The sequence below is a fragment of the Caulobacter sp. UNC358MFTsu5.1 genome, from assembly GCF_000712075.1.
In the GTDB taxonomy this organism is placed as follows: Bacteria; Pseudomonadota; Alphaproteobacteria; order Caulobacterales; family Caulobacteraceae; genus Caulobacter.
The window spans coordinates 283,750-399,092 of sequence record NZ_JONW01000007.1; the positions used below are offsets into that span (position 1 = coordinate 283,750).

A 115,343-nucleotide genomic window follows, 5' to 3' on the forward strand; every position below is an offset into this window, starting at 1 on the left:
AGGCCGACGTGGCCCGCCAGCGCGCGGCCGTCGCCCAGGACCTCAACGCCCTGCAGCTGCTGGTCGGCGCGCCGGTCGACGAGGCCCTGCTGTCGACCTCGATCGAGGAGGCCGCGCCCACCCTGACCCAGCTGTCGGCCGGGATCAGTTCCGATGTCCTGCTGCGCCGCCCCGACATCGCCGAGGCCGAGCACCAGCTGCGGGCCATGAACGCCGAGGTGGGCGCCGCCCGGGCGGCGCTGTTCCCGACGATCTCGCTGACCGGGACGGCGGGCTACGCCAGCACGACCCTGTCGTCGCTGTTCAAGGGGGGAGCTTACAACTACGCGGTGGGCGGGGCGCTGACCTATCCGATCTTCCGGGCCGGCGCGGGTCGGGCCGGGGTGGCCTTCGCCAAGGCCGAGCGCGACGCGGCCCTGGCGACCTACGAGAAGACGATCCAGTCGGCGTTCAGCGAGACCGCGGACGCCCTGGCCCGCCTGGGCACGATCGGCGACGAGCAGGCCGCCGATCGCCTGCAGCTCGAGGCGGCGAGCGACACCTACACGCTGGCCAACGCCCGCTACCGGGCCGGCGACGAGTCGTTCCTGACCAGTCTGGACGCCCAGCGCACGCTCTACGCGGCGCAGAAGACGATGGTCGCCATCCAGCTGGAAGGCGCGGTCAACCGGGTCGACCTCTACCGGGCCCTCGGCGGCGAAACGGCGCCGTGAGGCGACGGTCCGGGAAGATCCGTTCCTTCGAGGAAGGGCGACCTTCCCGAACCTAGGCCGCCGAGGCCGCGACCCCAGGGGGCGCGGCCTCGGGCCGGACTATCCGAAGAGCGGCACGGGACCGCGCCCGCCGCCGTTCCAGGTCGACCAGTTGGGGAAGACGTACGGCATGTCGCTCGCGCTGACGCCGTACCACTGCGCGATGGCGCCGATGTACTCCTCGACCGCGATGCTGGGGATCCAGCGCCCGTCCGTATTGGCGTCCTCCGGGCCGCCGAAGGTGGTGTCCGGGTAGCGCCCGTGGACCTTGCGCGAGGCCAGGGCCGCGCCCAGAACCAGATGGTTCGAGCCCCAGGCGTGGTCGGTGCCGCCGTTGCTGTTCGGTTTGAACACCCGGCCGAAGTCCGACATCGTGAAGGCGGTCACGTTGTTGGCCAGGCCCAGGGCCTTCATGGCGTTGTAGAAGCCGGCCAGGGCCATCGCCAGATCGGCGTAGAGCGTACTGTGCGTCGCCAGTTCGTTGGCGTGGGTGTCGTATCCGCCCTGGCTGACGAAGAACGTCTGCTTGGCGTGACCCAGGGTGTTGCGCGCCTCGATCATGCGCGCGGCGCGCAGGAGCTGCTTGGCGATGTCGCTGGTCAGGGCCGCGCCGGTGGTCGGGTTCTTGAAATACTGGTCGACCGTCGAGCTGGCGGTGCTGATGATCGTGTCGGCCGTCCGGGCCTGGGCGTAGGCCGAGGACATGCCGCGACCGGTCAGGTCGGTGACGGCGCCGAAGGCGGACGTGTCGGCGAAGACGTCCAGGGCGGCCTGGCGCGCCTTCACCGGGCCGTCGGGCGGGCTGGTGGCGTAGCCGTAGCGCGAGATGCCGCCGGAGGAGGGCAGGACCAGCGGCGAGGCGGTCCTGCCGATCAGGGCCAGCTGCGAACCGGCGACCGAGATCAGGGCCGGCACGTCGGTCTGCACGGCCTTGTCCAGGATGCGCCCCATGAACCCGTCCAGGTTCTTCTCGCGCACCCGCATGCCCTGCCATTCGTTCTGCTGGTCCTCGTGGGACATCAGGTTCAGCGGGCGCAGGTCGGGACGGCTCTGGAACAGGCTCTTGGTGAGGGGCTGGTAGAGCGTGCCGGTGTTGAGCACCGCGCTCAGCGCGCCTTCGTCCCAGGCGGTCTTCAGCGGCGCGAAGGCCGGATGCAGCGCGAAGGCCGTGCCGGTCAGCGGCATCAGCGTGTCCTGCTTCAGCGCGATGGCGCCGCGCTGGCTGGCGTAGGCCGTGTATCGGCTGTCGTTGGGCACCACCATGTTCCAGGCGTCGTTGCCGCCGAACAGGAAGACCCCGACCATGGCGCGGTAGGTCGAGGTGTCCGCGAGGGCGGCGGTGACGCCGAGGTGGGCCAGGGCGGCGGTGGCGGAGGCGCCGGCGAGCAGCCGGCCGAGATCGCGACGGGAAAGGGTCATGGCGGTTACCGATCGACCTGGAATTGCGGGGAGGTGGCCAGCACGTAGAGCGCGGCCTGGGCGCGCTTGCGGGCCTGGAGCGCCGCATCCGCGTTGTTGATCTTCATCGCCGAGATCAGCGCGTTGCGCTGGGCGCTGGTCATTGTGCCGTTCAGGAACACCAGATCGAGGCGATCCAGCAGCTTGTCCTGGTCGGCCGCGAGGGCTTCCCAGTCGGACCACGGGAAGGTGGTGCCGGTGGTGCCGGGAATGGCCGCCTGCGGTTTGAACTCCGTGCGCACCGTGTCGCCGTTGATCGTCCAGTCGTAGACGATGTTGTGACGGGCCAGGACGGTGGCCGTGGTCATCAGCTTGCCGGCCGGGCTGACCAGGCCGGCGCTCTGCGCCAGGGGGTAGTCGTAGGGATAGAAGTTGAACACCGACGGGGCGCGGAACGGCATCTGCCCCAGCACCGCGTCGCGGTAGTAGAAGGCGTAGCCGTCGGTCTGGACGCCCAGGGCCCGGCCGAAGCTGGTGAAGAACAGCACCGGCTCCTTGACCTTGCCCGGGTTGGGCGCGGTTCCGCGCGCCTCGGAGTCCGTCAGGATCGCCTTGATCACCGCCTTCATGTCGCCGCGCACCCCGGCGCCGTTGTTGGTGAACACCGCCGCGACCCGACCCACATAGGCGGGCGAGGGGTTGGCGATCACCAGCTGCTGGATCAGCCGCTTGGAGATGAAGGGAGCCGTGTTGGGGTGGTTGAACACCGCGTCGACGACGGCGTCGACATTGGCCTGCGGCGAGGCTCCGGCCGCGACCGTCGCGCCGAGGAAGGTCTTGGCGCCCGTGTCGACCCGCGAGGTGTTGACCACCATCGGCTTGGAATAGTCGAGCTTGGTCCCGTCGGTGGTCGGCGCGCCGTCGATGCGGGCGTAGGTCCAGCCGCATAGCGCCCGGGCGACCTCCTTGACGTCCGCGGGGCTGTAGGTGGCGATGACCTGGCCGCCGGCGTCCAGTTGCGGGCTGCCGTCCTGGTTCAGCATCACGGTGCCGATCGAGAACAGCTGCATCAGTTCGCGGGCGTAGTTCTCGTTGGGCTGGGTCTTGTTGCTGTCGACCATGTCCAGGAAGTTGCCCATGAACGGGTTCAGGGTCGTCTGGGCCAGGATGTCGCGATAGTTGCCGAAGGCGTTCGACAGCAGGATCTGGTTGAAGGTCGCCAGACCGGCGGTGGTGTGCACCTCCAGGTCCGAAGCCACCACGATCTGCGACAGGGCGAAGGCCACGCGCTGGCGCAGCTGGTCGTCCTTGCCCATGGCGTCGGCGTAGAACCGCATGGCCATCGGCGTGGCCGAGAAGTTGTCGCGGTTGCAGTTGGTCAGGTCCTGACCGGTCAGGCCCTGGGCGGTGCAGAAGTTGGTCGCCACCGGCTTGGCCGCCAGGTCCGCGTAGGTGCTGGCGTTCAGCGTGAACTGCTCGTCGATCCAGGCTTCCGGGGTCTTCAGCGCCACGATGTGGTCGATGAGCGCCGGGGTCGGGCCGAACGTCGCCTGCTTGGCCAGGCGCGAGGCCTCGGCCGGCGTGATCGCCGCGGGTGCGGCGGCCGCCATGCGGACGCTCGCCTCGCCCTGGGCGGACGACGTCGCGCCTCCGCCGCCGCTGCTGCCTCCTCCTCCGCCGCAGGCGGCGAGGAACAGGGCCAAGGAAAGACCGGCTCCGGAGCTAAGATACTTGTTACGCATGCACAATTCCCCGATCACGCCCCCGGCGGAGGCGCGCTGAAAGTGGAAACGAAGGCGGTGAAGGCGGCCGCTATCGATCGATGAAGAGGATCTCCCTGACGGCGCGGACGCCGCCTTGGCGGTGAAGCTGGACGAAGACGTCGACGACGCGCTCGACATGGTCGATCACGTCCTGGCGTCGCAGGTTGGCGCCGGCCTGGAGGGCCATCAGCGCCAGTTGTTCGACGGCCCCGCGCGGGTCGTCGGCGTGGACCGTGGTCATCGAGCCCGGGTGGCCGCTGCTGACCGCGCGCAGGAAGCTGAAGGCCTCCGCGCCCCGGAGCTCGCCCAGGATGATGCGATCCGGCCGCAGACGCAGGGTGGCCTGGAGCAGGTCCTCGACCCCGATCCGCGCCTCGCCCTGTTCGCCCCGCACGGCCACCAGGCCGACGGCGTTGGGGTGGACGAGACGGATTTCCGGGGCGTCCTCGATCAGCACCAGCCGCTGGTCGAGCGGAACTTCCTTCAGGAGGGCGTTGAGAAAGGTGGTCTTTCCGGTGGAGGTGCCGCCGCTGACCACGATGTTCTTGCCCGCCCGCACGGCGGCGGACAGGAAGCCCTGGACGTCGCCGGCGTCGAGCATCGCCCGCAGCGCCGCGTCGGGCCTGGTCGGCGGCGTCGTGGCGTCGGCGAAGGCGCCGGCCCGAGCGTAGTCGGCCAGGGACAGGTCCGAGACCACGTGCTTGCGGATGGCCATGGCCATGCCGCCGCGCGTGGCGGGGGCGGCGACGATCTGGACGCGCGCGCCGTCGGGCAGCACCGCCGAGAGCAGGGGATGCTCGCGGCTGACGCCCTGGTGCGACAGGCTGGCGACCTGGCGAGCCAGCCGCCACAGATTGGTCTCGTCCAGGGCCGGGAGGTCGATGCGCTCGACCGCGCCGCCCAGCCGCTCGACCCACAGTTCGCCCGGGCGGTTGACGTAGAGGTCCGTCACGCCCGGCTCCGCCAGCCACGGGGCCAGAGGCGCGAGATAGGCCTCCAGATAGACGCCGGCGCCGGGCTGGGATTGGAGGGCGTGGATCGTCATGAGCCCGGGTTCCGCACGCCGGAGAAGTCGAGGTCGCGGGCGACGAAGATCGTCACCGGCGCGCCCTGCGGCGTCTGGATGGTCGGGGAGGTCGTGCTGGGCTTGGCCGAGTTGGCGAGGTTCGCCGCCTCGGTGGCCGAGCCGATGTAGATCTGCGAATTGGTGTGGACGTTGCTGACCGCCGCCACGCCGGCGTTGAGCACCGACATCAGGATCGAGCCGCCGAAGCGCGTGAAGAAGTGGCGGTCGACCTTGCCCTCCAGGCCGCCCCGGCCCAGCGGGTCGGCGGCGGGCGAGCCGATTTGGATGGTCACGCCGTCGGGACGGATCACCCGGGTCCAGATCACGAAGACCCGCGACGCGCCCAGGGCCACGCCGGATTTGTACTGGCCGATGACCCGGCTGCCGCGCGGGATCAGGATGGTCGAGCCGTCGAAGCTCTTGACGTCGCGGGTGACCATGGCCCGGGCCAGGCCCGGCAGGTCGGAGTTGATCGCCGTTTCCATGACCGCCGGGATCACCGCGCCCTGCGGCACGACGGCGTCCAGGTTCTGCATGGCCGTGGCCTTGGCCGGGGCCGCCTCGTCCAGGCCGACGCGGTCGGCGAAGCGTTCCTCCGCGTTCAGGCCGTCGAACTTCACGGCTGAGGGCGCGCCGGACTCGGCGCTGGCCTTGACCAGCATCGCCGGACGCTCGCCGCCGCCGAAATCGACCACCAGGGCCGGGGCGCGGCGGCGGGCGCTCAGGTCGATCGCCGCGCCGGTCGCCGTCGCGCTCATCGGCGGTAGGGGCGAGGCCGAAACCGGCGCGCTGTTGTCGACCGTGAACTGCGGGGCGGGCACGGCGTAGAGCGGACCCCTGGCGACGGGCGCCGGCGCGGGGGCGGCCGCCGGCGTCGCGACGATGGCGGCTTCCATTCTTTGCGGGCGCGTCTTCGCGTCGGCGCGATGGCTGGACATCCAGGCGAACAGGGCCAGTCCCATCACCCCGAAGCCGGCCAGGATGGCCAGATTGGAGACCCCGGGGCCGCGCGCGACCAGCGGACGGGCCTGGGCGTCGGCGGCGGCCAGGTCCTCGATCACGTCGGGGGACTGGCGGGGATCGAAGTCCTGGGTCATCGGGCTTTCCCCACGGGAGCGCCAAAGGCGTCGTTGGTGATCACGGCCTGGGCCTTGTCGCTGCGCAGGACGAAACGGGGCGCGAGTTGATCGACGACCAGGTAGCCGTCCTTGACCACGGCGTTGGCCAGGCCTTCGACGCCGTCGGCGCCGACGATGAAGATCGCCGGCAGGTCGATCTGGGCGGGCCAGGCGAAATAGGTCGAAGCGCCGTCGTCGAACACGCGGGCCGGCTGCAGCGCCGGCGCGCCCCGCAGGCTGTAGGCGGTGTTGCGGGCCACCGGCGCCGGCTTGACCGGAGCGGCGGCCACGGCGATCGGCGGGGCTTCCGGGTAGCGGAAGCGCACCACATAGGCGGCGTCGGCGGTCGAGGCCTTGGCCGGGGCGACGGCCAGCTCGAACACGTAGCGGCGGCGATCGGTGACCACGGTCATGTTGGTGGCCGGGGCGCGGTCGACGGGCTTGAGGAACAGCAGGTTGGCGCGCTTGTTCGGCGTCACCTGCCAGCCCATGGCGTCGCCGATCGAGACGTTCTCGATGCGCTCGTCGGGGCCGAACTCCAGCATGGTCTGGAAGCCCATGAAGCCGGTCAGGCGCTGCACGTGGTCGGGGCTGTAGGCGAACGTGCGGATGTGCGGATCGGCCCCTTGGGCCAGGGCCGGAGCGGCCAAGGCGGATAGGGCGATCGACAGGGTCGCGATCGGGAAGGCGAGGCGCGGGCGCTTCACGGCGAGGACTCCGATACGGGGGCAGGCGGTCACAGGTCCCTCCGGACGCTGGAGGCGGCGTGACGGGGCGAGGCGGGGCGGCGATAGCTGGCGCCGAGCGGAACGGCGGCTCCGGCCGGCGCGGCTTGGGCCGTCGCGCCCCGGTCGGCGACCAGGGTGAGGCGGCGCGGGCCGGCCGGCGCGGCCGAAGCGGCGGGCTGGCTGTCGCGGCGTTCCATCGCCACCGCGGCGGCGGCGATGTGGGCGGCGCGCGAGCGGGGTTCGACCTCGCCGGCGGCGTAGCGGGCCCCATGGGGCGAGGCGGCGGACTCGCCGTTCCCGACGGTCGGGGCGGCGCGCGGCAGGCGAAGGCCGGCGGCGGTCACGGCGACGGCCACGGCGGCCAGCACCAGCACCACGGCGAACACCAGGCTGAGGACTAGCACGGTCACCGCTGGACCGATGTCGAGCGGCGCGAACTGCTGGACGTCGTCCAGGGCGGCCAGGGCCTTCAGCGACGGCGCCATTATGGCCAGTTGCAGCGCCAGGGCCAGGGTGGCGACCATGGGCAGGACGGCCAGGGCGATCATCGCCTTCAGCCAGCCCTCGACCAGGCCCTTGGTGGTCTCGAACAGCAGCAGGCCGGCGATCAGCGGGGTCATGGCCAGCAGGACCGACAGCACCACCTTGCAGGCCAGGATGACGCCGAGGCTGGACAGCAGCATGATCAGGCCGCCGATATTGACCGCGAAGGCCGCGAAGCCGGGGCCGCCCTGCAGGGCCGCGTCGTGTGCTCCGGCGCGGGTGGCGAAGTGTTCGGCCGCCTTCTGCAGGGCGTCATAGGCCGCCTGCAGGCCGGTGAACGGATCGGCGTGGGCGCCGGCGCCTTGCAATTGGCCCAAGAGCAGGCGGCCGACCTCGGCGGGCGCGTTGAACAGGGCGTCGTAGACCAGGGTCTCGACCAGCGGCCAGTTGGTGGCCAGGGCCACGACGAGGCTGAGCTTGATCACCGAGACGGTGATGTCGCCCATCCGCAGGCCGCTCCCGCCCAGCATCAGCTTGTAGCCGACGAAGGCGACGTACAGGGTCATCAGGATTGTCAGCAGGGTGGCGATCGGGGATCCGGCGGCGGCCAGGGCGGTGTAGCCGGCCTCGGACAGGCCGTGGACCTGGCAGTCGACCGAGCCGATCAGGCCCTGGACCAGCGGCGCGCCGGCGGCGGTGCAGGCGGCGGCCATCACGCGGCGTCCTTCAGCAGCCTGGCCATCCAGGCGTCCGGCGCGTCGCCCACGCTTTCGCGCAGGGCGTCCAGCCTGCGCACCGTGCTCTCGCGACCCGACAGCACGGTCAGCAGTTCCGGCGAGCCGGCCAGGTTCAGGCGGGCGACGACGCTGTCGGTCCCGTGTTTGATCAGGAAGCACCGCGCGGTGTCCGGCAGGCTCTTGATCAGATCGAACTCATGTTGCGTCAGGCCGAAGCCGTCGCAGTAGTCGCGGGCCTGGGCCTTGGGATTGGCCATGAAGATCTGGGTGGCGGCCTGCTCGATGATGGCGCTGGCGATACGGCTTTCCAGGGCGTCCTGGGCGCTCTGGGTGGCGAAGCCGACCAGGCCGTTGCGCTTGCGCAGGGTCTTTTCCCAGTCCTTGATCCGGGCCACGAACACGTCGTCGTCCAGGGCCTTCCAGCCCTCGTCGATGACGATCATGGTCGGATGGCCGTCCAGGCGCTGCTCCACGCGGTGGAACAGGTACATCATGGCCGGGGTGCGCAGGGCCGGGTCATCCAGCAGCTGGGTCATGTCGAAGCCCAGGGTGGCGGCGTCCAGGTCCAGGCGGTCGTCGGCGTTGTCGAACAGCCAGGCCTTCTCACCGGCGCCGTGCCACGGGGCCAGGCGCGCGGCCAGGTCGGCGGCGTCCGGACGCCGCGCGCCCTTGAACAGCTCGGCGAAGAACCGCAGGCGGCGCAGGCGCGGCGCCTGGTCGAAGTTGGCGTCGACGGCGTCCTTGATCCGCGCCAGGTCGTCGGCCGACAGGGTCTCGCCGGGCGTCGCGACCAGGCGAGCCGTCCATTCGGCCAGGAACTTGCGGTTGGCGGCGGTGTCGGGCAGGGCCAGCGGGTTGAAGCCCGTCGCCAGGCCCGGCCGCAGCACTTCGTAGCGGCCGCCGATGGCGCGCAGGAAGATCTCGGCGCCCCGATCCTTGTCGAAGAAGACCGTGCGCGGGCCGTACTTCTGGGCCTGGGCGAGCAGGAAGTTCAGCACCACGGTCTTGCCCGAGCCCGACGGGCCGATGATCGTGAAGTTGCCCAGGTCGCCCTTATGGAAGTTGAAGTGGTAGGGGCCCGCCGAGGTGGTCTCCAGCAGGGTCACGGCCGGCCCCCAATGGGCGCCCTGGGCCTGGCCGACCGGGAAGTTGTGACCGCTGGCGAAGCCGGCGAAATTGGCGGTCGAGATCATCGCCCGGCGGGCGATATCCTTGAAGTTGCCGGGAAACTGGGCCCAGAAGGCCGGTTCCAGATTGATGTCCTCACGCACCGCGATGGCGCCCATCTCGGTGAAGGCCGACAGCACCTCCGCGCTGGACTGGTCCAAGGCCTGGAGGTTCTCGCCCCGCACCAGCACGCTCAGGTGATGCTCGCCGAAGGCGGCGCGACCGCTGACCACGTCGTCCTTGGCGCGGATCAGGTCGGCCTTCAGGCTGATCCCGTCGTCGTCGGCGGCCCGCATGCGGCGCAGGGCCAGGTTCATCTTCTCGAGCGTGGGCTGGCGGTCGACGAAGCCGAAGCTCTGGGTGACCACCATCTCGCAGGGCAGGCGCAGCAGGTCGTCCAGCATGCCGGCGCTGGTCTGGGCCGGATAGTCCTTGATCGAGATCAGGGAGGCGAAGCCGCGGGGCAGCGCGCCGGCCCGCGACAGTTCCAGGGTCTCCAGGCCGAAGCTGATCCGGCGATAGGGCAGATGCTCGCCGGCGTCGCCCTGCGGGACCAGCATCGGACGCATCTCGCCGTTATAGAGGCAGGACAGGAATTCCAGCGGCTCCGAGCATTGGCCGTGGGCGCCGTCGTACAGGCCCAGCACCCGCGCGCCATAGGGCGCCAGGGCCGAGATCAGGCTGTCGCGGGCGGCGTCCAACTCGCGGCGGTCCTGGGCCTTGGTCTGGTCGGCCTGGACGCGATCGGCGCCTTTCAGCAGGCGCAGGGCCTTGTCCACGATCCCGCCCTGGCCCTGCAGCGGCCGGCGGACGATCGTCAGGAACAGATCGTTGACATAGAGCTTGCGGCCTTCCAGTCGCGCGCTCCAGGCGGCGTCGAGATCGCGGCTGAAACCCTCGGCGAAATCGCCTTCCGTCCCGACCTTGGCCTCGCGGCGGACGATGTGGTGGTAGACGGCGAAACGCGAGCTGGACAGTCCGCGCAGCATCACGTCGCGCACGGCCTTGCGATAGTTCAGCTCCTCGCTGTCGGCGGTCTCGAACGGCAGGCCGGCCAGGTGGATGACCTGCATCAGCAGGCCGTCGCGGGTTTCCAGCGTCCGGGCGTCCAGGTGACGGGCGTAGGGCAGGCGCTTGCCGGCCGACGCCTCCTTCTTGCGGTTCACGGTTGGTAGCTGTTGCATCGCCAGGCCCGGAAATTGGGAACACGGGGGCAGCGGCTGACCTTGGTCAGCCACAGGTCGAAGATGCGCGGTTCGCGCAGGCAGGCCGCGTAGCCGATCGCGTGGATCACCAGCGCCGCGGCGATGGCCCAGAACGACTTGGTGACCAGGAACAGCTCGGTGGTGACCACGCCGTTGATCACGAAGTAGCTGTAGGTCACGCCGGCGAACATCTGGGGCCGGGTCAGGGCCCCGAACACCACGTCGCGATCGAGCGGGGCGGCCATCGTCCCTACGCCCCCGCCGCCGAGCGGATGCCGCTGACGATGGTGGTGGCGCCGAACAGGACGAAGCAGCCCAGGATGACGGTCGCGCCGTAGCGCCAGTTCATCCGGCCGGTCAGCATCATGAAGCCGACGGCGGCCACGGCCATGACGGCGACGACCGTGGCGACGTTGCCCAGCAGGGTGCCCTGCAGCCACAGCACGCCCGACAGGACGGCGCTGGAGCCTTGCGGGTCGGCCTGGGCGACCTGGGCCTGGGCCTGGCCGGCGGCCGCGGCGAGGGCGGCGGCCAGGGCGGCGATACGGGAGGAAATCTTGGGGGCGGGGAACTTGCGCATCAGTTGGGGACTCCGAGGGCGGGAACGGCGAAGGCGGCGCCAGTCGCGGCCATTCGGCCGAGGATGGCGGTGACGTAGGCTTGGGTTTCGGCGTAGGGCGGCACGCCGCCGTGCTTGCGGACGGCGGCGGGGCCGGCGTTGTAGGCGGCCAGGGCCAGCTTCACGTCGCCACCGAACTGGCCGAGCATCTGGCGCAGATAGAGCGCGCCGCCGCGGATGTTCTGGGTCATGTCGGTGGCGTCGACGCCCAGGTCGCGGGCGGTGCCGGGCATCAGCTGCATCACGCCGGTGGCGCCGCGCTTGGATCGGGCGCCCTGGTTGAAGCGGCTCTCGCGCCAGGCCACGGCCTCGACCAGCTTGGGGTCGACCGAGAATTCCGAAGCGGCCGCCGAGATCTGTCGGCGCACGGCCTCGCCGCCGATGTCGGCCGTCGGCGGGACCGGCGCGGCCAGGGCCTCGACGCCCTCCGTGGTGAAGACGGCCGGGCCGTCGAGGCGGGTGACCTGACCGTCGTCGCCGATCTCGAGGACCTGGGCTTGCGCGGCCGCGCCCAGGCCGGTCGCGACGACGGCGGCCGCCAGCAGCTGCTTCAGCAAGCGGTCGAGCGCGTGTCGCACCAGGAACCCCGTCGATGATCAGCCATGCCCATCCATGGTTAATCGATATCTACGGAGTGATTTGGCGAACTGCCGATGCGGCAAGTTGGCACAATAGTTTTTGAGCAACCCGTGAATTTTGTACTGTTTTATCCACAGTAAACAAGCGCTACTGCTATAGCGTCTACCAGTCGACTCTAGGGGCTAAATTGCTGAACCTTTGAGCATATTTCGGAAGTCCTGCGAACATATTGACGCTGGCGTCAAAATATCGAGCTTCCGATGCCGGCGAGGGCGCCCGCCGGCGAGGCCGGGGCGACCTGTCGCGACGCGCGAGCGGCCTCACCAGCGCCGCGTCAGGCCCAGCCGATACTCCCGGCCATAGACCTCGGAATCGAGCAGATAGGGATAGGTGGTGCGTTCGGTCCGGTAGGCCGCGTTGGTCAGGTTCGCGCCCGAGAGGGTGACGCGCCAGGCGTGGGGCAGGTCGACGATGACCTTCAGGTCCAGGCGCGACAGCGGCTGGCGATAGTTGTCGCTGGTCTGCTCCGCCCACTGGTCGCTGTGCGGCGCGCGGCCCTGATAGGCGTAGCCGAGGCGGGCCTGGAACCGGTCGCGTTCGTAGTAGAGCTGGACGGCGTAGAGGGCCTTGGCCTGGTCCGCGAGGCGGCGGGGCGCAAGGCCCGGGGCGGAGACCTTGGAATCCAGGAACGCGGCGTTGGCCAGGACGCCGAAGCCGTCGAACGGGGCGGGCGCGTCGCGCAGGTCGTAGCGCATCGAGAGCTCGACCCCGGCCACGTGGCCATGGCCGGCGTTGGTCTTGGTGACGAGGGTATAGTGGTCGAAGCGCACGCCGCCGAAGGTCTCGCCGGACCGGTCCTGCGCCATCTCGAACGGCAGGCCGTCCAGGGCCTTGTAGAAGCCGGCCGCCGAAATCCAGCCGAGGCGGCGCGGCAGGTGGTACTGGGCCGAGACGTCCCAGTTGCGGCTCTCGATGGCCCGCAGCCGGGGATTGCCGATCTCGTTAACGCCGCTGACCACCGGCGCGCCGGTGCGCGGATCGGGCGCGACCGAGACCGACAAGGTCGAGATCGGCGCGAGGTCAACATAGTCCGGACGGGCGAAGCTCCGGGTGGCCGAGGCGCGCAGCACCCAGGCTCCGCCGGCGTCCCACCTGACCAGTAGGGCGGGGGCGAGGTTGAGGTAGTGACGGCCGCCCGCGGTCGGCAGGATGTCGGCCTGCGCGAACGGCAGGCCGGCCAGCGGATCGACCCCGGCGGGGAAACCCGTCGCCGACAAGGCCGCCACGAAGGCGTCGGCCTTGGCCTGGACGTTCGTGCGCTCGACCCGGGCGCCCAGGGTGACGTGGAGCGCGGGCGTCATGTCGACTGCGCCCATCAGATAGCCGGCCCAGATGGTCTCGTGGATGCGGTAGCGGTCCTCGACCGAGTTCTCGCGCGAAGCCGCCGCATCGAACACGAAGAGGTCGGGTCGGCGCGCGAAGAGCGCCTCCACCCCGGCCGGGTCGGCGGACGGGAACTTGAGGCTGGGCACGAGGTTGTCGTCCTCGCCGTAGTCGTCGATCCATCCGGCCAGCGAGGGATCGGCCAGACTGGCCGCGCCGGTGAAGTTGAAGCGGTGGTCGGCGTCCTCGACCGACTTGAGCCGCGCCAGGTGCTTGAGGCCCATCTTCAGGGCGACCGGCTTGCCGCCGACGACGAGGCGGCGACTGAGATCGAGCTGTCCGGTGGTGATGTCCTCGCGCACCGTCGAGGTGATGCGCCGTATGCGGAACAGCTTCTGGAATCTGCCGTCGAAGGCCGACAGGCCGTTCGGCGCGACTAGGCGGCCGTCGGGGATCGAAACGCCGTCGACGATGCGGAAGCGGGCTATGTCGGGCGCCCCGTCGGACGGGTCGATGTCCCCCAGCGTCTCGTAGTAGTCGAGATAGGGATTGAGCTCCTTGGCGCCGGTCCGGTTGAGGGAGGCCTCCAGGGTCCAATCGTCGTCCAGGGCCCAGCGGCCGCCCAGCACGTACTGACGCACGGGGCGCTCCTGCCGCTCGCGCCGGGTTTCGGTGCGCACGCGCAGGCCGCGCCACGAGAAGGTGTCGGCGCTGGGGGCGGAGAGGGGGCCGCGCGCATAGAGCATGAACTCCGGCCGCAGCTCCTCGTCGTTGTAGTCGGCCGCGAAGACCCGCAGCCAGGCGGCGTTGTCGCCCGCGCCGCGCCAGTCCAGGGCGCCCGTCAGGCTGGTCCGCTCGCGCCGGCCGATCGAGGCGCCGACCAGGATGCGATCGGGGAAGAGGCCAGGGACCCCGGTGCTCGAGGGGACGACGTTCGCCGTGTCGTAAAAGGGCGAAAAGTACTCGCGAACCCAGTTCTCGCCGGCGAGGTAGATGCCGAACGCCTTGTCGGGCCCGAAGGTGTCGGCGAAGGCCCCGCCGACCGCGTGGATGTCGCGCCCGTGGCCGGTGTCCGCCAGGCCGATCTCGGCCGAGACGCTGGCGGTGCGGGTGGGGAAGTCGTGGGCGAGGGGCGTGCGCACGTCGATCAGCCCGCCGATCGCCCCGGCGTCGCGGTCGGGCGACATCACGCTGTGGATCTCGACGTCGGAGACCGCCGAGGCGCTCAGCACGTCCAGCGGCGCGGCGCGGCCCGAGCGGCCGTCGGTGTCGGAGGCGGCGATGGTCACGCCGTTGAAGGTCACCGTGTCCAGCACCTGGCTGACGCCGCGCAGCGACAGGTAACGGCCCTCGCCCTGGTCGGAGATGCGATAGACCGACGGCAGGCGGTCCAGGGCGTCGGCGATGTTGCTGTCGGGCAGCTTGCCCACGGTGTCGGCCGAGATGATCTCGACCAGGCCGTCGTAGCGGCGCGCGCGCGCCTCGGCCCGGTCCAGCCCGCCGCGATAGCCTGTCACCACGATGGGATCGGCCAGCGTCGGCGCCTCGACGGGCGGGGCGGCGGGCTGGGCCTTGGGTGTCGGCGCGGGCCTGGGCGGCGGCGGGGCCAGCACCGTGACCACGCCCGTCGGCGACAGGGTGTAGGTCAGGCCCGACCCGTCCAGGAGCCGGTCGAGCGCGCCGCGCAGGGTGGTGGGGCCGGTGAAGCCGCGCGTCCGGCGATCGCCGACCAGGACCGCGTCGAAGGCGATGTTGACATCGGCCTGGGCGGCCAAGGCCAGCAGGGCGTCGGCCAGGCGTCCGGGCCGTCCCGGACCCGCCACGACGGCCTTGCGTGAAAGCGAGGGGGACGGCGGCGCCGCCAAGGCCGAAAGCGGCGCGCCGTCGGCGATCAATCCCGACAGGACGAGGGGGAAGATCCACATGGCCTGCCGCATCGGCGGGACGATATAGGCTGAGCGTGACGCTGCGGTTACAAGCTTAGCTTGGCGAGGCGCCGGGCCGCAGCAGGATGTCGCCGTTCGCCTGGCGGATGAAATCGGCCCCCACCGCGTCGGCGATGATGCTGGCCGTCTCGCGCTCGTCGAGGTCGGCGATCGAGAACGACAGGCTGACGCGGCGCGCCGCCAGGCGCGGGTCGGCCACCCTCAGCGGCCGTTCGAAATAGCGGCTGAGTTCGACCAGGGCCGCGTCCAGGCGGCGATCGGTCAGCACCATGCGGTGGTCTCGCCAGGCGCCGACGGCGGGGGCGGAGGCACGCTCGATCGCGCCCGAGGCGACGATCCAGGCCCCTTCGCCCGCCGAGAGCTCGAGGGCGGAGCCGCCATGGCGGGCCAAAAAGCGCACGCGTCCCCGCGTCACCGCCACGCCCGTGCGGCCGGCGAAGGCGGTGGCCTCGAACGCCGTGCCGAGGGCGCGGGCCTCGAACCGGGCGCCCTGGACCAGGAACGGCCGTTCGGGGTCGTGGGCGGCCTCGACGAACACCCGGCCGGCGGCCAGGGTCACGAGGCGGCTGGTGCGGGTCATCCGCACGGTGACCTCGGTGCGGGTGTCGAGCCACAGCTGGCTGCTGTCGGCCAGCGCGACCGCGCGCACCTCGCCGACGGCCGTCCGATAGGCCTGGCCGGGGTTCGTCCCGGACGACCGGAGGACGACGGCCGCGCCGCCGAATACCGCCGCGCCGGCCGCCAGACCGCCGCCGATCAGCAGGCCGCGACGCGACGGGGATGGGCGATCGCCGGCCCGCGCGCTCTTGGCCAGGGCCTGCAGCGCCGCCTGCCGCGCGATGAGGTCGCTGCGTTCCGGGCGCTCGGCCAGCCAGGCGTGGAAGATCTCGACCTTGCCCGGCGCGAGTCCTTCGTCGATCGCCAGCACCCAGTGGGCGGCGGCGAGATCGTCGTCCTCTTCCTCGTGATGGATCCCGGTCAACATCAGTCCTTCCAGACCTTGCGCGCCAAACGCGCCATCGTCCGTTCGACCAGCTTGCGCACCTGGGTGATCGACAGGCCGGTCTGTTCCCCGACCTGCAAAAGCGTCCGCCCCTCCATCCTGTGCAGCACAAACACCTCTCGTTCCTTTCCAGGCAGCGCGTTCAGCGCCTTCTGGAATCGTTGCAGCCGCTGGCGGCCGTCCAGGACATCGTCCTGCAACGCCGCCGGGTCGGCGAGTTCGATCTCGTCCAGGCCCACGTGCTCGCCCTGACGGCGGGCCAGTCGACGTCGACCTCGGTCCTTCATGAGGTTAGACGCAATCGAAAATAGAAATGCGGTTTTATTCTCCACGGGGACGTGGCGGTCGCGGGCGGCGATGCGGGTCGCCACGCTCTGGAGGATGTCGTCGACGTCGGCGTCCTGGCGCAGGCGGGAGGCCACGAACCGGCGCAGGGCCGGCTCCAGCGCGCGATACGCCTCGAACAGCGGATCGCAGCCGTCCGTCGCCGTCGATGGAGGCTTGGCTGGGTCGGTCACCGCACGTTCGAGCTCCGCCTCGCCGTTCAGGTCCGCATGTTCCGACGTCGCAACGCTCATCGCGCCAGTTTGCTACGCCATGATGAAACCCCGTTGACGAGTTCGTCGGCCCGCAGGGTCAGAGGGGCGTAGAGCGCCCGGCCGCGGATATCGATGACGTTGAAGCTCAGGGTCGGCGTCTTGCCGGTCATGTCGAAATCGATGATCCCGGCGTTGTTCACGCCCAGCAGGGGCTGGCGGATCATCTGGTCGGGCGCCATGCGGGCCGCGATCTTCCCCAGGTCCATGGGCGAGCCCGCCACCATCTGGGCCAGGGCCGAGCTCACCAGGTCGTAGAGGTCGTAGCCGCCCTGTTCCGACTGGGGCGCGCAGGCGACATAGGGGAAGTGGGTGTCGCCGGAAAGGAGCACCACGCCGCTGATCTTCTGTTCACGGATGAAGTCGAACAGGCGCTGGCGCTCGTGCAGATAGGCCGACCAGGCGTCCCCGCCCGGGCCCTTGAAGCGCGACCAGCCGCTGCCGCAGGCCAGGACCTTGAACGGCGCCTTGCTGGCCAGCAGCCGCGCCTTGAGCCATTCGAACTGACCCTTGCCCAGGAACTCCTTCTCCGGCGTGTCGGGATCGGAGTCAGGCGCGCGGTGGTAGCGGCCGTCCAGGAAGATGAAGTCCACGCCGCCGTAGCTGTAGTCGAAGAACACGCCCGGCGTGCCCGGGACGCCGACGGAGGGATTGGCCCAGTAGCGCTTGAAGACCTCCAGGGCCTGCTCGCGGATCGGGTTGGTGCGGTCGTAGTTGTCGAGGCCGAAGTCGTGGTCGTCCCAGATGGCCAGCTGCGGCACGTTGCGGCCGATGGGCTGGAAGGACGGTACGAAGCGCTGGCGCTGGTACTCCATGGCCAGCGTCGCCGGGACCGTGGAGTCGCCGTAGATATTGTCGCCCAGCCAGAAGAAGAGGTCGGGCTCGTTCTGCGCCACCGCGCGCCAGATCGGCTGCTCCGGATCGCTCTGGATGCGGGCGCACGAGCCGAAGGCGACGCGGAAACGGGCGGGCGCGGCCGGCGCCGTGAGCAGGCTCATCGGCGGCAGGTCGCGCAGGTACTTGTCCACCTTGCCGTTGGACAGCACGCGGTAGTGATAGGTCGTGCCGGGCTGGAGGCCCTCCAGGCGGATGACCAGCGTGCAGTCGTCCTGGGCCCGCGCGCGCATCGGCGCGGTGCGCTTCCAGGGACCGTTCACGGGATCGGTGGTGTAGGCGACCTGGGCGTCGAAATAGTCGCCGCTCAGCTGCATCCAGATCGGCGCGCTGGTCGCGGTGACCGCGCCCACCATCGGCCCCAGCAGCAGGCGGGGCGTGCCTTCGGGATTGGTCTCGGCCCGGGCCGGAAGGGCGCTGGCCGCGCCGGCGGCGGCGGCGGTCGCGATGAAGGTGCGGCGGGAGTTTTTCATGGAGCGCCCAAACGAAGAAGGGGAGGCGAAAAAGCGGAGGGCGCCGGAGCACCCTCCTTCGAAGGTGAGCCCGCGCGCGGGGCGCGGGCTTTCGGGGATCACCAGGTCTTGGAGATCGACAGGCGGAACTCGCGGCCGAACACCTCGTAGCTGGAGATGTTGAACCCCTCCTGCTTGCGGCGGCTGATGAAGGCCGGGTTGCCCAGGTTCTGGCCCGACAGGGCGAGCTGCACGCCGTTACCGAACCGGTAGGCGACGCGGGCGTCGACCGACTTGCGCGGGTCGCGGTAGATGTCGATGTCGGGGTTGGCGCCGAACGAGCTGCTGGTCGCCTTGCCCTGATAGGAATAGGCGACGCGGCCCTCGAACCCGCCGTGCTCGTAATAGGCCTGCAGGTTGAAGATCTTGTCCGCCTGGTTGAAGAACGGCACGTGGCTGTCCGGGCGACCGGGAACGTTGATCTCGACCTCGGAGTCGATGAACGAGGCGTTGGCGTAGACGCCCAGGCCGTCGAACGGCGCCGGCAGTTCCTTGAAGTCCTTCTGGGCGCTCAGTTCGACGCCCCGGATGTAGCCCGGGCCGGCGTTGGTGACCGTGCTCTCGATGTAGTTGTCGTAGGTCACGCCCTCGAAGCTGTAGTTCTTGTATTCGTTGTCGATGCTGTAGACGGCGTTGCGGACGCGCTTGTTGAACACGCCGAAGGTCAGCGAGCCCGAGTTGTCCGCGAAGTAGTAGTCGAGCGAGGCGTCGAAATTCAGCGCCTTGTAGGGCTTGAGGTCCGGGTTGCCGATCTCGACCGAGGCGTCGAGTTCGACCTTGTCGTTCGTGCGGTCGTAGAACTCGCTGACCACGATCGTGGAGATCGGGGCGATGTCCGTGTAGTCGGGGCGGCCGATATTGGTCGTCACCGAGGCGCGCAGCAGCCACTGCTTGCCCAGGTCCCACCGCAGCACCGCGGCCGGCAGGAAGTTGGTGTAGTTGTGGGGCCGCGAGATATCGATGATGTCGCTGGTCTTGAACGGCACCTCGCCCAGGCGCGAACGGCCGGCCGGGGTGTTCGGGTCGGCCGAGACCTGGGCGACGAAGCCCTGGGCCGAGATGTCCGAATTGGTCCGCTCGACGCGGGCGCCGGCGGTGACGCTGAGAGCCGGCGTGAGGTGCAGTTCGCCCATCACGTAGCCGGCATAGATGTCTTCCTGCAGGTGGTAGTCGTTCTCGATCGAGTTCGAGGCCGCGCCGACCGCGTCATAGGTGAAGTTGCCGGGATTGGCCTGGAAATAGGCCTCGTAGCGGTAGCGGTCCGGCGCGATCAGCGAAAGGCCGGACACCGGCTGGTAGGCCTCGCCGCGACCGTCGTCGAAGCGCATGGAGAGGCCGTTGAAAGCGGCGAGCGTCGTCTTCGGGCCGGTGAACTGGTAGCGGTAGTCGGTGTCGTCCACCGACTTCGTGCGCAGGATCACCTTCGCGCCGGTCTGGAACTTGAACTGGTGGTCGGCCAGATCGCCGTCCCAGCTCAGGTCCGTATTGCCGGTGTAGGTCTTCTCGATGACGGTCGAGGTGACGCCGCGCAGGCGATAGACGGTGTTGAAGGCCGGGTCCGTGAAGGTCAGGCCGTTCGTCAGGACGGTGTTGTAGGCCTTCGGCTGGGCCAGGCCCTCGCCGTTCTGCACGAAGGTGATCGCCGGGGCCTCGGTCGGCAGGGCGCCGGGCGTGTCGGTGATCGCCTCGAAATAGCGCTGATAGGGATTCAGCTCCTTGGCGGTGGTGTAGTTGAGGTCGCCGACCAGCTTCCAGCCCTTGCCGAAGCTGTGCTCGCCGCCGACGACGAACTGCTGCACGGGACGTTGCTGGACCTCGGCGCGGGTCTCCATCTGCGAGCGGTAGCCGGCGAAGCCGAACTCGGTCTGCGAGACCGGGTTCAGGATCGGCCGGCGCACGGCCGGCGCGGCGACGGCCCGGCCCTGCAGGCCCTTGATCGTGATCTGCGGCCGGGTGCGGTCGTCGTTGTACTGGGTGAAGAAGTAGCGAGCCCAGGCGCGGGTGGCGTCGTCCGGCCGGTATTCGAGGTTGATCGAGGCGCCGTAGCGCTCCTTTTCGCCGATGGATTCGGCGTAGACCACGCTGGTCGGGAAATAGTAGTGGGCCGGATAGCCCGGAGCCGTCTGGCTGCCCGACGAGGTGTACTGCTGCGAGGTGTACTGCTTGAACCAGTACTCGCCGCTCACGAACACCGCGAACTCGTCATTGGCGCCGAAGCGGTCGCTGGCCGAGAAGTTGGTCGACCAGATCTTGCTGTCCTTGCCGAAGTCGTTGTAGCCGGTCTCGGCGCTGGCGTTGATGTAGCGGCCGTTGTGGTCGTAGCCGCTGGGGGTGACGATGTTGATCGTGCCGCCGATGGACTGGCCGTCCATGTTGGGCAGGGTCACCTTGTGGATCTCGACGCGGTTCAGGGCGCTGGCGCTCAGCACGTCCAGCGGCGCGGCCCGGCCCGACTCCCCGTCGGTGTCCGAGACGGCGATGGTCTGGCCGTTCATGGTCACGTTGTTCAGGATCGGATCGGCGCCGCGGATCGAGACGTAGCGGCCTTCGCCCTGGTCACGGATGAGGTAGACCGAGGTCAGGCGGCGCAGGGCCTCGGCGATGTTGGTGTCGGGCAGCTTGCCGACGTCGTCGGCCGCCTGCACCTCGACCAGGTTCTCGGAAGCCCGCATGATGTCCCGCGACTTGGCCAAGCCCTCGCGGAAGCTGCTGACCACCAGCGTGTCGACCGTGGTGTCCCCGGCCTTGCCGTCTTCCTTGGCCTCCTGGGCCTGGACCGGCTTGGTGTCCTGGGCCATGGCCGGCGTGAAGGCCGACAGGCCGATGAGCGAGCAGCTCCCCAGAGCCGCGAGCTTTGAAAAATGTCTCATGATCCCCTCGAACAGCGATGTGACGCCGCGCCGCGAATGGGCGCTGAGGGGGGAGACGCAGCGCGATCTCGCCCGTGAGTGAAAGTTTTATGAAGTTGTCTTCGAGCGAAAAATACCGTGGCGCGCTCGATTTTGAGCTCATAGAAGGAAAATCGGAAGCGGCGAAATCGCGACAATAGAGATTATCGGAGATTCACAATGCCCGTATCGCGCCTTTTTGTTTCTATATCCGCTTTTATTCTATATTCGTCTACCGTGAATACGGTCGCGATAGCTGCCGACGTCAGTAAGAAAGGCGCTGTCGAAACCTTGTCGATCCAGGCCGTGCGCGAGACCGTTCCGGTCGCCTCGACCGGCGACGCGGCCGACGATCCGGCCATCTGGCGCAACCCGGCCGACCCGGCCAGGAGCCTGATCGTCGCCACCGACAAGGACTGGGGCCTGCACGTCTATGACCTCGAGGGCGCCGTGCTGGCCTCCGCCCCGGCGGGCAAGGTCAACAATGTCGACCTGCGCGCCGACGTGCTGATCGGCGGCAAGAAGGGCGTGTTGGTCGCCGCCACCGATCGCAGCGAAGGCCTGAACGGCAAGCTCGCCCTTTACGCCCTGGAGAGCGCGCCCGCCGGCCTGCGTCATCTGGGCCATGTTCCCGTCGCGGGCGACAGGGTCGGCAGCGTCTACGGCTTCTGCCTGTGGCGGCGCGCCGCCGACCAGGTGATCGCCATCGTGCCCTACAACAACGGCGACGTGCGCGAATATGCGCTCGACCTTTCGGGTCCCATCCCGACCGCGACCCTGGTGCGCGAGGTCAAGCTGGCCAGCAAGACCGAGGGCTGCGTGGTCGATGATCGCACCGGCCTGCTCTATGTCGCCGAGGAGCGGCATGGGATCTGGCGCATGAACGCGGCGCCCGGGAGCCAGGAGGCCCCGACCTTGTTCGCGGCGGTGGACGGGGTGCGCCTGATCCCCGACATCGAGGGCCTGACCCTGGTTCCCAAGGGCGCGCGCGGCGGCGTCCTGCTGGCCTCCAGCCAGAACGACAACGCCTATGTCGCCTACGACCTTTCGACCGGCCGCTACGTGCGCCGCTTCCGTATCGCCGGCTCGGGCCAGGTGGACGGGGTGACTGACACCGACGGCCTCGAATTCGCCCCCGGCGACTTTGGTCGTCCGTTCAAGGAGGGTCTGCTGGTCGTGCAGGACGGCGACAACGCCCCGGAGAACCAGAACTTCAAGCTGGTCCCCGGCGGGGCGCTCAAGCGGGTGCTGAAGGCGAAGTAGCTGGGCGGAGCCGTTCAAGCGAAGCGGTTTAGGCCCAAAGGATTGGGTTCGGGAGGGCGGCGGGCGAACCTGGCTTTCAGCGGGACTTCGGGCGTAGAGCTCGTGCCCAAGCGGGAGGCGCGGCGTTTGCGCTCGAACCGTCCTGTAGGCGGTGAACACGGCTCTCGGTGATCGCCGGGGGGCTGGGACGACAACGGGTGAAGTCTCTGATAGCGAGTTCCCATCGCGACTCGGGGATTCCTTCTTTGCGAATGCTCGCCCTATCGTTGCTGTCGGCGTCCTGCCTCGCGGTCGGTGCGGCGGCTGCCGCGCCCACGGCGCCCACGGCGCCTTTGGACATCCGCGCCAAGGACATGGCGACGGCGCTCACCGAGCTGGCGCGGCGGACGGGCATAGAGCTGCTCTACGACCGCAACCTGGTGCGGGGACTGAAGGCGCGCCCCGTCCGCGGCCGATTGTCCGGCGAGGCGGCGCTCTCCCAGTTGCTGGCGGGCAGCGGCGTCGGCTATCGAAGGACGCCGGACGGCGTCATCGTGCTGTTCGCGCTTCCGAAGCCCCGGCCCGTCGAAAGGGCCCAGGGCGACGACGACGGCGCCGTGGCGGAGTTGCTGGTGGTGGGGCGGCGCACCCAGAACGCCGACATCCGCCGGACCCAGAATGACATCCAGCCGTACAAGGTGTTCGGCCAGGACGAGATCGACACGGCGGCCCGCGCGACGATCGACGAGTTCCTGCGTGTCCGCGAACCGGCCAACACCCAGGCGGGGCCCCTGGCCCTGGGGGGCGGCGAGACCCGTTCGTCGATCGATCTCCGGGGGTTCGGCGAGACCTCGACGCTGGTCCTGGTGGACGGCCGTCGCATGCCCTTCGTGCCGTCGACGAGCGGCGACTTCAACCAGGCCGACATCAACGGCATCCCGCCGGGCGCCGTCGAGCGGATCGAGGTGCTCACCACCACGGCGGGCGGCATCTACGGCCCGGGCGCCGTCGGGGGCGTCGTGAACATCGTGCTGCGGCGGGACTATCGGGGCGCGGAACTGACGGCCCACGCGGGGGGAAGCGACCGCGGCGACTCCCGGCAATTCCGCGTGGAAGGCCGGCTAGGCTTCACGCCGGACCACGGCGACACCGACGTCATGCTGTTCGTCTCCCACGGCGAGGCGGACCCGCTCCAGACGGGGCGGAGGAACTACGTGGAAGGCGCGGACCGCCTGCGGTTCGCCAACAATCCCGAAGGCTATGCGCTGTCGCTTCCCATTCGAAACGGCGTCTCGGTCGCCAGCCTCGACGGGAACCTGATCCTCGACGCGGATCGCGGCGGCGCGGCGCTGGGCGCGGCCTTCACCTTCCTGCCGTTGGGGTTCAGCGGAACCAGCGCCGACGCCAACGCGCTGCTCGTGGCCAACGCCGGCAAGACGCCGGCGGACATCGCCGACGACCCTTCCGGCAAGCGCGGCTACATCGCGACGAGGGGCCATACGACCTCGGGCCTGGCCAACATCCGCCATCGGTTCGGCTCGAAGGTCGAGGTTTACGCCGACGGCGTCTATCTCAGGAATACCGGCCGCTGGGTCGGCAAGAGCCGGGACAGGACGTTCCTGTTGTCGGCCGACGCGCCGGGCAACCCCTTCGACCAGGACATCGCGCTCAGCTTCCCCATGAGCCTGCTGAGCGACGAAACCTCGTATTCTATCGAGACCAATCGCTGGAGCGCGGGGGGCATCGTGGAGCTTCCCCACGGCTGGAAGGCGTCGGCCGACTACACGGTCGGTCGTTCCATTTATCGGCGCGAGACGCTGGGCGCGGATGTCGGCATCCTGTCGGCGGTCGCGAGCGGCCAGCCGGGTCCCAGGGGCGAACCGCCCCTGGTCCCGTTCGGCGATTGGGCCGCCGTGCTCGCCGCGCTCCCGACCTATGCGTTTCCCACGGAAGACAAGCTCTATTTGAAGGGCCATCTGGTCGACGCGTCGGTGCGTCTGTCCGGGCCTCTGCTGAGCCTTCCCGGCGGGCCGCTCACGGCCACGCTGCTCGTCGAGGATCGCGAGGATCGCGTCGCGACCTCCAAGACCACGCTCTTCAGCCAGTCGCTCGAGTTTCCGTCGCGGGTTCAGAAGGTTCGCTCCGGCTATTTCGAGCTTCGGGCGCCGCTGGTTGCGGACGACGCCGACAACCCGCTGTTGCGCGGCCTCGAGGTGCAGTTGGCCGTGCGGCACGACCGGTCGATTCACGAAGGCGCCCTGCAAATCCTCGCGCTGAGCGAGGAGGACGACCGCTTCTCCATTCGTCATGGCACGACGATGTTCACCGGCGGCGCGCGCATCCTGCCGACGCCGTGGCTGATGCTGCGGACAAGCCTGGCGACCGGCGAGCGACCGCCGACGCTGGCGGACTTCCAGGGCGCCAATGGCTTCATGCTGCCCGGCGCGACGGTGCAGGATCCGCGCAGGCCGGGCCGGCCGCTCGGAAGCGAAGGGTCCTGGAAGATCCTGATGGGCGGCTCGCCCCGGATCGGCCCCGCGGAGGCGACGAGTTTTTCGGTCGGCGCCGTGCTCAATCCCCAGGGGCGCGGCGGACCACGTCTATCCCTCGACTATTCCCGGACCACGGTGTCGCACGAACCGACGTGGTTCCCGCTGACCCCCGCCGAATTGCTGGCGGCCGAGGCGCAATATCCGGATCGGGTCATCCGCGCCCCGGTCACGGAGCAGGACAGGGCGGACGGCTTCGCCGTCGGTCGTGTGATCGCGCTCGACAAGACCCTGATCAACGCCGGCCGCACCGAGGTCGAGGCCGTGGACCTCCAGCTCGACTGGCGACTGCCGACGCAAGACATAGGCGACGTGCGCGTCTACGGCGCGCTCACCTGGGAGCCGACCTACGCCACGAAGGGCGCGTTCGGCGCGGCCACGATCAACAAGGTCGGGTACGCGGACGGACCGCTCGAGTGGCGTGGCAACGGCGGCGTGGAATGGGCGCGCGGTCCGCTGACCATCGATCTCAACGCCCAATACTATGCGAGTTACAGCGTGACGTACGCGGACCCGGCCTCCGCCGGCAACGCCGAGTACATCCGCGATCAAGGCGGCGAACGCGTGCCCGCCCAGGTCTATGTGGACCTGAGCCTCCTGAGGCGTTTCACCGCTCCACTCGGTTCTGGGTCGCCGCGCACGCTGGAAGCCCGTTTGTCGATCCAGAACCTTTTCGACCGCAGTCCGCCGATCGTGGCCTCGCCGGCCAACCTAGGCTTCAGTCCGTACGGCGATCCGCGCCGGCGGTGGATCACGGCGTCGCTGACCGCGCGGTTCTGAGGCGTCAGCCGCCGCACGCGACGGGGAGGACGACCTCGAACCGGGCGCCGCCGCCGGGGGCGTTCGAAGCGTGGATCGCGCCCTGGTGCGCCTCGACGATCGACCGGCAGAGGGCCAGGCCCAGGCCCATGCCGTCGGGCTTGGTCGTGAAGGCGCGCGCGAAGATGCGGTCGAGGTCTTTCGGCGGAACGCCCGGACCGGTGTCCGTCACGGAAAGGCGGACCCCGTCGTCGCCGATCGTGGTGCTGACGCTGACCCGACGCCGCCGGGCGGTCGAGCGGTCGATCGCCTGGACGGCGTTCGTGAGCAGGTTGAAGACGACCTGCTGAAGCTGGATCCGATCGCCGCGCACGAGGGGGGACGTATCGGCCAGGACAACGTCGAGCCCGATCCGGCGATCCCCGGCGTCGTGCCGGACCAGTTCGCAGGTCTCGGCGACCACGGTGTTGACGTCGAGCGCTTCGTGCGCCTGGCGATCGCCTTGGGCTGTCCGAAGGCTCCGCAGGAGATCGCCGGCCCGATGGGCGTTGGCGCCGATGCGGGTCAGGAGCAGGCGGACTTTTTCAAGGGGCGGCGTGTCGCGACCGAGCCACCGTAGGGCGGCGTCGGCGTTGGTGGCGATGGCCGAGAACGGCTGCTGGACCTCGTGCGCTATGGACGACAGCAACACATCGCCACGCAACCGGTCCGTGACGTCGATCATCAGGACGAGGATCGGCCCCGCTGGCGACGCGGGCGGCGGGTACGTCACCTGCAGCAGCACGTCGAGGGTCCCGCCGTCGAGCCGGCGGATCGTGATGTCCTCGACATGTTCGGCGCGCCCGGCCAGGTGCGCGGCGGCGATCCGGCCGGCGGCCCCGGGCGTCGCCGCGAACAGGCGATCCATCGGACCCAGAAGCGCGGCCTCGTCGTCGCTCCCGAACAGCGCCGCCGCGCGCGGATTGGCGTCGATGACACGATCCGGGTCTTGTCCGTCCAGCATCAACAGCGCGAACGGCGTCGCCCGAAGCGGCGTGCGCTCAAGCGGGCTCATGGGCGATTTCCCGCTGGGCGTCGACCGGCAGGGACTGCCAGGCGCGGACCAGGTCGGCGACCGACCGGGCGCCCATCTTCCGCATGACGCTGCTGCGGTGGAGCTTGACCGTCACTTCGCTGATCCCGAGGTCGAAGGCGGTGCACTTGTTGAGGCGGCCCTGGGCGACCGCCTCAAGGACCTGGCGTTCGCGCGGCGTGAGCGTGGCGTAGAGTTCGAGGCTGTGGCGCCTGGAGCGGTTCTCGGCCCGTTGCCGGACGTCGGCCGCGAGGGCCAGGGTGACGGCATCGAGCAGGGTCTGGTCGCGCACGGGCTTGGTCAGGAAGTCCGCGGCGCCCGCCTTCATGGCCTTGGCGGTCATCGGGATGTCGCCATGACCGGTGAGGAAGATGATCGGCTTGCCGACGCCGCGGGCGATCAGCTGCTCCTGGAACGCCAGGCCGCTGAGGCCCGGCATGCGGACGTCGAGGATCAGGCAGCCGGGGGCGTCGAGCAGGTCGGTCTCGAGGAGGCGGTTGGTCGCGGCGAACCCGACCGCGGCGATGCCGACCGATTCCAGGAGTTCGCAGAGCGACGCGCGGACCTCGTCGTCGTCGTCGACCACCAGGACGACCGGATTGTCGTGGCCGTCGCTCAGGCCTGAAGGGGGAGCGGAGTGGGACGGGAGACGGTCGGGTGCGGCCGCGACCGGGGTTCCGCGGTAGGCGTCGATCTTGAGCAGTGCAGGCATGGGAAGCCCTCCTGCCCACCAAGAACGTCGCCGGCGCCGGAACTCACACCTCGCGGCGCAAATTATTTTTCGGGGGTTTCGCGCAGCCGGGTTTTCGCTAGCGCGCGGCGATGTCGGCGCCGCCATCGCGGCGCGTCCGCACATCGACGGGATAGACCTCGGCCAGGGACTGGGCGAAGCGGGTGGGGTCGCCGGCGCGGTACTGGCCGCTGACGGGCAGCGACGCGGCGGCGGGGTCCACGATCCTGGCGGTCGGGCCGCCGTAGCGGTTGACCTCGGCGACGGCCTGGGCCAGCGGCGTTTCGGAAAACTCCAGCAGGCGCGTCCGCCAGGACAGGACGTCCGTCAGGTCCACGCGGGCGACCGTATCGGCCCGGGCGCCTTCCGCGATCAGTTGCTGGCCGGGCGCCGAGAGCCTGACGGCGTTGCGCCCGGGGAGCGCCGACACGGCGACCGCGCCCTTGGCGAGGGTGACGGTCAGGGTCTCGCCGCCCAGCCGGACGTCGAACTCGGTGCCCAGGTCGGTGATCGTCCGCGTCCGCGCCGCCACGGTGAAGGGGCGCCGCGCGTCGTGGACGACGCTGAAATAGGCCTGCCCGCGCAGCAGGCGCACGGCGCGGCTGTCGGCCCGATAGTCGACGGCGATCGCGGAATTGGCGTTCAGCGTGACGCGGCTCCCGTCGGGCAGGGCGAAGCTGTCCGGCGCGCCGGCGGCGACGGTGAAGGTCGGCGCCGCGTCGGCGGCGGGACCGGGCTGGGCCGGCGCCGTGGTGAAGCGCGGCGCCAGCTGGGTCCAGACCAGGCCGACCGTGAGGATCGCGACCGCCGCGATGGCGGCCGCGACGGCCATGAAGGGCCGGCGATCGGGGCGCGCCTGGAGGGCGTCGCGCCTCAGAGCGGCGAACAGCGGGTCGTCGCTGGACGGCTGGCCGGCGGCCTGCCAGATCGCGGCGGCGTGGGCCCAGGCCCGCGCGTTCTCCGGCGCGCCGTCGCGCCAGGCGACGAACCGGGGATCACGTTCGACGTCCTGGCCGTCGTCGCGCCGCAACAGCCACAGGGCGGCCGCCTCCTCGGCGGCGGCGACCTGGTCCGCCTGGGCAAGGGGATGGGTCATCGGTCGTCCCTCGTTCGCGCCAGGATGTGGCGAACCGCTTTGAGCATGTGCTTGTCCACCGCGCTGGGCGAGACGCCCAGCCGCCGGGCGATTTCCGGGGCCGAAAGGCCCTCGATCCGGCGCAGGATGAACACCCGGCGTGTCCGCTCCGGCAGTTCGAGCAGGGCCACGCCGATGGTTTCGAGCGTCTCCAGCCCGATCAACGTCCGCTCGGGGCCGGGCGCTTCGCCGGCATGGAAGTCGGGCTCGAAGGGGACGTGGCGGTCGGCCTGACGGACCTTGCGGCGCCGCGCCCGATCCGCCAGCACGCTGGCGGCCGTCCTGAAGACGTAGCCTTCCAGCTTCTCGAGCTCGCCGGCGTCTCCGCGTCGCACGATGCGGAGGAAGACCTCCTGGACCAGATCGTCGACCTCGCTGGCGTCCTGGACCCGGCGCTGGAAATAGCGCGCCAGCGCGTTGCGCAGCGACACGGCTCGGCCCGCCAGGACATGATCGGTCTCGGGGTCGAGGGCGGTGATCGGCAGGGTCTCCCGGTCGCGCCCAAGGCGGCGCGCTTGCAAGGCGGCCTCACCATGCGCTGACCCGCGGCTCATCGCAATTCCCCGTGCTGATCCTGTTTTCGAGAGGTCCATGGTCACTGGAAAGGTCCGACCCGAAGGAAGCGCCTCCATCGGGGGGAGGCGCTTCCAGGCCGGGTCCCGTCAGCTCTTGAAGAAGGCCAGCAGGTCCGGATTGATGATCTCGGCGTGCGTCGTGCACATGCCGTGCGGCAGGCCCTTGTAGACCTTCAGCGAGCCCTTCTTCAGCAGCTTGATCCCGATCAGGGCCGCGTCGGCGATCGGGACGATCTGGTCGTCGTCGCCGTGCATCAGCAGCACCGGCGCGTCGATCGTCTTGAGGTCGTTGGTGAAGTCGGTGGCCGAGAAGGCGGCGATGCAGTCGTACTGCGCCTTGGCGCCGCCCATCATGCCCTGGCGCCACCAGTTGTCGACGATCGCCTCGTTGATCTTCGCGCCGGGGCGGTTGAAGCCGTAGAACGGGCCCGAGGGCAGGTCCTTGTAGAACTGGCTGCGGTTGGCGGCCAGGGCCGTGCGCAGGCCGTCGAACGCCTCGATCGGCAGGCCGCCCGGATTGTCCGGCGTCTTGACCATGATCGGTGGCACCGCGCCGATCAGCACCAGCTTGGCCACGCGACCCGCGCCGCCGTAGCGGGCGACGTAGCGCGCCGCCTCACCGCCGCCCGTCGAATGGCCGACGTGGATGGCGTTCTTCAGGCCCAGATGGTTGGTCACCACCGCCAGGTCGGCGGCGTAGGTGTCCATCTCGTTGCCGGTGTCGGTCTGGCTCGAGCGGCCGTGGCCGCGTCGATCATGGGCGATCACGCGATAGCCCTGGGCCAGGAAGAACAGCATCTGGTTGTCCCAGTCGTCCGCCGACAGAGGCCAGCCGTGGTGGAAGACGATCGGCTGGGCGGTCTTGGGACCCCAGTCCTTGTAGAAGATTTGCGTGCCGTCCTTGGTGGTGACGAAGCCGCTGCCCATGGTGTTGGTTCCTGTGCTTTGGGGGGAGGGGGTGTTCGCGCGGGCGCCGCCGCTCGAAGGGAGGCCGGCCGCGACCGCCGTGGCGGCGAGGCCCAGGCCGGCGGTCATCACGACGCGGCGCGTGGCCTGGTGATCTGTCTGGTTCATGGCGATGTCCGTTCAGTTGGAGGCGGCGCGGTTGCGGCGGCGCCAGTCGAGCGGGGTCGCGTCGACCTCCTGGCGGAATTGCCGCGAGAAATGGGCGTGGTCGGCGAAGCCGCAGATCAGGGCGATCTGGCTGAGCGGGATGGCCGTGTCGCGCAGCAGCGCCTGGGCCCGCTCGATCCGATGGCGCAGCACCAGCTGGCGCGGCGTCAGGCCCAGGGTGTTCTTGCAGGCCCGCGCGAAGTGGCTGCAGCTGAGGTGGACCTGCGAGGCCAGGGTCTCCAGGCTCAGGGCCCGGTCCAGGTTCGCCACGATGAAGCGTTCGATCTTCTTGACGCGCCAGAGGGGCAGCTTGGCGCCCGGGGGCAGGGCGCGGCGGCGGTCCGCTCCCGCGTCGGGCTCGCCCTCGGCCCGGGCGGCGTCGAGGTCCGTGAAGCTCCGCAGCAGCTGGTCGATCACCGAGGCGGTGTCGCCGCGCGGCCTTTCCGGGAGCGCGCCCATGGGCGTGAAGGTCGCCGAATGAAGGGTCATGGGGTCGTCTCCGCGGGGCCGCCGTTCGGCCGTTGCCTGATGACCCGACCCTAGGCGGCGGCGACCGGCGGCCCCATCCGTCCCTTGGTCTGGGCGGGCTGGGCGTAGGTTTGGCGATCCTATGCGGCCGTATAGGTCGCCCGGCGGTTCGGCGTGCGAACGACGCAAAACCGCCGCGCCCCGGGGGAGCGCGGCGGTTCCGGCCATGGACGCGTGAAGGTGGGGAAACAGGCCGCCCTAGAGCGCGCCGTCGATCCGCGCCCGCTTCAGCGCCCAGACCGTCAGCGTCCAGCCCAGCAGGGCCGGCAGGGTCACGGCGGGAAAGTCCCGGCCCAGGACCGAGGCCGAGCAGATGCCCACGGCCACCTCCCAGAAATGGAACAGGGCGTGGCCGGAAAGCCAGATCGTCGGCGTGGCCCAGGCGAACAGCCGCAGGTGCGGCTGGAAGGCGCCCGTCAGGAAGCCGGCGCCGATGAACAGGAAGACGATGCCGATGTCGCGGATGAAGTGCTGGTTGAACGATCCGGTCGTCGTCACGCCCGGCACGGCGAAGTACCAGCCCTCGGGGGAGGTCAGCATGAAGACGCCGTTGGCCAAGGCGGCGACGCCGAGCGCGACGGCCAGGCCGATGAGGATGGGCTTGAGCATGGGGGCCTCCTTTCGAGGGGCGGGGAGGGGAAAGAGTCACGCCCCGGCTCGCGGTGACGAGCCGGGGCGCAGCGGAGCCGCATCGCGCCTTTGGGGAATGGATCGGCGCGCGTCTCCGCGGGTCCGAAGCGACGGCGGTGTCGCTTCGGAGATCGGGACCCTAGGCGGCCACGGTGGCCGGCTGGACGGGGTGGACGGCGCGGGCGGCCACCTGCAGGCGGTTCCAGGTGTTGATCTGGCCGATGATCACCGACAGGGTCGCGATCTCGACCTCGGTGAACTGGCTCTTGACCAGCTCGTAGTCGGCGTCAGGGGCGCCGGTCTTGGCGATCCGGGTCAGGGACTCGGTCCAGGCCAGGGCGGCGCGCTCGCGGTCGGTGAACAGCGGGGACTCGCGCCAGGTGTCCAGCAGGAACAGGCGCATGTCGGTTTCGCCGTGGGCCTTGGCGTCCGTGACGTGCATGTGGACGCAGAAGGCGCAGCCGTTGATCTGCGAGGCGCGGATCTTCACCAGCTCGGCCAGGCCGTGCTCGATGCCGGCGGCGCCGAGGGCCTTCTCGACGGCGATCAGGGCGTTGGTGAGGTCCGGGACGATTTTGAACGGGGCGAAGCGCGGGGTCATGTTGGATCCTTCGGTGGGGTTTGAAGTGATCCGAGCTTGCCGGGCCGCCGGGGGCGCCGGCCATCGTCCGGCCGGCGGGTGGACCTACGCCCTTCCGACAGGTCGCGTCCTCCCTGGGAACAGGCCGGACCCGCCGTCCTCTGTTCCCGGATCGCCCCCGGGGTTAGCTTCGGCCGCCCGACTTGGCGGTATGGATAGCGTTCCATGCGCCAAGAGACGCGCGATACCTCTCCGGACAACCGTCAAGGAGACCTGACATGAAGATCGTCGTCATCGGTGGAACCGGCCTCATCGGGTCGAAGACCGTCGCCAACCTGACCCGCATGGGCCACGAAGCGATCGCCGCCGCGCCCAACACCGGGGTCAACACCCTGACCGGCGAAGGCCTGGCCGAGGCGCTGGCCGGCGCGGACGTCGTGGTCGACGTCGCCAACTCGCCCTCGTTCGAGGACGACGCGGCCATGGCCTTCTTCCAGACCGCGGGCCGCAACCTGCTGGCCGCCGAGCAGGTCGCCGGCGTCAAGCACCACGTCGCCCTGTCGGTGGTGGGGACCGAGCGCCTGCAGGCCAGCGGCTATTTCCGCGCCAAGCTGGCGCAGGAGGCGCTGATCAAGGCCTCGCCGGTCCCCTGGACGATCGTGCGGTCGACGCAGTTCTTCCAGTTCGTCGGGGGCATCGTCCACTCGGCGGCCGCCGGCGACGCCATCCGCCTGCCGCCGGTCCAGATCCAGCCGATCGCCGCCGACGACGTCGCGGCCATCCTGGCGCGGACCGTGGTCGGCGCTCCCGTCAACGGCATGATCGAGATCGCTGGCCCCGACGCCTTCCGCCTGGACGTCTTCGCCGAGCAGTACCTGGACGCCCAGCAGGACCCGCGCAACGTCGTCGCCGATCCCGAGGCTCTGTATTTCGGCGCCCGCCTGGAAGAGCGGTCGTTGACGCCGGGCGCCGATCCGATCCTGGGCGAGACCGCCTTCGAGGACTGGCTCAACGAGTCCATGGCCGCCGACTAGCGGCCTTCGTCATTGGCGACGAGGGAGGACGGGCGGCCCGACGGCCGCCCGTTTTTCTATTCGGCGAAGGGGCCGTTGGCGATCACGTCGACCCAGGACGGCGCCTTGTACCCGGGGACCAGCCGCTCGCCGAAATCGCGGATGAAGTTGGCGTAGGTGGTCTCGGGCTTGGTCTGGGCCATGTGGCAGACGCAGGCGGTGAACTGGCGCTTCATGTCCAGGCGGGGCGCGGCGGCGATGGCCAGGGTCATGGTCGAAACGCCCAGCAGGTCGTTGTCCGGCGTCCCGAAATCGGCCCCGATCCCCCGTGCGCAAAGCGCGACCTCCGGCTCCTTGAAGGCGGCGATCGAGGGCGTGCCGTGCAGGGCGATGCTGTCCCAGATCAGCTGGGCGCGGCGATCGTCGAAGCCCTGCTCGCGCACGAAGGCCCGGGCGACTTCGGCGCCGTTGACCTCGAAGCGGTTGGGCCCCGACGCGTGCTCGGTCAGGCCCAGGTCGTGCAGCAGGGTCGACACGGCCAGGACCTCGGCGTCGTGCGCGACGGAGTCCAAGGCGGCCAGCTTGACCGCGAACATCCACGAGCGGGCGACGTGGTTGAACAGGAAGGCGGGGCAGCGCTCGCGGGCGTGGTTGAAGGCCCGGCTGATCAGGGGCGATTGGGGAAGGCCGGGGAACAGGGTGCGCAGCTGGCCTTCGGTGACGGGCGCGGCGTCGGTCATGGCGATGATCCTTGTGGGGGAGGGAAGCGGGAGGGGGCGGCGCGCCTATTGCGCGGTCCGCTCCCGCAGCCAGCTGTCGAACTCGGTGTGGCCGAACCGCGGGACCGCGCCCGCGATCAGGGTCTGGTCGTCGAGCCGCGCGCCGAAATAGCGCGCCTCGGGATCGGCCGTGACGCGGCGGGCGTCGCCGCGCGCGGCCAGGTACTGACGCGCCAGCTCGTCCAGCCGGAACGGGTCGGGCCCGGCCACCTCGAGGGTGTCGTTGGCCGGCGCGCGGTCGGCGATGTCGGCCAGGGCCGCGGCGGCGTCGTGGGCGGCGATGAACTGGACCCGGGCCGGCGGCAGACGGACCTCGTCGCCGTTCGCGCCGTCCGCGACGACGGCGTCCAGGAACTCGAAGAACTGGGTGGAGCGGACGATCGTGTACGGCACGCTGGACGCCTTGATCAGGGCTTCCTGCAGGAGCTTGGCGCGGAAGTAGCCGATTTCCGGCAGGCGCTCGGAACCGACGATCGACAGGGCCACATAGTGGCGCACGTCGTTGGAGGCGGCCGCCGCCAGGATGTTGCGGCTGGAGGTCTCGAAGAACCGAAGCGACGTCTCGTCGTCGTAGGTCGACGGGTTGACGACGTCGATGACGACCTCCGCCCCGACCAGGGCCTCCTCCAGCCCCTCGCCCGTGATGACGTCGACGCCCGTCCTCTGCGAGGCGGACGTGACCTGGTGGCCCTGGCGCGCCAGGATCTCGACGACCTTGGACCCGACGACGCCCGCGCCGCCCGTGACAACGATCTTCATGGGATCAACCCTTCCGGTTCGAATGGAGGCCGGCGGGAGCCGGGGCCTGCAGGCTCTGGCGCAACCAGTCGGAGAAGCGGGTCGGGGCGATGCGCGGGCGCTCGCCCGGCAGCAGCGACCGCTCGTCCAGCTCGGCGCCGAAATAGGGGGCGTGGACGTCGGCCACGACGCGGCGCGGGTCCTCGTAGGCGGTGAGCACCTGGGTGGCCAGGTCGTCCAGGCGGTAGCGCTCGGGGCCCGCGACCTCGACGGTGTCGTTCAGCGGCGCGCCCAGGACGAGGTCGGCCAGGGCCTCGGCGACGTCCTCTCCGGCGATCGGCTGGACGGGCGCCGGCGAGATCACCACGTCGCGCGTCGTGCCGTCCTGCACCACGCCGGTGATGAACTCGAAGAACTGGGTCGACCGCAGGATCGTGAACGGGATCCCGGACGCCTTGACCAGGTCCTCCTGGAGCTTCTTGGCCTGGAAGTAGCCGCTCGCCTGCAGGCGGTCCGTGCCCACGATCGACAGGGCGATGTGGTGCCCGACCCCGGCGGCGCGCCCGGCGGCGAGGAGGTGGCGGCCCGAGGTCTCGAAGAACGCCTTGGCGTCCGCCCCATCCAGCGACGGCGACTGGGTGACGTCGACGACGACGCTCGCGCCCTCCAGCGCCTTGGCCAGTCCCGCTTCGGTGAGGGTGTCGACGCCGAAGGTCGGCGAGGCCTCCAGGACGCGGTAGTCGTCCTGACGAAGATTATAGACGAGCTTGCCGCCGATCCGGCCGCTGCCGCCCACCACCACGATTTTCATGTGCGTCGCCCTTCGCGCGATCCAGAACCCAGGATCGGAAGGCTAGGACCGGGGGCGGGGATGGGTCGATTGGCCGAAAGGGTCAGGGCGGGCTATCCCGCCGTATAGGGTCTCGGCGCCGTTCGGCCGGGGTGCGCGACGCCGCGGCGCTGTGGCCGTCGCGGCGTCGCGCGGGTGAGCCGGACAGGTAGGATGCTCGCCTGCCGTTTCGTCGGCCGTAAGATGAAATCGGAAAAAATCTTACGTTCATCATCCCTGTCGCGTCCGATTAACACGGCTGCGGGATGTTGTTAGGAAATCGTCCTGCCTAAACGGAACTGTACATAGGTATAGGAAGTATAGGGGGCGAACATCACCGCGGGTTCAGCGCCCTTGGTCGCCGATGTCGACGCCCTCGTCGTCGATCTCGGTCTCGGCCGCCGAATGCCCGTCCACCTGGATCTCGACGTGTTCGGGGCGGAAGGCGATGCGCCCGGCGATGTCGGCGAACGGCGCGTTGGGCGTCTCGTAGGACCAGGCCACGTTGTCGACGATGTGCTGGTCCCGGTAGATCGTGAAGTACCGCGCATCGCCCTTGTCGGGGTTGCGGGTGACCTTGTCGGTCTGGCTCAGGAACACCATGAACACGTCCTTGCGCGGGAAGTAGCGCACGGGCGGCCGGCCGGCCTCGCACACCACGACCACGTCGCTGCTGTCGGCGATGTCGTGGCCCTCGAACAGCACGCGCACGCGCGTCCGCTCACGGACGATCTCGAAGGTCGGGTCGGATTGGGGAGAGGTCATGTCGTTCGCGCCTGGCTTGAGGAAACCGCTGGTCCCAGGGGTACGGGACTTGGGGGCGCGTCGAAACTGTACGGAGGGCGGCCGGCGAGCCCGCCGAAGGTCTTGCCCGAGTTGGACCAAGGGATAGGACGTCCTAGTCCGGGGGCGTGGCGGGATCGCCGGACGCCCGCCCCAGCGCCGCCGCCTGCTCGGCCACGAAGTCGGCGAACAGGCGCGCGCGAAGGGGTTGGAAGCGGCCGAAGGCGTGGAGGATCTGCAGCGGGACGGCGGGAAGCGGAGCCTCGGGCATGACGATCTCCAGCCGGCCGGCCCGCAGGTCCTCGTCCACGGTCCAGCGCAGCAGTTGGGCGATCCCCACGCCGTTGATCGCCGCGGCCCTCAGGGCGAAGCCGGAATCGCAGTCGAGGACGCCGTCCGGCGACAGCGTCGCGCCGTCGGCGAAGGTGATCGGGAAGGGGCGTCCGTCCAGGCGGTAGCGGACGTGGCGCGCGGCCCGCAGCGCCTCGAGCGTTCGTGGCCGCCCGTACTGGTCCAGGTGGTCCGGGGCGGCCACCAGGACCAGCGGCGCCCGGCCCAGCGGCCGGATCGTCAGCGCGCTGTCGTCCACCTGGCCGACCCTCAGGGCCAGGTCGTAGCCTTCGCGGATCAGGTCGACATGACGGTCGGTCATGTGGAGTTCCAGATGGATCCGGGGATGCCGCTTCAGGAAGATCCGCGTCAGGGGGTCCATGAGCAGGCGGCCCAGGTCGCTGGGCAGGGAAACCCGAAGCCGACCCTGGGCGACGGCGGCGGTCTGGACGACGTCCTGCGCCTCGCCGAGCGCCCGCAGCAGCGGCATGACGCGCTCGAAATAGGCCGCGCCCTCGAGCGTCAGGTTCAGGGTGCGGGTCGAGCGCGTGAACAGGACGACGCCCAGCCGACGCTCCAGCCGGGCCACGCTCTTGGAGACCGACGACGGGGTCGCGCCCGCCAGCCGCGCCGCGGCGCTGAAGGAGCCCGCCTCGACCGTGTTGATGAAGGCCGTCAGGCCGGCGGCGTTGTCGAGAAGGTCGGTCATTCTGTTCCGTCATGGAATAGGTAACTTGCCATTTCCCCGACTTATTTGAGTTTCCGTCAAGACCATTTGGAGGGCCTGGACAACACTCCCAAGGAGGCGAAAGCCCAATGGACTCCCTTATCGACAAGGTCGCGGTGGTCACCGGCGGCAACAGCGGCATCGGCCTGGAGACGGCCAAGCTCTTCGCGCGGGAAGGCGCGTCGGTGATCATCACCGGACGTCGCGCGGACGTGGTCGAGGCCGCGGTCGCCGAGATCGGGCCCCGAGCCGTCGGCCTGGCCGGCGACACCGCCGATCCGGCGCACCAGGCGGATGTCGCCGACCTGGCGCGCGAGCGCTTCGGCGGCGTGGACATCTACGTGGCCAACGCCGGCGTGAACACGATCACGCCCTCGTCGCAGGTTTCCGAAGCCGAATACGACGCCCAGTTCGCGATCAACGCCCGGGCGGTGTTCTTCGGGGTCCAGAAGATCGCGCCGCTGTTGCGCGACAACGGCGCGGTCATTCTGACCAGCTCGATCGCCAGCGACAAGGTCCTGGACGGCCACGCGGTCTATGCCGGGTCGAAGGCGGCCTTGAACGCTTTCGCCCGCAGCTGGGCGCTGGAGTTCAAGGCGCGCGGCATCCGCGTGAACGTCCTGAGCCCGGGACCGACCGACACCGCCATCCTCGACAAGTTGGGCGTCCCGGCCTCGGAGCGCGCGGCGTTCGAAAGCGCGGTGGCTAGCGGCATCCCGCTGGGCCGTCTGGGGCGACCGGAGGAGCTGGCCCGGGCGGCGCTGTTCCTGGCCTCCGACGCGGGCAGCTTCGTCAACGGCGTCAACCTCAAGGTCGACGGCGGCATGAGCCTGCTCTAGCGCCTCGCCAGCCACCCCCGTGGAGGCTCCCGCCCTAGACTTTCGGACAGGTCCGCCAGGCCCTTCCGCGAGATAGGCGCGGGGCGGGCGGACCCGCAGTCTTGGCGCAGAGGCCGTTGCCGGCCGCCACGGAGACACCCCATGCGCAAGTTTCATCCCGGCCTGTCCCTGGCCGCCCTGTCCCTGGCCGCCGTCCTCGCCCTGGCGGGTCCGGCGGTGGTCCGGGCCGCGACGCCTCGCGAGAAGCCGACCATCGTGCTCGTCCACGGCGCCTTCGCCGACTCCTCGGGCTGGAACGGCGTGGTGACGCGGCTGAACCGGGACGGCTACCACGTGGTGGCCGCGGCCAACGCCTTGCGCGCCCTGAATTCGGACGCCGAGACGGTGTCGGCGCTGGTCAAGTCGATCCCCGGGCCGGTGATCCTGGTCGGCCATTCCTACGGTGGCGAGGTGATCACCGAAGCGGCCAACGGCAACGGCAACGTCGAGGCGCTGGTCTATGTGGCCGGCTTCCTGCCCGAGGCCGGCGAGTCGGCACTTTCCCTCTCCGGCAAGTTCCCGGGCGGCACGCTCGCCACGGCGCTGGCGCCGGTGGTGCTGCCCGACGGCGACGAGGACTTCTACATCCAGCCCGCCAAGTTCCGCGACCAGTTCGCCGCCGACGTGCCGGCCGCCACGGCGGCGCTGATGGCCGCGACCCAGCGTCCGGTGACCGGACGGGCCCTGTCCGACATGGCCGGCGCGCCGTCGTGGAAGCGCCTGCCGTCCTACGTGATCTACGGCTCGGCCGACCGCAACATTCCGGCCCAGACCCAGCGGTTCATGGCCGAGCGGGCCGGGGCGCGGAAGACCGTGGCGGTCGAGGGCGCGTCCCACGCCCTGATGGTCTCGCATCCCGACAAGGTCGCGGCCCTGATCGAAGACGCCGCCTCCGGCCGGTGAGGTCGCATTTTCCTGGATTTCGTGCGATCCGGTTTCGGGTCGCACGATGTTGGAGACCCCGATGAACGCCCGTCCGACGCGCATTCTGCTGCAGACCACCATCCCCCCGATCGAGGACGACTGGTCGATCGCGCGCTTCAGCCTGCTGCGCGATCTCCTGGCGGGCGCGGTCGATGACGAAGGGCGGCCGCTGTACGCCGTGGAGGCCCGGAACCGCGGACCGGTCGGCGTTCCCGACCCTGTCCTGTCCAGGCTGGACGAGAGCGACTTCGACCAGCTGTGGCTGTTCGCGGTCGATGTCGGCGACGGCCTCGCCGACGCGGACTGCGAGGCGATCTCCCGCTTCCACGCCGCCGGTGGCGCCCTGATGGTCACGCGCGACCATATGGACCTGGGCTCGTCCGTCTGCAACCTGGGCGGGGTCGGCCTGGCCCATCGCTTCCATAGCAAGAACCTCGAGCCCGACGAGAGCCGCCACGTCCGCGACGACGAGGAGACCCAGGCCATCTCCTGGCCGAACTACCGGTCCGGAGCCAACGGCGACTATCAGGAGATCCGGGTGGTCGAGCCGGCGCACCCGATCTTCTCGGCCCCGTCGTCGCCCACCGGCGTCCTGCGCTACCTGCCGGCTCACCCGCACGAGGGCGCGGTGATCGTCCCAGACGGGACCGAGGCCCGCACCGTCGCGACGGGCAGGAGCCGGACCACGGGGCGGGATTTCAACCTCGTCGTGGTCTTCGAGCGCAGCGAGGAGGGCGGTCCCGCGGTCCTCCAGAGCACCTTCCACCATTTCACCGACTACAACTGGGACCTGGCGATGGGGCGCCCGAGCTTCGTGTCGGAACGTCCCGGCGACGGCATGGCTCGCGAACCCCAGGCGCTGGCGGACACGCACCGATATGTCCTGAACGTCGCGGCCTGGCTCGGCCGGCGTCCAACCGCGTCCCCAGGGGCCTGATCTTCGGGTCCCCATCAGAGCCAAGGCCCGCCGGCAGCGCGCTTCCATCGCGTGCATCGGCCTGGACAGGTCTCTGGACACCAGGCGCCGTGCGAGCAGGTCAGGGTGTGATAATTAAAAGCAGGATTGACTGTATCTTGTCGCGTTTCTAAGTTTCTCCCCGATCGCCCATCCAGGGCGGCGGGAGGAAGTGCATGGGTGGGGTTTTCGATCGGCGTGCGGTGCTGTGGGGCGGGACGGCGACCGTCGCCGCGGTGGCTTCGGCGGCGCAGGCTGGGTCCGGCAAGTCCACGGCGCGGCCCGGGTTCCTATGGGGTTCGGCCGGCGCGGCCTATCAGATCGAGGGCGGCAACTACGCCAGCGACCTGTGGGTGATGGAGCACGTCAAGCCGACCATCTTCAAGGACCCCTCCGGCGACGCCGCCGATAGTTATAACCGCGTCTGGGAAGACATCGCCCTGGCCGCCTCGCTGGGCTTCAACACCCACCGTTTCTCGATCGAATGGTCGCGGATCGAGCCCGAGCCGGGCCAGATCTCGCTGGCGGGCATCGCCTATTACCGCCGCGTGCTGGAGACCATCCGCAAGCACGGCATGACCCCGTTCGTCACCTACAACCACTTCACGACCCCGCGCTGGTTCGCGGCGGCGGGCGGGTTCGAGACCCGAGACAACATCCCGGCCTTCGTCCGCTACTGCACCCTGATCACGGAGCACCTGGGCGACCTGATCGGCGTGGCCTCGACCTTCAACGAGCCCAATCTCGGCGCCCTGGTCAGCTGGTCGCCGGCCATCCGGCCGCTGCGGCCCTATATCGAGATGTCGAAGAAGGCGGCCGCGGCCTCGATCGGCGCGGCCCATTGGGCGCCGCCGGTTCTGGGCGACTTCCGCATCCAGCAGCCGATCATGATCGAGGCCCACGAGCGAGCCTATGAGGCCATCCGCAAGGCCTCGAACGATCGCTACCTGGTGGGCGTGACCCTGTCGCTGAACGACGAGCGCGCGCCGCCGTCGGGTCCCAGCGGGGTGGAGGCCAAGCAGGCCCAGGTGATGCTGCCGTGGCTCCAGGCCCAAGGCGACTTCATCGGCGTGCAGAACTACACCTACACCGAGGTCGGGCCGGACGCCGACCTGCCGGCGCCCAAGGGCGTCGAGCTGAGCCAGATGGGCTATCCCGCCGCGCCCGAGGCGCTGGAGGCGGTGATCCGCACGGTGGCCAGGCACACCAGGAAGCCGATCTACGTCACCGAGAACGGCGTCGCCACGGAGGACGACACCCGCCGGGTGGCCTTCATCGACAAGGCCGTGGCGGGGGTCGTCGACTGCCTGCGCGACGGCATCGACGTGCGCGGCTACATCCACTGGTCGCTGCTCGACAACTGGGAATGGTTCTCCGGCTACGGCCCAAAGTTCGGCTTGGTCGCGGTCGACCGCACCACCTTCGCCCGCACCCCCAAGCCCAGCGCCCGCCACATGGGCGCGATCGCCCGCAAGGGCCTGCCCGCCGGCGTGAAGAGCCGTTGAGGAGCCCGCCCATGTTGAAGCGTTTTGTCGGATTGCTGCTGATGACCTCGACCCTGACGACGGCCGGCGCGGCCCTGGCGCAGGTCTCGGATCCGGACGCCCGCGCCAGGGCCATGGTCGACGCCATGACCCTGGACGAGCAGATCGGCGTGCTGCGCACCCAGGCCGGGTTCGGCCTGCTGTCGCTGGGCGTGCCCCTGCCGGCGTCGATCCCCGAGAGCATGCGCAAGGCCACCCCGCCCGGCGCCCTGGGTTCGGCCGGCTATGTGCCGGCGGTCGAGCGGGTGGGCATGCCGGCCCAGCAGATGTCGGACGCCAGCCTGGGGGTCGGCAATCTGGGCGGGTTCATCCGGCGCGGCGACGAGGCCACCTCGCTGCCGGCGACCCTGGCCCTGGCCGCGACCTTCGATCCGGAGCTGGCCCGGGCGGCCGGTGACATGCTGGGCGCCGAGGCTCACGCGAAAGGTTTCAACATCCAGTTGGCCGGCGGGGTGAACCTGACCCGCGAGCCGCGCAACGGCCGGAACTTCGAGTACGCCGGCGAGGACCCGCTGCTGGCCGGCCAGATCGTCGGTGCCCAGGTGGCCGGGATCCAGGGGCGCCACGTGGTCTCGACCGTCAAGCATTTCGCCCTGAACGCCCAGGAGACGGGTCGCTTCGTGCACGACGCCCAGCTGGACGAGGCGGCCCTGCGCGAATCCGACCTGCTGGCCTTCGAGATCGCCATCGACCGTGGCCGGCCCGGCTCGGTCATGTGCGCCTACAACAGGATCAACGGCGACTACGCCTGCGAAAGCCAGTTCCTGCTGGGCAAGGTGCTGAAGGGCGACTGGCAGTATCCGGGCTGGGTGATGTCGGATTGGGGCGCCTCGCACAGCCTGGCGCCGGCCCTGAAGGCGGGCCTGGACCAGGAGTCGCCGCAGGACGGCCCATACTTCGACGGCTTGAAGGCGGCGGTCGAACGCGGCGAGGTCTCGCCCGAGCGGGTGCGCGACGCGGCCTATCGGATCGTCCGCAGCTTCCACGCAGTGGGCGTGATCGACGATCCGGCCAAGCCAGGCGGCGCGATCGACAAGGACGCCCATGCCGAGGTGGCCGAGCGCGTGGCCCTGTCGGGCATGGTGCTGCTGAAGAACGACGGCGTGCTGCCCCTGGCGGCGACGGCAAGGAAGATCTTGGTGATCGGCGGCTTCGCCGACAAGGGCGTGCTGTCGGGGGGCGGCTCGTCGCAGGTGATGCCTTACGGCGGTCACTTCACCGACCGGCGGGGGCGCGACGGCATCGCCGCCATCCTGGCGCCGGTCTACGGTCTGTCCTCGCCGCTGGCCGCGCTGAAGGCCCTGCGGCCGGACGCCGACATCCAGTTCGACGACGGCGGCGATCCGGCGCGCGCGGCGGCCCTGGCCAAGGGCGCGGACGTGGCCATCGTCTTCGCCACGCGGCCCGAAGAGGAGGGGATGGACGCTATCGCGCCGGACCTGCCCTATGGCCAGGACGCCCTGATCGCAGCCGTGGGCGCGGCCAATCCGCGTACGGTGGTGGTGCTGGAGACCGGCAACCCGATCCTGATGCCGTGGCTGTCGAAGGTGGGCGCGGTGCTGCAGGCCTGGTATCCGGGCCAGCGCGGCGGTCCGGCGATCGCCAAGGTCCTGACCGGCGAGGTCTCGCCCTCGGGCCGCCTGCCGATGACCTTCCCGGCCGGCGTCGCGCAGCTGCCGCGTCCGGCGATCCCGGGCTTCGACCCGAACAACCGCAAGCCGCTGGGCCTGGGCGCCAAGGTCGCCCCGTTCGCCGTGCCGTTCCCGGAAGGGGCCGACGTCGGCTACCGCTGGTTCGAACGCAGGAAGGCCAAGCCCCTGTTCGCGTTCGGCCACGGCCTGACCTACACGACCTTCGGCTATTCGAAGCTGGCGGCGAAGGGCGGGGAGGGGGTCTCGGCGACCTTCACCCTGACCAACACCGGCCCGCGCGAAGGGACGGAAGTCGCCCAGCTCTACGTCGCGCCGCCGGGACGGACCCATCGCCTGGCGGGCTGGGCGCGGGTGACGCTGAAGCCGGGCGAGAGCCGTCAGGTGACCATCGTCGCCGATCCGCGCCTGCTGGCGTCGTATGACGTCAAGGCGGGGGCCTGGCGTCGGGCGGGCGGAAGCTACGACCTTTATGTCGGCAAGGCCGCCGGCTCGCGCGACCTGGTCGCCAAGGCCAGCCTGACGGAGGGCGGTCGATGAGCCTCGTCGCCCTCGTCGCCTCAGCCGCCCTGGCCGGGCCCGTCGCCAAGATCGACACCGGCGCGCTGCAAGGCGCGACCACGGACGGGGTGACCGCCTTCAAGGGCATTCCGTACGCCGCCGCGCCCGTCGGCGACCTGCGGTGGCGCGCGCCCCGGCCGGCCGCGCCCTGGACCGGCGCGCGCGACGCGTCGGCGATGGGGCCGGACTGCGTGCAGGGCCGCATGCCCGGCTCGCCCGAGCCCGCGCCGCAGTCGGAGAACTGCCTGTTCGCCAATGTCTGGCGACCGGCCGGGGCCAAGGCGACAGGCAAGCTGCCGGTCATGGTCTGGATCCACGGCGGCGCCTTCGTCAACGGCGGCTCGTCCTCGCCCGAGACCTGGGGCGACGCCATGGCCCGGCGCGGGGTGGTGTTCGTCACCTTCAACTATCGCCTGGGCCGGTTCGGGTTCTTCGGTCATCCGGCCCTGAGCGCCGAGCATCCGGACGAGGCCACGGGCAACTACGGCCTGATGGACCAGATGGCCGCCCTGGCCTGGGTCCGTCGCAACATCGCCGCCTTCGGGGGCGACCCCAGGAACGTCACCGTCGTGGGCGGCTCGGCCGGCGGCATCTCGATCAACCTGCTGCTGGGCGCGCCCAAGGCCGAGGGGCTGTTCGACAAGGCCATCATCCAGTCCGGCGCGGGCCGGCGGTTCCTGACGCCCGAGCGGCGCCTGTCGCAGGACCTGCCGGGCAAGCCCTCGGCCGAAGGCGTCGGCCTGGCCTTCGCCAAACGGCTGGGCGTCGAGGGCCAGGACGCCGCGGCCCTGGCCGCCCTGCGCGCCCTGCCGGCCGACAGGATCGCCGCCAACCTCAGCATGGCCACCCTGGTCTTCCAGGGCGAGGGCGCGCTCTATTCCGGACCGGTGGTGGACGGCAAGCTGATCGTCGAGACGCCGGAGGACGCCTTCGCCCACGGGCGGCAGCACAAGGTCCCGACGATCGTCGGGGCGACCAGCGCCGACCTCAGCCTGGACTTCACGCCCAGCGCCGACGCGGCCTACGCCAGGTTCGGCGAGGGCGCGGCGGCGGCGCGGGCGGCCTACGACCCGGACGGCAAGCTGGCGCTGAAGGCCCTGAACCAGGCGATCGGCGGCGACCGCAACATGGTCGAGCCGGCCCGCTTCGTGGCCCGGGCGACAGCGGCCAAGGGCGCGCCGACCTACGAATACCGCTTCGGCTATGTCGCCCCGGCGGCGCTGGCGGGATCGCCCTACGGCGCCAATCACTCGACCGAGGTGGCCTATGTCTTCGACCGCCTGACCCCGGTCTACGGCGCGGCGACCACGACGGCCGACCAGGCGGTGGCGGGGAAGCTGGCCGACTACTGGGCCAATTTTGCGCGCAAGGGCGATCCGAACGGACCGGGCCTGCCGGCCTGGCCGCGCTACGACGCCAAGGGCGACAAGCTTCTGGACGTGCGCGCGGATGGAAGCTTTGTGAGCGGGGTCGATCCTTGGCGCGCGCGCCTGGACGTCGCGGAACAGGCGGCGGGGAAGTAGGCCTCAACCGAGGCGGAGCGGACGCTTCGCCTCGGGATCCAGCGCGACCGCCACCATGTCGCGCAACAGGGCGACCACCCGGTCCAGATCGGCCCTTGGGTCCAGCGTGCGGGCCACGGAGAGGCCGCGCACGGTCCAGACCATCAGGCGCAGCAGGGGCGTGGTGATCGGTTCGCCATAGATGTCGTCGAAGCGTCGGGCCCAGGCGAAGGACTCGGCTTCGATCATGCTCTGCATCGGCAGCAGCCGTTCGGCCAGTTCGGGATCGCTGCGGGAGCCCTGGAGCACCTCCAGCACCGCGACGCCCGAGGGGCGGCTCAGGACGTCCCAGGCGACCTCGACGAGGCTTTGCAGTTTCTGGCGCAGGTCGCGGATGTGGCCGAGGCGCGCGACATACTCCTCGACTTCCCGGTCATAGACGGCGCGCACCACGAACAGCATCAGGTCCACCTTGGTGGGGAACTGATGCAGCATCGCGCCCCGACTGACCCCGGCCCGCGCGGCGACCAGCGAGGTGGTGGTGGCCGCGTAGCCGCTCTCATGCAGGCAGTGGATCGCCGCCTCCAGCAGGCGCATGCGCGTGCCGTCGCTGCGCTGCGCCTGGGTGCGGCGAGGTTTGGGAATGGGGTCGTCCACCTAAGGCGCCGCCGCGAGCAGGGCGCGGACGCCCGGGGCGATCTTGATGATCAGGTCGGCGGGCGGCTGTTTGCCCAGGAAGCTGAACAGCGGGCGGGCCGAGGCGGCGTCGAAGGCTTCGACGCGAGCCAGCACGGTCTGGGCCTGGGCGCGGTCGGCCTCGGCCAGGGGCTTTCCGGCCTCGACGGCGTCCATGGCCGCGAGGGCGGCCCCGGCCAAGGCGGCGATGTCGGCCGAGATCGGCAGGGCCTGCTCCAGGGCCGGCCGGCCCCGGGCCACGGCCTGGAAGCGGGCGTCGTTGGCGCGCCAGGCGACGAGGTCGGCGCGCAGGGCGGCGGCCTGGCTGAGGTCCCCGGCGGCGAACGCCTTGGCGCGGGCCTCGAAACAATGGGCGACCAGGCTGTCGACGGGCGCGGCGTCGGCCAGGCCGTTGAGCTCCTGCACGATCTTCCGGCCGCGCAACGCCGCCAGGATGCGGTGGTCGTGGGCCATGTTGCGGGTCGGGCCGACCAGGTCCAGCAGCGTCATGACCGGTTCCGATTGGCCCGGCGCCAGGCGCGCGGCCATGCGGGCGCTGTTGGCCTGGTCGCGCAGCCCCTGGACGCGGAGTTGGTCCTGGACGACGGGTAGGCGGCGATAGAGGTCGTCGGTGTCGCGCACCGTGCGGGGCGACCAGAAGCGCTCGGCCAGGACGGCGGCGCGGGGCCACAGGCGCGAGTCGATCGTCTCGTCGGTCACGATCTCGGCCCACAGCGGCGCCTCGCCGCCCAGCACCAGATTTTCCTGCTCGGGCGTCAAGGGCGGCAGCGGCTTGGCGACCAGGGCGTCCGTCAGAACGGCCGCCATGATCGGCGAGAGCTTGCGGCCCTTTTCCGCCTCGGCCGGGGTAAGGCCGGCGGCGGAGGTGTCCAGCGGATCGAAGGCGTAGTGGAACGCGGCCGGGTTCAGCAGGTCCAGATAGTAGCCGGCCGAGACGATCGTCCGGTGGCCCTTGGCGACGGAATCGGCCGTGGCGTTCGAGGTCTGCCAGGCCTGGATCACCACGTCCTTCGGCGCGGTCCCGGTGGCGGCGACCTCCTCCCAGCCGATCATGGTCTTGCCGTGCTTGCTCAGGATCGCGGCTACGCGCGTGTGGAAGTAGCCCTCCAGAGCGGCCTTGGAGCCCAGCCCCTTGGCCGTCATGAAGGCCCGCACCCGCGGATGGTCCAGCCAGACCGCGTCGCTGACCTCGTCGCCGCCGGCGTGGAAATAGGCGTCGGGGAACAGGGCGCCCATCTCGGCGAACAGGCCGTCGAGGAAGCGGTAGGTCTCTTCCCTGGTGGGATCGAGCGCGCGGTCCTGGGCGGCGAAGGCGTTGGCCGGCTTCAGCGGGGCCAGGGCCAGGTCGGGATAGGCCTGGGCGATCGCGCGGGTATGGCCCGGCACGTCGAACTCCGGGACGATGCGCACGCCCCGGTCGGCCGCATAGGCCACCAGCTCGCGGATCTGCGCCTGGGTGTAGTGCTGGCCGTCGCCCGACGCTTGGAGCCTGGGATAGCGCCTGCTCTCGACCCGGAAGCCCTGGTCGTCGGACAGGTGGAAGTGCAGGACGTTCAGCTTGACCCGCTCCATGGCGTCGATCTGCCGCTTGACGGTTTCGAGCGTCATGAAGTGGCGGGCGGTGTCGATCAGCACGCCGCGCCAGACGAAGCGCGGGGCGTCGTCGATCGTCACGAAGGGCAGGGCGGCGCCGGGCGGATTGACCGCGATCAGCTGGCGCAGGGTGGCCAGGCCCCGCAGCACGCCCAGCGGTCCGTCGGCGTCCAGGGTCACGCCGTCGGCGGTCACCTTGAGGCGGTAGGCCTCGGCGGTGGGATCGGGGCGGCAGGCGATGCTCAGCTTCGGTCCAGGGCGCTGGGCCGGGGCCATGCCGGTCAGGCTGGCCGCATCGTGCTGGAAGCGTTCGGCGGCGCGGCCCGCGCGAGGATCGCGGCAGCCGGCGGAGTCGATCGCGAAGGCCCCGTCCAGCGCCAGCTCGCCCGCGTTCCAGGTCGCGGCGGCGGGCAGGGGCATCAGGGCCGGCTGGGCGGCGGCGGGCAGGGCGCCCATCGCCAGCATGGCCCCCAGGCAGGTCGATCCCAGCAGAGCGAAGGCGCGCTGACGCATGAAGGCTCCCATCCTTGATCCAACTTACAAGCGATCTTGACTGCATGTTAATTGCGCCACTATCGTTCGTGCAACAGAAAGGTCCTCGGACCCAAGCGTGGGAGAACGGAATGCGTGTGACGGCCCTGGCCCTGACCCTGATGGCGGCCTCGCCGGCCCTGGCCCAGAGCGCGCCGGCCCCCGCGCCCGTCGCGGCGCCGGCCGCCGCCTTCTCGGCCGACACGCCGCTGGAAGTCGTCGTCGCCGATCCGGCGGCCAAGGCCGTCCTGGCCAAGACCTTGCCCAACCTGGCGTCGCATCCGGCCTTCGACCAGTTCAAGGCCATGAGCCTGCGCCAGCTGCAGCCCTACGCCTCGGACAGGATCAGCGAGGACCAGGTGGCCAAGGTGGACGCCGACCTCAAGGCCTTGGCCGCCAAACCCTAGGGCGCTCGCGCGCCGACATCGCGGTCTTTCCGGCGCGGTCCGGCCGACGTCTTCGGGGCGTCGCCGAGGCCGCACGCCTGCGTTCGGGCCACAAGAGCGCGTCGTAAGCGACGAAAAAGACACATCAATTCCATAAACAGTCAGATGTGATCGTGAATTGGCTTGCAAGCCATAAACAATCATAATTGACTGTAAGTGAGGGCGTCGCGAACGGCAAAGAGCGCCCCACGAAACCAAATGAGGGGATTGGGAATGCGAAACACCGCTAGGACCTACCGGGCCGCCTTGCTGGGATCCGCCATGCTGGCGGGCGTCCTCGGCGCCACGACCGCAACGGCTCAGGAGGCGGCGCCGTCCTCGTCGTCGGTCACCAGCCTCGACGCGATCATCGTCACGGCCACCAAGCGCGAGCAGCGCCTGCAGGACGTGCCCGTGGCGGTGACCGCCGTGTCGGGGAAGACCTTGGAAGCATCGAACTTCCGCGAGGTCTCCGACATCCAGTACCTGGCCCCGAACGTCACGTTCTCGTCGACCAATCCGGTCGCCAACGGCGGCGGCTACCAGATCCGCGGCGTCGGCACCCAGACCTATGACAGCGGCGTCGAGCAGACCGTGGGCCTGGTGGTGGACGGGGTGATCATCGGCCTGCCCCGCGACCCGGGCGCGGCCGGCTTCGCCGACATCGAGCGCGTGGAAGTGCTGCGCGGACCGCAAGGCACGCTGTTCGGCAAGAACGCCTCGGCCGGCGTCATCCAGATCGTCACCAAGAACCCGCGCCTGGAGCAGACCTCGGGCCAGCTGGACCTGTCGTACGGCGAGCGCGACGAGCAGATCGCGCGCGGCGTCGTGAACCTGCCGCTGGGCAAGACGGCGGCGGTGCGGGTGTCGGGCTTCTACAACGCCCAGGACGGCGCCATCCCCTATGCGGTGCGCACCAGCGGCCACGTCGGCGACCGCGAGAACAAGGGCGTCCGCGCCAAGCTGCTGTGGGAGCCGGTCGACGACCTGACCATCGTGGTGGCGGCCGACTACCAGAAGGCCTTCGCCCGCGACGCGGCCATCATCCACACGCTGGGGATCAACCCGCGGTACAACAACCTGTTCGCGGCGTTCCCCGAGAAGCCGGGTCCGAACACCTACATCAGCTTCCAGGACGGCGACTGGAGGGCCAACACCAAGGTCCAGGGCGTTTCGGGCCAGGCCGACTACCGGATCGGCGGCTTCACGCTGACCTCGATCACGGCCTATCGCAAGTCGCAGATGACCCAGCTGACGGACATCGACCACGCGCCGATCGACATCTTCAACTTCAGCGACGGCGGCCTGGACAGCGACCAGTTCACCCAGGAATTCCGTATCACCTCGCCCTCGGGCGAGAAGCTGGAATACGTGGCCGGCCTCTATTACCTCGACACCCAGGTCGACGGCTGGACGACCCAGAAGGGCGACTTCCTCAAGTTCTCGACCGGCAGCGCGCTCTATCCCCCGGCGGTGCTCTACGGCCGGCGCGACCAGAGCAACGAGACCCGCAGCTACGCCGCCTACGGCCAGGCGACCTATGCGATCAGCGACGTCTTCAAGCTGATCGGCGGCCTGCGCTACACCGACGACAAGGTCTCGGGCGACCTGAAGGTCAGCCCGGTGCCCGGCTACTTCACCTACGGAACCCTGCTGCCCTATTCGGGCGAGGTGTCGGCCGACAACTGGTCCGGCCGGGTGGGCGCGCAGTACCAGCCCAACCGCGACGTGATGGTCTACGCCACCTACGCCACCGGCTACAAAGGCCCGGCGATCGACTCCCTGAACGGCCAGATCAAGCCGGTGAAGCCCGAGACGGTCGACAGCTACGAAGCGGGCGTGAAGTCCACCCTTTGGGAAGGCCGCATGACGCTGAACGCGTCGATCTACCGGGCGGACTACACCGACTTCCAGGCCCAGGCCCTGGACCTGACCTCGGCGACGCCGCGGCTGGGCCTGACCAACGCCGGGCTGATGCGGGCGCAGGGTGTCGAGGTCGAGACCTCGATCCGCCTGGCCCCCGGCCTGACCGTCGGCGGCAGCGCCAGCTACAGCGACGCCAAGTTCAAGGACTATACGGGCGCCTGCTACACCGGCCAGCCGACGTCCGCCGTCACGGGGCAGGGGTGCTACCTGCTGCCGGGCTCGACCGGGACCTACGTCGCCAACTACGCCGGCCAACGCCTGACCAACGCGCCCAAGTGGAGCTACACGATCAACGCCACCTACGAGCGGCCGGTGACCGCCGAGCTGAAGTTCGACGCCAGCGTCAACTGGGCGTGGCGCGACGACAGCAACAGCATCACCGCCGATCCCAAGTCGGTGGTCGGCGCCTACGGCATGCTGAACGCCGCCCTCGGCATCGGCCGCGACGACGGCCGCTGGCGGCTGGGGCTCTACGCCCGCAACCTGCTGGATAAGCGCTTCTTCGCGCCGTATCCGTCGCTGACCCTGATCAACGCCGGCGGCTACGAGAAGATCGTCAGCCCCGATGCGTTCCGCACGGTCGGCGCCAAGTTGAGCCTGAGTTTCTAAGGCTCGAATGGGCGAGCGCACCGATCTCCCTTGGGACGCTCGCCCACCCCTTTCTCGACGGGACGACGCCGCGACGCCGGGGCCGGCCAAGCGTGCGCGCTGACCGCCAGTTCACGAAGAGGCTGGACCGCGAGGGCGGTTGCCCTGATCTTTCCGCCATGACTCAAGGTTCGCAGACCCTCGCTCCGGTCGATCCTCGCCCCCGTCGCCGAACTCAGGCCGAGCGCAGCGGCGAGACGCGCCGCATCCTGTTGGAAACAACGATCCGCTGCCTGCACACCAAGGGCTATGCGGCGACGACCACTTTGCTGGTGGCGCAGGAGGCCGGGCTCAGCCGCGGCGCGATGCTGCATCATTTCCCGACCCGCGTGGACCTGATGATGTTCGTCGTCCAGTCGGTGTTCGACGACGAGGTCGCTATCTATGACGCGCGCCTGACGGCGATCCCCAATCCCAAGGAACGGATGTACGCCTTCCCGCAGATCGTCTGGGAGGTCCTCAGCCGTCCGTCCGGCGTCGCCGTGCTGGAAATCCTGCAAGGCTCGCGCAGCGATCCCGACCTGACCGAACGCCTGGCGCCGCTGCAGGCCGAGATCGAGCAGAACGCCCTGGCGCTGCTGGGGCGGTGGTTCGGCGACACCGGCGGCGCGTCCAAGACCGCAATGCGCCTGGTGGTCTGGGCCGTGCGCGGCCTGTCGATCGCCCAGGTGCTGGTTCCCGACCCCGAGGAGGTCGAGAAGTCGGTGACGTTGCTCCGGCGCATGCTCGAGGTCTACGCCGAGCGGCCGCGCGGTACGGAATAGGGGTGCGGCGGCGCAGTGGCGTGTCCGAGTTCTGCGCCGCCGCCGATGCCCGCTAGCGGCAATCGCTCGTCCGCGCCGGCAGCACCGGCGCGGTGCTGCCCGTGCGCCAGTTCCATGACTGGCTTCCCTCGGCCCGGCGTCGGCACATCACCTGCTCATGGAGCGCGTACATGCCCGGCATGAAGCCTGTCGCCGCTTGCGAGCTCTCGGCGAAGTGCATGTAGGCGCCGGCGGAGCCGAAGGCGTCCCAGGCCGGGCCGTGTTCGGACGACGGCTTTCCGCTGCGCGCAAAGCTGGTCCAATAGTCCAACATCTGGCTGGAGATCCGCCGCTCCGCGTCCGTCTCCGGGATCGCCGGCCAGGCCGGCGGCGTGTTGGCGATCGTGCCGAAGACGAAGGGCACTTCGCTGGCGTGGAAACCCGTCACGCCGGCCGCGTCGGCGCTGGGGTAGCTGTGGCTGAAATAATAGAGGAACGCGGGCTGACCCAGGGTGGCCTGCTTGCGCACCAGGCGCTCGGAGGTCCAGCCGAAGACCGCGTCGCGCGTGCTGTCCAGTCCGTTCTGTTCGAGATTGGCGGTCGCCGGATAGAGGCGGAGATAGTCGTCCGCCAAGTCGCCATAGCGCGCCTTGACGCCTTCGACATAGACCGCAGGGCTGGCCGGGACCGGCGGCGCCAGGAAGCGAAGGGTGCGGATCTCACCGCTGTTGAACCCGGCGATCAGCGGCACGGACGCCTGCTCGCCATGATCGAAGGTGTCGACCAGCTGGCGCTTCAGGACCTTGCCGTCGATCGTCCCGTAGGGCGCATAGCCGGTCGCGGCCGACGCCTCGACCAGTTTGCGCGCGTCCATCGCCCGCAGCGTCGCGAGATCGGGCGCCTGCAGCTTGCCCGCCAGCCAGGCGCCGATGTCCTCGGCCGAAGCTTCCTCGCCCCGCTTGGCGCGCAGCTCGGGCATGGTGAAGAGGTAGCCGCTCTCCACGATCGCCTTGTCGAAGGTCCCGCGCGCCTTGGGCGAGGCGAGCAGATATTCGACGCTGAGCGCCCCGGCGGATTCCCCGAAGATCGTCACGTTGCGCGGATCGCCGCCGAAGGACGCGATGTTGTCGCGCACCCATTGCAGCGCCTGGATCTGGTCGAGCAGCCCGTAGTTGCCGGACGTGTCGTCGGGCGACTCCTTGCTGAGCGCCGGATGGGCCAGATAGCCGAGCACGCCCAGGCGGTAATTGATCGAGACCAGCACGACCCCGCGCTTGGCGAATTCCCGGCCGTCGTACATCTTCGAATGACCCGATCCCCAGATCAGGGTGCCGCCATGGATCCAGACCATCACCGGCGCGTTGCGCGCGTCGGCGGGCGCGGTCACGTCGAGGGTCAGGCAGTCCTCGGCCATCGGCACCTTGCCGCGGTCATAGGGACCCGCCGCCATCGGCGGCTGCATGCACGCCACGCCCATCGTCTGGGCGGCGCGCACGCCCTGCCACCGGGGCATCGCGGCCGGGGGCTTCCAGCGGCGCTCGCCGACCGGCGGAAGGGCGTAGGGGATCGCGCGGAACACCGTGGCGTCCCCCTCGCGCAGGCCTTCCACGGAACCGGCCGGTGCGTTCACGACCGGCGCCTGGTCGGCCGCGGACGCGCAGTCGGCTCCCGTGACCAAGACGCATGCGGCGAGGGCGGCGGCCATCAGGCGCGGAAAACTCGTCATCAGAGGGTTCCTTCTTGGAGGCGTTGGTTGCGGCGGATCAGGCGCGCGAGGATCAGGAACAGCGCGGCCGCGATCAGGTACATCGGCGCGAGGGCGTAGTAGGCGGCCCGCAGGGCGTGGTCGCCGTAGACGGGGCGGAAGTGGTCGCTGGCCATGCCGACATAGGTCGGTCCCAGCCCAAGGCCGATGAAGTTCATCACCAGCAGCAGCAACGCGCCGGAGATCACGCGGCGTTCAGCGGGGACTTCACCCTGGACGAAGGTGACGGTGGCCGACAGGAAGAACGAGTTGAGGAACATGGGGACCAGCAGGAACAGCAGGGACAGCTGCCAGGTCGGCGCCCAGGCGAAGGCCAGGAAGAAGGGCAGGGCGAGCAGCAGCGAGATCGCCGGAACGGTCGCATAGGCGGCTTTGCCGCGCGCGGCGAACCGATCGACGATCCGCCCCGAGGCGTAGATGCCGGCGCTCATGCCGATCCCGACGACCAGCGCGTACCAGATCGCGACGTCGGCCAGCTGCATGCCCTTCTCGCGCATCAGGAACAGCGTCGTGAAGTTGAGCAGGCCGTAGGTGATGAAGTTGCCGGCGCCGCTGGCCAGGGACGCCATCAGCAGCAGCGGGTTGCCGAAGAACTGCGCGATGGTCGGGAACAACCCGGCGCCCGCCGCGTCCGGGGGCGTCGAGCGTCCCGGAGCGTCCATCTGTCCGCGCCTCGGCTCACGGACGATCAGATGGACGGCCACGGCGGCGACCACGCCGACTATGCCGATCACGTAGAAGGGGATGCGCCAGCTGAAGGCGGAGGCCAGCGAGGCGCCGAAGGCGACGCCCAGCGCCGAACCGATCGGCGGGCCGAGATTGAAGATCGCCATGGCCGTGGTCCGCCGTTCGCGCGGGAAGGAGTCCGAGATGATGGCGTAGGACGGCGGCACGCCGCCCGCTTCGCCGACGCCGACCATCATGCGCGCGACGACGAGCTGCCCGTAGTTGCCGACCATGCCGCACGCGGCGGTCGCGCCGCTCCACAGCGCGCAGGCGATGGCCAGGACCCTGACGCGGCTGGTGCGGTCGGCCAGCCAGCCGATCGGGATGGCGATGAAGCAATAGAAGAGCGCGAAATAGAATCCGGTGAGCAGGCCCAGCTGGCCGTCGCTGATCTTCAGGCCGTCCTGGATCGGCTTGGCCAGGATCGAGATGAGCTGGCGGTCCAGGAAGTTGAGCACATAGACGAAGCAGAGCATCGCCAGCGTGATCCGCGCGCCGCTGGGGACGGGGGCGGCTGGCCTCGGGGGCGTTTCGGGCGCCGGCGTCATATCGAGTTTCGCCTCTCCAGAAATCTTCATGGTCACGCCTTCTCCAGCCAGCCTGGCTTGCCCCGCCCGCCGGAATAGCCGGCGGCGACGCGCTGTTTCAGCAGGGCGGGCGGTCGGAAGCGCTCCCCGTAGGACTCCTGCAGGATCTCCTGGACCTGCAGGCACAGGCCGGAGGTGACGTTGTCCATCAGGGCGAACGGTCCGATCGGGTGGCCCAGGCCCAGCCGGCACGCGGTGTCCAGGTCCTCCGGCGTGGCGACGCCTTCCTCGACCAGCTTCACCGCCTCGATCAGCATCGCGTGCAGCATTCGATTGACCGCGAAGCCGGGGACGTCCTTCACCGCGATGGGCTTTTTGCCGACGCCTTCGAGAAGCGCGGTGGTCCAGGCGACGATCTCCGGGCTCGTCTCGAACGCCGGCACGACCTCGACCATCTGCATCCGAGACACCGGCGAGAAGTAGTGCGTGCCGAGGAAGCGCGGCCGGCGCTCCGGCGACAGCGCAGCGCCGATTGTCGAGATGGGCAGGGTCGAGGTGTTCGACGCGATCACGCAGGCCGGCGGACACGCCTTCGAGAAGTAGTGCGTGCCGAGGAAGCGCGGCCGGCGCTCCGGCGACAGCGCAGCGCTCAGGGTGGAGATGGGCAGGGTCGAGGTGTTCGACGCGATCACGCAGGCCGGCGGACACGCCTTGTCGAGCGCCGCCAGGACCTCGCTTTTGACCTCGAGCGCTTCAAACACCGCCTCGGTCACCAGGTCGCGGTCGCCGAAGCCGGCGAGGTCCGGCGCTGGCCGGATGCGGTCGAGCGCCATGGCGCGTTGGCCTTCCGTGTAGAGGCCCCGCGATACGCCCCGGTCCAGCAGCGCCGCCAACCGGGCCAACGCCTTCTCCAGCGCCGCCGCGTCGCGGTCATGGAGCTGCACGTCCAGGCCGGCCAGCGCGAAGACCAGCGCGATCTCCGCGCCCATCAATCCGGCGCCGACGACACCGATCTTCAAGTCAGGGGCGGGTGGTGACATAGCGGTCAAGCTCCCCCGTTTCGTAGTCGGCGCGCAGCCGGACCTTGTCGATCTTGCCGGTCGCGGCCAGCGGCATCGCCGGCAGCTGGACGACCTCGTCGGGAAGCCACCAGTCGGCCACCTTGCCCCGCAAGGCGTCGACGAACCCGTGCGCGTCGTCGGCCTCGCCCTGGCGCAGCTCCACCACCAGCACCGGACGCTCGCCCCATTTGGGATGCGGCTTGCCGATCACGGCCACCTGTCCGACGCGGGGATCGCGGCCGATGATCGCCTCGATCTCCGTGGGGTTGATCCATTCGCCGCCGGACTTGATCAGGTCCTTCGAACGTCCGCAGATCGTCAGGGCCCCGCTGTCGTCGATCATGGCCAGGTCGCCCGTGTCGAAATAACCCTCCGCATCGAGCGCGCTCTCGGCGGACTTGAAGTAGCGGTCGATCACCGAGGGGCCCTTGACCTTCAGATGGCCGACCACGCCGCGCTGCTGATCCAGCGTGACGCCGTCGGCGTCGGTCAGCTTGAGGTCGACGCCCATCGGCGGTCGCCCGGACGAGCGTTCGCTCGCCGGAGGGAACTGGATCGAGTCCACCGTCCCGAGCGGCGACATCTCGGTCATGCCCCAGCTGGTCTGGACCCGCACGCCCAGGCGCTCCTCCATGCGCCGAAGCAGGGCGTCGGGGCATTTGGAGCCGCCGATGACCACCCGCTCCAGGCTGGGCACGTCCCCGCCGGTGGAGTCGAGATGGTCGAGCAGGCCGATCCACACCGTCTGCACGCCGCAGGCGATGGTGACGTTCTCGGTCCTGATCAGCGAGGCCAGGCTGGCGCCGTCCAGCTCCCGTCCCGGCAGCACAAGGCTGGCGCCGACCGCCGGCGCGGAGAAGGGGAGGCCCCAGGCGTTGGCGTGGAACATCGGAATGGCGACGAGGATCGTGTCCTTGGCGGACAGGCAATAGGCGTCCGGCTGGATCGACATCAGCGTGTGGAGGTAGTTGGAGCGATGGGTGAACACCACGCCCTTGGGCTTGCCGGTCGTTCCCGACGTGAAGCAGAGTCCCGCGGCGCTGGTCTCGTCGAACTGCCCCCACTGGACCGTTTCCCCGTGCGCCTCGATCAGCGCGTCGAGGTCTTCGACGGGAACCAGGCAACGGTCGGCGATCGACGGATCGACGGCTTCGTCCAGTACGATCACCCGTTCGATGGTCGGGCACAGCAGCAGCAGGTCCGGCAGCATCGGCGTAAGGTTCGCGGCGATCGCCAGCACCCGGTCGGCGGCCTCGTTGATCATGGCCGACAGGTGCGCCGGGGTCAGCCGGGGGTTCAGCGTGTGGCAGACCAGGCCGGCGTTCATCGTCGCGTAGTAGAGCTCGAGATGATGCTGGGTGTTCCAGGCCAGCGTGCCCACGCGATCGCCGACCCCGAGGCCAAGTCCGATCAGGGCGCCCGACAGGCGGTTGCTGCGCGTCCGCAGCTCGCCGTAGCCGGCGCGCCGCTGGACCGCGCCGCGCGAGGCGGTCGCGACCGTGCGGGCCCCGTGCCACTTCGCGGCGTGGTCGATGAACTTGTCCAGGGTGAGCGGGTACTGTTGCATTATCTTGGGTACTTACCGAGGTCAGGGGTAGGGGCGGGCGCTTCGGGCGCGCCGTGCCGCGGGAGCGGCGATCGCTCGCTGGCTCCCGCGGGGCTTTGGCGACCGTTCGAGGCGGCGCCGGTTCGATCAGAAGCTCTTCCGCAGGTTCAGCGCCACGTAGCGGCCGATCGGGTTGTAGGCGCCGCCGATGCCTTCGGCCTGCGGGAAGAAGGGCGGGTCCTGGTCGAACAGGTCGTTCACCTGCAGGCCCAGCTCGGTCCCCTTGGCCAGGCCGCCGTAGGGCAGCTTCATCGAGAACCGCAGGTCGACGGTCGTATAGGCCTCGGCGCTGTACTCGGCGGTGCCGGTGGGCGTGGCGTAGAGGCCCGTCACCCCGCCGCGATAGTTGACGAAGGCCACGGCGTTGAACTGGCCGACCTGGGCGCCGAGCGTTCCCCTCAGCGTCGCCTTCGGCACGCCGAGCTTGAGGCTGTCGGAGACCGGCGCCGTCGGCGACAGCTGGGTTTCGAACTTGAAGATGTAGTTGCCGGCCAGGCCCGCATAGAGCGCGCCGAAGCTGGTCGGCTGGCGATAGCCGAAGTCGAAATCCAGGCCGTTCGTCTTGCGGACGCCGAAATTGCCCTGCCGGAAGTCGAGCAGGTTTCCGATCGGCGGCAAGGCTCCAGGCACGAAGTTGACCGGCACCGCGATCCCCAGAAGGCTGTTCAGCTGCGCCGCGGTGGGATTGCGGAAGATCACCGAGGCGAAGGTGGGATCGGTGAAGGCGATGGCGCCGCCGGGCGTGCCGATCACGTTGGTGTAGCGGATGTCGTAGAACGTCACGCTGCCATGGAAGTTGGGCAGGAAGTCCGGGTGCAGGTCGGCGCCGATCGAATAGGTCCGGGCCTCTTCCGGCTGGAGGTTGCGGTTGCCGCCGAGCAGGAAGATCGTATCGACCTGGGCGGCGCCCCGGGTGGGGTCGCGGAACGTGCTGCCGGCGATGGCGGCGGCGTTGTAGTAGTAGGCGCCGACGGTGGCGCCGACGTCGCGCAGGCCCGGCGCCCGGAACGAGCGGCCGTAGGTGCCGCGCAATGTCAGGCCGCTCACCGGATCCCATCTGACCCCGATCTTCGGGTTCGTCGTCGATCCGAAGTCGCTGTAATGGTCGTAGCGACCCGAGAGCGACACCGCGAGGCTGTGGACCAGGGGCGCTTGGTTGTCGTCGCCGACGATGGGTACGAACAGTTCGCCGTAGATCGAGCCGATGTTGCGGGTCAGGTCCTCAGGCACCTGGGACCCGCCGTAGATGCCCCGCTGCTGGAAGGTCTCGCGCCGATATTCGGCGCCGACCGCGATCTTCAGTTGGCCGCCGGGCAGGTCGGCCAGCGGTCCGTCGATCTTGGCCGCGCCCAGATAGGTGCGCTGGTGGATGACCAGGTCGCCGGCGTAGTCGGTGATCTTGGCGGCGACCTCGGGAGAGGTGCCGGCGCCGAACGGATCGAGGGCCGTGGCGGTCGTGGTTCCCAGCGCCGCCGCGTCGAGCGCCGCCGGGTTGATCGCGGGCAGGTAGGTGTCGTTCGTGGCCCAGTCGTAGGTGCCGTAGACGGTCAGCTTCAGATCGCGAGGAAGCTTGGCGTCGAAGCCCGCCGACGAGTTGCCCGCCCGCACCCGGAAGATGTTGTCGATATGGTCGGCGCCATAGAGGTTGTCGGTCCGGAACTGGACGAACTCCGTCGTGGCGCCCGTGCCGGGCGGCGTCTTGAAGAAGGGGTTCGCGAAGCCGGGCAGGTTGTAGAGGATCACCCCGCCCGACGCGCCGGCCCCCGCGGGCGGCGGCGCCTGGACCGTGTCCTTGCGGTCCGAATAGAGCAGCTCGCCCCACAGGGTGACGCGGTCGCTTACCTCCTGGCGGGCCGTGAGATAGGCGCTGTGCAGGCGCGACTTGGGGACCAGGGCGGTCACCGCGCCGTTGTCGCAGGCGTTGGTGGTGTTCGGGGCCAGGGCGGGCGCCGCGTAGCTGACGGCGTAGGCCGTGGTGTTGACCAGCACGTTGGGCGACGGACAGACCGTGGTGCGCGTATCGACGCCGCCATAGGGGCGCAGGTCGACGATGCGGTAGTCGCGGTCGGCCCCCAGGATGTCGCCGTTCTCCGCGTACTGGTAGGCGGCCACGACGGAGCCGCGATCCCAGGTGCGGCCGACCAGGCCGCTGGCGCTGAACGTGTGGTAGTCGTCGGCCGTCCCGTAGCGAATGGACGTGTCGACGCCCGAATAGCGCTGCCGGGTGATGAAGTTGACCACGCCCGCGACCGCGTCCGAGCCGTAGATCGCCGACGCGCCGTCCGCGACGATCTCGACGCGTTCGATCGCGAGCTCGGGAAGGAACGGGAAGTCGGGATTGGTCTGGTTGGTGCCCCCGGCCACCAGGCGGTGACCGTTCATGAGCGGCAGCGTCGCGCTGGCCGGCAGGCTGCGCAGGCCGGGGGCGAAGGCGCCGGCCCCGCCGTTCGCGGCTCGGGGCGCGGTGTTGAAGCTGTTCAGCTGCGGCACGGTGGCCAGCAGGTCCGGCGTGGTGTTCGCGCCGATGGTCCGGATGTCCTCGCGCGAGACGCTGATCAGGTTCGAACCCGTCGGCGGGACGCCGCGGATGCTCGATCCCGTGACCACGATCTCGGAAACCTGCTCCGGAGCGTCCTGAGCCGCGCGATCGCTTTCCGGCTGGGTCTTGGACGCTTGCGAAGATGCGGTTGCATCCGAGGTCTGGGCCCAGGTCGGCCCCGCGGCCAACAGCGCCAGGGCCAGCAAGGACGCGCCGGACAGCGCCAGGCGCGATCTGTTGTTCAAGGTGATAGGCAAGTGTTCCCTCCCGATTTTTTATTGCTTTGACCGTCGAGGAGCTTTCGGGCCGCCTTCCTCGTTCGCGGAAGGTTTGGCCGAGTAGTCGACGACGGCTTCAGTGTTTCTTGAGTTTACCGGCGCCGTGATCGGGCGCCTGTCGCAAGGCCGGCGATGCGGCGCGCCTCGGCGGCGCTATGCCGGGTATGGACCGGCAGGTCAGGCTCTCCCCTTGATCACTCTTGTTCCGCACGGTCGACGCCGCGCGGTGGTTGGCTATCGATGTCCAAGAGCGGGGAGATTGGCTATGACGCGGGTGACGTGAAGATTTAACGCAAGTGACCAGCTTGCGTCCCGGCCTGGGGCTCGCGCCGTTCGGTCACCAGGGTGGTGGCGGCCGCCATCCGCGCGGTGTCGGCCTTGTAGCGTTGGCGATACTCGGAGGGCGCCATCGCGGCCCACTCGCTGAAGTTCCGGGTGAAGCTGCCCGGTTCGCTGAAGCCGACCGCGTAGCCGACATGGGTCACGGGGAGATCGGTGGCGAGCAGCAAGGCCCCCGCCATTTCACCGCGCAGCCGCGTTCTGATGTGCTGAAACGTCTCGCCTTCGCCGGCCAGGTTGCGTCTCAGCCGGCGCGGCTGGCTTCGAAGCCGTTCGGCGACGTCCTCGATCGACGGCAGCCACTTTCCCTCGCGCTGAAGCCCGACCAGCACCTGTTCCGTCCGGCTGCGCCAGCTCAGTTCGCCGCCTGGCGGCGCGAACCAGTCCGGCGCGCCGGCGTTGTGCGCCTCGTATTCGGCGAGGGTTCCGTGCACGAGGCGAACGTTGAGGTCGTTGCGGTCGTAGCAAAGCGCATCGACCTTCGCCCCGAACTCGATCGGGCACTGGAACAGGGCGAACCGGTCGAAGCCGTTCGCCTGCACCGGGCGCCGCCCTTGCACGAACACGCGACGCAGCTTGAGCGGCCGGCCGATCAGCCAGCTGAACAGGTGATAGATCCAGACGAACCGCAGCCAGACGAAGATGTCCCGATCGACGCCCTCGACGGTGTTGTAGGCGCAGACGTGCATGACGCCGAGCCGGTCGGTCTCGATCAGCTGCGGACCGATGTCGCTGGAAAGCGCCTGGGTGAACCGGATGCTGACCCTGAGCGCCTCACCGAAGGTGTTGGCGTGCAGATAGGCTCGCGTGCGTTCGGTCTCGAGCGCCAGCCGGCATCTTTCCGCCAGGAACCCGACATAGGCGTCGTCGAGCTTCTGCTGGATGCATTCGACCAAACGGAAAAGGGCGCTGCCGTCGATCGCCGCGTGCTCGTCGCCGTACGCCGACGGATCGATCCGGGCTTCGCGCAAGATCTCCATGGGGTCGTGCCCCTTGAGCACGGCGCCGCGCAGCAGCTTCTCGATCGCGAGGCCGTCCAGTCCCGGACGCCCGTCGTCCATCGCGGCCAGCCTGTCGACCGGAGTCGAGGGCGTGGGCGGCACTGATAGCGCGGGCGATTTGGCGGCCATGGATTGCAGTGTCTCTCCCCGACTTCGATTGTAAGGCGCATTTCGCGCCTCAAGGCCTCCTTTTTACGAAAGAGCCATGAGCAGACCACGCGCAACGACGAAGGGCGGGTTTCATCCCTCAACCTAGGGCGCAAAGAGATCAGCCGCGCCGCCTGCGCCGGCTTCTCATGGCGAGAGCACGGGTGTCTCTCTCCGGGGCGCTAGCCGAGCAAGCGGCACGCCATCCCTGGAAATCGCGGCCTAGAGGCTGACCAGCCCCTCCGACGGAGCGGCGGCGATGGGAAGGGTGACGATGAAGGTGCTGCCCGTGCCCTGACCCGCGCTCTGCACCTCGATCCTGCCGCCGTGAAGCGCGACCAGCTGCTTGACCAGGGCGAGGCCGATCCCCAGCCCGCCCTGCGCCTTGGTCAGATGGTCCTCGACCTGGGCGAAGATCTCGAAGATGCCCGACTGCATCTCGGGGGCAATCCCCACGCCCGTGTCGGACACCTTGATCTCGGCGGCGCCGTCCTGGACCTTGGCGGACAGGGACACGGCGCCGCCCGGGGGCGTGTACTTGGCCGCGTTGTTCAGCAGGTTGGCCACCACCTGGGCCAGCCGCGTGTGATCGGCGTCCAGCCAGATGGGGCCCTCGGGAAACTCGGTCGTGAACCGGTGGGCCCCCGCGTCGATATTGTGCTGGCTGGCTTCGATGGCCGATCGGAGGATTTCGCGCAGGTCGAGCCGCTCCTTCTTCAGCGAGATCTTGCCCTGGTTGACCCGCGAAACGTCGAGGAGATCGTCGACCAGGTGCGACAGGTGGGTGAGCATCCGGTCCATGCGGGTGCGGATGTCGCGCGAGCGTTCGGGCGAGTTGTCCTTGCCCAGCAGGTGAAGGCCGCCGGTCAGGGCGGCGACGGGATTGCGCAGTTCGTGCGCCAGGACCGCCAGGAAACTGTCCTTGTGGCGATCGGCCCGCCGCAGGGCCTGGGCCGCGGCCTCCAGCTCGTCGCGCTGCAGTTCGATCTGCAGGCGCTGCCGATGGAGGTCGAAGAACACATTGGCCTTGCTGCGCAGCACATGGGCCTCGATCGGCTTCTGGATGAAGTCGACCGCGCCGGCCTCGTAGCCGCGGAAGCGGCGCAGGGCGTCGACGCCGCCCGCCGTGCCGGCGGTCACGAAGATGATCGGGATATGGCGCGCGCGCTCGTTGCCCCGCATGAATTCGGCCAGCTGGAATCCGTCCATGCCGGGCATCTGCACGTCAAGCAGGGCCAGGGCGATGTCGTGCACCAGCAGCAGCTCGAGCGCCTCCTCGCCCGAACGCGCCTTCAGGCAGGTCAGGCCGTCGCGCTGCAGCAGCGCCTCCAGCGCCAGCAGGTTCTCTTCGAGATCATCGACCAGCAGGAAGTTGATCGGCTTTTCCGCGATCATCGCGCAGTCCCCAAACTCGACAGATAGGATGCGATCGCATCCAGGTTCATGACCTTCGCGGTCGCGGCGGCGTCCAACGCCGCATCCGGCATTGCCGAGGCGTAGGCCTGCGCGGGGTCCTCGACGATCGCCACGCCGCCGGCGTCGGTCACGGCCTTCAGGCCCGCGGCGCCGTCATTGTTGGCGCCGGTGAGGATGACGCCGACGAGCGCCGGGCCATAGGCGTCGGCGGCGCTTTCGAACAGCACGTCGATGGAGGGGCGCGAGTAGTTCACCGGTTCGTCGTTCGACAGCGCCAGGGCGCCGTCGGCCTCGACGAGCATGTGGTAGTCCGAGGGCGCGAAATAGATCACCCCGCCGTCCATGGGCTCCTTGTCCTCGGCTTCCTTCACCCTCATCCGGCACTTGGACTGGAACAGCGGCAGGAGGACGTTGGAGCGGTCCGGCGGCACGTGCACGACCACCAGGACGGGCAGGGGATAGCCGACGGGCAGCCGGGGCAGGATGACCTGCAGGGCCTGGACGGCGCCGGCCGAGGCGCCGATCGCGATCGCCTTGATCGTTGTCCGGGTCACGGCTCGCGCCTCTGATAGATCTTTTCCTCCGGCACGAAGTCGGCGAACCCGGTCGCGTGCCTGGAAAAGCGCAGGCTCTCCTTCGACCCCAGGCCCAGGAAGCCTTTTCGGGTCAGGGACTCACGGAACAGGCCGATGGCCCGGTCCTGCAGCGCGCGATCGAAATAGATCATCACGTTGCGGCACGAGATGAGGTGCATCTCGGCGAAGACCGCGTCGGTCACCAGGCTGTGGTCGGAGAACACCACGCGGTCGCGCAGCGACTTGTCGAAGACCGCGCGCCCGTAGGCGGCGGTGTAGTAGTCGGACAGCGACGACTTGCCGCCCGATTTCTGATGGTTCTCGGTGAACTTGCGGATCCGATCCAGCGGATAGAGGCCCGCCTCCGCGGCGCTCAGTGCGTCCGGGTTGATGTCGGTGGCGTAGAACAGGGTGCGCTCGTAGAGGCCCTCCTCGCGCAGGAGGATGGCCAGCGAATAGAGCTCCTCGCCGGCGCTGCAGCCGGCGATCCAGACCTTCAGCGACGGATAGGTCCGCAGGTGGGGCAGCACCTTCTCGCGCAGCGCCCGGAAGTAGGACGGATCGCGGAACATCTCGCTGACCTGCACGGTGAGATAGCCGAGCAGGCGCGGCAGCATGTCGGGGTCGTGCAGGACGCGGTCCTGCAGCGCCGAGATGCTGGCGAAGCCGAGCTGATCGCGCGCCTGCACCAGACGCCGCTTGATCGACGCCCGCGCATAGTGGCGGAAGTCGTAGTGGTAGTGCTGGAAGAGCGCCTCCAGCAGCAGCTGGATCTCTAGGTCTTCGATCTTGTCGGGCACGGCTCTACCTAGGCATCCACACGCGCACGAGCGAAAGCAGTTTGTCGACGTCGATGGGCTTGGCCATGTAGTCGTTGGCCCCGGCGGCGATGCAGCGCTCCTGGTCGTCGGGCATGGCCTTGGCGGTCAGCATCAGGATCGGCAGCTTGGACCATCGCGCATCCTCGCGGATTTGACGCGTCGCGGTCAGGCCGTCCATCACGGGCATCATCACGTCCATCAGCACCAGGTCGACGGCGCGGGAAGGGTCTTCGGCGGACCGCCCCAGGGCCTCGATCGCCTCCTGGCCGTTGCGGGCGATCTCGACGACGGCGCCGCGCGGCTCCAGGACGTTGGTCAGGGAGTAGACGTTGCGGATGTCGTCCTCGACGATCAGCACGCGGCGGCCCTCCAGGACGGCGTCGCGGTTGCGGGCCTTCTGGATCATCTTCTGCTGTTCGGGCGGCAGCTCGGACACCACCTGGTGCAGGAACAGCGAGACCTCGTCGAGCAGGCGTTCGGGCGACTTGGCGCCCTTGATGATGATCGAGCTGGAGTAGCGACGGAGGCGTTGCTCGTCGTCCGCCGACAGGTCGTGGCCGGTGTAGACGATGACGGGCGGGAACGCGTGGTCGCCGTCCTGGCTCAGCGTCTCCAGCAGCGAGTAGCCCGAGGCGTCGGGCAGGGACAGGTCCAGCACCATGCAGTCGAACGTCTGCTGCTTGAGCTGCTCCAGGCATTCGGCGGCCGTGCCGACGCCGACGGTCTCGACGTCGCCGGACGACAGCAGCTTGCCGACGGCGTCGCGCTGCACCGGGTCGTCCTCCACGATCAGCACCCGTCGCACCGTGCTGGTCAGCTTGGACTGCAGGGTCCGGAGCACCTCGGCCAGCTCGTCGCGCTTGACCGGCTTGACCATGTAGCCGATCGCGCCCAGCGACAGGGCGGTCTGGCTGTGGTCGGCGGCCGAGATGACATGGATCGGGATGTGCCGGGTCGTGTCGTCGCGCTTGAGGCGGTCGAGGACCATCAGGCCCGACTCGTCCGGCAGCCCCACGTCGAGGACGACCGCGCTGGGCTTGAACTGCCGGGCCAACTTCAGGGCGTCTTCGGCCGTGCCGGCCACGAGGCAGTCGAAGCCGAGCTCCTTGGCCAGGTCGCGCACGATGCCGGCGAACTTGTCGTCGTCCTCGATGACCAGCAGCACCCGGCGGCCCTTGGTCAGCTGTTCGCGGTCGTCCTCGACCGTCTTGGCCAGGCGCTTGGCGCGCGGCGGGCGCGGCGCGGGGGAGGGGATCGGCTCCACGGGCGCGGGCTGCTCGCGCGGCGCCACGAAGGTCGGATCGTAGGTGCGCGGGATGGTGACGGTGAAGGTGCTGCCTTCGCCGGCCGTGCTCTTGAGCGTGATCGCCCCGCCCAGCAGGCGCGACAGTTCGCGCGAGATCGACAGACCCAGGCCTGTGCCGCCGTATCGACGGCTGATGGTGCCGTCCGCCTGTCGGAAGGCCTCGAAGATGCTCTCCTGCTGTTCGCGCGCAATGCCGATGCCGGTGTCCGTCACCGCGAACGCCAGGTTGTCGGCGCCGGCCGGCGACACGGTCAGGCGGACCTCGCCCTGTTCGGTGAACTTGAAGGCGTTCGACAGAAGGTTCTTGAGGATCTGCTCGAGGCGCTGGCGATCGGTCTCGACCAGGGCGGGGCAGTCCTTCGCCACGACGATCTCGAAGCCCAGGCCGCGCTCGTCCGCGACGGGCTGGAACAGCTGGCGCAGGTCTCCCGTCAACCGCTGCAGCGGGAGACTCTCGGGGCGCACCTCGATATGGCCGGCCTCGATCTTCGACAGGTCGAGGATGTCGTTGATCAGGGTCAGCAGGTCGTTGCCCGACGACTGGATGGTCTGGGCGAACTTCACCTGCTCGCCCGAGAGGTTGCCGTTCGGGTTGTCGCTGAGCAGCTTGGACAGGATCAGCAGCGAGTTGAGCGGCGTGCGCAGCTCGTGGGACATGTTGGCCAGGAAGTCGGACTTGTACTGGCTGGCCTGTTCCAGTTCCCGCGCCTTCAGCGCCACGGCGGCGCCGGTGCGTTCCAGTTCGTCGCGCTGGGTCTCCAGAGTCTGGGCCTGCTCCTCGAGCTGGCTGTTGGTCTGCTCCAGTTCGACCTGTTGCTGCTCCAGCCGCGTCTGCGACTCCTTGAGCGCGCGACCCTGCTCCTCCAGCTCCTCGTTGGAGACCCGCAGCTCCTCGCTCTGGACCTGCAGTTCTTCCGCCTGTCGCTGGGTTTCCTCCAGCACGCTCTGCAGCTCGGAACGATAGCGCGCCGAGCGCAGGGCGATGCCGATGGACGGCGAAACCTGGTCCAGGAATTCGAGCATCAGTTCGTCGGCCGGATGCAGGAAACCCAGTTCGATCACGGCGTTGACGACGTCGTCGGCATGGGTCGGCACGATGACCAGATGCCGGGGCTTGTCGCGCCCCAGGGCCGAGCTGATGGTCAGATAGCCCTCGGGCACGTCGCGGACGATGGTCGAACGCCCGTCGGCGGCCGCCTTGCCCAGCAGACCTTCCCTGACGCCGAAGCGCAGGGTCACGTCGGCGTCGGCGGGAATCCCCAGGGCCGCGGCGCGATAGAACTGGCCCTTCTCGCCCTTGAACAGGGCGCCGGCCTGGAAGCCGAGATATTGCGCCAGGAAACTCAGGATGCTGTCGCTCAGCTCCTCGACCGACTTGTCGCCCATCATCGCTTCGGCGAGGCCGACCTGGCCCGACTGCAGCCATTCCTCCCGGCTGCGGGCGCGGGCGCTGCGGCGGATCAGGGCGAACACCGCGATCGTCAGCGCCGCCCCCAGGAGGCAGGTCAGCACCCCGCTGGTCAGGGCCGTCTTGTGGGCGGCGTCCATCTCGGCCAGGCGAATGTCCCGCAGCCGGTTTTCCTCGTTGCGCATCACGTCGAGCTGGGCGCGGACCGCGTCCATTTCGATCTTGCCGCGGTCGGTGGCGACGACGGCGAGCGCGGCCTGGGTCTCGCCCCGGCGTCGCATGTCCACGGTCCTGTCGAGTTCGTCGAGCTTGGCGGCGATATGACGCTTGAGCGGGATGAGGTTGGCCTGCTGCGCCGGGTTGTCCTTGGTGAGCGCGGCCACCTCGTCGGCGCGCTGGCCGACGGCGCTGACCGCGTTCTGGTAGGGTTCGAGATACCGGTCGTTGCCCGTCAGCAGGTAGCCGCGCTGGCCGGTTTCCGCGTCCTGCGCGGTGGACAGCAACTTGTCCAGCGCCATCAGCACATTGTGGGTGTGCCAGATCCTTTCGTTGTTGGTCCTGAGAACCTCGATGTTGCGGAAGGCGATCATCCCGCTGAGGAGGAAGAACGCCAGGACGAGCGCGAGCCCGATGGTCGCCCATAGTTCCACTTTCGTCCCGGAGGAGGACGGGCGACGAGGTTCGATTGACGACATGGAGTACTCGGAGTCGGAGTTGTCGATCCTGCCCCCTCAGACGAGACCGGGGGCAAATGGCGGTTGGCTTGGCGAGCGGTCAGGACACGAGCGGCGGACGGGAACGGCGCGAAAGCGGTTCGGGCTTGGCGAGAGACCGTGCTTGAGCCGGGAGCAAGGAATCCTTGGCGCCCGGTCGACGGCTTTGAGCCGCGACGCTCCTAAATTCAACAAAGGCCGGAATCACCAAGCACCCCCCCCCCCGTAGCGCACCCGATCGCGCGGAGCCACTAACGCCAAGCCGTCGTTGAGGTTCCATCGGAAAGCGACGGGCGTCTCGGCCTGTCATCAGGGCTGCTCCACATGGAGGCTGTGCCGCGAGTGTCAGGACGCTGAGACGAAGCCTTCCACGTTGGTGTTGTCCGTGGCGGCCTCGTACAGTTTGGCGACCTTGATTTTCCGCAGGCGCACGTCGCGGACGGGCAGGGCGGGATCGCCCTTGATGCGGCAGACGAACTTGGCCTCGTCGACGGTGACGTTGCTGACGCTGAGGCCCTGGATCGGCGTCAGGCGGCGCTCATAGGTCGGGACCAGATCGCGCCACTGGTAGAGGACGTCGGTCTCGACGCACAACACCCCGCCCGACACGATGGTGGCGGTGACGTTGTCCATGACGATGTTCCGCACGAAGCCGCCGCGCCGTTCGTTGGTCTTCACGTAAAGGATGTTGTTGATCGGCACGGCCCAGCCGTCGGCGCCCTTGCCGTCGCCGGCGAAGTGGCAGTTCTGGACGAAGACGTTCTCCACCCCGCCCGACAGCTCGCTGCCGATCGCCATCAGCTGGTGGCCGTTCAGGATCCTGCAGTCGCGCATGACGATATTGCGGGCCGGTGTCGCCAACCGCCAGCCGTCGAACTCGCGTCCCGACTTCACCGAGACCGCATCGTCGCCCTGGTCGAACTGACATTGCTCGATCAGCACGTTCTGGCTCATCTCCGGATCGACGCCGTCGTTGTTGTGGCCATGGGCGCGGATCTTCACGCGACGGATCACGACGTCGGTGCAGAGCAGGGGGTGGACGGTCCAGAAAGGGCTGTCCTCGATGCTGACGTCCTCGATCAGCACGTGACGGCAGCGGTTGAACTGGATGAACTGCGGGCGAAGATGCGCCTCGCCCGTGGTCATGTCGCGTTGCTCGACCGGCGCGCCTTTCACCGCTTGCTGGTATAGCGCCACCAGGGCGTCCATGTGCGGCTTGGGACGCGCGTACCAGACCTTCCAGACATCAAGCCTGGCCTTCAGCCGCCCCGGGCCGGTGATCGCGACGTTCTCGCAGTCATGGGCGTAGACCAGCGGCGAGTAGTTGTAGCACTCCAGCCCCTCCCAACTGGTCAGGACCGGCGGCAGGTAGTCCTGCGGGTTTTCGGAGAACAGCAGCGTCGCGCCCTGGGACAGGTGCAGGGCAACGTTGCTCTTCAGATGCACCGGTCCGCACGGCCATTCGCCCTTGGGCACGACCACCACGCCGGAGCCGGCGGCGTTGGCGGCCGCGACGGCCTTGGCGATCGCTTGTGAGGTCGCGGCCTGGTCGCGCGGGTCGGCGCCGAAATCGGTGATGGCGAACCGGCGGCTGCGCGAGAAATCCGGCACGGCGATCGGCGGCATGGCGAACGGCGCGGCCGGCCGGACGATTTCGTGGCGAAGCCCCGAGGCGGCGGCCGTCGTGGCCATCATCGAGGCGAGCCCGGCGGTCAGGGCCGCGCGGCGCGAGACGGGTGTGGCGAGGGGGCGATGGGGCATGGCTTCAGCGACGCTTCCGCCCGGCCAGCGGAACCGGCGGAGCGTAGTGGGGATCGTCCTTCATCGGGTCGAAGGCCTGGTCGGCGACGGTCGCCCGCTCGGCCTCGCCGCGCTCGCGTTCGCGCCGCTGCGCATCGGTGGCGTCGGCGGGCAGGGGACGAAACCACCAACTGGCCGCCGGGTAGGTCAACTTGGGCGGGACGGGCAGGGCGGCCGGCAGCGGCGTCGCGGGGCGGCCGAGGGCGGCGACCTCGACCCCGGCCAACAGGAAGGCGCCGCTGGCGTAGAGGGTCGTGGTCTCGGGCCTGGTCGGCACGGGCTGGTCGCCGGCGCTCTGCACCTGGCCCAGAAGGCCGCTGGGAAGGACGTAGCGGTTGAGGCCCGCCCAGCCCTTCAGCACCGCCGGCAGAAAGGTCTTTCGGTCCAGGAGTCCGTGATTGACGCCGAACGCCAGGGCGTAGGTGTTCAGCGCCGTGCCGGAGGTCTCGGGCTCGGGGAAGGCCGCCTCGTCCAGCAGGCTGCTGCGCCACAGGCCGTCGGCGGCCTGCAGTGAAACGAGGCGCTCAGCCATCTGCCGGTACAAGGCGACGTAGCGGGGCCGCGAGGGGAAGTCGGCCGGCATGTATTCGAGCGTGCGCGCCAGGCCGGCCAGCACCCAACCCTGGCCGCGCGACCAGAAGATCTTGCGGCCGTTGGCCGAGCGCCGCGTGATGAAGCGCGTGTCGCGCGCGAAGAGGTGCTGATCCCTGTCGTACAGGTGGTCGTAGACGCGCCAATATTGCGCATCCATCGCCTGGATGTAGCGGGGATCGCCTGTGATCGCCGACATGCGGGTGAACATCGGCGGAGCCATGAACAGCGCATCGCACCACCACCAGACCAGCTTGTCGGGCTTGGGCGTGAAGCCGAGATAGGGGACCGTGTAGTCGAGATTGGCCTTGAGCGGCAGCAGCACGCCCGGCGCGCCGGTGCGCAGATAGATCGACTGGTAGAGATCGCCGACCGCCTGGTCGTCGGCGTTGATCATGTGGATCGGCACGCCGTCGCCCTGCAGGCCGTAGTTGAAATGGCGGGCCGTGGCGAACAGGTAGTCGTCGACCTCGGGCGCCGCGACCGTATCGGTGAGTTTGATCGCGCCGGTGTAGAATACGGCCGAGATCCACTCGACGCCGGCGCCGTGGCGGCGCAGGGTGGCGCTGGTCTCGAACGCCTGCATCTGCTCGACCTGGGCCAGGGCCGACCTCCTGGCGACCGCCAGCACCTGGTCGCGGTCGGGGAGGTCCTGGGCCCGGACCGGCGCCGCCGCGGCTGTCGCCAACAGCATTGCCGCCAGCGCGGCGCCGGCCAGGGATAGGTGTCGGGCGGCGATCATGCGGGGCGCCTCTCGTGACGCGGGAACCGCGCCCGGAAACCCGTGAGGGTCCCAGGGCGCGGCGGGGACTAGAAGCGGACGTTGACCCCGAACGTGACATTGCGCCCGACACGGGTCTCGAACAGCGTGTCCTTGCGCTGGCTGTCGATGTACAGGCGGTTCTGCTCATCCGTCAGGTTCTGGGCCTCGACGATGAACTTCACCGCCTCGTTCAGGCTGTAGGAGGCCGAGGCGTCGACATAGAGCGTGCTGGCGTTGCCCTGCAGGTCGCTGCCGCCCGAGGCCGGGATGCCGCGGATGAACGGACCGCGATAGTTGGCCGTCGTCCGGACGCTGAACTTCTTGTCCTCGTAGTACAGCGTCGCCGAGGCGGTGTTCTTCGAGAGCCCCACCAGGTCGGCGGTGGTCGTCGAGGTCGGCACGCCGCCCGAACTGGTCAGGATGTAGTCGATCTGCGACGTGACGTGGGTGTAGTTGGCCAACACGCCGAGGTTCTTGAACGCCCCCGGCAGGAAGGTCAGCGGCGCCTGGAGGTTCAGCTCGACGCCCTTCAGCGGACCGCCCGGGGTGTTGAACGGCGTCGACACGGTGAAGAGCTCGGTCGGCGCGGTGTTCGAGCCGATCAGCAGTTCGTTGGGCAGGCCCAGCTGATTGAACGGCACCAGGGTGTTGACCCGCTGGATGTAGGTCTTGATGTCCTTGTAGAAGAACGCCGCGGAGATCAGGGAGCCCGGACGGAAATACCACTCGACCGCCGCGTCGACGGTGTTGGCCCGGATCGGATCCAGGAACGGGTTGTTGACGGTGCCCGTGCGGGTCACCGGATTGACGCCGCTGGTCGGGGTCAGGTTGCCCAGGTCCGGGCGCGACATCACCTTGGCCGCGGCCAGGCGCACCAGCACGTCCTGCGTCGGCTCGATCACCAGGTTGGCGGCCGGCAGCCAGTCATTGTAGGTGCGCTCGACCTCGCCGTACTTGCCGGTGACGCCCGTCGGAGAGGTGGCCGAGGCCACCGAGACCAGGCCCGAGCTCAACTGGTTGGTATGGACATAGCGCGTTCCGATGTCGCCGCGCACGCCGACGCCCAGCACGTCTTCGAAATTGAACTCGCCCATCACATAGCCGACGGAGACGGCTTCGCGGACGGTCGGATTGGGGCTGCCGCACTCGACCGTGCACGAGCGCGACTGGCCCAGCTGCATGGTGTCGTAGAACTTCTTCCAGTCGATCACCGCCCAGGCGGCCGGCGCCCCGTTGCCCCACAGGCTGTCGAGGCCGGTGATCTGACGGGTCAGGCTGGCCAGCGACGTCCCGGCCGGCAGGGGCTTCACCAGCGTGTCGGCGGTGTAGTAGCGGGTGTCGTAACCCTTCTGCTGGTTGCGGCGGAACTGGCCGCCGGCCTTGACCTTCAGGGCGTCGTTGAGCGTCCAGGCCAGATTGATCTCGCTCTTGAACCCGTAGGTGACCGTACCCGCCGGTTTTCCCTGAAGCGAGAAACCGCCCAGCACCGTGCCGTCGGCCAGGCCGGGCGCATAGGTGAAGTTGGCCGGGTTGGAGACGTCGAAACCGTAGCCGATCTTCGGCGTCGAGCCGCCATCACGGTAGTCGATCGACACGCCGTTCGCGTCGACCCTGTCCATGAAGTACTGCATGCGCATCTTGTCTTGCCAGGTCGACTCATTCACGCCGACCAGACCCGACACCGTCAGCCTTGTGTTCAGCTCGTGCCTGAAGTCGAGATTGGCCTGCTTGAAGGTCGAGACGAAGTGCGAGTGCAGGCCTTCGGAACGCACATCGACGCCGTCGAACAGGCCGTAGACCAGCGATCCCTTGGGCGACAGCTGGATGTCCCGCAATGAGGTCATCGGCTGGCCGTTGTTCGATGCGCTGCGGGCGAACGAAACCAACTCGATGTAGTTGTCGTCGCGATGAACGTCGAACTTGGAATAGATCAGGTCCAGCGCGATGTCGGTCTTGTCGTCGGGCTGGAACTGCAGGGTGAAGCTGCCGCCGGTGCGCTCCTGCTCCTGCACCGAGTCCATGTAGCGCGGCAGGCGCGGGAAGAAGGCGCCGCTGCCGGGCGTGGTCGCCGCGTCCGGGCGGGTGGCGTTGTAGACCGTCTGATAGGCTGACGTGGTGCTGGTCCGCGGATTGCCGGTGCTGCAGTTGGCCGCGTCCGTGCCTTTGGCGGCGTTGGTCGCCGGGTTCTGCGGGGCGAAGCCGAGCGGCGAGCAGAAGAGGCCGTTGGTGTTGGCCGACAGGATGTCGACGGCCGAGTAGCCGACTTCGCGCAACTGACGCTTCTGATAGCTCAGGGAGCCCAGGACGCCGATCTTGCCGTCGGCGAACTTCTTGGAGACCAGGGCCGAGACGCGCGGATCGACCTTCTTGGCCAGTTCGTTCCAGACGCCGCGTCCGGTGGCGGTGAACACCATGTCGCCGCGCTGATCGAGCGGGCGGGGCGCCGACAGGTCGACCGTCGCGCCCAGCGAGCCTTCTTCGATGTCGGCCGACGAGGTCTTGCGCACGGTCAGGGCCGAGAAGATCTCGGTCGGGAAGACGTTGAAGTCGAAGGATCGGCCGCTGTTGCCCGCGCCGTAGATGTCAGACGAGCCGGTCTGGGCCGCGCCCTCCATCTGGTTGATGCGCACGCGGGTGAAGGCCGCGCCCAGGCCCCGGACGCTGATGTTGCGGCCCTCGCCGCCGTCGCCGCGCGACAGGGCCACCCCGGGGATGCGCTGCATCGACTCGGCGAGATTGGCGTCGGGGAACTTGCCGATGTCCTCGGCGACGATGGTGTCGATGGCGGCGGCTTCGGCGCGCTTTTCGACCAGCGCCTTGTTCAGCGAGGCGCGAAAGCCGGTGACCACGATCTCGTCGACGACGGCGGGCTCGTTGCCGGCGGCGGTCTGGGCGAGGGCCGAGACCGGGGCTGACAGCACGGCTACCGCCATCGCCAAACGCGACGCGCTCGTGCGCAGGCGCGCGCTGGTGAAGTCGCTCATCTCTTTCCTCCTGGCGAGCCGCCGTTATCCGCAAGCGCTGGCCTGGAGGCCAAGGACCGACGGTCGGAGGCTTTCATATTGTGGGATTGAATCCCTATAATCGGGATATATCGTAGTTATCGTACAAATGTCGAGCCTGATAAAATTGCTCGAATTGGAAATAATCGGCCGCGGCGCAGTCGAGGCGCATTGATCTCCCGCCCCGGGGTCGAGCTAGGGCCTTGAAGATCAGGTTATGGTCGTGGGGAGGCTTCGCGGCGCCTGGGCTCGAACGTCGCCTTTCTGGCGACGCGCCAAGGTCGTCTCTGGCGTTTCAGGAGCGTGGATGCGCCGAGGTTATGAAGACGCCGAGCGGCGACGCTTCCGTCAGTGGCGGCGGCCAAAATCGACCGTGGCCATGATCGATCAATGGCCTTCTCTTGCAGCCTCGTCGACGGCGCTGATCAGCTCAGCGATGCTGTAGGGCTTGGGCATGAAACGCCCATCCTCGGGGAGGGGCGCATCCAGGCCCCGGCCCGAGGTGATCACCAGTTGGACGGAAGGCCAGCGTTCGTGAACGCGTCTTGCCAACTCCAGGCCGTCCAGCGGGCCTGGCATGTTGACGTCGGTGAACAGCACGGTCACGTCGGTGCGAGCGCCCAGGATCTCCAGGGCGGTCTCGGCGTCGTCCGCCTCGACAACCTTGAAGCCGGCGTCTTCCAAGCCCTGGCGCGCGATCATGCGCAGCATGGGCTCGTCATCGACCAGGAGCACGACAACGGGATTGGGGCCAGCCATGGATAGCCAACCGGCGGCGATGCTCGTGGTTCCTGCGCAGGCGCCAATAAGAAATTGATATTCTTGGTGAAACCGAGCTCGCTTTCGCGGGTTGCGCGCGTGGAGCGGTCGGCTTTCCAGGAGGGGGCTGCAGCACGGGCGCCCTGGGGTGAGGAAGGGCGGAACAACCGGCGTCGTTTGGAGTTGTAGCATGGTCAAGCTTGCCGGACCCGTCCGTTGAGCTTGCCTTGGCGCGACATTGGGCGTCTTCGTTGCGATAGTTTGGGCCGCCCGGACGGTGTTCGGCGCGGTTCGATGATGTTGTGTAAGCGGCGGCCGTGGTCGCTTGGAGGGGCGGCATGGCTCTGGTGAAGAAATCGACCTTGGCCTCGCGCGCGAAGACGCGAACGCCGGCTTCCGAGAAGACCGTCGAGCCGTCGCCCCCCGTCGTGCCGCGCGCCACGGTCCGCAAGGCCGTTTCCCGCCGCCAGAACGCCAGCGAGCGGATCGGGGCGGCGACCCTGGAATTGGCCGGCGGCCTGGCCGAGGCGTCCAGCGCGGTCGAGGAACTGCGGCGGGCTCTGGCCCAGATCGCCAGCGGCGCCGAGGAGGCGGCCGGGGCGGCCCACGAATCCCTGGCCGCGGTCACCGCCATGAGCGTCAGTTTCGGCCAGGCGCGCGAGCGGGCCGAGACATCGCGGCAGCGGACCGAAGTGCTCCAGACCCTGCTGACGGAATCCGGCGCGGCCATCGACGCCTCGGTCAAGGCCGTCGCCCTGAACGCCCAGCGGCAGTTGGCCAGTGTCACCGTGATCGAAGCCCTGGAACGCCATGCGGCGCGGATCGGCGAGATCACCAAGAGCGTCGCCGACATCGCCGACCAGACCAATCTCCTGGCGCTGAACGCGGCGATCGAGGCCGCGCGGGCGGGCGACGACGGGCGTGGCTTCGCCGTGGTCGCCGACGAGGTCCGGGCCTTGGCCGAAACGTCCGAAAAGCGATCGCAGGACGTGCAAGCGCTGGCCGAACGCATCGCCGGTTCGGTGCGCGACGCGGCGGATCGGCTGCGCCAGGCCGCGACGACCGCCGAGGCCGAGGCCGAGGCCGGCGCCCAGGTCGGTGAAATCCTGACCGCCGTGCGGCGCGAGATGACGGTCCTGGGCGAAGACAGCCAGATGATCCTGATCGCCGCCGTCGAGGCCGCGGGCGCGGCGAACGAGGCGCGACGGGGGGCCGAGAGCGTGTCGAGCGCGGCCGAGGAGCAGGCCGCCGCCGCCGCCGAGGCCCAGCGCTCCGTGCAGCAGCAGGCTCAGTCGCTGGACCAGAGCCAGACGGCGTCCGACGCCCTGGGCGAGATGATCGAAATGCTGGTCGGCGGCGAAGGCGGTTCGGCGGCGGCCGAAGAGGCCTCGGCGGCCGCCGAGGAATTGTCCGCCACGGTGCAGGAGCTGTCCGGCGCGGCCGGCGAGATCCTCGTGGCCATCGACCAGATCAGCCGCGGCGCCCAGATCCAGGCGGCCGCGACCCAGCAGGCCGGCTCGGCCATGGAGGAGATCGAGAAGGCGGCCCGGCAGTCCAGCGCCAATGCGATCGCCAGTGCCGAGCGCGTGGCGGTCATGCAGACCTTGCTGACGGAAGGCCGTGACGCCGTCGGCCGCCTGGCGCGGGGTGTCGCGACGTCGGTCGAGGAGAACAGCGCCGTCTTGGAGACCGTCGAGGCGCTGGAGGAACTGGCCGGCGCGATCGGCAAGATCGTCGACGGCCTGGGCCTGGTGGCCGTGCAGACCACGATGCTGGCGACCAGCGGCGCGGTGGAAGCCGCCCGGGCCGGAGAGGCGGGCCGCGGCTTCGCGGTGGTGTCGGGCGACATCCGCACCCTGGCGCGTGACGCTTCGCACAACGCCGACGCGGTCAAGGACCTGGTCACCGGCATCGTCTCCCAGATCGCCAAGGTCCGGCGCGAGGTCGACCAGATCAACGCCCTGGCCAGCGCCGAGCTCGACAAGAACCGCGCCATCGAGGTGCGCCTGACCCAGGTGGCCGCCGAGACCGAGATGCTGAAGGCCGGCTCGGACGACATCGTCAAGGGCTCGGGGGACGTTCTGGCGGCCAGCGCCCAGGTGTCGTCGGGGATCGGCCAGATCGCCGCGGCCGCCGAAGAGGCCAGCAGCGCCGCCGCCCAGGCCGCGGCCGCCGCCCGCCAGCAGTCCCAGAGCGCCGAGGAACTGGCCGCCGCGATCGAGGAGATCGCGCTTCTGGCCAACGAGCTGCAGCAAGCCGCGGCCGGCTAGGATGGAGTCCGACGACACCCGCCAACGGCTGACGGTGCGCGCCGGCGGCGCGCGCGTGGCCATGGCCGCCGCCGGCGTCGCCGAAGTGATCCGCACGCCGCGCGTCACCCGCGTGCCGCACGGGCCTCCCGGGCTGCTGGGCGTCACCCACCTGCGCGGCCTGGTGCTGCCGGTGGTGTCGCTGGGCGCCTTGCTGGGCGATGACCACCCTGCGGACAGCACGCGGGTGGTGGTGCTGCGCCGCGATCCGCCGATCGGCCTGGCTGTGGACACCATCGAGACCTTGACCGCGTCGGAAGGCGACGGCCAGGTCGAACTCCAGCACGGCCGCCTGATGCTCGACGACGCGAGCGGCGCGCGCTGGTTCGATCTGGACGCGGCGCTGCAGGATCGGTTCGCGGCCTTCCGCGCCGCGCGCCGCGCGCCCGAGCGCGAGGTCGCCGCGCGGCCGGCGGTCGCGGCGGCGCCGGACCTGGCCTTTCTGGGATTCGTCCTGGCCGGGCAGGACTACGCCCTGCCGCTCGACGCCGTTGCCGAGGTGATGGCGGTTCCGAAGGCCGTGGTCGCTCTGCCGCGCACCGAGGCGGTGCTGATCGGCGTGTTCGAACTGCGCGCCGAGGTCCTGCCGGTCGTTTCCCTCCGGGCCCTTCTGGGCTTGGCCGAGCGGGCGGTGCAGGCCGACGACCGCATCGTCGTCGTGCACATCGGCGACCATCGGCTGGCGCTGCTGGTCGACCGGATCAGCGTCATCCTGCGCGCATCGCGTGACGCCGTGGGACCCGCGCCGACGCTGTTCAATCGCGCCGGCGGCGAGGCGCGGATCGACTCCGTCCTGCGGCTGCCGGACGGCCGGGGCCTGGTCTCGATCCTGGTCCCCGAACGGGTGATCGCCGACGATCGGGTCTCGCGGCTGCTCGCGGAGACCGGCGACCAAAAGGATATGGCCATGGCCAGCACGACCTCGGCGGCGGCGCGCGAGCGCTTCCTGGTTATACGCCTGGGCGACGAGACCTACGGCCTGCCCATCGCCGCCGTCGACGAGGTGGTGCGCCTGCCCGAGACCCTGACCCGCCTGCCCAAGGCCCCGGCCTATATCCAGGGCGTGATGAACCTGCGGGGCAAGGTGATCCCCGTGATCGACCAGCGCCAGCGTTTCTCCGTCTCCGGCGAAGCGACCGGCGAGGCGCGCCGCGTCGTCGTGGTCACCCTGGACGGGCTGCAGGCCGGGTTCGCGGTCGATGCGGTGTCGAGGATCCTCGAGGTCGAGGCTGAAGACCTGATGCCCGCGCCGGAACTGTCGAACGATGGCGACCGTTTGTTCGACCGCGCCGCGAAGGTGGAGCGCGAGGGGGACGTCATCTTGCTCATCGATCCGCGAGCCCTGCTGGCGCGCGCCGAAGCCGACCTGCTGCGCGACCTGACGGCGAGGTCGCCCGCCTCGTGACCCGGTTGTTGATCGTCGATGATTCCGCCTTGATGCGCCGCGTATTGGGCGATGTCTTCCAGAACGAGCCGGGGTTCGAGGTCGCCTTCGCACGCGACGGGGTCGAGGCGCTGGCGCAGGTCCACGCCTTCAAGCCCGACGTGATCACCCTCGACGTCCAGATGCCGCGCATGGACGGGCTGTCCTGCCTGGACCGGGTGATGGTCGAGCGGCCTTGCCCGGTGGTGATGGTGTCGTCGCTGACGGCCGAGGGCGCGGACGCCACCCTGGAGGCCCTGGAACTGGGCGCGGTGGATTTCGTGGTCAAGCCGGACGGCGCGGTGTCGCTGGCGATCGACGAGTTCGCGCCGATCCTGGTCGAGAAGGTCGTGACGGCCGCGGCGTCGCGTCTGCGCCGCTCGCATCGCCTCGCCGAGCGCCTGAGGGCCCGCCATGGCGCGATCGTCCCGCCGCCGCCGCGGGGCAAGACGGCCACGGGCTGGAAACCCCAGCCCGCCGGCACGCCGCCGGGCCTGGTGATCCTCGGCGCGTCGACGGGCGGTCCGCCGGCCCTCGACGCCGTGCTCCGCGAGATCCCGGCCGACTTCCCGTGGCCGATCCTGGTGGCCCAGCACATGCCCGCCGCGTTCACCGCGTCCCTGGCCCATCGGTTGGACGGCCTGTGCGCCCTGCGGGTGATCGAGGTGGCGCGACCCACGCCGTTGGTTCCAGGCTGCGTCTACGTCGCGCGGGGCGACGCCGACATGATTGTCAGCCGCCGGGCCGCCGGGCCCGTGGCGCTGTCGACCCCGTCCAGCGCCGAGCATCGCTGGCATCCCAGCGTCGACCGTCTGGTCGACAGCGTGGCCGCGGTCATGCCGCCCGAAAGGCTGGTCGGGGTGCTGATGACCGGCATGGGCGACGACGGCGCGCGGGCCATGACCGCGCTGCGAGCGGCCGGCGGCCGCACGATCGCCGAGTCCGAGGACTCCGCCGTCGTCTGGGGCATGCCGGGCGAACTCGTGAAAGCGGGCGGGGCGGACGTCGTGGCGCCCGTCGACGCCATCGCGGGCAAGATCCGCGACATGGTCCGGGCCGGGTGAGCCGGGCCCCCACGCCCGAGCAGGCGCATCTGAGCGCCGACGACCTGAAGAAGGTCTGCGAGTTCCTGTATCGCCACACCGGCATGCAGTTCGGCGAGAGCAAGCGCTACTATATCGAGCGGCGGCTGGCCGACCGGGTCGCGGCCACCCACTGTCCTGATTTCGCCGCCTATTTCGGCCAGCTGCGGGCCGACCCCGTCGAACGCGAGACGCTGATCAACGCCTTCACGGTCAACGAGACCTATTTCTACCGCGAAGAGCATCAACTGGCCTGCCTGAGCCGGTCGCTCCTGCCGGACTTGATCACCTCGCGCCGTCCGGGCGACAAGATCAGGATCTGGTCGGCGCCCTGCTCGACCGGCGAGGAAGCCTATTCGATCGCGATCTGGCTGCTCGAGAACTGGCGCATGGTGGACGCGTACAATGTCGAGATCATCGGTTCCGACATCGACACGCGGGCCCTGCACGCGGCCCACGAAGGCCTGTACGGCGAGCGCGCGCTGTCGCGACTGCCGCCGGAGGTCGTCGAGGCCTATTTCGAACCGAGCCGCCGGCATCGCCGCAAGCTCATCAACGATCTGCGCGAGTCGGTGACCTTCACCCGGGCAAATCTGGTGGACGGGCCGGGCCTGGCGGAGCAGGGGATGTTCGATGTCATCTTCTGCCGAAACGTGCTGATCTACTTCGACGACGCCTCGCGCCTGGTGGCGGCGAGGAACCTCTATGATCGACTGAACCCGGGCGGGTATCTGTGCCTGGGGCACACGGAGTCCATGAGCCGCATCAGCGACCGCTTCCTGGTCCGCCGGTTCGAGGACGCGGTCGTTTTCCAGCGGCCGGGGGAGGCCGTATGACCGACGACCTCATGGTCCAGTTCCTGAGCGAAGGTCGCGAACTGGTCGCCAGCGCCGAGCACGACCTGGCCAGCCTGGCGCGTCGGCCCGACGACGCGGGCGCGCTGGACGGCTGCTTCCGGGCGATCCACACGCTGAAGGGCTCGGCGGGATTGTTCGACCTGAGGCCGATGAGCCTGATGCTGCACGCGGCGGAGGACCTGCTGACCCTGCTGCGCGCCGAACGCACCGGCGTGGCCGAGGATTTCGAGGCCCTGTTCAGCGTCGTGGACACCGTCGATCGCTGGCTGGACGCACTGGACCGCGCCGGAGTCCTGCCGGCCGACGCCGAACTGGTCGGTGAGAGCGAGACCAGGCGGCTGCGCGCCCTGGTGGCCTCGGTGAGCGCCGCGGCGGACACCGCGGCCCGGACGGCGCCGACCAGCTGGCGCCCGCCTCAAGCGTTCGACGGCCTGGGCGCGACGGCCGTCCGCTATACGCCGCGCGCCGACAGCTATTTTTCCGGCGACGATCCCATCGCCATCGTCGCGGCGATGCCGGGCCTGGCCGGCCTGCAGGTCTCGCCGCGCGAGGCCTGGGGCGGGCTCGAGGACTACGATCCCTACGCCTGCAACCTGGTGCTGGAAGCGGTGTCGACCGCCGGTCGGTCGGAGGTCGAGGCGGCCTTCCGCTTCGTGGCCGACCAGATCGAGGTGGTCGACCTGACGGCGGAAGAGACGGTGCCGGCGCCGGAGCAAGGCGCGCGCAAGACGCTGCGCATCGACGCCGAGCGCGTGGATCGGCTCGCCGCGTTGGCCGGCGACCTGATCATCGCCAAGAACGGCCTGGCGGACCTGGCCGCTCAGGCCGAAGGCCTTCCCGGCGGTCAGGCCCTGGGTCAGGCCCTCCGCGCGCGACAGGTCCAGCTGGACCGGCTGGTCGGGGATCTGCACGCGACAGTGGGCAAGGTGCGCCTGGTGGCGCTGGGTCCGCTGTTCGCGCGGTTCCATCGGCTGGCGCGGGAAATCGCCCGCTCGCTGGACAAGACCGTGTCCCTCGAGGTGGAGGGCGGCGACGTCGAGGTCGACAAGACCATCGTCGACGGGCTGTTCGAGCCCTTGCTGCACGTACTGCGCAACGCCATCGACCACGGTGTCGAGCCGGCCGACGTGCGCGCGCGGGCCGGCAAGCCGGCCGCCGCCTCGATCCGGTTCACGGCCAGGGCCGTGGCGGACCAGGTGATGATCGAAGTGCGCGACGACGGCGCGGGGATCGATCCGGCCGGGATCCGCGCCCTGGCGGTTCAGCGCGGCGTGCTGACTCGGGACACGGCCGACCGCCTGGACGACCAGGCGTCGATCGATCTGATCTTCACGCCGGGCTTCTCCTCGGCCAGCGAGGTCAGCGCGGTGTCCGGCCGCGGCGTGGGCATGGACGTGGTGCGCGACGCGGCCCAGAAGCTGGGCGGCAAGGTCGTCGTCGACAGCCGGGTGGGCAAGGGCGCGACGGTGCGGTTCATCCTGCCTGTCACCATGGTGCTGACCAAGGTCATGGTCGTGACCTGCGGCGAAGAACGCTACGGCCTGGCGCTGGATACCGTGGTCGAGACCGTCCGGGTGCCGACCGAACGCATCGTTCCCGTTCGGGCGGGCAGGGCGTTCCAACTGCGCGACGCCGTGGTCCCGCTGGTGTCGCTCGGCGACCTGGTGGGCGCCGTCGCTTCCGGACACCGGCCGAGCGAGCGGGTGGTCGTTGCTCGGGCTCGCGGCGAACTCGTCGGCTTCTCGGTGGACGCCATCGTCGACCGGATGGACGCGACGGTGCGCCCCATGACCGGCCTGCTGGCCGGCGCGCCGGGCGTCATGGGCGCCACCCTGCTGGCGGACGGCGCGGTCCTGATGGTCCTGGATCCGGCGGAGCTGGTCCTATGACGGTTCTGAACGACGGTCCGATCATCCGCCTGCGGGGAGTCTGTCGGGTAGAGGACGCAGAGCCGCTAACGGCTCTGCTACAAGGCGTTTCGGACTCCACGTTGGACCTGTCGATGTGCGAAGGTCTGCATGCGGCGGTTGTTCAGGCGATCCTGGCCTTTCGTCCTACAATCGTCGGCCTTCCCGACGATCCCTTCCTGAGAGATCGATTGTTGCCCGCCTTGACCGGCGGACGACCGTCGGATGTGTCCAGACCATAGTTTTTGACGCCGCGCCGTTGCGCGGTGGTGCGAGGAGAAGTTCATGGGGACGACCGTTCTCATCGTCGACGACAGCAAGCTGGCGCGGATCGTCCTGGGCAAGACCATTGCGGCCTTGCAGCCGGACTGGACGCGGGTCGAGGCCGGCAACGCCGACGAGGCGATCGCCGCGTTCGACGCCCAGGCGATCGACGTGGCCGTCCTCGACTACAACATGCCCGGCCGAGACGGCCTGGCCCTGGCCGAGGAACTGCGCGAGCGCTTCCCGACCATGCCGATCGCCGTGGCCACCGCCAATGTCCAGGACGAGATCATCAGCCGCGCGCGCGCGGCCAACGCCACATTCATCGCCAAGCCGGTGACGGAGGAAGGCATGCGCGGCTTCCTGTCGGGCGCGGCGCTTCGGCTGCGATCGGCGGCGCAATGACCACGCAATCCATCCTGCTCGACGATCTGGAGCGGGACGCCCTGACCGAACTGGTCAATATCGGAGTCAGTCGCGCGGCCGCCAATCTTCGCAAGATGGTCGGCGAACAGGTTCTGCTGTCGGTCCCGGCGGTCGAGGTGGTCACCCGCGAGGGCGCCACGACCCTGATCCGGGAACGCGAGAGCGGCGAGCTGGTCGCCGTCCGCCAGGACTTCGCCGGCGTGTTTTCGGGCCGGGCCCTGCTGATCTTCCCGCAGTCAAACAGCATGGCGCTGGTGCACGCGGTGACCGGCGGCGCCCTGTCGGTCGCGGACGCCGCCGACATGGAGGACGAGGCGCTGGCCGAGACCGGCAACGTGGTGCTCAACAGCTGCCTGGCGACCATGGCGAACATGCTGCAGCGGCCGCTGACGATGTCGTTGCCCGAAGTGATCCGCGGCGACGGCTCCAAGCTGTTCCACCTGTCGCCCGAGTCCTCCGACGGTGGCGTGGTGCTGTTCCTGTACATCAACTTCGCCATCAACGACCGGGACATCCGCGGCTACATCGCCATGCTGATGGACCTGCCGTCCCTGCACGCCCTGAAGGGCCTGATCGCCGATTTCATCGAGCGCGTGGTCGGCGATGCGTGACCATGGTTGAACCTATTGCCAAGCTTGGCGTTAGGTTCGGGTCATGACCGAGGCCGACGCCGCGATACGTCACCAGGATCCCGAGGCGGACCGGGCGCTGGACGCTTTGCACGCGCTCGCCGGCCCGTTGTTCGACGCCCTGGTGAAATCCGGCGTCGCGGTGACGGTGACGGACCCCCGGCGGGATGACGATCCCATCGTCTATGTGAACGCGGCTTTCGAGTCCCTGACAGGCTATTCAGCGCGCGAGGCGGTCGGGCGCAACTGCCGTTTCCTGCAGGACGCCGCCACCGATCGCGAGATGGTGGCGTTCATCGCCGAGGGGCTTCGGCGCGACGGGGCCGTCACCGCCGACATCCTGAACCGGCGACGCGATGGCGCGCCGTTCTGGAACCGGCTGAACATCACCACCCTGCGCGATGCGGACGGCGCGCCGGCCTATCGTTTCGCCACCCAGGCCGACGTCACCGGCGAATACACCGACGAGGTCGTGGTCGAGCAGCTGCGCGTCAGCCGCCAGCGGCTCGCCGAGGCGCAGGAGCGGCTGCGGGTCGCCCAGGCGATCGCGGGCGCGGCCGGGGCCTGGGAATGGGATATCGCCGCGGGCACGTTGGTCGCGGACGTGCGCTTCGCCAATCTGTACGGCCTCGACCCCGTGGAGGCCGCCCAGGGCCTGCCGACCTCGGCGTTCTTCGCGCCGGTCCACGCCGACGACCGGTTGCGGCTGAAGATCGCCGTGGCGGGGGCCCTGAACGGCGCCGAGGTCTTCACGCGCGACTACCGGGTGGTGCGCAACGGCGTCGTCCACTGGGTGTCGGCGCGTGGGCGGACCTATCTCGACGACAACGACAACCCCGTCCGCTTCTCCGGCGTCCTGGCCGACATCACCGATCAGAAGCGGGTCGAGGAACAGCTCCTGGTGGCGCAGACCGCCGGCGGCGTCGGCTCGTTCGAATATCTCAGCGGCTACGGGACCGCCGACGTCTCCGAGCAGTTCTGCCAGCTTCTCGGCCTGCGGCCGGCGACCAGCCTTCCCGTCCGCACCATCAACGCCGTCGTACATCCCGACGACCCGCCGATCATCCAGGGGCGCGACGGACAGCATGTCTTCGGTCCCGCCTTCCACGAATTCCGCATCCGCAGGGCCGACACCGGCGAGGAGCGCTGGCTCGCGTCGCGGGGCGAATACCGGCCGCACGGAACGGGCGGCGTCAGCTTCATCGGCGTGATCTACGACATCACCTCGACCAAGCGCTCGGAAGAGCAGCTTCGCGTGTTGACCGAGACGCTGGAGGTCCGCGTCGCGGCGCGCACGCAGGAACGCGATCGGGTCTGGAACCTGTCGCGCGACCTGCTGCACGTGATCGGGCCGGACGGCCTCTATCGCGCGGCCAATCCCGCCTGGCGGACCCTGTTGGGCTACGACGAAGCCGACCTTGTCGGCAAGCCTGCGGGCAGCCTGGTCCATCCGGACGACCACCAAGCCGCCATGGAGCGCTTCACGGTCCTGTCGCGCGGCGAGGCCATCGGTGATTTCGATTGCCGCATGCTGGCCAAGGACGGGACCTATCTGTGGGTCAACTGGACGGCCATGCCGGAAGGCGACGCCATCTACGGGATCGGGCGCGACGTCACCCAGCGCAAGGCGCTGGAGGACCAGCTGCGTCAGAGCCAGAAGATGGAGGCCGTGGGCCAGCTGACCGGCGGCCTGGCCCACGACTTCAACAACATGCTCACGGGCATCCTCGGCGGCATCGACATGGTGCGCCGGCGCATCGCCGAAGGGCGGATGGGCGACGTCGATCGTTTCCTTGACGCGGCGATGCAGTCCGGGCAGCGCGCCGCGGCGCTGACGCACCGCCTGCTGGCCTTCTCGCGTCGCCAGACCCTGGACAGCCGTGCACTGGACGTGGGGGCCCTGACGGCCTCCATGGAAGATCTGCTGCGCCGAACCCTGGGCGAGCAGGTGTCGCTGCGCATCGATATCGCGCCCGACCTCTGGCCGGCTGTCGCCGACGACAATCAGCTGGAAAGCGCCATCCTCAATCTGGGCATCAACGCCCGCGACGCCATGCCTGACGGCGGCGAACTGATCATCGCCGCGCGCAACGTCCATCTGACCGACCGCGAACTGGCCGACAGCGACCACGCCGAGGCGGGCGACTATGTCGCCATCAGCGTGACCGATACGGGCACGGGCATGCCGCCCGAAGTGCTTCAGAAGGTCTTCGATCCCTTCTACACCACCAAGCCGCTGGGGCAGGGGACGGGCCTGGGCCTGTCGATGATCTACGGCTTCATCCAGCAGTCGAGGGGCCACGTCGTCATCGACAGCGCGGAAGGTGAAGGCACGACCATCCAGCTCTTCCTGCCCCGTCACCAGGGCGCGGTGGAGGCGGTGGCCTCGATCGACGACGAATTCGCGCCCGTCGGCGCCGGCGAGACCGTGCTTGTCATCGAAGACGACGCCGCCGTGCGGCTGTTGGTGATGCAGGTGCTGGAGGAACTCGGCTACCAGGGCATCGAGACCGCCGACGGCCGTCAGGCCGTGCCGATCCTCGAATCGTCGCGGCACATCGATCTGCTCATCAGCGACGTGGGGCTGCCGGGCCTCAACGGCCGCCAACTGGCCGAGATCGCCCGCGAGCGGCGGCCGGGCCTCCCGATCCTGTTCATGACCGGTTACGCCAAACAGGCCGCCGACCAGGCCGCGTTCCTCGAAGGGGGCATGGAGATCATCGGCAAGCCCTTCGCCATCGAACAGCTCGGGCGTCGCATCGGCGAGATCCTGAGGCGCGAAACGAGCTGATCAGGCGGCCACGCCAATGCGCGCCGATAAATCGATGCGTTCTGGGAAAGGTCGAGTTGCTGGAGTTCACCCAACGTCCGACAACGCGGGCGGCCGTGCGCTCGCCCTAGTCGGGCAGGTGGCGCCCGAAATCGTAGTTTGTTGAAAATTCCCAACAATCCCCGAAAGGGGAGAGGTGGCTCCGCGGGTAGGATTCGAACCTACGACCAGCCGGTTAACAGCCGGCTGCTCTACCACTGAGCTACCGCGGAACAGGTCGCCTCAGGAAGAGGCCGGGTGATAGCCGCCGATTTGACTCGGTGCAAGCGCATTCGGACAAAAAAACAGCCCGGTCGATGACCGGGCTGTGGAAAGTCAGTGATGGTGGGGTGTCTTCAAGAAAGACCAGCCGAAATTGGGTCTTTATGGTTAATCAGACCTTAATTCCGCCTGCGACCGAATGGCGCCCCCATACCGCATCAAGGCCGCATCAGGGCTTCATCAGGCCGACGGGCAGGGATCGCGCCGCCACCGCGACGTCGGCCTTGGCGGCCGTGTCGCGCGACGAGGCGCCCAGGCTGAGCGTGTAGTCGCCGGCCGCGACCGACCAGCCGTGGGCCTTCTCGTTCCAGGTGGCCAGCAGGCGCGGATCGACGGTCAGGGTGACCTTGGTGCTGGCGCCGGGCGCCAGTTCGACCTTCTTGAAGCCGGCCAGGCGCTGGGGCGCTTCCCAGCCGCCCGCCTTGGGCGAGACATAGACCTGCGGCACGGCCTTGCCGGTCCGCTTGCCGGTGTTCTTTACGTCGAAGCTGACGGTCAGGGCGTCGCCCTTGGCCTCGGCCTTGAGGTTCTCGTAGGCGAAGGTCGTGTAGGACAGGCCGTGGCCGAAGGCGAACAGCGGCTGGTGGCCCTTCTTGTCGAACCACTTGTAGCCGACCGCCGCGCCTTCGATCGTGTAATCCACGGCGAACAGGTCGTCGGGCTTCTTGGGATCGCCGTCCAGCGTCGGGCGGGGCAGCTGGTCCAGCGACGCCGGGAAGGTGACGGGCAGGCGGCCCGAGGCGTCGACCTCGCCGGTCAGGACGCGGGCGATGGCCTCGCCGCCTTCCGAGCCCGGATACCAGGCCTCGACCACGCCGCCCACCTTGGACAGCCACGGCATCAGCACCGGGCCGCCGGTCTCCAGCACGGCCACCGTCTTGGCGTTGGCCGAGGCGACCGCGTCGATCAGGGCGTCCTGGTCGTTCTCCAGCGTCAGCGGGCTGTCGAACGACTCGCCGTTCCACTGGGTGGCGAAGACCAGCACTACGTCGGCGCCGGCGGCCAGCTTGGCGGCGGCGGCCTTGTCCTTGCCGTCGGCGAACTGGATGTCCGCGCCGGGCAGACGGGCCTTCAGCGCCTTCAGGGGCGAGGAGGGGAAGTAGATCATCGGGCCGGGCCAGGAGGCGGGGCCTTCGCCGGTCACCGCGCGGCCGCCGATCGGATAGACCTGCGACGAGCCGCCGCCCGACAGCACCCCGACGTCGGCGTGGCCGCCGATCACGACGATCTTCTTGGCCGAGGCCACCAGCGGCAGCAGGCCCTTGTCGTTCTTCAGCAGGACCACGCCTTCCTCGGCGTCGGCTCGGGTGACCTTGGCGTGGGCGGCGTAGTCGATCGTCGTGATCTTCACCGGCTTCTCGACCACGCCGCTGGCGAACAGGCTGCGCAGGATGCGGCGGGCCATGTCGTCCAGGCGCGCTTGCGTCACCTCGCCCTTGGCCAGGGCGTCCTTCAGCGGGGCCCGGAAGAAGGTCTGCTTGTCGAAGGCCTCGGCGCCGGACTCCTGGTCCAGCCCGGCGTTGACGGCCTTGGCGCCGGAGTGGGTCGCGCCCCAGTCCGACATCACATAGCCCTTGTAGGCCCAGTCCTGCTTCAGGACCTTGTTCAGCAGGAAGTCGTTCTCGCAGGCGTAGTCGCCGTTGACCCGGTTGTACGAGCACATCACCGAGTGCGGATCGGAGTCCTCGATCGCGAACTGGAAGGCCAGCAGGTCGGAGGTGCGGGCGTCGGCCTCGCCGATCTTGGCGTCCAGCACGAAGCGGCCGGTCTCCTGGCCGTTCAGGGCGTAGTGCTTGATGGTCGAGACGATGGCGTTGGACTGGATGCCCTTGATCTGGGCCCCGACCATCCTGCCGGCCAGCCAGGGATCCTCGCCGCCGTATTCGAAGTTGCGGCCATTGCGCGGCTCGCGGGTCAGGTTGATGCCGCCGGCCAGCATGACGTTGAAGCCGGAGTCGCGGGCTTCCGAGCCGATCATCGCCCCGCCGGCCTGGGCCAGGTCGGGGTTCCAGGTGGCGGTGCTGGCGATGCCGGAGGGCAGGGAGGTGCGCTCGCGCTTCTTGGGCTCGCCGCCCTGGGTGGCCACGCCGACGCCGGCGTCGGTCTGGAACTGGGCCGGGATGCCCAGGCGCTCGATCCCGGGGATGTAGCCGGCCGAGCCGGGCAGGGCCTCGGCGATGCGCTTGTACTTGGTCCCCATGTCGGCGCCGAAATAGCCGAAGATGACCGTCAGCTTCTCGTCCTGGGTCATGGCCTTGACCGCCAGGTCGGCGCGGGCGTCGGCGTCCAGCTTGGGGTCCAGCCAGGGACGGGAGGCCGGGGCCGCGGCGGGCGCCTGGGCGCAGGCGGCGGTGGAGGCCAGGGCGCCCGCGGACGCGCCGAGCATGAGGGCCAGGGTCAGGCCCCGCCAGGACTGTCGGTTCATAGTACCTCCCATTATTGTTGGCGTGGGCGAGGTTCGCCGACGCGGATAGGACTTCGGTCTAGCCGGCCCGGACGGGGCCGGTGGATTCGCGGATCACCAGGCTGTGCTGGGTCAGGATGGTCGCCGCGCCCTTGCCGAGCGCCTCGTTGGCGCTCCAGCCGTTCAGGGCGGTGATGGCCCGCTGGGTCATCTGGTCGAAGGGCTGGCGGATGGTGGTCAGGGACGGCCAGATCGCGGCGGCGATCGGCGCGTCGTCGAAGCCGACCACCGACAGGTCGTCGGGCAGCTTCAGGCCGCGCCGCTGGGCTTCCATGCAGGTGGCGGCGGCCATGTCGTCATTGGCCGCGAAGATGGCGGTGGGCGGGTCGTCCATGTCCAGCAGGGCCTGGGCGCCGGCCAGGCCGCCCTTGAAGCTGAAGTCGCCGGGGACGATCAGGGCGGGGTCCGGACGCGGCTTGCCGGCGGCGGCGTAGGCCTCGTTGAAGCCGTTGCGGCGCAGGGTGCTGGCGGCGTGGTCGGGGTGGCCGGCGATGTGGCCGATCCGCTCGTGGCCCAGGCTGAACAGGTGCTCGACCACCTCGCGGGCGGCGGCGCGGTCGTCCATGACGATGCTGGGCGACAGCGAATCGGGGCTGGTGGGCGAGATCAGCACGCAGCGCACGCCGTGCTCGCGCAGCAGGGCCTTGAGCGGGGCGAAGTCGCACTCGGGCGGCAGCAGCACCATCTCGCGGACCCCGCCCTCGGTGACGAAGGCGCGGATCCGGTCCTGCCAGCCGGCCATGTCGCCCTCGACGAGTTCGGCCGACAGGTGGCGGCCGTTCTGCAGGCAGGCGACCATCAGGGCGTGGTGGATGCGGGTCTGGTAGCCGCCGCTGGGGTCGCCCATCAGGATGCCGACCGCCGGGGCCGATTGCGAGCGCAGGACGCGCGCCACGGTGCTGGGCTGGTAGTCCAGCGCCCGCATCGCCTCGCGCACCCGTTCGCGGGTCTTGGCGGTGACGCTCTCGTGGTCGTTCATGACGCGCGACACGGTCTTGGGCGAGACGCCCGCTCGCAGCGCCACATCGTGGATCGTCGCCATGACCTTGTCGCACCCAACACAAAATGATCGCGCCGCGCGCTCGATCACCTGGATCGCCGCCGCCCCGTTTGAGCAAGCCATAGCTCAGCCCGACAACGATGTCATGCGTCAGGACATGAAATTGTCCAAACAGGACATTCAGCGGGTCATTTCGGGTCAAATCGGGACATCGGAATCTCGGAATTCCATATGCCGCAAGGGAAATTACGGCTGAAAGGTGGCTGGTTCTTTTCACAACGTGTCCATTGTGAGCGGTCACATTTTGTCCGGCGCCCCGGAGGTTCTTCGGATTTTGCTTCACAAAAAATCGTTATTATTCAAATTGATGTGCTTGGAGTTTGGGCGGGCCGCAGGAAGCGGTGTTTTCCTTGCGTAGCGTTTTTGTGCGCCCTGGCCACAAAATGACAACGTTGACATTTTGATTGACACGACCGGGACATTTATCAATCTTGAGACACGGCTGGGGAGGGCGTGAGCCAGCGTATGCGTCGAGGGACGCAGGGGTCGCCAACAGGCTTTCACTCGAAACGGGGCGCGCCGGGCAGGCCGGCGTCCTTGGCGAAGGGCTGAAGGCGGATGCCGCCTACGTCGGAATCGGCGGGGGCGGGAACGGCCATAAAAATACTTTTGGGGAGCGAAGAACTTGTCCAATCCACGAAATCAGTCCGCGCTGGCCCGGGGCATGACCCTGGCGCTGCTGGCGGGCGCCTCGTCCATGGCGCTGGCCACCGGCGCCCACGCCCAGGCGGCGGACGCGTCCTCGCAGGTCGAGGAGATCGTCGTCACCGGCATCCGCGGCTCGCAGATGAAGTCGGTCGACATCAAGCGCAAAGAGGCCTCGATCGTCGACGCGATTTCGGCGGAAGACATCGGCAAGCTGCCCGACACCACCATCGCCGACTCGCTGCAGCGCATCCCGGGCGTGCAGATCAAGCGTGACGCCGGCGAAGGCGCCACGATCAACATCCGCGGCCTGGCCCAGGTCATCACCCTGCTGAACGGCGAACAGTATCTGAGCGCCGGCAACATGGGCACGGCCCAGCCGAACCTGCTGGACGTGCCGGCCCAGCTGATGAACCAGGTGGTGGTCTACAAGACGACCGATCCCACCAACGCGCTGTCGGGCATCACCGGCACCGTCGACCTGCGCACCCGCCGTCCGTTCGACATGGAAGAGGGCTTCCACTTCGCCGCCGGCGTCGAAGGCCAGCGCGGCGAGCGCACCAAGGACAACGACTACCTGGTCAACGGCCTGGTCAACTGGCGCAACGAGCGCGTCGGCCTGATGGTCGCGGCCACCGCCAGCGAAGTGAACCTCGGCAACAACTCGTCGGGCGTCGTGGGCCTGTCGGGCAGCAACGACTGGGGCGGTTCGTTCGCCAACAACTACATCTCGCCGCACGGCTTCGAGAGCTTCCACCGCGAGGTCGAGCGCAAGCGCCTGGGCGTCAACGTCTCGTTCCAGGCCGACCTGGGCGAGGGCTTCACCCTGATCGCCGAGGGCTTCTACGCCAAGCTCGACGAATACAACCGCGCCGCCGGCATCAACATCTCCAACCGCTGGGACGGCGGCGCCTATGGCGCTTGGACGACCCCGACCGTGTTCGAGCAGACCGGCCAGAACAGCACCGGCAACAGCCGTCCCTGGATCGCGGTCGACGAGTACGACATCGACGCCTGGTGGGTGAACAGCTTCGCGGTCAACCGCACCACCAAGTCGGAGACCAAGAACTACAACCTCGAACTGAAGTACGACAACGGCGGCAACTTCACGAGCGAGGTGCGGGCCATCCGCGCCAACGGCAACCGCCTCAGCATGAACGGCCAGGCCCAGGGCGACCTGAGCAACTGGCAGTATGCGCCGGGCCGGTTCAACCTGTTCCGCAACGCCGACGACCGCACCCGCGGCCCGTTCTACCCGGCCTCGATCTGCGCCCAGTACCCGGCTTCGCAGCGTTCCAACGCCGTCGTCGGCAGCGCCGGCGGCTGCTATCTGAACCCGAACCCGCTGGGCTACGGCGCCAACCCGCAGCTGCACTACAACATCGGTGGGAACAAGGCGGTCTGGAGCGGCTTCGACCGTCCGCTGGCCGGCGGCCTGGGCGCGGGCAAGACGCTGAAGGACTACATGGCCAACAAGGACAGCTACGCCATCGCGGCGTTCTCGTCCGAGGGCAACAACGAGGTCGACTCCGACTTCAACGCGTTCCGCGCCGAAGGCCACTACAAGTTCGACGACAAGCTGCTGGGCTTCGTCACCAAGATCGACGCCGGCGTTCGCCAGAGCGACCGCTCGGTCCAGGTCGAGGCGTTCCACCTGTTCTCGCCGTTCTACGGCGGCACGCCGGGCGCGATCCAGGCCAACGGCCAGCCGGTGCCGGCCGCGGGCTGCTACGCCCAGTGGAAGGCCATCGACGTGGTCATGAACCAGGACCAGTGCCAGGCCGGCGAAATGGTCTCGAACCCGGCCGGCGGCGCCCCGATCTTCCAGGGCTACACGGTCAACAAGCCGACCAAGATCGACGCCTACAACAACGTCATCTGGATGGACGACCTGGGCAGCATCACCCAGGGCATCCCGGGCTTCTGGGTCGTCGACCCGCATGACTTCGACAACGTGGCCGAATTCCAGAAGCGCGTGTTCGGCGCGGCGGTCCGCTACCAGATCCCGGGCGTGACCTATGACGTCACCCTGAAGGAGCAAAGCGCCTACGGCGCCGCCGACTTCGAGATCGGCAAGCTGACCGGCAACGTCGGCCTGCACGTCATCCAGACGCACCTGCTGGTGAAGCAGAACCTGACGGGCGCGACCCAGAACTACGGCGACACCAACCTGGACGTCGGCGACACGGTCACCACCCGCAAGTACACCGACTGGCTGCCGTCGTTGAACGCCACCTACGACGCCAGCGACAGCCTGAAGTTCCGCTTCGGCTACTCCAAGACCATGCAGCCGCTGGACCTGCAGAACTACGGCGGGGGTCTCAGCATCTCCACCGCCGACTGCGGCACCAAGCCGGGCCGCTGCGTGACGGGCGCCAGCTCGTCGGGCAACCCGGCGCTGAACCCGTGGCGCTCGACCAACCTCGACGCGGCGGTCGAATACTACTTCGGCGCCGCTTCTATGGTGAACCTGTCGGTGTTCAAGCTGAAGATCGACAGCTTCGTCACCGGCGGCACCACCACCGGCACGTTCAAGGACGAGGACGGCACTCCGCGCACCGTCAATGTCAGCCAGCCCATCCAGGGCGACGGCGGTTCGGTGAAGGGCCTGGAAGTCGGCACCAAGCTGGCGTTCAGCGACCTGCTGATGGACGGCGGCTTCTTCTCGAACTTCGGTGTCGACGCCAACGCCACCTACTCGCCGAGCTCGGAATCGCGCGTCGGCCTGGACGGCAAGAAGCTACCGTTCACCGACAACTCCAAGTACCAGTACAACCTGATCGGCTGGTACCAGGACAACAAGTGGCAGGCCCGCGTCGCCTACAACTACCGGACCGACCGCCTCAGCAGCGTCACCGGCAGCTCGGGCGACAACCTGCCGGTCTTCCAGAAGTCCACCGGCTACGTCGACGTGAACCTCAGCTACGATGTTCGCGACAACGTCATCGTCTACCTCAACGGCTCGAACGTGACCGGCGAGATCGAGAACTACTACGTGAAGTTCGCGGACGGTAAGTCTCAGTACGCCAACCAGAACCAGTTCGAACCGCGCTGGACCCTCGGCGTTCGCGCCAAGTGGTGATCTAGACCTGGGCGCGGCCGCCTTTGTCCTGGTGGTCGCGCTCCGGACCTTCCTCTTGACGTTCCTCATCCAGAGGGACGCCTCCAACCCTTCCCTGCGGGCCGCCGTGACCCCTGTCACGGCGGCTTCTTTTTCCGTCCAGGGCGGTTAGCATCGCAAATCAGACGGGCGCGTCGACGTCCGCGGCGAGGAGCCGGAGAGCTTCGAAAGGGCAGGGAGCCACTCATGCAGGACAGCGCGCGCGACCGGCGCATCCGCGACATCGTCATCGTCGGCGGGGGAACCGCGGGCTGGATGGCGGCCGCCAGCCTGAAGCAGCACTTCGGCGCGGCGCCGGTGAGCATCACCCTGATCGAGTCTTCCGAGATCGGCACGATCGGCGTGGGCGAGGCGACGATCCCGACCATCCGCCGCTTCTACCAGGCCCTGGGCCTGTCCGACATCGATGTGCTGCGGGCCACCGGCGGCACCTGCAAGCTGGGCATCCGCTTCAACGACTGGCTGGAACCGGGCTCGTCGTTCATCCACCCCTTCGGCGTCTACGGCCAGGACCTGAACGGGGTGTCGTTCCATCACTACTGGATGCGGCTGCGCGCCCTGGGCGACGCCGCGCCGATCGGCGACTATTCGCTGGGCGCCAGCCTGGCGGCGGCCGGCAAGTTCACCACGCCCTCGCGCAATCCGCCCTCCACCCTGTCGGTGTTCGACTGGGCCCTGCATTTCGACGCCAGCCTGTTCGCCCGGCTGATGCGCCAGGTGGCCGAGCAGAACGGCGTGCGGCGCATCGACGCCAGGATCGTCAAGACCAACCTGCGGGCCGAGGACGGCTTCATCGAGTCCGTGTCGCTGGACACCGGCGCGACCGTCCAGGGCGACCTGTTCATCGACTGCTCCGGCTTCCGCGGCCTGCTGATCGAGGAGGCCCTCCAGACCGGCTACGAGGACTGGAGCCAGTGGCTGCTGTGCGACGCGGCCATGGCCGTGCAGAGCGAAGGGCAGGGCGCGCCGCCGCCCTATACCGACGTCACCGCCCATGAGGCCGGCTGGCGCTGGCGGATACCGCTGCAGCACCGCTGGGGCAACGGCTACGTCTATTCCAGCCGTCACACGACCGACGAGCAGGCGAGGGCGGTCCTCACCGGCGCCCTTGACGAGCGCCTGCTGCACGAGCCGCGCAAGATCGCCTTCCACCCCGGCCGCCGCCTGAAGGCCTGGAACAAGAACTGCATCGCCCTGGGCCTGGCCTCGGGCTTCCTGGAGCCGCTGGAGAGCACCAGCATCGCCCTGATCGAGACGGGCATCGAGAAGATCAAGCAGCTGTTCCCCAACCGCGACTTCGACCCGGCGGTGGTGGACGAGTTCAACGAGATGTCGCGGCTGGAGATGGAGCGTGTCCGCGACTTCATCATCCTGCACTACAAGCTCAACAAGCGGATGGACGACCCGACGGGCTTCTGGACCCACTGCCGCGAGATGTCGGTCCCCGACACCCTGCGGAAGAAAACCGACCTCTGGCGCGCCCAGGGGCATTTCGTCCGCTACCGCTGGGAGATGTTCTCCCCGCCCAGCTGGCTGGCGATCTACGCCGGCTTCGACGTGCTGCCCCAGACCTACGACCTCAGCGTGGACGGCTTCGACGCCGGACAGCTGTCGGAGGCCCTGGGCGGGATGCGCAAGGCCGTGGCCGAGACCGTGGCGGCCACCCGCACCCACGGCGAATTCATCGAACAGTACGCCCGCCCCCAGTCGGTGGCGGCCGAGTAGGAGCGCCCGGATGGCCCACCTGAACAAGATCGTCATCGTCGGCGGCGGCTCGGCCGGCTGGATCTGCGCGTCCATGCTCAGCCACTATTTCCAGAACGGCCCGACGGAGGTCGAGCTGGTCGAGTCCGAGGAGATCGGCACGATCGGCGTGGGGGAATCCACCATCCCGCCGTTCCTCCAGCTGATCCGCACCTTGGGGATCAACGAGCAGGAATTCATTCAGGAAACCCAGGCCGCCTTCAAGCTGGGCATCCGGTTCGAGAACTGGCTCGAGAAGGGCGACACCTACTACCACCCGTTCGGCCAGATCGGCGGTCCGTTGGAGGTCAACGAGTTCTACCAGTGCTGGCTGCGGGCCAAACAGAACGGCCATCCGTCGAACCTGCAGGACTTTGCCCCGGCCACGGCGATGGCCAAGGCCGGCAAGTTCATGCTGCCGGCCGCGGCGCAGAAGACCATGATCGCCAACGCCAACTACGCCCTGCACGTCGATGCGCGGCTGGTGGGCCTGTACCTGCGCAAGTTCGCCGAGGCGCGGGGCGTCAAGCGCACCGAGGGCATCGTCACCGACGTGGCCACCCGGCCCGACGGCGGCGTCGCCAAGGTGATCCTGAAGGACGGCCGCGAGGTGGCCGGCGACTTCTTCATCGACTGTTCCGGCTTCCGCGCCCTGCTGATCGGCAAGACCCTGGGCGAGCCCTTCCGCGACTGGGGCGACGTGCTGCTGTGCGACCGCGCGGTGGTCGCCCAGACCGAGAACCTCGGCCCGCCCCATCCCTACACCCTGGTCCAGGCCCAGGACTTCGGCTGGCGCTGGCGCATCCCGCTGCAGCACCGCGCGGGCAACGGCTATGTCTTCGCCAGCAAGTACCTCAGCGACGACGAGGCCACCGCCACCCTGATGAGCCAGATCCAGGGCGAGGTCGTGCTGGGCCCCAACATCATCCCGTTCAAGACCGGCGTGCGCGAGCGGCCCTGGGTCAAGAACGTGGTCTCCATCGGCCTGTCATGCGGCTTCATCGAGCCGCTGGAGTCCACGGCCCTGCACCTGATCTACAAGGGCATGGACTACTTCCTGCGGTTCCTGCCGGACATGGACGCCGACCAGACCCTGGCGGCCGAGTACAACCGCCGCATGGTCGCCGACTACGAGGAGATCCGCGACTTCATCGTCCTGCACTACGTGACCACCCGGCGCGAGGACACGCCGTTCTGGCGCGACTACCAGAAGGTGGATCCGCCGCAGAGCCTCAAGGAGCGCATCGCCCTGTTCAAGGCCGCGGGGGTGCTGCGCGACGGGGTCGACGACATGTTCCGGGCGGCCAGCTGGCAGTCGGTGATGGAGGGCATGGGCGTGCGGCCCCAGCGCTACCAGCAGCTGGTCGATCGCATCCCGCTCAGCGTGATCATGAACCTGATGGACAAGTCCGCCCCCTTGCTGGCCGACTTCGTGGCGACCCTGCCCAGCCATGAGGAGTTCCTGCGAACCCATTGTCCGGCCGCGCCTTTCAAGCGTTCGGCTTAAGGAGCGTCAGCGCCAGCTCTTGGCCTGGGTGATCGTGGCCGGCTCGGTCAGCAGGGCCTCCAGCGAGCGCCCGGCGAGCGTGCAGCTGGCGATCTTCACGGGACCTTGGCCGCCCGTGATCCGGCAGGTCAGGGACTGGGAGAAGGTCGCGGCCATCAGGCGTTCGCGGTCGACCGGCAGGACGGGCGCGTTGGGGCTGATCCGCAGCGGGATCCAGTGGTCGGGCGTGGGGCCCTGGGCGATGCAGAGCGTGCGGCCGTCGATGACGTGCAGGACGGGCCCGGTGACGATCCGGCCCACCGCCGGGGCGGGCGCGCGGCAGGTCTGGGCCAGGGCCGGCGCGCCGAGGCACAGGGCGGCCAAGGCGACGGCCGCCGCTCCCGATCTCGCCCAACCCCTGGCCATCACCACACGTCCTCTGAACGCCGATTCAACTCGGTCGACGACTTCGCGTTCCCGGCGGAGCCCGTTGAAACCACTGACGTTTGTAGAGTGTTGCTCGGGCGCCGCAGGCCGCGCGGACCCAGCCGGATCGGCGTGCTAAAGGAAGGTCGGCCAAACCGGCGACTCGCCGCCGGTGGACGGACACGGACGGGAGAACTCCGCTGGCGACGGTGAAGCGTACGGGATCGCGCAAGACCCTGACGGCCGCCAATCTGGCGGCCCTGGGCGCGGAGCGGCTGGCCGAACTGCTGATCGACGTCGCCGAGGGCCACGCCCAGATCAAGCGCCGGCTGCGCCTGGAGCTGGCCGGCGAGATCGGTCCCGACGACCTGGCCGCCGAACTGGCCAAGCGCATCGACACCGTCGCCGACGCCCGCTCGCGCATCCACTGGCGCAAGCACAAGGAGTTCGTGCGCGAACTGGACATGCAACGCGCTTTGATCGCGGGCCGGCTGACCGAACTGGACGCCGCCCTGTCCCTGCCGATGATGCTGCGGTTCCTGGCCTTGGCCGAGGGGGTGTCGCACCGCACCGCCGACGCCAAGGGCGAGGTCGAGGCGGTGTTCGACGCCGCCGTCGACGACCTGGCGGCGATCGCGCCCCTGGCCCTGGCCGATCCGAGGGCGCTGGGGGATCAGTTGCTTGACCTGCTGCTGCACGGCCGCGCCGGTCTTGGGCCGCGGGCCCTGAAGAACGCCCTGCCGGCCCTGGGCGCCGAGGGCGTCGCGGGGCTGCGGGCGCGGGTCGAGACGACCATGGCCTCGCAGAAGCGGGTCAGCGGCGCGCTGAAGGCCGCGGTCCAGGTGCTGGCCGACGCCCAGGGCGACGTCGACGGCTATGTCGCCCAGTTCACCGAGTCCCAGGCCGTGCTGCCGCCGATCGGGGCCCAGATCGCCCGGCGGCTGACGGCGGCGGGACGCCATGACGAGGCGGTGGCCGCCCTCGACCGCTCGACGCCCGGCTCGTTCGCCCAGCTGGTCGGGACCGTGCTGGGGCGTCCGACGATGCCCGGCCCGGGCGCGCTGGACTGGGAGGACGCCTATATCGAGGTGCTGGAGGCGAGGGGGCAGGGCGACTTGGCCCAGGACATGCGCTGGACCAGCTTCGAGCGCGGCCTGTCGGTGGAGCGCCTGCGCGACTACCTCAAGCGCCTGCCGGATTTCGACGACGTCGAGGCCGAGGACAAGGCCCTGGCCCACGCCGAGGACTTCCACGACCTCCACGCCGCCCTGGACTTCCTGGTCCGCTGGCCGGCCTGGGACCGCGCCGCGCGGCTGGTGCTGCGCCGCTGGGGCGACCTGGACGGTGACCGTCCCGAGCTGCTGGAGCCGGCCGCCCGCGCCATCGAGGGCCGCCATCCGCTGGCCGCGACCCTGCTGCTGCGGGCCATGATCCTGGACACCGCCCGCTACGCCCGCGCCGCCCGCTACAAGGACGCCCAGCGCCAGCTGCTGGAAGCCGCCTCCCTGGCCCCGGCCATCGGCGACTGGGGCGGCCACGAGGACGCCGAGGCCTTCGCGGCCAAGGTGGCGGGCTATCGGCGATGGTAGCCGCCGCTCCGGAATGGGCGCGGCGACGTAAAGCCTCGATTGCCTAGACCCGAGCGCCGGACCTATAAGCGCCCTGAAGTATCCAGCCCCCCGAGGGATTCCATGAGCTCCGATTTCGCCGCCGCGCGCCTGAACATGGTCGAAAGCCAGATCCGCACGGCCGATGTCACCGATCTGCCCCTGCAGGACGCCCTGCGCGTCGTGCCGCGCGAGACCCTGGTCCCGGCCGGCAAGGGCTATCTGGCCTATGCCGACGCCGACGTCGAATACGCGCCCGGCCGCTGGCTGCTGCGCCCGCGCGAGGTGGGCAAGCTGCTGCAGCACCTGCGTCCGCGCGAGGGCGACAAGGCCCTGGCCATCGCCGCGCCCTACGCGGCCGCCGTGCTGGAGCAGATGGGCGTGCAGGTCACCCGCCTGGACGCCGACGACCTGACCGCCGTGCCCGGCGGGAACTACGACGTGATCATCTGCGAAGGCGCCGTGCCGCGGGCTCCGGCCAGCTGGACCAAGGCCCTGGCCCAGGGCGGCCGCCTGGCGGTGATCGAGCGCGACGGTCCGGTCGGTCGCGCCGTGATCTACGTCCAGGCCGAGGACGGCGTCGGCCGTCGCGCCGTGTTCGACGCCACCCCGCCGCTGCTGGCCGGTTTCGCCGTCGAACGGGGCTTTGCGTTCTGACGACTTCCGGTCCAGAAACTAGAACGCAACGTCTGCGTGAAAAAAGCTTAACTAGCGGCCTATGGTCTCTCGCCTTACAGCCGATCATATAGGGTGCGGGCGTCGCGCCTGATCTGAGCAAGTCTCTGGCCCGGGTCTCGGGCCGGGGGGTTTCGTGGGGAATGAACTTGATGTCGAACAGCCGTCGGGCCGCTTTGCTGGCCGCCGCTTGCAGCCTGGGTCTGGTCGCGGGCCTGGCTTCGGCCGTCCAGGCCGAGACCCTGGCGGACGCCCTGGCCCTGGCCTATCAGACCAACCCCACCCTGCAGGGACAGCGCGCCAGCCAGCGGGTCACCGACGAGGGCGTGGTCCAGGCCAAGACCGCCTTCCGCCCGACGCTGAACGCCACGGCCGACGCCACGGTGTCGCGCACGGACCTGGCCAACCCGGTGACGACGGTTGTTGGCAACCAGATCGTCACCCGCGACCACACCACCGGCAGCGGCAGCGGGGCCAGCCTGGCCCTGACGCAGCCGCTCTATACGGGCGGCCGGGCCAACGCCAACCTGACCGCCGCGGAGGCCGACGTGCTGGCCGGCCGCGAGGACCTGCGCAGCGTCGAGCAGTCGGTGCTGGGCAACGTCATCCAGAGCTATGTCGACGTGCGCCGCGACCAGGAACGCCTGCGCATCGCCCAGGAGAACGTCAACGTCCTGAACCGCCAGCTGGAAGAGTCCAAGGCGCGCTTCGAGGTCGGCGAGATCACCCGCACCGACGTGGCCCAGTCGGAGGCCCGCCTGGCCTCGGCCCAGGCCAGCCTGTCGTCGGCCCAGGCCATCCTGGCCGCCAGCCGCGCGGCCTACGCCGCCGTGGTCGGCCAGAACCCCACCGACCTGGCGCCCGAGCCGTCCCTGGCCGCCCTGCTGCCCAGCAGCGTCGAGCAGGCCTTCGACCTGGTCGACCAGAACAACCCGTCGATCCAGGCTGCCCGCTACACCGAGCAGGCCGCCGCGGCCCGCGTCGCCGCGGCCAAGGCCGCCTTCCTGCCGACGGTCGGCGCCCGCGCGGGCTTCGACACCGACGCGACCCGCACCAACGGCACCGGCCGCGACTTCGGCGACTACAACCGCGGCTACACCGCCTCGCTGACCGCCTCGGTGCCGCTGTTCACCGGCGGCCTCAACAGCTCGCAGGTGCGCGCCGCCAAGGAACGCGAGAACGCCGCCCGCATCGCGGTGGAGGGCGCGCAGCGCCAGGCCCTGCAGCAGATCTCGACCGCCTGGAACAACCTGCTGGCCTCGCGCGCCAACCTGGTGTCGAACGAGGAACAGGTCCGGGCCACCCGCATCGCCTTCGAAGGCGTGCGCCAGGAGCAGCAGGTCGGCCTGCGCACCACCCTGGACGTCCTGAACGCCCAGCTGGAACTGGCCAACGCCGAGGTCGCCCTGGTCGTGGCCCGTCGCGACGAATACGTGGCCAGCGCCAGCGTCCTGCAGGCCATGGGCGTGCTGAACGTCGCCAACCTGGCCCCCGAGGTCCCGCGCTACGACCCGGTCAAGTCGTACGACAAGGTCAACCATTCGTTCGGCTGGGTGCCGTGGGAGCCCGTCGTGCGGGGGATCGACAAGGTCGGCGCCCCGTCGCCGGTGTTGAAGAAGGCTCCCGAGGCCTCGACGCCGGCGGCCGGCAAATAGGGCGAATTGAAGCGTCGGTGATGCTTGAGCTTGCTTAACCGGCGCAAGTCTGCACCATCGCGCTAAGCGCCCCGCTTGGGCGCTCCAGGATTCGTACCCTTTCGAGACGGCCCCCACATGTCCGACCAGAGCCCCCAAGAACCGACGATGGAGGAGATCCTCGCCTCCATTCGACGCATCATCTCGGAAGATGACGCGCCGGCGGAGGCCGCTGCGGCGCCCGAACCGGAAGCGGAAGCCGCTCCCGCCGTCGAGGAAGCGCCGGCCGAGGACGACGTCCTGGAGCTGACCGACCCGATCGAACCGGCCGCGCCGGTCGAGACCATGGGCGACATCGACGTCTACAAGCCCGAGCCCGAGCCGGAACCCGCCCCGCCGCCGCCTCCGGCGCCCGAGCCGGAACCGATCCAGGGCTTCTCGCGCGACGAAGTGGCCGACAACCTGGTGGGCGACCACGCCGCCAGTCTGGCCGCCACCGCCTTCGGCAGCCTGAGCTCGGCCCTGCTGATGCCCAAGGACGGCCGCACCCTGGAAGACGTCGTGCGCGAACTGCTGCGCCCGCTGCTCAAGGAGTGGCTGGACCAGAACCTGCCGCGCATCGTCGAGACCAAGGTCGAGGAAGAAGTCCACCGCATCGCCCGCGGCCGCAGCGTATAACCGACGTCATCGCCCGTCCGCGGACGGGGCGATGACGAAGACATGGATAAGGCGGTCGCTCCGGCGGCCGCCTTTTTCCGTCTAAAAATCCCAGATGAACCAAGGCCCAAGGTTTCGCCCGGCGGCCGCAGATGGCATATCCCCAGCGCCATGCTTGAAAAGACCTTCGATCCCAAATCCGTCGAGCCCCGTCTGTACGCCGCCTGGGAGGCCTCCGGGGCCTTCAAGCCGAGCGAGGACCCGAACGCCGAGACGTTCACGATCGTCATCCCGCCGCCGAACGTGACGGGCTCGCTGCACATCGGCCACGCCCTGAACAACACGCTGCAGGACGTGCTGACGCGCTTCCACCGCATGCGCGGCAAGTCGGCCCTGTGGCTGCCGGGCACCGACCACGCGGGCATCGCCACCCAGATGGTCGTCGAGCGCCAGCTGGCCGCCGCCGGCAACATCGGCCGTCGCGAGATGGGCCGCGAGGCCTTCGTCGAGAAGGTCTGGGAATGGAAGGCCGAGAGCGGCGGCGCCATCACCAACCAGCTGCGCCGCCTGGGCGCCAGCTGCGACTGGTCGCGCGAGCGCTTCACCTTGGACGAGGGCCTGTCGGCCGCCGTCCGCAAGGTGTTCGTCCAGCTCTACAAGCAGAAGCTGCTGTATCGCGACAAGCGCCTGGTCAACTGGGACCCGCAGTTCCAGACCGCCATCTCCGACCTCGAGGTCGAGCAGAAGGAGGTCGACGGCGCCTACTGGCACTTCGCCTATCCGCTGGCCGACGGCGTGACCTTCCAGTACCCGGTCGCCTTCGACGACGAGGGCAAGCCGACCGAATTCGAGACCCGCGACTTCATCGTCGTGGCCACCACGCGTCCCGAGACGATGCTGGGCGACACCGCCGTGGCCGTCCATCCGTCGGACGAGCGCTACAAGGACCTGGTCGGCAAGGACGTGATCCTGCCGATCGTCGGCCGCCGCATCCCGATCGTCGCCGACGACTACGCCGACCCGACCAAGGGCTCGGGCGCGGTCAAGATCACCCCGGCCCACGACTTCAACGACTTCGGCGTGGGCAAGCGCCACGGCCTGCCGGCCATCAACATCCTGACGCCCGACGCGCGCCTGAACGACGAGGTCCCGGAAGCCTATCGCGGCCTGGACCGCTTCGTCGCCCGCAAGCAGATCGTCGCCCGCGCCGAGGAAGACGGCTGGCTGCGCGAGATCGAGAAGACCAAGCACATGGTCCCGCACGGCGACCGCTCGGGCGTGGTCATCGAGCCTTACCTGACCGACCAGTGGTACGTCGACGCCAAGACCCTGGCCCAGCCGGCCCTGAAGGCGGTGGAGGAGGGCGCGACGGTCTTCGAGCCCCGGCACTGGGAAAAGACCTACTTCGAGTGGCTGCGCAACATCGAGCCCTGGTGCGTCTCGCGCCAGCTGTGGTGGGGCCACCGCATCCCGGCCTGGTTCGGTCCGGACGGCCACATCTTCGTCGAGGAGACCGAGGAAGAGGCCCTGGCCGCCGCCATCCTGCACTACGGCGACGAGGCGCCGGTCCTGAAGCGCGACGAGGACGTGCTGGACACTTGGTTCAGCTCGGCCCTGTGGCCGTTCTCGACCCTGGGCTGGCCCGAGAAGACCGACGACCTGCAACGCTTCTACCCGACCAGCACCCTGGTCACCGGCTTCGACATCATCTTCTTCTGGGTCGCCCGGATGATGATGATGGGCATCCACTTCATGGGCGAAGTCCCGTTCAAGCAGGTGTTCATCAACGCCCTCGTCCGTGACGAGAAGGGCGCCAAGATGAGCAAGTCCAAGGGCAACGTGATGGATCCCCTGATCCTGATCGACGAACTGGGCTGCGACGCGGTGCGCTTCACCATGACGGCGATGTCGGGCCAGGCGCGCGACATCAAGCTCTCCAAGCAGCGCATCGAGGGTTATCGCAACTTCGGCACCAAGCTGTGGAACGCCTCGCGCTTCGCCCAGATGAACGAGTGCGTCCGCGTCGAGGGCTTCGACCCGTCGACCGTCCAGCAGCCGATCAACCGCTGGATCCGCGGCGAGACGGTCAAGACCGTCGCCAAGGTGACGGCGGCCCTGGAAGCCCCGTCCTTCGACGCCGCCGCCGACGCGCTCTACAAGTTCATCTGGAACGTGTTCTGCGACTGGTACCTGGAGCTGGCCAAGCCGATCCTGAACGGCGACGACGCCGAGGCCAAGGCCGAGACCCGCGCCACGGCCGCCTGGGCCCTGGACGTGATCCTCAAGCTCCTGCACCCGGTCATGCCGTTCATCACCGAGGAGCTGTGGGACAAGACCGCCGAGTTCGGCGCGCCCCGCACGGGCATGCTGATCGTCGAGCAGTGGCCGCAGCTGCCGGAGAGCTGGATCGACGCGGAAGCCGAGGCCGAGATCGGCTGGCTGGTCGACACGGTCGGCGAGATCCGCTCGATCCGCGCCGAGATGAACGTGCCGCCGTCGGCCAAGCCGCCGCTGTCGGTGATCGGCGCCAACGCCGAGACCAAGGCCCGCCTGGCCCGCCACCGCGACCTGCTGCTGACCCTGGCGCGCCTGGACAGCGCCCGCGAGGCCGACGCGGCGCCGGCTGGTTCGGTCCCGATCGTGCTGGGCGAGGCGACCGGCGCCCTGGCCATCGCCGAGTTCATCGACCTTTCGGCCGAGAAGGCGCGCCTGGCCAAGGAGATCGCCGGCCACGTCGGCGAGATCGAGAAGACCGGCAAGAAGCTGAACAACCCCGACTTCCTGGCCCGCGCCAAGGAGGAGGTGGTCGAGGAGAACCGCGAGCGCCTCGCCGAGGCCGAAGCGGCCAAGGCCAAGCTGGAAGCCGCGCTCGCGCGGCTCGAGGCGGTGGGGTGATCGGAGGGCCGTCCGCGCGTTGGTCACGACCGACCGCGACGGCTGTTCGCAGGACTCTGCTCGTCGCTGGCCTGCTCGTCCCGGGGCTCGCAACGTCGCCCGCCCTGGCGTCGGAAGCCCGGCGGGTGGTGGTCGACTATCTCGTCGCGACCTACGGAAGCGACAACCTGCCGCCGGCCTCCGACAAGGACTATCGCGTCATCGAGGTGGACCTGAACGGTGACGGCGAGCGAGAGATCGTCGCGTACGTGGAAACACGAGACTTCTGTGGAAGCGGCGGCTGCAAGCTTCTGGTCCTGCAGCGCCGGCCGACCGGTCCGAAGGCGATCATGGACACGACGATCACCCGGGCGCCGATCCGGATGCTTTCAAGCTCGAGCCACGGCTGGCGCGACATCGGTGTATGGGTGGGCGGCGGCGGTCTGAAACCGCATGAGGTCGCCCTGAAGTTCGACGGGACGCGCTATCCCCGCAATTCCAGCATGTCGCCCGTGCGGCCCGTGAAGATCGGCGCGCGTGGGCGTGTGCTGATCTCGGCGAAGCGTTGAATCCGATCGGGGATGCGCGGGTGCGCATCCCCGACGAAAGGCCGGCTACTTCTTCACGCCCAGCATGCCTTCGATCTCGGCCTTGCTGGCGTTGATCACGGTGGCGCCGTCCTGGACGGCCAGGTTCTTGACGTCCACGGCGAAGGTCTTGTCGTCCATCTTGATGGTGGCCATCGACTTGCCGGTGGCGTCCGGCTTGACCTCGGTGACCGAGCCGATGACCGCGCCGGTGTTGTCCTTGACGGGCTGGCCGGCGGCGACGGCCGCGGCGGCGGAGGCCGGTGCGGCGGCCGCTGCCGGATCTTGAGCCGGGGCGGCGGTCTGGGCCAGGGCAGGGGCGGCGAAGGCGATCGCCAGGGCGGCGGCGCCGAGAGTCAGAATTGAACGCATGGGGTTCCCATCTTGCAAAAATAGCGTCTCCCCCCGACGCCCCGTTACGCTGGCGTGACTTTGGGGCGTCGGCGGGACGCTGATGCGGTCAAAATGGGTCGGGGTTTGAACGCGGTTCGCTGGGCGGTCTCCAGCCGCCCTTGGACGGGGCGCTGCTCGGCGGCTGGGCAGGAGCGCTCCGGGCGCTCGGAGCGCTGGGGGTCGGCGCGCCATTGCAGGGAACCCAGTCGTACTGGTCGTTGGCGGCGTTCCAGGACCAGGCGCCGCACGCCGGCGAGGGCGCTTCGTCCCGCGCGCCCGGCTCGTCGCTGTAGGTCGGCGGCCCGTCGTAGCGGTCGTGATAGACCGTCTCGGACCGCTCGATGACGACCGGCGGGGCGCTGTAGTAGCTGGGATAGGCGTAGTAATAGCCCGGATAGCCGCCGTACCAGTAGGGGTAGGAATAGGCCGCGCCCAGGGTCAGGCCCAGCCCAACGCCGCCCCAATAGCCGGCGCCCCAATAGCCGCCGTACCCGCGGCCGTAGCCGCCACGATAGTCGCCGTATCCGCCGCCCCGGTAGCCGCCTCCGCCGTGGTAGCCGCCGCCACCGCGATAGCCGCCGCCACCGCCATGGTAGCCGCCGCCATGGCCGCCGCCGCCTCCGTGATATCCGCCGCCGCCACGGCCGCCGCGCGACTGGGCGTCGGCCTGCGCCGGGGCGAGGGCGATCGCCAGCAGGCTGACGGACGCGAGCGCTGTCAGAACGATCTTCATCTGGACCTCTCCACGAGGCCGAGGGTCCCTGAGCCAACGGCCGCGCCGTGCGTGACGGCGACCTTCGCACGATACGCCCGGGAAGCCTCCAGCGGAAGCGCGGCGCGAGGCCTCAGCGTCCGTAGACAGCGTCGCGGACTTCCTTGGTGAAGGGGCCGTTCATGCCCTCGAACGCGGTGTTGGTCATGATCACCACGGTCAGGCGGTTCTGCGGGTCCACGAACCAGTTGTGGCCGTAGACCCCGCCCCAGGCCATCGTGCCGGCGGCTTGCGGGGTCTTGCCGGCGGCGGGATCGTCCAGCACCGCCCAGCCATAGCCGAAGCCCCAGCCGGGACCTTGGGTCTTGGCCTGTTGGCCGACCTGGTCCTTGGTCATCTGCGCCACGGTCGAGGTCTTCAGGATCGGGGCGCCGCCCTGGCGGACGGTCTCCAGCAGGGTCAGGACGTCGCCGGCCGTGCCGACCATGCCCGCGCCGCCGGACGGGAAGGCGGTCTTGTCCAGGGCGCGGCTGGGCGAGAAGCGGATGGCGGTCGGGCCGATCGGGACGTCCTGGTTGCCGTCGGTCATCCGCTTGGGCGCGGGCTGGGCGTTGACATAGGCGGCCGTCAGCCGGGCCGGGTCGCGGGCGACGAAGCCGGCATCGGCCAGGCCCAGCGGCCCCGTCACGGTCTCGGCCACCACCTGGGGCAGGGGCTTGCCGGTCGCCTTCTCCAGCACCGCGCCCAGGACGTCGATGGCCAGGGAATAGCGCCAGGCCGAGCCGGACGGGAAGGCCAGGGGCGCCTGGGAGAGGCGGCGCAGGTCCTCGTCCAGGGTGACGCCGGACAGGTCGATGCCGTCCGAGACGCCCAGCGTGTGGTACGGGTGCGACGGCGGCTCGGCCAGGCCGTAGGTCAGGCCGCTGGTGTGGGTCAGGAGCTGGCGGATCGTGATGACCGGGGTCGTCCCGTCGGCCAGCTTCGGCTTGAAGTCCGGCAGCCACTTGGTCACCGGATCGTCCAGGTTCAGCACGCCGTCCTCGACCTGCTTCATCACCGCCATGCTGACGAAGGGCTTGGTGACCGACGAATAGCGGAAGACCGCGTCCTCCTTCATGGGACGTCCGGCCTCGCGGTCGGCCAGGCCGGCGGCGCGGTGGTAGACGACCTTGCCGTCGCGGGCGACCAGCACCACCGTCCCGACCAGCCGCTGCTCGGCGAGGGCGGTGTCGACCACCTTGTCCAGCCGCGCCGCCAGGGCCGCGTCGGGCGCGGCGGCGACAGGAACGGGCAGCGGCGCGGCCAGGCCCGGCGTGGTCGCCAGCAGGGCGGCGGCGAGGGCGAGGCTGGAGATCCACGGACGCATTCGACGACTCCCGGTTTGCGGACCTGAGGTAGGGCGATACCGGGAGGGGGGCAAGGCCGCAGCTTGGCGGGCCTTCGGCGTGAAGAGCCCCGCCTTTCAACCGTCATCCTCGGACTTGTTCCGAGGACCCCCTCTGTCGGCGGGTTTGTCGGTTGGGGGAGGCCGCGATCTCGCCGCTCCATCGATCGTCCTTCTTCGCGGCTGAAGCAGGGGTCCTCGGAACAAGTCCGAGGATGACGGGCGGTGGGGCGAGCGCGGGCCGGGGACATGCCCTTGCGGCGTGTCCCCATCAGCTAGCGCCGCGCCTGGACTTGGGGACACGCCGCGAGGGCATGTCCCCGCGCGCGGGAGCGAGCCGCGTCTATCCCCGCCAGCGGCGAGGAAAACACCAGCAACGTCAACGCCCTGAAGAAAAAGCAGCGTCACCGACGCGCCAGTATTGAAACCTCCCGCACAATCAGACCCGTCACCATCACGGGGAGGGCTCTTGGTACCGGCCCAAGCAGGCGATGGGGATGGAACCGAGCGGGGCCGAGCCGGCCCGGCGGGCGGATCGTTGCGGGAAGCGGGGCTCAGAAGGTCTCAAGGCCCGGGACGGGCGAACGCTGGACGGCAAGGGTCGACGGGGCCGGGAGGTTCAAACCGGCCTGTTCCAGGATCAGTCGGAGTCGCCGACGGCCCCTTCCGGGCGACCTGATCCTGCCCGCCCGAGGGGGAACGTCGATCGGGATGAAACAGGCCCTCAGTCGCCGTCCCTTGAGAAGAACGGTTCCGCGGAGCGGTCGAGCCAAGCCGAAACGCAAACACAACCTCACGGTCTCCGGGCGAAGCCCGGCCCGCTCCGCGCCTCCCCATCAGCTCAGCGGCTTTCCGCGTGAGAGCGCGAAGTCGCGTCGTCACGAGCTCCTTCCACAGCGAAGATCGACCTCTAAGTAATCATTGTTCCCTTATGTTCGAACAGACGTTTGCATCCCGCTTCGGGCTGTGCTTTGTCGCTGGGGAAACGTGCTCGTCCAGCGAAGCGCGACCACACACCGGGAGAGTAACGATGACCCAGGCCGCATCCGCTTCAACTGGCGCGCCCACCCCCTCGATCCCCTGGCCCGCCATGTCGGTGAAGCAGGCCTACGCCATGATCACCGCCCCCGGCTCGCCCGGCGAGATGGAGGAGATCGACATCCGGGGCGTGAAGACCCGGGTCTGGAAGAACTGCCCGCCCACGCTTCGCGACACCCTGATGATGGGCCGCGCGCACGGCGAGAAGATCTATCTGGTCCACGAGGACGAGCGGGTCAGCTTCGAGGCCTTCTACCGCGCCGTGACCGTGTTCGCCGCCGAGCTGGAAGCGGCCGGCGTCAAGAAGGGCGACCGGGTCGCCCTGATCATGCGCAACCTGCCCGAATGGCCGGTGGCCTTCTATGCGGGCCTGTCGATCGGCGCGATCCTGACCCCGCTGAACGCGTGGTGGACCGGCCAGGAACTGGAATACGGCCTGACCGACAGCGGCGCGACCGTGGCGATCATGGACGTCGAGCGCTTCGAGCGCCTGGCCGAGCACTTCGACAACTGCCCCGACCTGAAGCGCGTCTATGTCAGCCGCTCCAGGGAGGAGATCGCCCATCCCTACGTCAAGCGGATGGAGACCGTGATCGGCTGTCCCAACGACTGGATCAAGCTGGACGAGAAGCCGCTGTCGACCATCGCCCTGGGTCCCGAGGACGACGCGACGATCTTCTACACCTCCGGCACCACGGGTAAGCCGAAGGGCGCCCTGGCCACCCACCGCGCCGTCAACAGCAACATCTTCGCCGCCGCCGCCGCCAGCGCCCGCAGCTTCCTGCGCCGCGGCGAGGCGCCGCCCCAGCCCGATCCCAGCCTGCCGCAGAAGGGCTCGCTGATCTCGGTGCCGTTCTTCCACGCCACCGGCTGCTTCGCGGTGATGAACCCGTCGCTGTTCGGCGGCGCCAAGCTGGCCATGATCCGCAAGTGGGATCCGGAAAAGGCCATGCAGCTGATCCAGGACGAGAAGCTGACCCAGATGGGCGGGGTGCCGACCATCGCCTGGCAGATCATCGAGCATCCCAGCCGGGGCAACTACGACCTGTCGTCGCTGGAGACCGTGGCCTACGGCGGCGCGCCCTCGGCGCCCGAGTTGGTGCGCAAGATCAAGGAGATCTGGCCCAAGTCGCTGCCGGGCAACGGCTGGGGCATGACCGAGACCTCGGCCACCGCGACCAGCAACTCGGCCGAGGACTACGAGAACCGTCCCGACAGCTGCGGCCCGGCCGTGCCGGTCACCGACCTGAAGATCATGACGGTCGAGGCGCCGTATCGCGAGCTGCCGATCGGCGAGGTCGGCGAGCTGTGGTGCAAAGGGCCGCAGGTGGTGAAGGGCTACTGGAACAAGCCCGAGGCCACCGCCCAGACCTTCATCGACGGCTGGGTGCGCACCGGCGACCTGGCGCGGCTGGACGACGAGGGCTTCTGCTACATCATCGACCGGGCCAAGGACATGCTGATCCGGGGCGGCGAGAACATCTACTGCGTCGAGGTCGAGAACGTTCTGTACGACCACCCGGCGGTGATGGACGCGGCCCTGGTCGGCATCCCGCACAAGACCCTGGGCGAGGAGCCGGCGGCCGTGGTGACCCTCAAGCCCGGCGCCCACGCCGACGAGGCCGAGCTGCGCGCCTTCGTCGCCGACCGTCTGGCAGCCTTCAAGGTGCCGGTGAAGGTGGTGTTCTGGCCCGAGACCTTGCCGCGCAACGCCAACGGCAAGATCATGAAGAACGAGCTGAAGAAGGTGTTCGTCGAGGGATAGGCGAACGCCTCTATCTGGAGGCGGCGATGGTCCAGTCGAAAGCGGCGAGCGTCGACGCCTTCATGGCCGAGGTCGGCGACGAGCGCCGGCCGGCCCTGGAGCGGCTACGCGCCCTGTGCCGCGAGGAGCTGGCCGGCTGGCCCGAAGGCATGAGCTACGGCATGCCCGGCTACGGTCCGCCGGGCGCGCCGGTCGTCGCCTTCAACGACCAGAAGCAGTACATCGCCTTCTATGCCGGCCAGACCGCTGTGGCGCGGTTCGCCGACCGCCTGGCCGGCGTCGACTGCGGCAAGAGCTGCATCCGCTACCGCAAGCTGGACGCGATCGACTTCGACCTGGTGCGCGACATCCTGCGGGACGTGCGCGCCAGGCGCGAAGCCGGGGCCTGACCGCGGATCAGGCGCTAACGGGCGGCTTGCGCCCCGCCCAGGGCTGGGCCGCCTCAAGCTCGTAGGCCAGCTGCAGCAGCGTCTTCTCCGCCCCCGCCCGGCCCGCGAACTGGACGCCCACCGGCAGCCCGTCGGCCGTCCAGTGCAGCGGCACGCTCATCGACGCCGCGCCCGCCACGTTGTGCAGGGTGGTGTAGCCCACATAGGCGTTCAGGCGCTCGGTCAGGTGGGGGATGTCGACCGTCCCGGACACCCAGCCCAGGGGGACTGGCGGCGAACCCAGGACCGGCGAGACGATCACGTCATAGCGGTCGAGCCAGCGGTCATAGGCCTGGCCGGCCGCCTGGAGATCGGCCACGGCCTTGCGCAGGCCGTCGGGCGGCATCTGGCCGACCAGCTCGGCCATGGCCAGGGTGAAGGGCTCCAGCAGGCTGTCGTCCGGCTTGCGGCCTATGGCCTGGGCGACGGCGTTGACCAGCTCGGCCGCGCCGCTGGCCCACAGCGCCAGGAAGTTCTGGGCGAAGGCGGGCCCGTCCACCGGCCAGGTCGTCGGCTCGACCTTGTGGCCCAGCGATTCCATCAGCTTGCCGGCGTTCTCGGCGGCGGCGCGGACCTCGGCGTTCGGCTGGGCGCCCAGCATGGTGTTGACCACCAGGCCGACCCGCAGCCGGCGCGTGTCGGGGCCGGTCACCAGGCCGACGGGCGGGAACACCTGGTCGGCGCCGTGGCGCTCGGTGGCGGCCAGCAGGGTGGCGCTGTCGCGGACGCTGCGGCTGACGCAGTGGGCGACCGACAGGTCGACGCCGCGCATGGGCTCACGGCCGGGGACCTGGCGGCCGCGCGAGACCTTCAGCCCGAACAGGCCGCAGTTGGACGAGGGGATGCGGATCGAGCCGCCGCCGTCGCTGGCGTGGGCGAAGGGCGCCACCCCGGCCGCCGTCGCCACGGCCGCGCCGCCGGACGATCCGCCGCTGGACCGTTCCGGGTTCCAGGGGTTGCGGGTCGGCGGGAAGCCTTCCGGCTCGGTGGTGGGCAGGAAGCCGTATTCCGGCGTCGACGACTTGCCGATGACGATCAGCCCCGCCTTGTCGAAGCAGTCGATATAGGCCGGCTGGGTCTTCGCCGGCGGGTTGCGCAGCATGGCGCGCGAGCCGCTGTAGGTGGGCAGACCCACATAGTCGTCCAGGTCCTTGACCAGGAACGGCACGCCCGCGAAGGGGGCGGCCGGCGGGGCCGTTGCCGCGTCCAGCCGCTTGGCCTTGTCGATGGCGCGGTCGAAGTCCGGCGTGACCAGGAAGCCCAGCTTGGGGTTCAGCGCCTCGGCGTCGCGCACGGCCTTTTCGGTCACCTCCAGGGCGCTGACCTCCTTGCGGCGGATACGGCCGGCGATCTCGACGGCGTCGGGCGCCCAGGGCGCGGAGGCGGCGGGTTTGGCTGCGGCGTCGGATGCGGCGGCGGCGATCGTGGCGGCGCCGGCCACCAGGCCTTCGCGTCTGGACATCATGCGTTTCCCCCTTTTTGGGTTCCCTGTCCCGACGTCTAGGGTGCGTCGGTGATCAGTGATCACTGTGAACCCAAGGGCGTCCGCTCCGCAAGTCGTGCTACAGCCCCCGGATGACACGCAAACGCGCCGACATCCTGCTGGTCGAGACCGGCCTGTTCGATAGCCGGGCCAAGGCCCGCGCCGCCATCGAGGCCGGGGCCGTCAAGGCCGACGGCAAGGTCGTGACCAAGCCCTCGCAGGAGATCGAGGAGACCGCCGTGCTGGAAGGGGTCGCCGCCCACCCCTGGGTGGGGCGCGGCGCCCTGAAGCTGGCGCATGCGCTGGACCTTTGGCCGATCGCGGTCGAAGGCCGGATCGCCCTGGACGTCGGGGCCTCGACCGGCGGCTTCACCGAGGTGCTGCTGTCGAAGGGCGCGGCTAAGGTCTACGCCGTCGACGTCGGCCGCGAGCAACTGCATCCGCGCCTCGCCGCCGACCCGCGCGTGGTCGACCTGTCGGGCGTCGACGCCCGGACGCTGGACGAGGGCCATCTGGACGAGACGCCGGGCCTGGTGGTCAGCGACGTCAGCTTCATCTCGGTGGAGAAATGCCTGCCGGTGGCCCTGGACCTGGCGGCGGCGGGCGCGGACCTGGTGACCCTGATCAAGCCGCAGTTCGAGGCCGGCCGCGACCGGGTGGGCAAGGGCGGCCTGGTGAAGGACCCCGAGGTCATCGCCGACTGCATCGCCCAGGTCCGGGCCTTCGTCGAGGCGGCGGGGTGGACGGTCAAGGCCGTGGCCCCCAGCCCGATCACCGGCGGCGACGGACAGGTCGAGCACCTGCTGTGGGCGGTGAAGGGCTAGGTTTTCAACCGCTCATCCTGGCATTCGCCGGGATGAGCGGTTTTTTTGAAGGCGCAAAGAAAAGGCCGTCCACCTCTAGGTGAACGGCCCCAAGATGATCGAATGAGAAATCGGGTGTCTTAGTCGACGACCTGGTAGCGGCCCGAGGCGTCCGGGCAGACGCGGACGAAGCGCTTCTGGGTGCGGCCGTCGGGCAGGTAGATCGGGCTTTCGGCCAGAGTGCAGCCGTTGGCGTCCGACTTGCTGTCGGCCACGCCATAGGCGCGCTCGGACTCCGAGGTGTAGCCGTCGCGACGGTCGCCGTAGCGGCTGTCCTCGTAGCGGCCGCCGCCGTAGCGCTCGTCATAGCCCTGGTCGTAGCTGTTGTAGGCGCCCTGGCCGTAGGTCGGGGGAGGGGGCGGAGGCGGGTTGGCGCCCGGGCTGCAGGCGGCCGAGTTGCGGCCGATGGCCGAGCCGGCGATGGCGCCCAGCAGGCCGCCCAGCACGGCGCCTTCGGTGCGGGCGCCCTTGGCGGCCACGCCGCTGCCGATCGCCGCGCCGATGCCGGCGCCGGCCAGGCCGCCGCCCGTGCCGCGCTGCGTGGTGCTGCGGCGGCAGGGATCGTAGTAGTAGCCGTTGCTGTCGTAGTTGCCGCCGCCGGCATAGGCGCCGCCGGAGCCATAGGCGCCGTAGGCCTGGGCCGAGGCCATCGTCGGGGCCAGCGCGCCGACCAGGGTGGCCGCGGCGGCGACGCCGAGAACGGTCTTGAACATCTTGAAAACTCCTCCGACCGAGTCCGCGCCGATGCTGGGACCCGCCTTTCCGACGTAAACTGCCAAGTCCTTGATGAACGGCTGTTGAGCGACCCGTTCATCTTCGTTCACGCGCATTCGCTTCGAATGCGCTATTGAGCGTCCGAAAGCTTGTCGGCGTCGATCGTGGCGCGGGCATGGCGGGCGTCCGCGTCCCCAAAATCACCACCTGAAATGGCCGGACCCGGTGAAGGTTCCGCCCCGCGAATTGGACTTTCTATGCGTGAACTGAGGATCCAGGCGGTCGGCGCCCAGGGCGACGGCATCGCCGAGGGCTCTTTCGTCCCCCTGACCCTGCCCGGCGAGCTGATCACCGCCGAAATGGCCGGCGCCCGCGGTGAACTGGTCGAGGTGCTGGAGCCCAGCCCCGAGCGCGTGGCCCCGCCGTGCCCGCATTTCGGGGTCTGCGGCGGCTGCGCCTTCCAGCACTGGGACGCCGCGCCGTATCTGGAGTGGAAGCGCGACCAGGTGCGGTTCCAGCTGGCCCGCGAAGGACTGGAGACCGAGATCCTGCCGACCTTCGCCTCGCCGCCGGCTTCGCGCCGCCGCGTCGCCCTGCACGCCCGGGGCGGGAAGGGCGGGGCGCGGCTGGGCTTCAAGGAGCGCCGCTCGTGGAACCTGGTGCGCATCGAGCAGTGCCCGGTGACCCATCCCAAGCTGGTGGCGGCCTTCCCGAGCCTGGCCCGCCTGGCCGCGCCGTTCCTGGAGCATCCCAAGTCGGCCCCGACCCTGCACGTGACCCTGACCGCCACGGGCCTGGACATCGACATCACCGGCGTCGAGGCCAAGAGCGGCGGCCTGTCGGCCGACGCCCGGGTGCGCGCGGCGATGATCGCCGGCGAGTACGACTTCGCCCGGGTCACCATGGCCGGCGAGATGATCTACATGGCC

General features: G+C 69.4%; 87 protein-coding genes, 1 tRNA gene and 1 pseudogene (2 of these 89 only partly in view). 36 read left to right on the plus strand and 53 right to left on the minus strand.

Features of this window, described 5'->3' with window-relative positions; translation table 11 throughout:
* Positions 1 to 713: the 3' portion of an efflux transporter outer membrane subunit gene (locus tag BR39_RS0113895; RefSeq protein WP_029912900.1), read on the plus strand. The gene continues 679 nt to the left of window position 1, outside the view; 713 of the gene's 1,392 nt are visible here — the last part of the coding sequence; its start codon lies off the left edge, out of view; it ends in the stop codon at positions 711 to 713.
* A gap of 99 nt (positions 714 to 812) precedes the next feature.
* Here BR39_RS0113895 and BR39_RS25835 read toward each other — a convergent pair whose 3' ends face one another.
* The 15 genes from BR39_RS25835 to BR39_RS25840 form a co-directional block, all read right to left on the minus strand.
* Positions 813 to 2,171 carry a DUF1501 domain-containing protein gene (locus BR39_RS25835; protein WP_029912903.1) on the minus strand — a complete coding sequence of 453 codons (1,359 nt, stop codon included), beginning with the start codon at positions 2,169 to 2,171 and terminating at the stop codon, positions 813 to 815.
* 5 nt (positions 2,172 to 2,176) lie between these two features.
* Positions 2,177 to 3,760, minus strand: a complete 1,584-nt coding sequence (locus tag BR39_RS0113905) for a DUF1800 family protein (protein ID WP_051695674.1) — start codon at positions 3,758 to 3,760, stop codon at positions 2,177 to 2,179.
* 202 nt (positions 3,761 to 3,962) lie between these two features.
* A complete protein-coding gene (gene virB11, locus BR39_RS0113910; RefSeq protein ID WP_051695679.1) occupies positions 3,963 to 4,958 on the minus strand; it encodes a P-type DNA transfer ATPase VirB11 in 996 nt (331 codons plus the stop codon).
* The gene (locus tag BR39_RS0113915; protein ID WP_035018440.1) at positions 4,955 to 6,076 is read right to left on the minus strand and encodes a TrbI/VirB10 family protein; all 1,122 of its coding nucleotides are present in this window, start codon (positions 6,074 to 6,076) and stop codon (positions 4,955 to 4,957) included. Before BR39_RS0113915 ends, virB11 begins: the two co-directional genes overlap by 4 nt.
* Positions 6,073 to 6,804, minus strand: coding sequence for a TrbG/VirB9 family P-type conjugative transfer protein (locus tag BR39_RS0113920; RefSeq protein WP_051695682.1), 732 nt, complete (start codon positions 6,802 to 6,804; stop codon positions 6,073 to 6,075). Before BR39_RS0113920 ends, BR39_RS0113915 begins: the two co-directional genes overlap by 4 nt.
* 29 nt (positions 6,805 to 6,833) lie before the next feature.
* Positions 6,834 to 8,021, minus strand: coding sequence for a type IV secretion system protein (locus BR39_RS0113925; RefSeq protein WP_029912918.1), 1,188 nt, complete (start codon positions 8,019 to 8,021; stop codon positions 6,834 to 6,836).
* Positions 8,021 to 10,396 carry a VirB4 family type IV secretion/conjugal transfer ATPase gene (locus BR39_RS0113930; RefSeq protein WP_029912921.1) on the minus strand — a complete coding sequence of 792 codons (2,376 nt, stop codon included), beginning with the start codon at positions 10,394 to 10,396 and terminating at the stop codon, positions 8,021 to 8,023. Before BR39_RS0113930 ends, BR39_RS0113925 begins: the two co-directional genes overlap by 1 nt.
* Complete coding sequence (locus tag BR39_RS0113935) at positions 10,375 to 10,662, minus strand: type IV secretion system protein VirB3 (RefSeq protein WP_051695686.1); 288 nt, start codon at positions 10,660 to 10,662, stop codon at positions 10,375 to 10,377. Before BR39_RS0113935 ends, BR39_RS0113930 begins: the two co-directional genes overlap by 22 nt.
* A 5-nt stretch (positions 10,663 to 10,667) precedes the next feature.
* Positions 10,668 to 10,997 carry a TrbC/VirB2 family protein gene (locus BR39_RS0113940; protein ID WP_029912926.1) on the minus strand — a complete coding sequence of 110 codons (330 nt, stop codon included), beginning with the start codon at positions 10,995 to 10,997 and terminating at the stop codon, positions 10,668 to 10,670.
* A complete protein-coding gene (locus BR39_RS0113945) occupies positions 10,997 to 11,614 on the minus strand; it encodes a lytic transglycosylase domain-containing protein (protein ID WP_197026705.1) in 618 nt (205 codons plus the stop codon). Before BR39_RS0113945 ends, BR39_RS0113940 begins: the two co-directional genes overlap by 1 nt.
* A 321-nt stretch (positions 11,615 to 11,935) precedes the next feature.
* Positions 11,936 to 14,923, minus strand: a complete 2,988-nt coding sequence (locus BR39_RS0113950; RefSeq protein WP_029912930.1) for a TonB-dependent receptor — start codon at positions 14,921 to 14,923, stop codon at positions 11,936 to 11,938.
* 55 nt (positions 14,924 to 14,978) lie between these two features.
* A complete protein-coding gene (locus BR39_RS0113955; RefSeq protein WP_029912932.1) occupies positions 14,979 to 15,929 on the minus strand; it encodes a FecR family protein in 951 nt (316 codons plus the stop codon).
* Positions 15,929 to 16,525: an RNA polymerase sigma factor gene (locus tag BR39_RS0113960; protein WP_029912936.1), complete on the minus strand. Its 597-nt coding sequence runs from the start codon at positions 16,523 to 16,525 to the stop codon at positions 15,929 to 15,931. Before BR39_RS0113960 ends, BR39_RS0113955 begins: the two co-directional genes overlap by 1 nt.
* A complete protein-coding gene (locus tag BR39_RS0113965) occupies positions 16,522 to 17,910 on the minus strand; it encodes an alkaline phosphatase (RefSeq protein ID WP_029912938.1) in 1,389 nt (462 codons plus the stop codon). The genes BR39_RS0113960 and BR39_RS0113965 overlap by 4 nt, the downstream gene beginning before the upstream one ends.
* 98 nt (positions 17,911 to 18,008) lie before the next feature.
* The gene (locus BR39_RS25840; RefSeq protein WP_029912940.1) at positions 18,009 to 20,819 is read right to left on the minus strand and encodes a TonB-dependent receptor; all 2,811 of its coding nucleotides are present in this window, start codon (positions 20,817 to 20,819) and stop codon (positions 18,009 to 18,011) included.
* A gap of 198 nt (positions 20,820 to 21,017) precedes the next feature.
* On the opposite strand from BR39_RS25840, the gene BR39_RS0113980 reads away from it, so the two are divergent.
* Both BR39_RS0113980 and BR39_RS0113985 read left to right on the plus strand, forming a co-directional pair.
* The gene (locus BR39_RS0113980) at positions 21,018 to 22,100 is read left to right on the plus strand and encodes a phytase (RefSeq protein ID WP_029912944.1); all 1,083 of its coding nucleotides are present in this window, start codon (positions 21,018 to 21,020) and stop codon (positions 22,098 to 22,100) included.
* A 251-nt stretch (positions 22,101 to 22,351) separates the two neighbouring features.
* Positions 22,352 to 25,408, plus strand: a complete 3,057-nt coding sequence (locus BR39_RS0113985) for a TonB-dependent receptor (protein WP_081916794.1) — start codon at positions 22,352 to 22,354, stop codon at positions 25,406 to 25,408.
* A gap of 4 nt (positions 25,409 to 25,412) precedes the next feature.
* Here the strand turns inward: BR39_RS0113985 and BR39_RS0113990 are convergent, their stop codons facing one another.
* From BR39_RS0113990 to BR39_RS0114025, 8 genes are all read right to left on the minus strand, one after another.
* Positions 25,413 to 26,441 (minus strand): PAS domain-containing sensor histidine kinase, encoded by a 1,029-nt coding sequence (locus BR39_RS0113990; protein ID WP_051695689.1) that lies wholly within the window; start codon positions 26,439 to 26,441, stop codon positions 25,413 to 25,415.
* Positions 26,428 to 27,171, minus strand: coding sequence for a response regulator transcription factor (locus tag BR39_RS0113995; protein ID WP_081916796.1), 744 nt, complete (start codon positions 27,169 to 27,171; stop codon positions 26,428 to 26,430). Before BR39_RS0113995 ends, BR39_RS0113990 begins: the two co-directional genes overlap by 14 nt.
* A gap of 97 nt (positions 27,172 to 27,268) precedes the next feature.
* Positions 27,269 to 28,285 (minus strand): FecR family protein, encoded by a 1,017-nt coding sequence (locus BR39_RS25845; protein ID WP_051695691.1) that lies wholly within the window; start codon positions 28,283 to 28,285, stop codon positions 27,269 to 27,271.
* Positions 28,282 to 28,845, minus strand: coding sequence for an RNA polymerase sigma factor (locus BR39_RS0114005; RefSeq protein WP_197026707.1), 564 nt, complete (start codon positions 28,843 to 28,845; stop codon positions 28,282 to 28,284). Before BR39_RS0114005 ends, BR39_RS25845 begins: the two co-directional genes overlap by 4 nt.
* A 141-nt stretch (positions 28,846 to 28,986) precedes the next feature.
* A complete protein-coding gene (locus BR39_RS0114010) occupies positions 28,987 to 29,826 on the minus strand; it encodes an alpha/beta fold hydrolase (RefSeq protein WP_369795644.1) in 840 nt (279 codons plus the stop codon).
* Between the two features lie 159 nt (positions 29,827 to 29,985).
* The gene (locus tag BR39_RS25850; protein ID WP_051695694.1) at positions 29,986 to 30,501 is read right to left on the minus strand and encodes a helix-turn-helix domain-containing protein; all 516 of its coding nucleotides are present in this window, start codon (positions 30,499 to 30,501) and stop codon (positions 29,986 to 29,988) included.
* Between the two features lie 237 nt (positions 30,502 to 30,738).
* The gene (locus BR39_RS0114020) at positions 30,739 to 31,149 is read right to left on the minus strand and encodes a hypothetical protein (RefSeq protein WP_029912971.1); all 411 of its coding nucleotides are present in this window, start codon (positions 31,147 to 31,149) and stop codon (positions 30,739 to 30,741) included.
* Between the two features lie 160 nt (positions 31,150 to 31,309).
* Positions 31,310 to 31,771 carry a carboxymuconolactone decarboxylase family protein gene (locus BR39_RS0114025; protein ID WP_029912976.1) on the minus strand — a complete coding sequence of 154 codons (462 nt, stop codon included), beginning with the start codon at positions 31,769 to 31,771 and terminating at the stop codon, positions 31,310 to 31,312.
* 257 nt (positions 31,772 to 32,028) lie between these two features.
* Between BR39_RS0114025 and BR39_RS0114030 the strand changes: the two genes are divergently transcribed.
* Complete coding sequence (locus tag BR39_RS0114030) at positions 32,029 to 32,784, plus strand: SDR family oxidoreductase (RefSeq protein ID WP_029912979.1); 756 nt, start codon at positions 32,029 to 32,031, stop codon at positions 32,782 to 32,784.
* Between the two features lie 56 nt (positions 32,785 to 32,840).
* Here BR39_RS0114030 and BR39_RS0114035 read toward each other — a convergent pair whose 3' ends face one another.
* The 5 genes from BR39_RS0114035 to BR39_RS0114055 form a co-directional block, all read right to left on the minus strand.
* A complete protein-coding gene (locus tag BR39_RS0114035) occupies positions 32,841 to 33,503 on the minus strand; it encodes a hypothetical protein (protein WP_051695697.1) in 663 nt (220 codons plus the stop codon).
* A gap of 45 nt (positions 33,504 to 33,548) precedes the next feature.
* Positions 33,549 to 34,301, minus strand: a complete 753-nt coding sequence (locus tag BR39_RS0114040; RefSeq protein WP_029912985.1) for an SDR family oxidoreductase — start codon at positions 34,299 to 34,301, stop codon at positions 33,549 to 33,551.
* A gap of 4 nt (positions 34,302 to 34,305) precedes the next feature.
* Complete coding sequence (locus BR39_RS0114045; RefSeq protein ID WP_029912986.1) at positions 34,306 to 35,091, minus strand: SDR family oxidoreductase; 786 nt, start codon at positions 35,089 to 35,091, stop codon at positions 34,306 to 34,308.
* A gap of 363 nt (positions 35,092 to 35,454) precedes the next feature.
* Positions 35,455 to 35,874 carry a DUF427 domain-containing protein gene (locus BR39_RS25365; RefSeq protein WP_051695700.1) on the minus strand — a complete coding sequence of 140 codons (420 nt, stop codon included), beginning with the start codon at positions 35,872 to 35,874 and terminating at the stop codon, positions 35,455 to 35,457.
* Between the two features lie 133 nt (positions 35,875 to 36,007).
* A complete protein-coding gene (locus BR39_RS0114055; RefSeq protein ID WP_051695702.1) occupies positions 36,008 to 36,931 on the minus strand; it encodes a LysR family transcriptional regulator in 924 nt (307 codons plus the stop codon).
* Between the two features lie 107 nt (positions 36,932 to 37,038).
* Between BR39_RS0114055 and BR39_RS0114060 the strand changes: the two genes are divergently transcribed.
* The 6 genes from BR39_RS0114060 to BR39_RS0114085 all read left to right on the plus strand — a co-directional run bounded on the left by BR39_RS0114060 (position 37,039) and on the right by BR39_RS0114085 (position 44,983).
* The gene (locus BR39_RS0114060; RefSeq protein ID WP_029912995.1) at positions 37,039 to 37,788 is read left to right on the plus strand and encodes an SDR family NAD(P)-dependent oxidoreductase; all 750 of its coding nucleotides are present in this window, start codon (positions 37,039 to 37,041) and stop codon (positions 37,786 to 37,788) included.
* 141 nt (positions 37,789 to 37,929) lie between these two features.
* Positions 37,930 to 38,730 carry an alpha/beta fold hydrolase gene (locus tag BR39_RS0114065; RefSeq protein ID WP_051695706.1) on the plus strand — a complete coding sequence of 267 codons (801 nt, stop codon included), beginning with the start codon at positions 37,930 to 37,932 and terminating at the stop codon, positions 38,728 to 38,730.
* A gap of 61 nt (positions 38,731 to 38,791) precedes the next feature.
* On the plus strand, positions 38,792 to 39,688 hold the full coding sequence (locus tag BR39_RS0114070; protein ID WP_029913001.1) for a hypothetical protein: 897 nt from the start codon (positions 38,792 to 38,794) through the stop codon (positions 39,686 to 39,688).
* 194 nt (positions 39,689 to 39,882) lie between these two features.
* A complete protein-coding gene (locus tag BR39_RS0114075; protein ID WP_029913003.1) occupies positions 39,883 to 41,211 on the plus strand; it encodes a glycoside hydrolase family 1 protein in 1,329 nt (442 codons plus the stop codon).
* Positions 41,212 to 41,222: 11 nt separating this feature from the next.
* Positions 41,223 to 43,439: a glycoside hydrolase family 3 C-terminal domain-containing protein gene (locus BR39_RS0114080; protein ID WP_029913004.1), complete on the plus strand. Its 2,217-nt coding sequence runs from the start codon at positions 41,223 to 41,225 to the stop codon at positions 43,437 to 43,439.
* Positions 43,436 to 44,983 (plus strand): carboxylesterase/lipase family protein, encoded by a 1,548-nt coding sequence (locus BR39_RS0114085; protein WP_029913005.1) that lies wholly within the window; start codon positions 43,436 to 43,438, stop codon positions 44,981 to 44,983. Before BR39_RS0114080 ends, BR39_RS0114085 begins: the two co-directional genes overlap by 4 nt.
* A gap of 3 nt (positions 44,984 to 44,986) precedes the next feature.
* Here the strand turns inward: BR39_RS0114085 and BR39_RS0114090 are convergent, their stop codons facing one another.
* On the minus strand, positions 44,987 to 45,619 hold the full coding sequence (locus BR39_RS0114090) for a TetR/AcrR family transcriptional regulator (protein ID WP_156035770.1): 633 nt from the start codon (positions 45,617 to 45,619) through the stop codon (positions 44,987 to 44,989).
* On the minus strand, positions 45,620 to 47,764 hold the full coding sequence (locus tag BR39_RS0114095; protein ID WP_197026708.1) for a beta-N-acetylhexosaminidase: 2,145 nt from the start codon (positions 47,762 to 47,764) through the stop codon (positions 45,620 to 45,622).
* Positions 47,765 to 47,874: 110 nt separating this feature from the next.
* On the opposite strand from BR39_RS0114095, the gene BR39_RS0114100 reads away from it, so the two are divergent.
* The 3 genes from BR39_RS0114100 (at position 47,875) to BR39_RS0114110 (ending at position 51,545) form a co-directional block, all read left to right on the plus strand.
* Positions 47,875 to 48,189, plus strand: coding sequence for a hypothetical protein (locus BR39_RS0114100; RefSeq protein ID WP_029913008.1), 315 nt, complete (start codon positions 47,875 to 47,877; stop codon positions 48,187 to 48,189).
* Positions 48,190 to 48,441: 252 nt separating this feature from the next.
* Complete coding sequence (locus tag BR39_RS0114105; RefSeq protein WP_197026709.1) at positions 48,442 to 50,742, plus strand: TonB-dependent receptor; 2,301 nt, start codon at positions 48,442 to 48,444, stop codon at positions 50,740 to 50,742.
* Positions 50,743 to 50,993: 251 nt separating this feature from the next.
* Positions 50,994 to 51,545 (plus strand): TetR/AcrR family transcriptional regulator, encoded by a 552-nt coding sequence (locus BR39_RS0114110; protein WP_051695715.1) that lies wholly within the window; start codon positions 50,994 to 50,996, stop codon positions 51,543 to 51,545.
* A 52-nt stretch (positions 51,546 to 51,597) separates the two neighbouring features.
* On the opposite strand, the gene BR39_RS0114115 is transcribed toward BR39_RS0114110, so the two are convergent.
* The 14 genes from BR39_RS0114115 to BR39_RS0114185 form a co-directional block, all read right to left on the minus strand.
* Entirely contained in the window at positions 51,598 to 53,250 is a 1,653-nt protein-coding gene (locus BR39_RS0114115) for a carboxylesterase/lipase family protein (RefSeq protein ID WP_029913016.1), read from the minus strand.
* Complete coding sequence (locus tag BR39_RS0114120) at positions 53,250 to 54,593, minus strand: MFS transporter (RefSeq protein WP_029913019.1); 1,344 nt, start codon at positions 54,591 to 54,593, stop codon at positions 53,250 to 53,252. The genes BR39_RS0114115 and BR39_RS0114120 overlap by 1 nt, the downstream gene beginning before the upstream one ends.
* A 2-nt stretch (positions 54,594 to 54,595) precedes the next feature.
* Positions 54,596 to 55,561, minus strand: coding sequence for a 3-hydroxyacyl-CoA dehydrogenase family protein (locus tag BR39_RS27050; RefSeq protein ID WP_231499467.1), 966 nt, complete (start codon positions 55,559 to 55,561; stop codon positions 54,596 to 54,598).
* Between the two features lies 1 nt (position 55,562).
* Positions 55,563 to 57,170, minus strand: coding sequence for an AMP-binding protein (locus BR39_RS0114135; protein ID WP_029913021.1), 1,608 nt, complete (start codon positions 57,168 to 57,170; stop codon positions 55,563 to 55,565).
* Positions 57,171 to 57,296: 126 nt separating this feature from the next.
* Positions 57,297 to 60,005: a TonB-dependent siderophore receptor gene (locus BR39_RS0114140; RefSeq protein WP_029913024.1), complete on the minus strand. Its 2,709-nt coding sequence runs from the start codon at positions 60,003 to 60,005 to the stop codon at positions 57,297 to 57,299.
* 308 nt (positions 60,006 to 60,313) lie between these two features.
* Positions 60,314 to 61,495 carry an AraC family transcriptional regulator gene (locus BR39_RS0114145; RefSeq protein WP_029913027.1) on the minus strand — a complete coding sequence of 394 codons (1,182 nt, stop codon included), beginning with the start codon at positions 61,493 to 61,495 and terminating at the stop codon, positions 60,314 to 60,316.
* 240 nt (positions 61,496 to 61,735) lie between these two features.
* On the minus strand, positions 61,736 to 62,908 hold the full coding sequence (locus BR39_RS0114150) for a hybrid sensor histidine kinase/response regulator (RefSeq protein WP_035018449.1): 1,173 nt from the start codon (positions 62,906 to 62,908) through the stop codon (positions 61,736 to 61,738).
* Positions 62,905 to 63,483, minus strand: coding sequence for a chemotaxis protein CheB (locus BR39_RS0114155; RefSeq protein ID WP_029913033.1), 579 nt, complete (start codon positions 63,481 to 63,483; stop codon positions 62,905 to 62,907). The genes BR39_RS0114150 and BR39_RS0114155 overlap by 4 nt, the downstream gene beginning before the upstream one ends.
* Positions 63,480 to 64,304, minus strand: coding sequence for a protein-glutamate O-methyltransferase CheR (locus tag BR39_RS0114160; protein ID WP_029913037.1), 825 nt, complete (start codon positions 64,302 to 64,304; stop codon positions 63,480 to 63,482). Before BR39_RS0114160 ends, BR39_RS0114155 begins: the two co-directional genes overlap by 4 nt.
* A 4-nt stretch (positions 64,305 to 64,308) precedes the next feature.
* A complete protein-coding gene (locus BR39_RS0114165) occupies positions 64,309 to 67,689 on the minus strand; it encodes a response regulator (RefSeq protein ID WP_029913040.1) in 3,381 nt (1,126 codons plus the stop codon).
* 408 nt (positions 67,690 to 68,097) lie between these two features.
* On the minus strand, positions 68,098 to 69,513 hold the full coding sequence (locus tag BR39_RS0114170) for a glycoside hydrolase family 28 protein (protein WP_029913043.1): 1,416 nt from the start codon (positions 69,511 to 69,513) through the stop codon (positions 68,098 to 68,100).
* A gap of 4 nt (positions 69,514 to 69,517) precedes the next feature.
* The gene (locus tag BR39_RS0114175; RefSeq protein WP_051695716.1) at positions 69,518 to 70,885 is read right to left on the minus strand and encodes a glycoside hydrolase family 105 protein; all 1,368 of its coding nucleotides are present in this window, start codon (positions 70,883 to 70,885) and stop codon (positions 69,518 to 69,520) included.
* A 68-nt stretch (positions 70,886 to 70,953) separates the two neighbouring features.
* Positions 70,954 to 73,890 (minus strand): TonB-dependent receptor, encoded by a 2,937-nt coding sequence (locus BR39_RS0114180; protein ID WP_029913049.1) that lies wholly within the window; start codon positions 73,888 to 73,890, stop codon positions 70,954 to 70,956.
* A gap of 405 nt (positions 73,891 to 74,295) precedes the next feature.
* Entirely contained in the window at positions 74,296 to 74,643 is a 348-nt protein-coding gene (locus tag BR39_RS0114185; protein ID WP_231499468.1) for a response regulator, read from the minus strand.
* Between the two features lie 656 nt (positions 74,644 to 75,299).
* Here BR39_RS0114185 and BR39_RS27460 point away from each other — a divergent pair.
* From BR39_RS27460 to BR39_RS0114225, 9 genes and pseudogenes are all read left to right on the plus strand, one after another.
* A pseudogene (locus BR39_RS27460) lies at positions 75,300 to 75,725 on the plus strand (methyl-accepting chemotaxis protein); the annotation flags it as partial.
* A 96-nt stretch (positions 75,726 to 75,821) separates the two neighbouring features.
* Entirely contained in the window at positions 75,822 to 76,937 is a 1,116-nt protein-coding gene (locus BR39_RS27465; protein WP_369795645.1) for a methyl-accepting chemotaxis protein, read from the plus strand.
* A gap of 1 nt (position 76,938) precedes the next feature.
* Positions 76,939 to 78,381, plus strand: a complete 1,443-nt coding sequence (locus BR39_RS0114195) for a chemotaxis protein CheW (RefSeq protein ID WP_029913057.1) — start codon at positions 76,939 to 76,941, stop codon at positions 78,379 to 78,381.
* Complete coding sequence (locus BR39_RS0114200) at positions 78,378 to 79,463, plus strand: chemotaxis response regulator protein-glutamate methylesterase (protein WP_029913059.1); 1,086 nt, start codon at positions 78,378 to 78,380, stop codon at positions 79,461 to 79,463. The genes BR39_RS0114195 and BR39_RS0114200 overlap by 4 nt, the downstream gene beginning before the upstream one ends.
* Positions 79,460 to 80,317, plus strand: a complete 858-nt coding sequence (locus tag BR39_RS0114205) for a protein-glutamate O-methyltransferase CheR (RefSeq protein ID WP_029913062.1) — start codon at positions 79,460 to 79,462, stop codon at positions 80,315 to 80,317. Before BR39_RS0114200 ends, BR39_RS0114205 begins: the two co-directional genes overlap by 4 nt.
* On the plus strand, positions 80,314 to 82,227 hold the full coding sequence (locus tag BR39_RS0114210) for a chemotaxis protein CheA (protein WP_029913065.1): 1,914 nt from the start codon (positions 80,314 to 80,316) through the stop codon (positions 82,225 to 82,227). Before BR39_RS0114205 ends, BR39_RS0114210 begins: the two co-directional genes overlap by 4 nt.
* A gap of 303 nt (positions 82,228 to 82,530) precedes the next feature.
* Positions 82,531 to 82,914, plus strand: coding sequence for a response regulator transcription factor (locus BR39_RS0114215; RefSeq protein WP_029913068.1), 384 nt, complete (start codon positions 82,531 to 82,533; stop codon positions 82,912 to 82,914).
* Positions 82,911 to 83,546 (plus strand): chemotaxis protein CheX, encoded by a 636-nt coding sequence (locus tag BR39_RS0114220; protein WP_029913071.1) that lies wholly within the window; start codon positions 82,911 to 82,913, stop codon positions 83,544 to 83,546. The genes BR39_RS0114215 and BR39_RS0114220 overlap by 4 nt, the downstream gene beginning before the upstream one ends.
* A gap of 43 nt (positions 83,547 to 83,589) precedes the next feature.
* Positions 83,590 to 86,355, plus strand: a complete 2,766-nt coding sequence (locus BR39_RS0114225) for a PAS domain-containing protein (RefSeq protein WP_029913083.1) — start codon at positions 83,590 to 83,592, stop codon at positions 86,353 to 86,355.
* 176 nt (positions 86,356 to 86,531) lie between these two features.
* On the opposite strand, the gene BR39_RS0114230 is transcribed toward BR39_RS0114225, so the two are convergent.
* The 3 genes from BR39_RS0114230 to BR39_RS0114240 all read right to left on the minus strand — a co-directional run bounded on the left by BR39_RS0114230 (position 86,532) and on the right by BR39_RS0114240 (position 90,161).
* Positions 86,532 to 86,606 (minus strand) — tRNA-Asn (locus tag BR39_RS0114230).
* A gap of 218 nt (positions 86,607 to 86,824) precedes the next feature.
* The gene (locus tag BR39_RS0114235) at positions 86,825 to 89,080 is read right to left on the minus strand and encodes a beta-glucosidase (protein WP_029913084.1); all 2,256 of its coding nucleotides are present in this window, start codon (positions 89,078 to 89,080) and stop codon (positions 86,825 to 86,827) included.
* A gap of 58 nt (positions 89,081 to 89,138) precedes the next feature.
* Positions 89,139 to 90,161, minus strand: a complete 1,023-nt coding sequence (locus BR39_RS0114240; RefSeq protein ID WP_029913087.1) for a LacI family DNA-binding transcriptional regulator — start codon at positions 90,159 to 90,161, stop codon at positions 89,139 to 89,141.
* On the opposite strand from BR39_RS0114240, the gene BR39_RS26510 reads away from it, so the two are divergent.
* The 4 genes from BR39_RS26510 to BR39_RS0114260 all read left to right on the plus strand — a co-directional run bounded on the left by BR39_RS26510 (position 90,160) and on the right by BR39_RS0114260 (position 97,195).
* Positions 90,160 to 90,375 carry a hypothetical protein gene (locus tag BR39_RS26510; protein ID WP_156035771.1) on the plus strand — a complete coding sequence of 72 codons (216 nt, stop codon included), beginning with the start codon at positions 90,160 to 90,162 and terminating at the stop codon, positions 90,373 to 90,375. The two genes, BR39_RS0114240 and BR39_RS26510, sit on opposite strands and share 2 nt — an antisense overlap.
* A gap of 468 nt (positions 90,376 to 90,843) precedes the next feature.
* A complete protein-coding gene (locus tag BR39_RS0114250; protein ID WP_029913089.1) occupies positions 90,844 to 93,906 on the plus strand; it encodes a TonB-dependent receptor in 3,063 nt (1,020 codons plus the stop codon).
* A 225-nt stretch (positions 93,907 to 94,131) separates the two neighbouring features.
* Positions 94,132 to 95,670 (plus strand): tryptophan halogenase family protein, encoded by a 1,539-nt coding sequence (locus tag BR39_RS0114255; RefSeq protein WP_029913094.1) that lies wholly within the window; start codon positions 94,132 to 94,134, stop codon positions 95,668 to 95,670.
* A gap of 10 nt (positions 95,671 to 95,680) precedes the next feature.
* Positions 95,681 to 97,195: a tryptophan halogenase family protein gene (locus BR39_RS0114260; protein ID WP_029913096.1), complete on the plus strand. Its 1,515-nt coding sequence runs from the start codon at positions 95,681 to 95,683 to the stop codon at positions 97,193 to 97,195.
* A gap of 6 nt (positions 97,196 to 97,201) precedes the next feature.
* Here the strand turns inward: BR39_RS0114260 and BR39_RS0114265 are convergent, their stop codons facing one another.
* Positions 97,202 to 97,558, minus strand: coding sequence for a hypothetical protein (locus BR39_RS0114265; RefSeq protein WP_029913098.1), 357 nt, complete (start codon positions 97,556 to 97,558; stop codon positions 97,202 to 97,204).
* A 251-nt stretch (positions 97,559 to 97,809) separates the two neighbouring features.
* On the opposite strand from BR39_RS0114265, the gene BR39_RS0114270 reads away from it, so the two are divergent.
* The 6 genes from BR39_RS0114270 (at position 97,810) to BR39_RS0114295 (ending at position 105,616) form a co-directional block, all read left to right on the plus strand.
* A complete protein-coding gene (locus tag BR39_RS0114270) occupies positions 97,810 to 99,189 on the plus strand; it encodes a DUF6880 family protein (RefSeq protein ID WP_029913100.1) in 1,380 nt (459 codons plus the stop codon).
* Between the two features lie 102 nt (positions 99,190 to 99,291).
* Positions 99,292 to 99,864, plus strand: coding sequence for a protein-L-isoaspartate O-methyltransferase (locus tag BR39_RS0114275; RefSeq protein ID WP_029913103.1), 573 nt, complete (start codon positions 99,292 to 99,294; stop codon positions 99,862 to 99,864).
* Between the two features lie 170 nt (positions 99,865 to 100,034).
* Positions 100,035 to 101,537 (plus strand): TolC family outer membrane protein, encoded by a 1,503-nt coding sequence (locus tag BR39_RS0114280; protein WP_035018451.1) that lies wholly within the window; start codon positions 100,035 to 100,037, stop codon positions 101,535 to 101,537.
* 117 nt (positions 101,538 to 101,654) lie between these two features.
* On the plus strand, positions 101,655 to 102,194 hold the full coding sequence (locus BR39_RS0114285; protein WP_029913109.1) for a DUF2497 domain-containing protein: 540 nt from the start codon (positions 101,655 to 101,657) through the stop codon (positions 102,192 to 102,194).
* Between the two features lie 150 nt (positions 102,195 to 102,344).
* Entirely contained in the window at positions 102,345 to 105,068 is a 2,724-nt protein-coding gene (locus BR39_RS0114290; protein ID WP_029913112.1) for a valine--tRNA ligase, read from the plus strand.
* 128 nt (positions 105,069 to 105,196) lie between these two features.
* Positions 105,197 to 105,616 carry a hypothetical protein gene (locus BR39_RS0114295; RefSeq protein ID WP_156035772.1) on the plus strand — a complete coding sequence of 140 codons (420 nt, stop codon included), beginning with the start codon at positions 105,197 to 105,199 and terminating at the stop codon, positions 105,614 to 105,616.
* Between the two features lie 45 nt (positions 105,617 to 105,661).
* On the opposite strand, the gene BR39_RS0114300 is transcribed toward BR39_RS0114295, so the two are convergent.
* The 3 genes from BR39_RS0114300 to BR39_RS0114310 all read right to left on the minus strand — a co-directional run bounded on the left by BR39_RS0114300 (position 105,662) and on the right by BR39_RS0114310 (position 108,105).
* Positions 105,662 to 106,006, minus strand: a complete 345-nt coding sequence (locus BR39_RS0114300; protein WP_029913119.1) for a hypothetical protein — start codon at positions 106,004 to 106,006, stop codon at positions 105,662 to 105,664.
* 88 nt (positions 106,007 to 106,094) lie between these two features.
* Complete coding sequence (locus BR39_RS27370; RefSeq protein ID WP_051695719.1) at positions 106,095 to 106,760, minus strand: hypothetical protein; 666 nt, start codon at positions 106,758 to 106,760, stop codon at positions 106,095 to 106,097.
* 112 nt (positions 106,761 to 106,872) lie between these two features.
* Positions 106,873 to 108,105: a serine hydrolase gene (locus BR39_RS0114310; RefSeq protein ID WP_081916808.1), complete on the minus strand. Its 1,233-nt coding sequence runs from the start codon at positions 108,103 to 108,105 to the stop codon at positions 106,873 to 106,875.
* A 1,048-nt stretch (positions 108,106 to 109,153) separates the two neighbouring features.
* On the opposite strand from BR39_RS0114310, the gene BR39_RS0114315 reads away from it, so the two are divergent.
* Together BR39_RS0114315 and BR39_RS0114320 are read left to right on the plus strand one after the other, a co-directional pair.
* A complete protein-coding gene (locus tag BR39_RS0114315; RefSeq protein ID WP_029913131.1) occupies positions 109,154 to 110,926 on the plus strand; it encodes a class I adenylate-forming enzyme family protein in 1,773 nt (590 codons plus the stop codon).
* A 26-nt stretch (positions 110,927 to 110,952) separates the two neighbouring features.
* A complete protein-coding gene (locus BR39_RS0114320; protein ID WP_029913134.1) occupies positions 110,953 to 111,315 on the plus strand; it encodes an iron chaperone in 363 nt (120 codons plus the stop codon).
* Between the two features lie 7 nt (positions 111,316 to 111,322).
* Here the strand turns inward: BR39_RS0114320 and BR39_RS0114325 are convergent, their stop codons facing one another.
* Positions 111,323 to 112,819 (minus strand): amidase family protein, encoded by a 1,497-nt coding sequence (locus tag BR39_RS0114325; protein ID WP_029913136.1) that lies wholly within the window; start codon positions 112,817 to 112,819, stop codon positions 111,323 to 111,325.
* A gap of 110 nt (positions 112,820 to 112,929) precedes the next feature.
* On the opposite strand from BR39_RS0114325, the gene BR39_RS0114330 reads away from it, so the two are divergent.
* The gene (locus tag BR39_RS0114330) at positions 112,930 to 113,661 is read left to right on the plus strand and encodes a TlyA family RNA methyltransferase (protein WP_029913139.1); all 732 of its coding nucleotides are present in this window, start codon (positions 112,930 to 112,932) and stop codon (positions 113,659 to 113,661) included.
* A 119-nt stretch (positions 113,662 to 113,780) separates the two neighbouring features.
* Here BR39_RS0114330 and BR39_RS0114335 read toward each other — a convergent pair whose 3' ends face one another.
* Entirely contained in the window at positions 113,781 to 114,413 is a 633-nt protein-coding gene (locus BR39_RS0114335) for a hypothetical protein (RefSeq protein WP_029913144.1), read from the minus strand.
* A 258-nt stretch (positions 114,414 to 114,671) separates the two neighbouring features.
* On the opposite strand from BR39_RS0114335, the gene BR39_RS0114340 reads away from it, so the two are divergent.
* Positions 114,672 to 115,343, plus strand: the 5' portion of a protein-coding gene (locus tag BR39_RS0114340; protein ID WP_029913148.1) for a class I SAM-dependent RNA methyltransferase. 555 nt of this gene lie beyond the right edge of the window; only the first 672 of its 1,227 coding nucleotides appear in the window; it begins with the start codon at positions 114,672 to 114,674; its stop codon lies off the right edge, out of view.

What these genes read in the sequence shown, in the direction of transcription:
- BR39_RS25835 (WP_029912903.1), bottom strand. Translation starts at nt 2,171, where the DNA reads ATGACCCTTTCCCGTCGCGATCTCGGCCGGCTGCTCGCCGGCGCCTCC.
- BR39_RS0113905 (WP_051695674.1), bottom strand. Translation starts at nt 3,760, where the DNA reads ATGGCGGCCGCCGCACCCGCGGCGATCACGCCGGCCGAGGCCTCGCGC.
- virB11 (WP_051695679.1), bottom strand. Translation starts at nt 4,958, where the DNA reads ATGACGATCCACGCCCTCCAATCCCAGCCCGGCGCCGGCGTCTATCTG.
- BR39_RS0113915 (WP_035018440.1), bottom strand. Translation starts at nt 6,076, where the DNA reads ATGACCCAGGACTTCGATCCCCGCCAGTCCCCCGACGTGATCGAGGAC.
- BR39_RS0113925 (WP_029912918.1), bottom strand. Translation starts at nt 8,021, where the DNA reads ATGGCCGCCGCCTGCACCGCCGCCGGCGCGCCGCTGGTCCAGGGCCTG.
- BR39_RS0113930 (WP_029912921.1), bottom strand. Translation starts at nt 10,396, where the DNA reads ATGCAACAGCTACCAACCGTGAACCGCAAGAAGGAGGCGTCGGCCGGC.
- BR39_RS0113935 (WP_051695686.1), bottom strand. Translation starts at nt 10,662, where the DNA reads ATGGCCGCCCCGCTCGATCGCGACGTGGTGTTCGGGGCCCTGACCCGG.
- BR39_RS0113940 (WP_029912926.1), bottom strand. Translation starts at nt 10,997, where the DNA reads ATGCGCAAGTTCCCCGCCCCCAAGATTTCCTCCCGTATCGCCGCCCTG.
- BR39_RS0113950 (WP_029912930.1), bottom strand. Translation starts at nt 14,923, where the DNA reads ATGTGGATCTTCCCCCTCGTCCTGTCGGGATTGATCGCCGACGGCGCG.
- BR39_RS0113955 (WP_029912932.1), bottom strand. Translation starts at nt 15,929, where the DNA reads ATGTTGACCGGGATCCATCACGAGGAAGAGGACGACGATCTCGCCGCC.
- BR39_RS0113960 (WP_029912936.1), bottom strand. Translation starts at nt 16,525, where the DNA reads ATGAGCGTTGCGACGTCGGAACATGCGGACCTGAACGGCGAGGCGGAG.
- BR39_RS0113965 (WP_029912938.1), bottom strand. Translation starts at nt 17,910, where the DNA reads ATGAAAAACTCCCGCCGCACCTTCATCGCGACCGCCGCCGCCGCCGGC.
- BR39_RS25840 (WP_029912940.1), bottom strand. Translation starts at nt 20,819, where the DNA reads ATGAGACATTTTTCAAAGCTCGCGGCTCTGGGGAGCTGCTCGCTCATC.
- BR39_RS0113980 (WP_029912944.1), top strand. Translation starts at nt 21,018, where the DNA reads ATGCCCGTATCGCGCCTTTTTGTTTCTATATCCGCTTTTATTCTATAT.
- BR39_RS0113985 (WP_081916794.1), top strand. Translation starts at nt 22,352, where the DNA reads ATGCTCGCCCTATCGTTGCTGTCGGCGTCCTGCCTCGCGGTCGGTGCG.
- BR39_RS0113990 (WP_051695689.1), bottom strand. Translation starts at nt 26,441, where the DNA reads ATGAGCCCGCTTGAGCGCACGCCGCTTCGGGCGACGCCGTTCGCGCTG.
- BR39_RS0113995 (WP_081916796.1), bottom strand. Translation starts at nt 27,171, where the DNA reads ATGCCTGCACTGCTCAAGATCGACGCCTACCGCGGAACCCCGGTCGCG.
- BR39_RS25845 (WP_051695691.1), bottom strand. Translation starts at nt 28,285, where the DNA reads ATGACCCATCCCCTTGCCCAGGCGGACCAGGTCGCCGCCGCCGAGGAG.
- BR39_RS0114010 (WP_369795644.1), bottom strand. Translation starts at nt 29,826, where the DNA reads ATGGGCAGCGGCTTCGTCACCACCAAGGACGGCACGCAAATCTTCTAC.
- BR39_RS25850 (WP_051695694.1), bottom strand. Translation starts at nt 30,501, where the DNA reads ATGACCCTTCATTCGGCGACCTTCACGCCCATGGGCGCGCTCCCGGAA.
- BR39_RS0114020 (WP_029912971.1), bottom strand. Translation starts at nt 31,149, where the DNA reads ATGCTCAAGCCCATCCTCATCGGCCTGGCCGTCGCGCTCGGCGTCGCC.
- BR39_RS0114025 (WP_029912976.1), bottom strand. Translation starts at nt 31,771, where the DNA reads ATGACCCCGCGCTTCGCCCCGTTCAAAATCGTCCCGGACCTCACCAAC.
- BR39_RS0114030 (WP_029912979.1), top strand. Translation starts at nt 32,029, where the DNA reads ATGAAGATCGTCGTCATCGGTGGAACCGGCCTCATCGGGTCGAAGACC.
- BR39_RS0114035 (WP_051695697.1), bottom strand. Translation starts at nt 33,503, where the DNA reads ATGACCGACGCCGCGCCCGTCACCGAAGGCCAGCTGCGCACCCTGTTC.
- BR39_RS0114040 (WP_029912985.1), bottom strand. Translation starts at nt 34,301, where the DNA reads ATGAAGATCGTTGTCACGGGCGGCGCGGGCGTCGTCGGGTCCAAGGTC.
- BR39_RS0114045 (WP_029912986.1), bottom strand. Translation starts at nt 35,091, where the DNA reads ATGAAAATCGTGGTGGTGGGCGGCAGCGGCCGGATCGGCGGCAAGCTC.
- BR39_RS25365 (WP_051695700.1), bottom strand. Translation starts at nt 35,874, where the DNA reads ATGACCTCTCCCCAATCCGACCCGACCTTCGAGATCGTCCGTGAGCGG.
- BR39_RS0114055 (WP_051695702.1), bottom strand. Translation starts at nt 36,931, where the DNA reads ATGACCGACCTTCTCGACAACGCCGCCGGCCTGACGGCCTTCATCAAC.
- BR39_RS0114060 (WP_029912995.1), top strand. Translation starts at nt 37,039, where the DNA reads ATGGACTCCCTTATCGACAAGGTCGCGGTGGTCACCGGCGGCAACAGC.
- BR39_RS0114065 (WP_051695706.1), top strand. Translation starts at nt 37,930, where the DNA reads ATGCGCAAGTTTCATCCCGGCCTGTCCCTGGCCGCCCTGTCCCTGGCC.
- BR39_RS0114070 (WP_029913001.1), top strand. Translation starts at nt 38,792, where the DNA reads ATGAACGCCCGTCCGACGCGCATTCTGCTGCAGACCACCATCCCCCCG.
- BR39_RS0114075 (WP_029913003.1), top strand. Translation starts at nt 39,883, where the DNA reads ATGGGTGGGGTTTTCGATCGGCGTGCGGTGCTGTGGGGCGGGACGGCG.
- BR39_RS0114080 (WP_029913004.1), top strand. Translation starts at nt 41,223, where the DNA reads ATGTTGAAGCGTTTTGTCGGATTGCTGCTGATGACCTCGACCCTGACG.
- BR39_RS0114085 (WP_029913005.1), top strand. Translation starts at nt 43,436, where the DNA reads ATGAGCCTCGTCGCCCTCGTCGCCTCAGCCGCCCTGGCCGGGCCCGTC.
- BR39_RS0114095 (WP_197026708.1), bottom strand. Translation starts at nt 47,764, where the DNA reads ATGCGTCAGCGCGCCTTCGCTCTGCTGGGATCGACCTGCCTGGGGGCC.
- BR39_RS0114100 (WP_029913008.1), top strand. Translation starts at nt 47,875, where the DNA reads ATGCGTGTGACGGCCCTGGCCCTGACCCTGATGGCGGCCTCGCCGGCC.
- BR39_RS0114105 (WP_197026709.1), top strand. Translation starts at nt 48,442, where the DNA reads ATGCGAAACACCGCTAGGACCTACCGGGCCGCCTTGCTGGGATCCGCC.
- BR39_RS0114115 (WP_029913016.1), bottom strand. Translation starts at nt 53,250, where the DNA reads ATGACGAGTTTTCCGCGCCTGATGGCCGCCGCCCTCGCCGCATGCGTC.
- BR39_RS0114120 (WP_029913019.1), bottom strand. Translation starts at nt 54,593, where the DNA reads ATGAAGATTTCTGGAGAGGCGAAACTCGATATGACGCCGGCGCCCGAA.
- BR39_RS0114135 (WP_029913021.1), bottom strand. Translation starts at nt 57,170, where the DNA reads ATGCAACAGTACCCGCTCACCCTGGACAAGTTCATCGACCACGCCGCG.
- BR39_RS0114145 (WP_029913027.1), bottom strand. Translation starts at nt 61,495, where the DNA reads ATGGCCGCCAAATCGCCCGCGCTATCAGTGCCGCCCACGCCCTCGACT.
- BR39_RS0114150 (WP_035018449.1), bottom strand. Translation starts at nt 62,908, where the DNA reads ATGATCGCGGAAAAGCCGATCAACTTCCTGCTGGTCGATGATCTCGAA.
- BR39_RS0114170 (WP_029913043.1), bottom strand. Translation starts at nt 69,513, where the DNA reads ATGCCCCATCGCCCCCTCGCCACACCCGTCTCGCGCCGCGCGGCCCTG.
- BR39_RS0114175 (WP_051695716.1), bottom strand. Translation starts at nt 70,885, where the DNA reads ATGATCGCCGCCCGACACCTATCCCTGGCCGGCGCCGCGCTGGCGGCA.
- BR39_RS0114180 (WP_029913049.1), bottom strand. Translation starts at nt 73,890, where the DNA reads ATGAGCGACTTCACCAGCGCGCGCCTGCGCACGAGCGCGTCGCGTTTG.
- BR39_RS27465 (WP_369795645.1), top strand. Translation starts at nt 75,822, where the DNA reads ATGATCCTGATCGCCGCCGTCGAGGCCGCGGGCGCGGCGAACGAGGCG.
- BR39_RS0114195 (WP_029913057.1), top strand. Translation starts at nt 76,939, where the DNA reads ATGGAGTCCGACGACACCCGCCAACGGCTGACGGTGCGCGCCGGCGGC.
- BR39_RS0114210 (WP_029913065.1), top strand. Translation starts at nt 80,314, where the DNA reads ATGACCGACGACCTCATGGTCCAGTTCCTGAGCGAAGGTCGCGAACTG.
- BR39_RS0114215 (WP_029913068.1), top strand. Translation starts at nt 82,531, where the DNA reads ATGGGGACGACCGTTCTCATCGTCGACGACAGCAAGCTGGCGCGGATC.
- BR39_RS0114220 (WP_029913071.1), top strand. Translation starts at nt 82,911, where the DNA reads ATGACCACGCAATCCATCCTGCTCGACGATCTGGAGCGGGACGCCCTG.
- BR39_RS0114225 (WP_029913083.1), top strand. Translation starts at nt 83,590, where the DNA reads ATGACCGAGGCCGACGCCGCGATACGTCACCAGGATCCCGAGGCGGAC.
- BR39_RS0114235 (WP_029913084.1), bottom strand. Translation starts at nt 89,080, where the DNA reads ATGAACCGACAGTCCTGGCGGGGCCTGACCCTGGCCCTCATGCTCGGC.
- BR39_RS26510 (WP_156035771.1), top strand. Translation starts at nt 90,160, where the DNA reads ATGACCTTGTCGCACCCAACACAAAATGATCGCGCCGCGCGCTCGATC.
- BR39_RS0114240 (WP_029913087.1), bottom strand. Translation starts at nt 90,161, where the DNA reads ATGGCGACGATCCACGATGTGGCGCTGCGAGCGGGCGTCTCGCCCAAG.
- BR39_RS0114250 (WP_029913089.1), top strand. Translation starts at nt 90,844, where the DNA reads ATGACCCTGGCGCTGCTGGCGGGCGCCTCGTCCATGGCGCTGGCCACC.
- BR39_RS0114255 (WP_029913094.1), top strand. Translation starts at nt 94,132, where the DNA reads ATGCAGGACAGCGCGCGCGACCGGCGCATCCGCGACATCGTCATCGTC.
- BR39_RS0114260 (WP_029913096.1), top strand. Translation starts at nt 95,681, where the DNA reads ATGGCCCACCTGAACAAGATCGTCATCGTCGGCGGCGGCTCGGCCGGC.
- BR39_RS0114275 (WP_029913103.1), top strand. Translation starts at nt 99,292, where the DNA reads ATGAGCTCCGATTTCGCCGCCGCGCGCCTGAACATGGTCGAAAGCCAG.
- BR39_RS0114280 (WP_035018451.1), top strand. Translation starts at nt 100,035, where the DNA reads ATGTCGAACAGCCGTCGGGCCGCTTTGCTGGCCGCCGCTTGCAGCCTG.
- BR39_RS0114285 (WP_029913109.1), top strand. Translation starts at nt 101,655, where the DNA reads ATGTCCGACCAGAGCCCCCAAGAACCGACGATGGAGGAGATCCTCGCC.
- BR39_RS0114290 (WP_029913112.1), top strand. Translation starts at nt 102,345, where the DNA reads ATGCTTGAAAAGACCTTCGATCCCAAATCCGTCGAGCCCCGTCTGTAC.
- BR39_RS0114300 (WP_029913119.1), bottom strand. Translation starts at nt 106,006, where the DNA reads ATGCGTTCAATTCTGACTCTCGGCGCCGCCGCCCTGGCGATCGCCTTC.
- BR39_RS27370 (WP_051695719.1), bottom strand. Translation starts at nt 106,760, where the DNA reads ATGAAGATCGTTCTGACAGCGCTCGCGTCCGTCAGCCTGCTGGCGATC.
- BR39_RS0114310 (WP_081916808.1), bottom strand. Translation starts at nt 108,105, where the DNA reads ATGCGTCCGTGGATCTCCAGCCTCGCCCTCGCCGCCGCCCTGCTGGCG.
- BR39_RS0114315 (WP_029913131.1), top strand. Translation starts at nt 109,154, where the DNA reads ATGACCCAGGCCGCATCCGCTTCAACTGGCGCGCCCACCCCCTCGATC.
- BR39_RS0114320 (WP_029913134.1), top strand. Translation starts at nt 110,953, where the DNA reads ATGGTCCAGTCGAAAGCGGCGAGCGTCGACGCCTTCATGGCCGAGGTC.
- BR39_RS0114325 (WP_029913136.1), bottom strand. Translation starts at nt 112,819, where the DNA reads ATGATGTCCAGACGCGAAGGCCTGGTGGCCGGCGCCGCCACGATCGCC.
- BR39_RS0114330 (WP_029913139.1), top strand. Translation starts at nt 112,930, where the DNA reads ATGACACGCAAACGCGCCGACATCCTGCTGGTCGAGACCGGCCTGTTC.
- BR39_RS0114335 (WP_029913144.1), bottom strand. Translation starts at nt 114,413, where the DNA reads ATGTTCAAGACCGTTCTCGGCGTCGCCGCCGCGGCCACCCTGGTCGGC.